This window comes from Streptomyces sp. NPDC057694 (genome assembly GCF_042799415.1).
Classification (GTDB): domain Bacteria; phylum Actinomycetota; class Actinomycetes; order Streptomycetales; family Streptomycetaceae; genus Streptomyces.
This window is the reverse complement of the sequence record NZ_JBHVIX010000004.1, coordinates 349,444-462,295: the sequence shown is the minus strand read 5'-3', so window position 1 is coordinate 462,295 and position 112,852 is coordinate 349,444. Positions and strand designations below refer to the sequence as shown.

Here is a 112,852-nt window from a genome sequence, read left to right as displayed (position 1 = left end):
CTCCGCGACCGTCGTCCTGCGGCCCACCGGCCCCGCCCAGGCCACCGTCACCAACACCTACGACAACCCCCCGACGCCGAGCGGCAGCCCCACCCCGTCGCCGAACCCCAGCGGGCACACCCCGCCCCCGGGTGGCCACGGACAGCTCCCCGACACCGGCTGGTCGCTCGGTCCGGCGCTCGCCGTCGTCGCGGCCCTGCTCATCGCGGGCCTCGTCCTGGCCAGGACCGCCGTACGCCGCCGTCCCCGCAGGCATTGACCCCGCACCCCGTCACCCCGACACAGCGGCACGCTCCACTCGGAGCGTGCCGCTCGGGCACTCCTCGCCTGCGATCACCCTTGGTTACTATGCTCACTTCATGCCGGGGCCGGAACGGGTGATTCCCGCGGTGACGCCCCTCCAGAGCCGACCGTGGATTGCAGGGCCGAAGAGATGGGTGACCTGGGGACATGCTGAAAGAGGTCACCGTGACCCGCTACATCACGCCGCTGCGTGAGGGCGGATCGCTGCCGGGGCTCGTCGAGGGGGACGACCACGGCGCGTACGTCATGAAATTCACCGGCGCCGGACAGGGGCGCAAGACGCTCGTCGCGGAGGTGATCTGCGGGCAGCTCGCGCGGCGCCTCGGCTTCCGGGTGCCCTCTCTGGCCGCGCTCGACCTCGACCCGGTGATCGGCCTCGGCGAGCCCGATCCGGAGGTGCAGGGGCTGCTCAAGAACAGCGGCGGCACCAACCTCGGGATGCGGTTCCTGCCGCGCGCGCTCGGCTTCGACCCGCTCGCGTACGCCGTCGACCCGGTCGAGGCGGGCCGCGTCGTCTGGTTCGACGCGCTGATCAACAACGTCGACCGCTCCTGGCGCAACCCCAACATGCTCGTGTGGAACGGTGAGTTGTGGCTCGTCGACCACGGCGCGACCATGATCTGGCACCACAACTGGCGCGGCGCCCCCGCCTGGGCCGGCAAGCCGTACGACGCCACCGACCACGCCCTCGCCCCGTTCGGGCCCGACCTCGCCGCGGCCGCCGCCGACCTCGCGCCGCGCGTCACCGAGGACTTGCTCGCCGAGGCCGCGGCGGACGTGCCCGACGTGTGGCTGACCGACGAGCCGGGGTTCGACAGCCCGGACGCCGTGCGCCGCGCGTACGTGGAGACGCTGCTCGAACGCGCCCCGGGCATTCATGAACGTATCGAACTGCCGAAGGCCGCCCCCGGATCAGGGCCGCGGACCACCGGCTGGATCACGCACGAAGGAGCCGGCCGATGAGCGAGCACGACACCCGCGAGGCCCGCGACGTCTTCGAGTACGCCCTGCTGCGCGTGGTGCCCCGCGTCGAGCGCGGCGAGCAGATCAACGCCGGGGTCGTCGTGTACTGCCGGGCCCGGTCCTACGTCACCGCGCTCACCCACCTCGACGAGGCGCGGCTGCTGGCCCTCGACCCCGAGGCGGACGTGGCGGGCGTACGGGCCCTGCTCGGCGCCGTCGAGCGGCACTGCGCCGGGGGAGCCGGCGCCGGACAGGCGGGCGCGGACGACGCCGGGCGGCGCTACCGCTGGCTCGTCGCACCACGCTCCACCGTGGTGCAGCCGGGGCCGGTGCACACCGGGCTGACCAGCGATCCGGCCGCCGAGGCGGAGCGGCTGCTCACCCTTCTGGTGCGCTGAGTGATCAGGGGCACCCGGTGGGTACGTTGACACCGGGTGCCAGGACTTCTAGCGTCACACGCACAGGGTACTAAGCGGTTGCTCAGCGATTTCGCAGCGGAGCGGCCGACCTCTAGGGCGAGGAGACCGAAGAGCATGTCCACCACTGAGCAGCGCGTAGCGATCGTCACCGGAGCCGCGCGCGGCATCGGCGCCGCCACCGCGGTCCGTCTGGCCGAAGAGGGCCGCGCCGTCGCCGTGATCGACCTCGACGAGGCAGCCTGCAAGGACACCGTCGAGAAGATCACCGCAGCCGGTGGCAAGGCCCTCGCCGTGGGCTGCGACGTGTCCGACGAGGCGCAGGTCGAGGCCGCCGTCGCGCGCATCGCCGAGGAGCTCGGCGCTCCGACCATCCTGGTCAACAACGCGGGCGTGCTCCGCGACAACCTGCTGTTCAAGATGAGCGCCCTGGACTGGGACACCGTCATGAACGTGCACCTGCGCGGCGCCTTCCTGATGTCGAAGGCCGTCCAGAAGCACATGGTGGACGCCAAGTTCGGCCGCATCGTGAACCTGTCGTCGTCCTCGGCGCTCGGCAACCGCGGCCAGGTCAACTACTCCGCCGCCAAGGCCGGTCTCCAGGGCTTCACCAAGACCCTCGCCAAGGAACTCGGCAAGTTCGGCGTCACCGCCAACTCCGTCGCCCCCGGCTTCATCGTCACCGAGATGACCAAGGCCACCGCCGACCGCGTCGGCATGGGCTTCGAGGACTTCCAGGCCGCCGCCGCCACCCAGATCCCCGTGCAGCGCGTGGGCCGTCCCGAGGACATCGCCAACGCCATCGCCTTCTTCACGGGCGAGGCGGCCGGCTTTGTCTCCGGCCAGGTCATGTACGTGGCCGGCGGACCGCTCAACTAAGGCTGGGGACAACGGACATGACTGCTGAACTCTCGGGCAAGGTAGCCCTCGTCACCGGCGCCAGCCGGGGCATCGGCTACGGCATCGCCGAGGCGCTCGTCGCCCGCGGCGACCGCGTGTGCCTCACCGGCCGCGGTGAGGACGCGCTCAAGGAGGCCGTGGAGAAGCTCGGTTCCGACCGCGCGACCTACGTGGCGGGCAAGGCGCACGACGAGGCCCACCAGGCCGCCGCCGTCGCGCACACCATGGAGACGTTCGGCCGCGTCGACTTCCTCGTCAACAACGCCGGTACGAACCCCGTGTTCGGCCCGATCGCCGAACTCGACCTCAACGTGGCCAGGAAGGTCTTCGAGACCAACGTCGTCTCGGCGCTCGGCTTCGCCCAGCAGACCTGGAAGGCGTGGCAGAGCGAGAACGGCGGCGCGATCGTCAACATCGCCTCCGTGGCCGGAGTCTCGGCCTCGCCGTTCATCGGCGCCTACGGCATGAGCAAGGCCGCCATGGTCAACCTCACGCTCCAGCTGGCGCACGAGTTCGCGCCGAAGGTGCGGGTCAACTCGATCGCCCCGGCGGTCGTGAAGACCAAGTTCGCCCAGGCCCTGTACGAGGGCCGGGAGGCCGAGGCCGCGGCCGCCTATCCGCTGGGCCGGCTCGGCGTACCGGAGGACATCGGCGGCGCCGCCGCGTTCCTCACCTCGTCCCAGTCGGACTGGATCACCGGGCAGACGCTCGTCGTCGACGGCGGCATCTTCCTCAACGCGGGCGTCGGCTGACAAGTCAGATTGCGGGCGTCAACAGACAAACTTCCCGCAGCTCAAGTGCCCCGTCTGATCAAGTAGTTGATCCGGCGGGGCACTGCGATATGGTCTGCCGATTCCCATGGCATGGCCGATCGAGGAGCGTGCGCGTGTTCAGACGGTTGCTTGCCCCCCGCGTGTTGGCGGCGACTACGTTCATATCCCTGCTGAGCGGGTGCGGGGTGGTGAACGCGAGCGACTCCGAGGACGAGGACCCGATCGTGGTCGGCACCACCAGCGCGCCGAGCACGCTGGATCCCGCCGCTTCCTGGGACGGCTCGTGGGAGCTGTTCCGGAACGTGTACCAGACGCTCGTCGCCTTCCCGTCCGGTGCCGCCCAGCCGGAGGCGGACGCGGCCGAGTGCTCCTTCAAGGGCACCGGCAACCGCGTCTACCACTGCCGGCTGCGGGAGGACATGACGTTCTCCGACGGGGACACCCTCGACGCCGCCGCCGTGAAGTACTCCATCGACCGGATCCGGGCGATCGGGGTCAAGGGCGGTCCCGAGGGGCTGCTCGGCAGCCTCGACCGCGTCACGACCCAGGGTGATCGCGATGTGACGTTTCATCTGAAGAAGGCCGACGCCACGTTCCCCTACGTGCTCGCGACCCCGGCCATGTCGATCGTCGACCCCGACGACTACCCGGCCAAGTCCGTCCGCAAGGACCGCGAGGTGAACGGCTCCGGCCCGTACGCGCTCAAGTCCTACAGCCCCGGCGACAAGGCCGAGCTGGTCAAGAACGACTCGTACAAGGGCTTCGCGGACCGCAAGAACGGCGCCGTGACGATCCGCTACTTCACGACGTCGTCCGACATGGTCGCGGCCCTGCGCGCCAAGAAGATCGACGTCACCTTCCGAGGCCTCGCCGCCTCCGACGCGGTGAAGCTCAAGGACAAGAAGAACGAGAAGGACCTCCAGCTCGTGGAGGGCGCGGGCATGGAGACCAGCTACCTGGTCTTCAATCCCAAGGACCCGTGGGCGGGCAAGAAGGCGGTGCGTCAGGCCGTCGCGCAGATCGTCGACCGCGGGGCCATCGCGCACTCGGTCTACTCGGACACCGTCACGCCGCTGTACTCCATGGTCCCGGCGGGCCTCGCCGGGCACACCACGGACTTCTTCGACGACTACGGCACGCCGAGCGCCGCGAAGGCCGCCGCGATCCTCTCCAAGGCGGGCATCCACGGGCCCGTCCCGCTCACCCTCTGGTACACCACGGACCGGTACGGATCCGCGACCGAGCCCGAGTTCGAGGAGCTGAAGCGGCAGCTGGAGGAGTCCAAGCTGTTCGAGGTGAAGCTGGAGAGCCGGCCCTGGAACACCTTCGAGGCCGGCTACCGCAAGGGTGAGTACCCGGTGTTCGGGCGCGGCTGGTTCCCCGACTTCCCCGACGCGGACAACTTCATCGCGCCCTTCGTGGGCAAGGAGAACGCGCTGGGTACGCCGTACATCTCGCCGGAGATCACCGACGAGCTGCTGCCGCAGTCGCGCCGGGAGAGCGACCGCGGCGCGGTGGTGCGGCAGTTCGCGCGGGCCCAGCAGATCATGGCCGAGGACGCCCGGCTGCTGCCGCTGTGGCAGGGCAAGCAGTACATCGCCGCGAGCGAGGAGATCGCCGGTGGCGAGCGGGCCCTCGACCCGTCGACGATCATGCTGATGTGGGAGCTGGAGCGCAAGACGAGCTGGTGAGCGGGGGCGGGTCCGGATTGTCAGTGGCCGCCGGTAGGTTCTTGGGTATCGATGCGGCCGCGCGTGTCATGACGGCGCGCGCGGCCGTGCAAGTGCTCGTACCCCGGAGGTTGTTGACGTGACCGACACCGCGATGCTGCCCGAGTCCTGGCGCGGCGTCCTCGGCGAGGAGCTGCAGAAGCCCTACTTCAAGGAGCTCACCGAGTTCGTCGAGGAGGAGCGCGCCAGGGGCCCCGTCTACCCGCCGCGCGACCAGGTCTTCGCCGCGCTCGACGCCACGCCGTACGACCGGGTGAAGGTGCTCGTCCTCGGCCAGGACCCCTACCACGGCGAGGGCCAGGGGCACGGTCTGTGCTTCTCGGTGCGCCCCGGGGTGAAGACACCGCCCTCGCTGCGCAACATCTACAAGGAGATGCAGGCCGAGCTGGGCACTCCCGTCCCGGACAACGGCTATCTGATGCCGTGGGCCCAGCAGGGCGTACTGCTGCTGAACGCGGTGCTCACGGTGCGCTCGGGCGAGGCCAACTCGCACAAGGGCAAGGGCTGGGAGAAGTTCACGGACGCCGTGATCCGCTCGGTGGCCGACCGGCCCGACCCGGCGGTCTTCGTGCTGTGGGGCAACTACGCGCAGAAGAAGCTCCCGCTCATCGACACCGAGCGGCACATCGTCGTGAAGGGCGCGCACCCCTCGCCGCTGTCCGCGAAGAAGTTCTTCGGCTCGCAGCCCTTCACGCAGATCAACGAGGCGGTGGCGGCCCAGGGCCACGAGGCGATCGACTGGCGCATCCCGGACCTCGGTTGAGGCCGCGCCTGCCCTGGATCACCGTCGGCGGCGGTTAGCGTCGGAAGCCGTGACCGGTGGGCGAGCCGGTTTCCGAGCTTGGAGGCACCAGTGGCACAGCAGCGTGAGCAGGCGGCGGACGACGCGCTGCCCACCCGGATCGGGCAGATGGTCATGCTGCACCACGCCGGTGACCGCGAGGAGGCCAGGGACCGGCTGCTCCTTCTGTGGTCGGAGCTGGGCGAGGGCGGCGATCCGCTGCACCGCTGCACGCTCGCGCACTATCTGGCCCGCACCCAGACCGACCCGTCCGCCGAACTGGCGTGGGACCTGCGGGCGTTGACCGCCGCGGACTCCTGCGGCGAGAGACCGTCGCCGGCGCTGCGGGCCTTGTATCCGTCGCTGCATCTGAGCCTGGCGGGCGACTACGTGAAGCTGGGCCGCCCGGGCGCGGCCCGCAGCCATCTGACGCGGGCGCGCGCCACCGCGGCCCCGCTCGGGGACACCGCGGCCGACGGGCACGCGGCCGGTGTACGGGCCGCGCTCACGCGGCTCGACGCGGAGGTGGCGAAGCTGCCGGCGGAGGACCTCGGCGACGACGGGGGACGCGGCGGTCGTGGTGACGACGGGGGCCGGCCCGGCGGGGAGCCGCTCGGGCCGCCGCGGACCGGTTCGTGACGGGGGAGGCAGGGCTGGTTTCAGATGGGACGGGACGGGGCGGGGTGGAGTAGTAGGGCGGTTCGGGCGGTCAACCGCCGTATGTGTCCTTGCAGATGGTCGCCTGAGGGCTGTCGGGGTCCCAGCCGCCGTACTGGCGGCCGAGGGCGCAGACGTCGGTGTGCGGTGGCGCCGGGACGACGGGGCGCTCCGCTCTCGGCGCCGTGGTGTGCGCGGGGGCGACGGTGTCCGGCGCCCTGCGCGGTGACGGTACGGCGTGGTGCGCGGGGGCGCGGGGTGTCTCGGCGTGCCGCGGTGCGGCGGGGGAGCGGTGGGGGGACGGTTCGGTCCGTTGCAGGGCCTCGCGGGCGGGGCCCTGGACGAGCGGCCGGCCGTCGGAATGGCCCTCCGGGCGCGGCGCGGGAGCCGTGGCGGACGGGGTGGGCGCGGCCGGAGCGGGCGGCGCGCTGACGCTCACGCATCCGGTGGCGGTGACCGCGGTGACGGCGGCGGCCGCCGCGGTCAGCAGAAGCGTGGCTGAGCTGGTGGTTCTGAGCACCCGCGCCACTCTGGTGGACCGTGGGGCGGTGGGGGAACCCGAATCGGCGAGGTTGCCCCACACGGGTGATGCGCCGGGGGATCTACGAGGCTTCGGGCCCGAGGAGGCCGTGCAGCAACTCCCGGTATCCCTCGCGCAGTTCCGTGAGACTCGGCGCCGTGGCGTGGAAGGAGCCCGCGACGCACGAGAACATCATTCCCTCCGTCCAGGCCACCAGCGACAGTGTGTGCCGGTCCGGATCGCGTGAGCCCGCCGCGCGCAGGAGCGCGGTGAGTGGCTCCCGGAACCGGCGGCCCGCCTCGTCGAAGAAGACGCGCAGCTCGGGCCGCCGGGTCGCCTCCAGGGCCAGCTCGTAGCGGCAGACGAGCAACTGGGGATGGCGCGTGAGGTAGCGGTGCAGGGCCAGGGCCATGCCGTCGACCAGGCCCGGCAGGCCGGCCGCGGGGCTCGGCAGCTCTTCCACGGCGAGCACCTGCCCCTCGCGCACGGCGAGCCGTCGCACCGCCGCCTCCAGGAGGGCCAGCCGGGTGCGGGCGTGGTTCGACGTCGAGCCCTGTGGCAGGTGCGCCGCTTCGTCGACGGCGCGGTGGGTCAGACCGCGCATGCCGCGCGTGGCGAGGAGGACCAGGGCGGCGTCGGAGATGCGGTCGGCGCGGGACAGGTCGGGGCGCGGGGCGGGGCAAGGGGCCGGGGAAGGGGGCGGGGAAGGGGCGGGCTGGTTGGGCATGAGAACAATCTACCCGGTGCACTACAGCTGTAGTACGGTCATGGCATCCGTTCACTACAGGTGTAGTGAGGTGGGTCGTTCGCGTTCACCTGCGCGCACTAGGAGGAGGCGTCATGGCATCCAGCGAACCCGCAGGGCAGGCCCGGGCCGTCGTGATCGGCGGCGGCATCGGCGGGCTCACCGCCGCGCTCGCGCTGCATCTGCGCGGCTGGCGGGTCACCGTCCTGGAGAAGGCGCGCGAGCTGAAGCCCGTCGGGGCGGGCATCTCCCTCGCGCCCAACGCGCAGCGCGCCCTCGACGTGGTCGGACTCGGCGACGACATCCGCTCCCTGGCCGCCTGGGAGGGCGACGGCGGGCTGCTCACACCGCGAGGGCGCTGGCTGTCGCGGACCGACCCACGGCTCGCCGCCGAGCGGTTCGGCGGTCCGCTGGTCCTGCTGCACCGCGCGACGCTGATCGACAAGCTGGCGGCAGGACTGCCGGCCGGCGCCGTACGCACCGGGTGCGCCGCACGTCTCGCCGACCCCGGGGACGCGACGCGGCCCGCCCGGATCGTGACGGGCGACGACGAACTGACGGCGGAACTGGTCGTGGGCGCCGACGGCATCCGCTCGGGGGTGCGCGCCGCACTGTTCCCCGGGCACCCCGGCGCCGTGTACAGCGGATTCACCACCTGGCGGGTGCTCGTGCCGCCGCTGGGCCGTTCCTTCGCGCAGCACGAGAGCTGGGGGCCGGGGCGGCTCTGGGGCACGCACCCGTTCGCCGACGGCACCGTCTACGCGTACGCCGCCGCCCGCGCGCCGGAAGGGGCCGTCGCGCCCGGCGGGGACGAACGGACCGAACTCCGGCGCAGGTTCGGGACCTGGCACGATCCCATCCCGGCGATCGTCGACGCGGCCGAGCCCGGCCGGATCCTGCGCCACGACGTCCACCACGTCGCCGAACCGCTGCCCGCCTTCCACCAAGGCCGGGTCGCCCTCCTCGGCGACGCCGCGCACGCCATGGCGCCGATGCTCGGGCAAGGCGGCAACCAGGCCATCGAGGACGCGGTCGTCCTCGCCCACCACGCCCCGGCCGGCGCCCCGCCGGACCTGGCCGGCTACACGCGCGTACGGCAGCCGCGGACCACCGCCGTCGCCCGGAAGGCGATGTCCGTCAGCCGGCTGAACCTGCTCACCAACCGCCCCGCGATCGCCGTGCGCAACACCGTGATCCGCGCCGCCGGTGTCCTCGGCCCGGCCTTCCTGCTGCGCGGCATGGACGGCATCGCGGACTGGCGGCCGCCACAGCCGCCGTATGCTGCCCGGACGCACGCGACGGGGACAGACACAGAGGAGTACCGGACGTGAAGGTCGGCTGCATCGGACTCGGCGACATCGCCCAGAAGGCCTATCTGCCCGTGCTCGCCGCACAGCCCGGCATCGAACTGCATCTGCAGACCCGCACGCCCGCCACCCTCACCAGGGTCGGCGAGCAGTACCGGATCCCGTCGGCCCAGCGCCACGCCGATCTGGACGCGCTGCTCGCGCAGGGGCTCGACGCCGCGTTCGTGCACGCGCCGACCGCCACGCACCCCGAGATCGTGAGGCGGCTCCTCGAAGCCGGGGTGCCGACGTACGTCGACAAGCCCCTCGCCTACGAACTCGCCGAATCGGAACGCCTCGTGGACCTCGCCGACGAGCGCGGGGTCAGTCTCGCCGTCGGCTTCAACCGGCGTTACGCGCCCGGTTACGCGCAGTGCGTCGAGCATCCGCGCGAGCTGATCCTGATGCAGAAGAACCGGGTCGGGCTTCCCGAGGAGCCGCGCACGATGATCCTCGACGACTTCATCCACGTCGTGGACACTCTGCGGTTCCTGGTGCCGGGCACCATCGACGACGTCACCGTCCGGGCCCGGGTCGAGGACGGTCTGCTGCACCATGTCGTGCTTCAGCTCGCCGGTGACGGGTTCACCGCGCTCGGAGTGATGAACCGGCTCAGCGGTTCCACCGAGGAGATTCTCGAGGTCTCCGGGCAGGACACCAAGCGGCAGGTGGTCAACCTCGCCGAGGTCGTCGACCACAAGGGGCAGCCGACCGTGCGCAGGCGGGGTGACTGGGTGCCGGTCGCTCGCCAGCGGGGGATCGAGCAGGTGGCCCTGGCGTTTCTGGATGCTGTGCGGGCCGGGAAGGTTGTCAGTGGGCGGGATGCGCTGGGGACGCATGAGTTGTGTGAGCGGGTTGTGCGGGGGGTTTTGAGCGGGGTGTGAGTTTGGGCCCGTCGGCAGGTGCGGCTTGCGTCGTGGCTGGTCGCGCAGTTCCCCGCGCCCCTTGTGGGGTTGTCGGTCGGGTGCGGGCCGGTGGCCGCTTCTCGCGCAGTTCCCCGCGCCCCTGAGTCAGGCGCTTCGCGCCGCCTCCCCCTGAGGCTGCGCTGCGCGCGCCTCCACCCGAGGCAGGGGCCGCGCCTCCACACGGGGCAGGGGCCGTGCCTCCACACGGGGCAGGGGGCGCGCCTCCGCTCGGGACATGGGGGCGCGCCTCCGCTCGGGACATGGGGCGCGTCCACACGGGGCAGGGGCCGTGCCTCCGCCTTGGGCAGGTGGCGCGCCTCTCCTGACGGGTGGGTGGCGCGCCTTTGATGAGATGGCGCACGAAGTGCGCATCTCAGGGGCGCGGGGAACTGCGCGAGAAGCGGCCACCGGGCTGCGGGTGAATGGCGACCTGGGGGCGCGGGGAACTGCGCGACCAGCCCCCACCGGGCCGCGGGTGAATGGCTACCTAGGGGCGCGGGGAACTGCGTGGGCGTGGGACAGGGCGGCCCGGCGGCGCAGCCGGCGCACGGCTTCCGCCGCGCCCAGGACCAGGAGCACCGAGGCCGCCCCGTGAACCGGCCAGTCGCCGAAGCGGACGTACAGGGTCGTGCCGTGGGCGGTCGGCGCCGCGTACACCCGGGCCGTGCTCGACGACGTACCGAGCCACGGGCCGACCCGTGAACCGTCGGGCCCGTACACCGCGGACACCCCGGTCAGCGTCGCGTGCACCATGGGCCGCCCGGTCTCGGCGGCCCGCAACGCCGCCAGCGACGCGTGCTGCTCGGGCGCCCAACTGTGCTGGAACGTCGAGGTCGACGACTGCGCGAGCAGCAACCGGGCCCCGTCCTTGGTCAGATTGCGGGTCATGTCGGGGAACGCCGACTCGAAGCAGACCAGCGGCCCGACCCGCAGGGCCCCGGCGTCCATGACGACCTGGTGCGTACCGCGCCTGCGGTCCTCGCCGGCCGCCTTGCCCACCGACGTCGCCCAGCCGAGCAACGAGCGGGCGGGCACGTACTCGCCGAACGGCACCAGGCGCATCTTGTCGTAGCGCGGACCGGTCGGACCGTCGCGCCCGATCAGGACCGAACTCTTGTAGATGCCCCCGGAGCGTCGCGCGTCCACATTGACCAGGATGTCCGCGTCGACGCGCCGGGACAGCGCGGCGAGCCGGCGGGCCAGGTCGGGGCGTTCGGCCAGGTCGAAGCCGACGCTGCTCTCGCCCCAGACGACCAGGTCGACATCGCGTCCGGCGAGCCGTCGGGTGAGGGTCTCCTCCCGGTCGAAGCGGCGCTCGGCGCCGCCGATCACTCCGGGCTGGACGACGGCGACGCGCGCGGTGCCGTCGGTCTGCGGGCGCGGCGCCCAGGCCGACGCGGCCGTGGTCACCGCCACCGTCGCCACGAGCCCGGCCACCGCCGTGGTGCGGGCGCCGTGCGCGACGACGAGCAGCGTCACCGCGGTGTTCACGGCGACGACGAGCAGGCTCAGCAGCCACACGCCGCCCACCGAGGCAAGCCGCAGCGCCGGACCCACCTGCCACTGACTGGAGCCCAGCATGCCCCAGGGGCCGCCCAACCCCTGCCAGGACCGGACCAGTTCGACCATCAGCCACGCCGAGGGCACCACGACCAGCGCGGCCACCGCCTGCCGCGACGACGGCCGGCCGTGTAGCAGCCGGTGCAGCAGCCAGCCCCACGGCGCCCACAACACACCCAGCAGCGCCGCGAGGACGACCGTGAAGACGTTCAGGCTGGGCAGCAGCCAGTGGTGCACCGCCAGCATGAATCCGAAGCCGCCCAGCCAGCCGTCCAGGGCCGCGCGGCGCGGCGTCGGCGCAGCGCGCGCAAGCAGCATCCAGGGCACGAGGGCCACGTACGCGAACCACCACAGCGCGGGCGCGGGGAACGCGAGCGCGGGCAGTGCGCCCGCCCCCGCCGCGGCGGCCCCGCGCCACCAGGGCGATGTGCCGAGCCGCTGCCGCCATCCCCGCATCCGCCGTGCCTCCCACCTCGTACGACTGCCGCCGTCATCGGTCACGTGCCTTCAGTGTGCGCGTCGGCGGCGATCAACGACAGTGGGCGCCGTCCGGCTCACACACCCGTGGCCGAGCGCTGCGGAGCCCGTCGCCATTTCTCGTGGACGGTCACCCGGTGCATCCGCCAGCCGAGGGACGTACGGACGAGCTCGAACGCGTACCGGCCGCCGCACACGAAGTCCGGGGCGCCGCCGTCGTCCGCGCCCGTGAACCGCATGGGGTTGATGTAGTCGGCGCGGACCAGGGCGGTGTCGCCGACGTCCCGGTCGAGGCGGCCGAAGCCCACGCGTCGGTTGACGATCAGGTGCTGGCGCATCGGGAACAGTTCCATGGTCCGGGTCAGCCACCGGGCGATCTCCTCGGCGCCGCCCTCCTCACCGCCCGCCGCCCGGTAGTCGGCGCGGCCGTCCGGCGCGAACAGGGCGCGGTACGCCGCCCAGTCCCCGTCGTCCACGGTCACGGCATAGTCGGTCACCAACTCGTCGACAGCGAGCCGGTCGAGGACGGTCGCGAGTTCCACACGCTGCGTCATCGAGTCAGTCTCGGGGCCCCGGCGCGCACAGCCAAGAGGCGTGCGTCAGGTCGCTGTTACCGTCACCCCATGTCAGCAGAGCCGAACACCCCCGTACCCGGCCCCGTCACGGCCGACGACGTCGCGCACGCCGTCCGGATCACCGTCGACGCCCTGAGCCCCGCGACCGGCGCCGACTGGCACGTCCCGGCCGGGCCGCTGGAGTGGACGTGCTGGGAGACCGGCGAGCACCTGGCCGACGACCTGTTCGCGTACGCGGCCCAGATCGGCTCGACACGGCCGCTGGCCGACGACTACGTGAGCTTCGGCTTCTCCCGGCGCCGCCCGCAGGGCCCCGCCAACACCGTCACCGCGGAGCTGGAGGCGGGCCCGGCCGGACTGCTGGGGGTGCTCGAGGCGTGCGGCGGACTGCTCGTCGCCGTGGTGCGGGGGACCCCGGCCGACGCCCGCGGCCATCACGTCTTCGGCGCCTCCGACCCCGAGGGCTTCGCCGCGATGGGCGTCGTCGAGACGCTGCTGCACGCCCACGACATGGCCCTCGGCCTCGGCGTCCCCTTCGAGCCGCCCGCCGGCCTGTGCGCCCGCACCCTGCACCGGCTCTTCCCCGACGCCCCCACCGACAGCGAGCCCTGGCCGACGCTGCTGTGGGCGACCGGACGCGGTGAACTGCCGGGCCGGGAAAGGGTCGGCAAGTGGCGCTGGTACGGTTCGCCCCGCGCGACATGATCACTGCCAGGAGGCTCGATTGACCCGCCCCATCACGCTCGTCACCGGCGGCAGCCGGGGCATCGGCGCCGCCACGTCGCTGCGTCTCGCCCGGGACGGCCACGACGTCGCCCTGTCCTACGTCCGGGACGAGTCCGCGGCGCAGCGCACCGCCGAGGCGGTGCGCGCGGCCGGTGCCCGCTGCGTGGTCCTGCGCGGCGACACGTCCCAAGAGGCCGACGTGGAGCGGCTGTTCGACTCGGTGCAGGAACAACTCGGCCCGCTCACCGGCCTGGTGAACAACGCCGGTGTCGCCGGACCGTTCGGCCCCCTCGCCGAGGCGCGCACCGAGGACCTGCGCCGGATCGTCGACGTCAACGTCCTCGGCGTACTGCTGTGCTGCCGCCGCGCGGCCCGCGACATGACCGCGTCCGGCGGCGGCGCGATCGTCAACCTCTCCTCCGCGGCGGCGACCCTGGGCAGCCCCGGCGACTACGTCCACTACGCCGCGTCCAAGGGCGCCGTCGACACGCTCACCGTCGGCCTGTCCAAGGAACTCGGGCCGGCCGGTATCCGCGTCAACGCCGTCGCCCCCGGCATCATCGACACCGAGATGCACGCCGCGGGCGGCGACCCCGGCCGGGCCGAACGGATGGCGGGCGGTCTGCCGCTGCGCCGGGCGGGCACGGCCGACGAGGTCGCGGCGGCGATCAGCTGGCTGCTCTCGGCGGACGCCGCCTACACGACGGGCACGGTGCTGCGCGTCGCGGGCGGACGCTGACCGGACGGGCCCGGATCAGGCTGCCTCGACGACCTCGGTGCGCATGGCCTGGGCCCACTCGGTCACCAACAACTCGTACTGCGTGCGCTGCTCGGCGGTGAGTCTCCCGCCCGCACGCAGCCACAGTCCGCGGATCTGTTCGTTCACTTCCTCGGCGGTCCGCGCGGGCCGGCGGGTGGCAGATGGCATGTGCCAAGGCTAAGGGCGGCGCGACCGAATGTGAACCCTGAGCGAGCGGTCGACTGCGCCAAGTGATCGTTTATGGCGCGAAGTTGACGGTCAGCTGAGCAGTCCCTTGCGGAGCCGGGTGGTCAACTCCTCGTCCATACCCAGGTGTTCGGTGACGTACCCCTGCACGCTCCCGAACTGCGCGGACAGGTCGGCGAGGAACAGCCGCATGATCGTCTCGGGTGCGCGCCCGAAGCCGGGCCAGCCCGGCTCACGGCCCTCGTGCGCCGCCTTCCAGTCCGCGAGGAGACGATCCCTGGCGAGTTCGGTAAGAGCGAAATCGGCCGCCACATCGTCCTCGTGGACCCCGAGCAGGGTGAGGACGAGCGCGGCGAGCAGGCCGGTGCGGTCCTTGCCGGAGGCGCAGTGGAAGACCAGCGGTTCATCGGTGGACGCGATCAGGTCGAGGGCCTGCCGCAGTTCGTCGGCGCCGTCGTGGGCGACCTCCAGATAGCGGTCGGCGAGATGGCGCCACGGGTCGACCGCCGGGTCGATCACCGTCTGGTCGTACGGGCGGCGCTCCACGCTGAGATTGACCCAGCTCTGGCCGGGGATCTCGGGCACCCGGCCACTCGCGGCGATCTCACGCGGGTAGCGCAGGTCGATCACGGTGCGTATGCCGAGGCCGGTGTATCTCTCCCAGTCGGCCCGCTCGGCGGTGGCGTCGTCGAGGGCCGGGCTCAGCTTCGACAGCGCGTCGGAGCGGTAGAGCCGCCCCCAGCGGACGGTACGGCCGTCGAGGGTGCGATATCCGCCCAGGTCACGGAAGTTGTGGAGATGGGCGAAGGCGATGTGGCGTGTCATGCGGGTCAGGATACGAACAGCGCCGGCACCACCCGTGTGGACAGCAGGGCCAGCGCGTCCGCGTCCGGTGTACCCGGCTCGGCCGTGTAGACCATGACGCGCAGATCGTCGCCCGCGACGGTCAGGATGTCGCAGTCCAGGGTCAGCGGGCCGACCTCCGGGTGGTCGACCGTCTTGCGGGCCGCCTCGTGCCGGCCCACCGCGCCCGCGTCCCACAGCGCCGCGAACCGCTGGCTGTCCGAGCGGACTTCGGCGATCAGGGCGGCCAGCTCCGGGTCGGCCGGATAGCGGCTCGCCGTCGCCCGCAGGTCCGCGACGAGGGCCGCCTCCATCGCCCGGCGCTCCGCGGGGCTCAGCCGCACCCGGCCGGGCGGGCCGAGGAACGTCCACCAGACGCCGTTGCTCCGGTGGCCGCGCCACTGCGGGCGCTCGCCGAGCAGCGCCGTGTACAGCGGGTTCGCGAGCAGCAGCGTCCAGGCGGCGTCGAAGACCGCGACCGGGGTCCCGGCGAGCCGCTCCAGGAGGCGGTGCACACTCGGCGTGAGCGCGCCGGGCACCCGGTCGCGGCCGGGCGGCACCAGGCCCGCGAGACGGAACAGGTGCTCGCGCTCGGTGCCGGACAGCCGCAGCGCGCGGGCCAGCGCCGCGACGACCTGGTCCGAGGGGTGGGAGGCCCGGCCCTGCTCGAGCCGGGTGACGTAGTCCGCGGAGATCCCGGCCAGCAGCGCCAGCTCCTCGCGGCGCAGCCCGGCGGCGCGCCGCTGCCCCACCGGGGTGAGTCCGGCCGACTCGGGCCGGACGCGGTCCCGCCAGCGCCGGACGGCGTCCCCGAAGTCGTTGCTCATGCCCCCACTGTGCCCTCTCGCGCGCGGATCTTCCTGGTACCGGCAGTCCCAGGAAGACGGGACGGCTGGCAGGACGGGACGCTTCGCCGGAGGCTTGACCCATGACCACGACACTCATCACCGGGGCGAACAAGGGCCTCGGCCGCGAAACCGCCCGCCGTCTGATCGAAGCCGGCCACACCGTCTACATCGGCAGCCGCGACCCCGAGAAGGGCCGTCGCACCGCCGAGGAGCTGGGCGCCCGCCACGTCGTCGTCGACGTCACCGACGAGGACTCCGTCGCCGCCGCCGCGGCGACGATCGGCGAGGCCCACGACGGGGTCCTCGACGTACTGGTCAACAACGCCGGCATCGAGGGCCGCACCGCCGACAACGGCATCGTCGCCCCCGCCGACGAGACCGTCGACACCCTCCGCCCGCTCTTCGAGACGAACGTCTTCGGCACGCTCCGGGTCACCCACGCCTTCCTGCCGCTCCTGAACCGCTCCGCCGCGCCCGTCATCGTGAACGTGGCGAGCGGTCTCGGCTCGATGGCGCTCATCGCCACCCCGGACGCCCCCGCCGGCTTCTACCCGGGCATCGCCTACCCGGCCTCCAAGACGGCCGTGAACATGCTCACGGTGCAGTACGCGAAGGCGTTCCCGAACATCCGGGTCAACTCCGTCGAGCCCGGCTTCACCAAGACCGACCTCAACGGCAACTCCGGCACCCAGACGGTCGAGGAGGGCGCCGAGATCATCGTCCGGATGGCACAGCTCGGCCCGGACGGACCGACCGGCGGATTCTTCGCCGCGTCGGGCCCCGTGCCCTGGTGACCTGCGACGACGCGGCCGCGCCGGTCCCCGGACGACTGATCCCCGTACGACTGATTCCAGTACGACTGATTCCCGTACAGCTGATCCCCGTACATCAGGCGCGCGAGCTGCCCACCGCCGTTTCCGGCTGTCCCTGATCCGTCGCGCCGTCGCCGGGGTTGTCCTCGCGGCCGCGCAGATAGCTCTCCAGCCCGGCGGCGCCCGTCAGCATCGCGCGGGCGCGGGCCGACAGCCGGTCGTGCCAGTCGCGCATCGCGCCCTCCAGCGGCTCGGTGCCGCCCACCGTGCGCACCTGGTCGATCAGCGGGGCGATCTGCTCCAACAGGTAGCCGCCGCGCCGCAGTTGATGAGCAAGCCGGGCGTCGCGCACATCGGCCTCGTCGTACACGCGGTATCCGGTCACCGGGTCGCGGCGCGGCCGCACGAGCCCGGCCTGCTCCCATTTGCGCAGGGTCGCGGGCCTGACGCCCAGCTCCTTCGCGAGCGGCCCGATGAACCGGACGGCCCGTCCGGGAGCCGCGGCGGGGACGGACTCCAGGCCGCGCAGGGCGTGCTCCACGGCCCGCAAGGTCCGCCGGTCCTCCAGCAGTTGGGCATGGCTCTCGTCGACGATGCGCAACGCCTCGTCCACCGCGCCCTCGTTCACCGCCCGCATGACCGCCGTCGCCGTCGCGTGACCGTGCCCGGGAACCAGGGCGCGGAACGCGGTCAGCGCCAGCGCGTGCAGCGGCGTATAGGTGCGGTATCCGTGCGGGGTGCGCGCGGCTGCCGGGAGGATGCCCTCCTCCTCGTAGTTGCGGACCGCCTGCGTGGACAGACCGTGCCCGCGCGCCAGATCGACAGGCCTGAGCCGCACTCGTGATTGAGGCTTGGAGCCCACGTATCTCCCGCTTTCCGAGCCCTACTCGGAAGAAGTCTCCACCGAGAGTTCAAAGATAGCGTTGACGGCATGAGTATCGACGCTGTCGACATCGCGCACACCGTCCATCCCATCGGAGCCGCCGCCGTCCTGCGGCTGCTTCCCACCAACCGCCCCCGGCTCCTGGCCCTGGGCGAGCCGACCCACGGCGAGGACTCGCTCCTCGACCTGCGCAACACGCAGTTCCGGCACCTCGTCGAGGAGGCGGGCTACCGGACGATCACCATCGAGAGCGACTGCCTGCGCGGACTCGCCGTCGACGACCACGTCACCGGCGCCCGCACGGGCCCGGACGCGCTCGACGACGCCATGCGGCACGGCTTCAGCCACGGCCTGGGCGCGTCCGCCGCCAACCGCGAACTCGTCCGCTGGATGCGGGAGTTCAACGACGGCAGGCCCGCCGCCGACCAGGTGCGCTTCGCCGGGTTCGACGGCCCCTTGGAGATCACCGGAGCCGAGAGCCCGCGCCGGGCCCTCACCTCGCTCCACGCCTTCCTCGCGGACCACGGCGACGCGAACCTGCTGCCGTGCCCGGCGCGGACCCTCGACGACCTGCTCGGCGCCGACGAGCGGTGGACCGAGCCCGCCGCGATGCGGGACCCGGCGCGCTCGGTGGGCCGGTCGGCCGACGCGTCCCGGCTGCGGCTGCTCGCCGACGACCTGCTGGCGCTGCTCGACGCGCAGACCCCGCAGCTGATCGGGGCGGCCTCGCGGGAGGCCTGGGACCGGGCCCGCCTGCACGGGCGGACCGCCGTCGGCCTGCTCCGCTACCACCACGGCATGGCCGACACCTCGCCGCACCGGATGACCCGGCTGCTCGCCGTGCGCGACTCGATGATGGCCGACAATCTCCTCGCCCTCGCCGAGCGCGCCCCCACCCTGGTCTTCGCCCACAACTCCCATCTGCAGCGCCCCCGGAGCACCATGCGCATGGACGGTTTTCCGCTGCTGCACTGGTGGAGCGCCGGCGCGCTCGTGGCGGCCCGGCTGGGGGAGCGGTACGCGTTCGTGGCCACGGCCCTTGGCACGATCCGCCACCAGGGGGTCGACACCCCGCCCCCGGACACCCTCGAAGGTCTCCTGTACGCGCTGCCGCAGGACCGCTGTGTCGTCGACCCGGCCGCGCTCGCGGAGCTGCTCGGCGACCCGGCGCCCGCGCCCCGCGCCTCGCCGTGGTTCGGCTACGCCTCGTTCGACCCGTCCCATCTCGGGGACTGCGACGCCCTCGTGTTCGTCAAGGACTCTCCTCCGGCCCCGCGATGAGGGACGGGCGGGTGCGAACACCGGCCCACGGCCCTGCGAGGATCGTCCCCATGCCCATCAGTTACGAGAAGGTGCCCGCCGGGCTCGTCAGCCTCGCCAAGACCGCCGCCGTGTCCCTGGAGAAGCAGGGGCTGACGGGGCTGCGGGCCGCCGTCTACCTGGTGCTCGACCGGTCCGGGAGCATGCGCCGCTACTACAAGAACGGCAGCATGCAGCACCTCGCCGAGCAGGTGCTGGCCCTGTCGGTGAACCTGGACGACGACGGTGTCGTCCCCACCGTCTTCTTCGACAGCGACGCCCGGCCCGCCGTCGACATCGGCGTCGACGACTACCAGGGGCGGATCGCCGAACTGCACCGTGCGTACGGGCACATGGGCACCACCGACTACGCCGCCGCCATGGACGCGGTCATCGACCACTACCTCGACAGCGGCGCCGGGAGCCCGGCCCTCGTCATCTTCCAGACCGACGGCTCCCCGGACTCCCGCCGCGCCGCCGAACAGACCCTGTGCAAGGCCGCCAAGCTGCCGCTGTTCTGGCAGTTCGTCGGCTACGGCAAGGACAAGTTCGACTTCCTGCGCAAGCTCGACGAGCTGGCGGTCCCGGACAGGCGCGTCGTGGACAACGCCGGGTTCTTCCCGGCGGGCAAGGACCCGAAGCTGATCCCGGACGCGGTGCTCTACGACCGACTGACAGGGGAGTTCCCCGACTGGCTCCGGGCCGCGACCGCCGCCGGGATCATCGCCTGAGCGAGCCCCGGACGGGCCGGGCGGGGGCGGGCGTCGCCCGCGTCGTCACCCGTCGTCGTCGCTCAGGGAGTCGCGCACGCCCTTGATCTTGTCCGCGGCCTTGTCGCGCACGTTCGCCGTGTCGGCCTTGGCCTGATCGACCTTGCCCTCGGTCTTCATGCGCTCGTTGCCGGTGGCCTTGCCCAGCATCTCCTTGGCCTTGCCCTTGGCCTTGTCCATGGCGTTGTCGTTGCCACTCATGACGACTCCTCGATGAGGTGGTAGGGGGTCGTCTGTGACGTTACGGGCGGGTCGCGCGGCACGCATCCGGAGGCGCGCACCGCCCCGGGAGCGGCTTGCGGCGGCGGTCCTACCCGGCCGACTCGGCGGCGTGCGGGCTCAGCACGCCCATGGTCACCAGCACGATCAGCGCGATGCCCAGCGCGATCCGGTAGTACACGAACGGCATGAAGCTCTTGGTGGAGATGTACTTCATCAACCACGCGATGATCGCGTACCCGACGCCGAACGCGATCAGCGTCGCGAACACCGTCGGCCCCCACGACACATGTCCGCCCTCCGTCGCGTCCTTCAACTCGAAGACACCGGAGGCCAGTACGGCCGGAATGGCGAGGAGGAACGAGTAACGGGCCGCCGACTCACGGGTGTAGCCGAGGAAGAGGCCGCCGCTGATCGTGGCGCCGGAGCGGGAGACGCCGGGGATCAGGGCCAGTGCCTGGCACAGCCCGTAGATCAGGCCGTCCTTCACCGACAGGTCCTTGAGTTCCTTGCGCGCGGTGACGGCGCGGTGCTTGCCGCCGATCTCGTCGCGGGCGGCACGGCGGTCCGCGATGCCGAGCACGACACCCATGAGGATCAGGGTCGTCGCCGTCAGCCGCAGATCGCGGAACGGGCCCTCGATCTGGTCCTTGAACGCGACGCCGAGGACACCGATCGGGATCGAGCCGACGATCACGAGCCAGCCCATCTGGGCATCGTGGTCACCGCGCATCGTCTTGTCGGTCAGCGATCTGAACCACGCCGAGATGATCCGGGCTATGTCCTTGCGGAAGTACAGCACCACGGCCGTCTCCGTGCCGAGCTGGGTGATCGCCGTGAAGGCGGCACCCGGATCGCTCCAGCCGGCGAAGGCCGCCGTCAGCCGCAGATGGGCGCTGGACGAGATCGGCAGGAACTCCGTGAGCCCCTGGACGAGACCGAGAATGAAAGATTCGAACCAAGACATGGAGAGGTACGCGATCCAGGGGCCGGAGACGGGACCGGCCGCGGGTGCGGACCGGACAGGACGGGGACGTACGCACCCCTGTCACCACGGCGACGGCGGGCACACGCGTGGGCACGGTAACGGCCCCAAGTGACGGGAAGGCAAAGCCCGCTAGACATCCAGGTCACGCTGGGCCGACAGCAGGGTGTCCCCGGCCGGCGTGCGGAAGTACAGCACCGAGCGCCCGGCCCGGCGGCGGCCCACGAGGCGGGCGTCGGCCAGCACCTTCAGATGCCGGCCCACCGAGCCGAGCCCCTGACCGGTCAGCGCCGTCAACTGGGTCGTCGTCAGCGGCCGGTCTAGCAGGACCAGGACCCGGGCGCGGGCCGCGCCCAGCAGCGCGGCCAGCCCGTCCGGCGCCACTGCCCGGCCCGCGTCGGCGAGCGCGCCCGCGCACGGGTACACCACCGCGTACCGGTCCACCGGCACGGCCGAACCGGGCGGCGGCTCCGGCCAGGACACCCAGCCCTGCTGCGGGGTCACCGGCACGAACAGCAGCCGGGCCCCCGAGATGTCCCGGGGCGGATAGTCGTGGGCGTTGATCCGCAGCCGGCCCTCGCCCAGCCAGCGCATCGTCGGCCGCAGCGCGCCGAACGCCGCGGCCCAGCCGCCGACCGACAACTCCCGGGTCCGCGCGACCACATCGGCCTCGATGACCCGGCGCCGCCGCGGCCACTCGGGCAGCACCGTCGCCCGCCACACCCAGTCGAGGAGCCGCGCGGCACGCGGCCCCAGGTCGTCGGCGTGCGCGAGCCCGGCAGGCAGCGGCCCCGGCCACGACAGCGTGAGGTCCGCGCGCACGGCGTCCGACGGCGTGGCCGCGATCCGGGCGAGCCCCTCGTCGAGGTCCAGATCGGACCGTCCGTACGGGGTCGGGGTGAAGAAGTCCGCGTTCCAAGTCGCCCCGAACGCGGCGTCCAGCAGCGCCGCCGTCACCGGATCCCCGGCCAGCCGGGCGCGGTAGGCGGGCAGATGGGTGTCGAGCCAGCGGCGCTCGCCGGGGTGCGCGGCCCTCGGGGCGGCGAGCTTCTTGAGGCTCGCCGTCGTCTCCGCGAGCGACGACACCACGAACCGGCTGCCCGCGAGCGTGTCGGCGTCGACCTGCCAGATCCCCACACCCACCCCGCCCCGCTCGTTTCGCCGTACCGCGAAACATTAACGTCCGCCCGCCGAACCCGCGCAGCCTCCGTCCATGCGTACCTACCGGGACCTGTTCGCCGCCCCCGAGTTCTCCCCGCTTTTCGCCGCCTGCTCGCTCCAGGTCGCCGCCCAGACCGTCGGCGGCCTCGCCCTCGGCTCGCTCGTCTACACCTCGACGGGCTCGCCGCTGCTGTCCGCGCTCGCCATGTTCGGGCCCGCGCTCGCCCAGGTCGTCGGCGCGCTCACCCTCCTGTCGGCGGCCGACCGGCTGCCGCCGCGCGCGGTCCTCGCCGGACTCTCCCTCTTCCTGGGCCTGGCCACCCTGGTCCAGGCCCTGCCGGGCCTGCCGACCGCCGCCGCGCTCACCCTCGTCCTCCTCGAGGGCGTCCCTTCGGCGCTCGGCGGCGGCGTCCGCTACGGCCTGCTCACCGACATCCTGAACAAGGACGGTTATCTGCTGGGCCGTTCGGTCCTCAACATGAGTGCCGGCATCTTCCAGATCACCGGCTACGCCCTCGGCGGCATCCTGGTCACGGCGCTGTCCCCGCGCGGCACCCTGCTGATCGCCGTCGGCCTGTACGTCCTGTCGGCGGCGGTGGCCCGCACCGGCCTGACCGCCCGCCCGCCCCGGGCCGCGGGCCGCCCCTCCCTCGGTGAGACGATGCGCGGCAACGCCCTGCTGTGGTCCTCGGTCCCGCGCCGCTACGTCTATCTGGCGCTCTGGGTGCCCAACGGCCTGATCGTCGGCTGCGAGGCCCTCTTCGTCCCGTACGACACCGCGCACGCGGGCCTGCTGCTCGCGAGCGCCGCCCTCGGCATGCTGGCCGGCGACATCCTGGCGGGCCGCTTCCTGCCCCCGCGCCGGCGGGCCCGCCTGGGAGCCCCGCTCCGCCTGCTGCTCGCCGTGCCCTACCTGCTGTTCGGCCTGCGCCCGTCGCTGCCCGTTGCCCTGGCCGCGGTGGCCGTCGCCTCCGTCGGCTTCTCGGCGAGCCTGCTCCTCCAGGAACGCCTCGTGGCGCTCACCCCCGACGAACTCAGCGGCCACGCCCTGGGGTTGCACACGGCGGGGATGCTGACGATGCAGGGAGTAGGAGCCCTGGTGGCGGGCACCCTGGCGCAGCTCGCCTCGCCGGCCGCGGCCATGGTGACCCTCGCGGTGCTGTCGGTGGGGGTGACGCTGACCCTGGGACCGGGGCTGCGGGAACCCGTCCCGGCGCGTCCGGTGGCCCGCGCCTGAGCCGTCAGCGCGGGGGCGCCCACTTGTGCCGCTTGAACCAGGCGACCAGCGCGCCCGCCAGGCCCGTGATCGCGATGAACCCCATCGCGATCAGGAACGCCGGGGAGGTGGGGGTGGACGCCCGGGCGCCCGCCACCACATAGGCCGCCGTGTTCGGGATCGAGCCGAGCGCGGTGGCCAGCAGGAACGGGGCCCAGCCCATCCGGGACACCGACGCGCAGTAGTTCGCCGCCCAGAACGGCACCCCGGGGAAGAGCCGGGCCGCCAGCATCGAGCGGAAGCCGTGTCTGCTCAGCTGGCCGTCCGCGGCCTTCAGCCAGCGGCCCCGCAGCAGCGGACGCAGCGCGTCCTGGCCGAGGACCCGGCCCAGGCCGAACGCGACACCGGCGCCGAGGACCGTCCCGCCGATCGCCCCGAGCAGCCCGAGCTGCGAGCCGAACAGCGCCCCCGCGGCCAGATTCAGCAGCGGTCTCGGCACGAACGCCACCGTGCACAGGCCGTACGCGACGGTGAACGCCACGACCGCGAACGCCCCGGTCAACTGGCGCGGCCAGCCGTCCTGGAGGAACCGCTGCGGCTCGAAGAGCAGCACGCATGCGGCGGCCGCCGCCAGCAGCACCATCAGGAGCGACAGCCGTGACCAGGGGGAGAACAGCACCCTGGAGCAGCGCGCTGCGAGCCCGGCGGGACGGGCGGGGACGGTGTCGAGCATCCGGGGAGACTAACCGACGTACACATAAGATCGCCGTAGGTTGTGTCTCACTTATCACGGCTGTTCCCATTTCCTGACAGATCCCGTAGCGCGTGGGGAGAGACCATGCCCGTCACCGCCGCGCTGCCCAGCGCCTACGCCGACACCGTCCTCGCCAGGCTGCCCGTCGTCTACGGGGCCGCCGCCGACCCGGAGCGGGCCGCGCGGATGCGGGCGTACATGAAGGACGTCGCCCCCTTCCTCGGGCTCACCTCACCCGTGCGGCGGGACCTGTCGCGAACGGTGCTGGACGGCACGCCGCGACCCGACGAGACCGACCTCACGGCCCTCGCCCTGCGCTGCTGGACGCTGCCCGAGCGCGAGTACACGTACTTCGCGATCGACTGTCTGCGCCGCCACGTCCGCGCGCTGTCCTCGGGTTTCCTGCCGGTGGCCCGGCAGCTGGTCACGACCGTGCCCTGGTGGGACACCGTCGACCACCTCGCCGTCCACGTCGTGGGCGGGCTCGTCGCCGCCGATCCGAAGCTGACAGCCGCCATGGACGTGTGGATCGAGGACGACGACCTGTGGGTGGCCAGGACCGCCCTGCTCCACCAGCTCCGCTTCAAGACGGCGACGGACACCGAGCGGCTGTTCGCCTACTGCCTGCGCCGGGCCGGGCACCCGGACTTCTTCATCCGCAAGGCGATCGGCTGGGCGCTGCGCGAGTACGCGAAGACGGACCCGGACGCCGTACGGTCCTTCGTCGCCGCCCACCGGGGGGTGCTCGCGCCGCTGTCCGCGCGGGAAGCCCTGAAGAACGTAGGACCGTGAACGTCGGTCCGTGACGGGCTGAGCGACTCCGGTGCCGGGCGCGGAAAATCGTTCGACGCGCGGCGGTCCGTCGGCGAAGATCTGCCTCATGTTCCGGCACGCCTTCCTCGCAGCTCCGTCCGCAGTCGCGGACGCAGCTCAGGCTGCCGTTCTCCTCGCAGCGACTCTCACAGCAGCGGCAGCTGCCGACGGCGCGCGACGCTGACCCTCTCCGGACATTCCGGCGGACCCCGCAGGGGGAGGGTCGGTCCGGCTCAGGGGTCCCCGCCTCCCACAGGAGGCCATCGCTTTTCCTGAAGTTCCCGAAGGGACCACTCAGCCATGCCCAAGACGGCATACGTGCGCACCAAGCCGCACCTGAACATCGGCACCATGGGCCACGTCGACCACGGCAAGACCACCCTGACCGCCGCCATCACCAAGGTCCTCGCCGAGCGCGGCGGGAGCACGTTCGTCCCGTTCGACCGTATCGACAAGGCGCCCGAGGAGGCGCTGCGCGGCATCACCATCAACATCGCGCACGTCGAGTACGAGACCGACACCCGGCACTACGCGCACGTGGACATGCCGGGCCACGCCGACTACGTCAAGAACATGGTCACCGGCGCCGCCCAGCTCGACGGGGCGATCCTCGTCGTCTCCGCGCTCGACGGGATCATGCCGCAGACCGCGGAGCACGTGCTGCTCGCCCGGCAGGTCGGCGTCGACCACATCGTCGTCGCGATCAACAAGGCGGACGCGGGCGACGAGGAGCTGACCGACCTCGTCGAGCTGGAGGTCCGCGAGCTGCTCTCCGCGCACGGCTACGGCGGCGACTCGGTGCCCGTGGTGCGGGTGTCCGGGCTCGGGGCGCTGGAGGGCGACCCGCGCTGGACGGCGTCGATCGAGGCGCTGCTCGACGCCGTGGACACCTACGTCCCGATGCCGGAGCGGTACGTCGACGCGCCGTTCCTGCTGTCGGTCGAGAACGTCATGACCATCAGCGGGCGCGGCACCGTCGTCACCGGCGCCGTCGAGCGCGGACGCGTGCGCGTGGGCGACCGGGTGCGCGTGTACGGGCCGGAGGACTCCCCGAAGGACGCCGAGACCGTCGTCACCGGTGTCGAGACCTTCGGCAAGCCGATGGACGAGGCGCAGGCCGGTGACAACGTCGCGCTGCTGCTGCGCGGAGTGGCCCGCGACGCTGTTCGGCGCGGGCACGTCGTCGCCGAGCCCGGCAGCGTGCGGCCCGCGCGGCGGTTCACGGCGCAGGTGTACGTCCTGTCGGCGGCGGAGGGCGGCCGCCGCACGCCCGTCGCCACCGGCTACCGGCCGCAGTTCTATCTGCGCACCGCGGACGTCGTCGGCGACATCGACCTCGGCGACGTGGCCGTCGCGCGGCCCGGCGACACCGTCACCATGACGGTCGAGCTGGGGCGTGCCGTCCCGCTGGAGTCCGGCCTCGGCTTCGCGATCCGCGAGGGTGGGCGGACCGTCGGCGCGGGCACGGTGACGGCCGTGGAGGACGACGCCTGAGCGCCTGCCGGGCCCGGGACTCCCCTTGAGGGAGTCCCGGGCCCGGCACAATGGGCGGGTGAACGCACCCGACCCCGAGCCGATACCCGTCACCCGCGCCGTCGACCACGGCACGGCCAAGCTGCTGCCCGACGTGGACCGGCGCCGGGCCTGGCTGCTCACGGTGGACGGGGCGCCCCAGTCGTACGTCGATCTCGACGACCCCGCGTACCTGGAGTTCGAGTACGCGCGCCGTCTCGGCCACGTCCTGGACTGCGCCGGCGAGGAGGGGGCACCGCTCGACGTGCTGCACCTGGGCGGCGGCGCCCTGACGCTGCCGCGCTATGTCGCCGCCACCCGGCCCGGTTCCCGGCAGCACGTCGTCGAGGCCGACGGCGGGCTGCGGGCCCTCGTCGCCGAGCAGTTGCCGCTGCCCGACGGGGGAGCGGGCATCGTCGTGCACGGCGGGGACGCGCGGGCCTGGCTTGCGGCGGCGCCCGCGGACAGCGCCGACGTGCTCGTCGCCGACGTCTTCGGCGGCTCCCGGGTACCGGCCCATCTGACCACCGAGGAGTACGCGCACGAGGCGGACCGGGTGCTGCGGCCCGGCGGCACCTACGCGGCGAACCTCGCCGACGGCGCGCCGTTCGCCTTCCTGCGCTCCCAACTGGCCACGTTCTGCGCGGTGTTCACCCATGTCGCGCTGATCGCCGAGCCCGCGGTGCTGCGCGGGCGCCGATTCGGCAACGCCGTGCTCGTCGCCTCCCGGACCGAGTTCGACGTACAGGAGCTGGCCCGCCGCACCGCGCGCGACGCGTTTCCCGCACGGGTCGAGCACGGTGTCGCGCTGCGCAGGTTCGTCGGCGACTCCCGGCCGGTGGCGGACGCCGACGCGGTGCCGTCGCCGGAGCCGCCGGGAGGGTCCTTCAGCGTGGGGTAGCAGGGCTGTAGCAGGGCTACGGGGTGTCGCGCGACGGGGCCGTCACCGGCTCCGTCGCGGTGACCGCCGCCGTGACCGCGCCCGTCACCCCGACCGCGGCCGCGTCGTCCGGGCCGGTCGCCGCCACGGCGCCCGCGATCTCGGTCGACTCCCTGCGCCGCAGGTTCCGTACGTCCGGCACGAAGAGGACCGCCGCCGTCGCGACGACCACCATCGCCGAGCACCCCCACAGCGACGGCGCGAGGCCGAACGCCGACTCGGCCGGCCCGGCCAGCGCCGTGGCCAGCGGGACCATCGCCACCGAGCCGAACCAGTCGTAGGCGGAGACCCGGGACAGCTTCTCCTCCGGAATCTCCTGGTGCAGCGCGGTGATCCAGGAGACGCCGAACACCTCCATCATGATGCCGCTGACGAACATCACGGCCACCAGGGCGGACAGCGGCACCGGCACCGCGAGCGCCGCCGACGGCAGGGCGAGCGAGAACACGGACAGGGTCGCCGCGAACAGCAGCCGCTTCGGCTTCCAGCGCATCATGAGCAGACCGCCGAGGATCGTGCCGGCCCCGAACGCGCCCAGCGCGAAGCCCCACGGCCCGGCCCCGCCCAGCTCGTTGCGCGCCACCAGCGGCCCGAACACCGCCTCGGCGGCGCCGACCACGGCGACGACCACCGAGAACTGGGCGATGATGCCCCACAGCCAGGGCCGCGAGACGACCTCCCGCCAGCCTTCGCGCATGTCGGAGAGCAGCCCGCCGCCCGGCGTGCGCGGCGCTATGTGGCTCACGTCGAGGAAGCAGCGCAGCGCGCCCGCCACCGCGAACGCCGCCGCGTCCACCGCGAGCACCCAGCCGGGCCCGAAGGCGGCGACCAGCGCGCCGCCGAGCGCGGCGCCGCCCACCGCGGCGCCCGACATCGCCATCCGGAACAGGGCGAACGCCCGGCTCGCCTGCTCCGCGGTGACCGACGACATCAGCATGCCCTCGGCCGCCGGGCTGAAGAACGCCTGGCCCATGCCGCCGAGCGCGCTCAGCGCCATCATCTGCCACAACTGCGGCTCGCCCGTGAGGACGAGCAGCGCGAAGGCGCCCTGCGAGAGGAAGCTCAGCGCGTTGGCCGCGACCATGACGTGATGGCGCGGCAGCCGGTCGGCGACGGCGCCGCCGACCAGCAGGAAGATCACCAGGAACAGGGTGCGGGCCGCCGCCACCAGACCCACGTCGCCGCCGCTGCCGCCCGCCTCCAGAACGGCGAACGCCGAGGCGATCAGCGCCCCGTTCGCGCCGAGCGCGGTGATGAACGCAGACCCCGCGAGCAGCGTGTAGTTGCGTCCGGCCCAGACGGGGCGGCGCGCTTGCTTCGGAGGGGTCGGCGATGCGGCGGATGAGGAGGTCACTGGGGGACTATCGCCGCCGCGCGGTCATTTGCCAAACCATTCGCCCCACCAGGCCCCGGAGCGGGGATGGCCAAGCTTGCTACCCGTGGGTAACATGCGGTTCATGAGCGCTGACCAGATGTCCATCGGCGAGATGCTCGCCGCCACGGTGCCGATGGCTCGCACCCTGAACCTCGCATTCCACGAGACCACCCCCGACCAGGCCGTCGTCTCCCTGCCCGACCAGGCCGAGTACCACAACCACGTGGGCGGCCCGCACGCCGGAGCGATGTTCACGCTCGGCGAGTCCGCGAGCGGCGCCATCGTGCTCGCCGCCTTCGGCGACCAGCTCGCACGCGCCGTGCCGCTGGCCGTCAGCGCCGAGATCGCCTACAAGAAGCTGGCGATGGGCCCGGTCACCGCCACGGCGACGCTCGGCCGCCCGGCCGCGGACGTCGTGGCGGAACTGGACGCGGGCGAGCGCCCCGAGTTCCCGGTCACCATCGAGATCCGCCGAGAGGACGGCGCCGTCACCGGCGTGATGACTGTCGTCTGGACCCTGCGCCCCAACGGCTGACCGAAGCGCGAGACCCTGGCGGCTACCGGTAGAACGTGGCGACGCCGCCGTGGTGGGAGCAGGCGCCTTGGTGGTGGGCGGCGTAGGAGTAGGTGCCGTCGTTGCAGAGCGCGGTGGCCCCGTTGCCGGTGGACGAGGACCCGCCCGAGGTGCCGGACGTTCCGCTGCCGCCGCTTCCTCCGGATGTTCCGCTGCCGCCGGCGGGTGCCTTCGCGGTGACGGTGACCTTCACCTTCACGGTCTTCGTCGCCGTGACGGTGGGCGCCGGCTCCGGGCTCGCCGTCTCGGTGGCCGTGGCGGTCGCGGTCGCGGTGACGGTCGCTGTAGGTGTCGGACGGGGCTTGCTCGCCGCGGCGTTGGCGGTGGCGTCGTCCTGGCTCGCTCCGCCGGCGCCGACACCGATGACGAAGGCGATGCCGATCGCGGGGAGCATGAACCGCTTGCGTCCCCACAGCGGGGCCCGGGTCGGCTGCGGCGCCGCGGGCGGCCAGTTTCCGGGCGGCGGCTGGTTGTAGGACATGAGATCCCCCCATGGGATGTGCGGTGACGCATGACGGTATGGGTGGATGGTGCACCCATGAGGGCCCAGTGATGAAGTTGTGATGAAAAGGTGAAGCCTCAACCGACGTGCCGCTTCGCCCGGACCGGTCTCCCCACGGGGGGCCGTCGCCCGAGCAGGTAGGCTTCCCGGCGTGTGCGCCCCAGGGGAGGGCGCGCGCCGGGTACACCGAACTTGCGGGTCTTACGGGAGGCGGCTGCTTTGCACATCCAGGAGTGGCTCGACACGATTCCGGCAGTCGCCATCTACGCTCTCGTGGCGGGCGTCATCGGCCTGGAGAGTCTCGGTATCCCGCTGCCCGGTGAGATCGTGCTCGTCTCCGCCGCCCTGCTGTCCTCGCAGCACGGCGACATCAACCCGATCGTGCTCGGCGCCTGCGCCAGCGCGGGCGCCGTCATCGGCGACTCCATCGGATACGCGATCGGGCGCAAGGGCGGCCGGCCGCTGCTCGCGAAGCTGGGCGCCAAGTTCCCCAAGCACTTCGGGCCCGCTCATGTCGCCACCGCCGAGCGGTCGTTCGAGAAGTGGGGCATGTGGGCCGTCTTCTTCGGCCGGTTCATCGCCCTGCTCCGCATCTTCGCGGGACCGCTCGCGGGCGTCCTGCACATGCCGTACTGGAAGTTCCTCATCGCGAACTTCCTCGGGGGCGTGGTGTGGGCCGGCGGCACGACCGCCGTCATCTACTACGTGGGCGTCGTCGCCGAGGACTGGCTGAAGCGGTTCTCGTACGTGGGCCTCGGCGCGGCCGTGCTCGTCGGGCTCGCGTCGGCGCTCATCGTGAAGCGGCGGGCCGGCAAGGCCGCCGCCGCCCACGAGGCCGCCGAGGCGGAGGCCGCCGTCGTCGCCGAGTGACGGTCCGCGCCCCCGGCGGGCGCCGTCACAGGGCGCGGTGCATCTTCGCCAGCTCCACGTAGTGGGTGCCGTTCAGCGTGACCAGCTCCCGCTCCTCGTCGGTCAGTTCACGCTTCACCTTCGCGGGGACGCCGGCCACCAGGGAGCCGGGCGGGACCACCATGCCCTGCGGGACCAGCGCCTGGGCCGCCACCAGGGAACCTGCGCCGATCACCGCGCCGTTGAGCACCGTCGCGCCCATGCCGATCAGGCAGTCGTCCTCGACGGTGCAGCCGTGCAGCACCGCGTTGTGCCCGACCGAGACGCGCTCGCCGACCGTCACCGGGAACCCCGGGTCGACATGGACCGTGCAGTTGTCCTGGATGTTGCTGTCGGCGCCGAGCACGATCGGCTCGAACTCCGCGCGCAGCACCGCCCCGTACCAGACGCTCGCGCCCGCGCGCAGGGTGACGTCGCCGATCAGCGTGGACATCGGCGCCGCGAACGACTCCTGGTCCAGCTTCGGTGCGTGGTCGCCGAACCCGGTGACGAGTGCCTCGTGGGCCATGCCTGCTCCTCTGAAATCCCGATCGTGGTGTCGCGCCTGAGCGAACCGTACCTGTGGGGTGAAGATCACAGGCCGGTGAGGTGGGGGCGGACGGTACGGGTGAGTAACGTAGCGCCGTGCCGATCAAATGGAACGTGTTCTCGTCCAAGGCCGGTCAGGGCGGCCCGGGCGATCGGGCCGGTCGCGGCGGCCTCGCCCATCGGGCCGTCCAGGCGGGGTGGCGCTGGACGCAGCGCAGGGGCGCGGTCACGTCGGAGCAGACCGGCGGGCACCCGTTCGGCGCGATCGGGCACGGCACCCGGCTCGCCTTCCCGCAGGGCACCCTGTTCGGGGAGCCCTGGATCCGGCTCGGCGCGCACTGCATCATCGGCGAGCAGGTCACGCTGACGGCCGGGATGATGCCCGACCTCGACCTCGGACCCGACCCGATCCTGACCATCGGGGACGGCGTGGTCATCGGCCGCGGCAGCCATGTCATCGCGGACACGACGGTGACCGTCGGGCGGGACGTCTACATGGGCCCGTACGTCTACATCACCTCGACCAATCACTCCTACGACGACCCCGAGCAGCCCATCGGCAAGCAGTGGCCGCGGATGGAGCCGGTGGAGATCGGCCCCGGCTGCTGGATCGGGACCAACGCCGTGATCCTGCCCGGCGCCCGCATCGGACGGAACGTCGTCGTCGCGGCCGGCGCCGTCGTGCGCGGCGACATCCCCGACCACGCGGTGGTGGCGGGGGCGCCCGCCCGGGTCGTGCGCACCTGGGACAAGGAGTCGGGCTGGCAGCCGCCCCTGCGCACGCCCGCGCCCCGGCCGATCCCGGCGGACGTGACCCCGGAGCAACTCCTCGCCCTGGCCGAGCTGGAGGACACCGGCACGGACGCGACCGGCTGACCCGTGCGGGTGATCCGCCGGCCGGTGACGTGCCCGGCGGTGCGGGCGGCGGGTTGTGCGGGTCATGCGAAAGAAGATCAGTTCCGCTGTCGCGGGTGTCGTACTGGCCGGTTCGGCGCTCCTCGCCGGTGCGCCTCCGGCCGCCGCCGGCTGCGGGTACTACGTGACGGACACGGTGAACCTGCGCTCCGGCCCGGGCACCGGCTACTCCTCGTACGGGCTGCTGCGCAAGGACGACCAGGTGGCCGTGCTCGGCAAGAAGGGCCAGTGGAGGAAGGTCACCCCGATGAACGACCCCAAGTCCGGTCTGTCCATCGACGCCAAGGGCTGGGTGCGCGGCGACTATCTGCAGAAGGCGACGTGCATGCAGCTGGACTAGACGGGGTTCCGCAGCGCGCCGGTGGCGGCCGTCGTCACGGCGTCCGCCACCGCGGCGAGCGCGGGGGAGTCCAGCTTCCACTGCTGCCAGTGCAGCGGGACGTCGACCGGGCGGTCCGGGGCCAGCCGCACGAGGCGGCCGGAGCGGAACAGCGGCTCGGCCTGCGCCTCGGGCAGCATGCCCCAGCCCAGGCCCAGCACGACGGACTCGATGAACCCCTCCGACGTGGGCACCGCGTGCCGGACCCCGCTCGCCGCGCCACGGCCCCGGCGCAGCCCCCGCACGAAGGCGTCCTGGAGGTCGTCGCTGCGGTCGAAGGTCAGCACCGGGGCCGTGGTGAGGGCGTCGGCGAGCGGGCCGCCGAGATGCCGCCCGGCGAAGTCGGGGCTCGCCGCCGCCAGATACCGCATCCGGCCCAGAGCCCGCACCGAACAGCCCGTCACCGGCTCGGGCGACGAGGTCACCGCCGCCATCACCCGGCCCTCGCGCAGCAGTTCCGCGGTGTTCGCCTCGTCCTCGCGGTGCAGCTCGAAGCAGACGTACGGGGTCCGGTCGACCCGCTCCAGCGCGCCGAGGAACCAGGTGGCGAGGGAGTCCGCGTTCACCGCCACCGAGACCCGGGTCGGCTCCTCGTCCTCGGTGGTCAGGCCCAGTTCTGCGTACGCGTCCCGTTCCAGGCGGGCGAGCTGACGCGCGTACCGGACGACGACCGCGCCCGACTCGGTGGGCCGCACCGGTTTCGTGCGGACGAGCAGCACCCGGCCCGTGCGCTGCTCCAGGGCCTTGACGCGCTGGCTGACCGCCGACGGCGTCACGTGCAGCGCGGCCGCCGCCGCGTCGAACGTGCCCTCGTCGATCACCGCGAGCAGAGTCCTGACCTGGTCGAGCGGCAGCTCCGGAATCATCACGAGCGCTAATGTTACGTAAGAATCTTTAGCTGTACGCATGGTGATCGCGCCCGTAGCGTCGACGCAATGAACGCCTCACTCGCCGCCGCGCTCGCGGGCTTCGGCACCGGTCTCTCGCTCATCGTCGCCATCGGGGCGCAGAACGCCTTCGTGCTGCGCCAGGGCGTGCGACGCGACGCCGTGCTCGCCGTCGTCGGCATCTGCGCGGTCTCCGACGCGGTGCTCATCGCGCTCGGCGTGGGAGGAGTGGGAGCGCTCGTCGTCGCCTACCCGCAGGCGGTGACGGCCGTCGGCTGGATCGGGGGAGCGTTCCTGCTCGCGTACGGGGCGCTCGCCGCCCGCCGGGTGATCGCCCCGGCCGGCGACGCGCTGCGCGCCGAGGGCGCGGCGAGCGGGTCGCGGCGGCGGGCCGTGCTCACCTGCCTCGCCATGACGTGGCTCAACCCGCACGTCTATCTCGACACCGTGTTCCTGCTCGGGTCGGTGGCGGCCGGCCAGGGCGCGCTGCGCTGGACCTTCGGACTCGGCGCGGTCCTGGCCAGCGTGTGCTGGTTCACCGCGCTCGGCTTCGGCTCCCGGCTGCTCGGCCGCTTCCTGGCGAAGCCCGCCGCCTGGCGGGTCCTCGACGGGCTGGTCGCCGCCACCATGATCGCCATGGGGATCATGCTGATCGCCGGAGGCTGAGACGCTGTTCCCGCGCTCGTCCGGTGCTGCGATAGTGAGTCCCGCACCTGATAGATGTAACGAGCAAGCAGGAAGTACGTGGACACGAGCGAGAGCAGTACCGGCACCGAGTCCGAGCCGCAGGAGCCGGAGACTTCGCAGGGAGCGCAGGCGGCGGACGAGCCACGGCGTGGCTGGCGCCGCTTCGCCATGGACACCCGGCCCCTGCGCGTCCCCGCCTACCGGCGGCTGTGGACCTCGACCATCGTCACGGCCGTGGGCAGTCAGCTCACGGCCGTCGCCGTGCCGAAGCAGATCTACGACATCACCGGTTCCTCGGCATGGGTCGGCGCGGCGAGCCTCGCCGGGCTCGTCCCGCTGATCGTCTTCGCCCTGTGGGGCGGCGCCGTCGCCGACAGCGTGGACCGCCGCAAGCTGCTGCTCATCACCAACTCGGGCATCGCCGTCACCTCCTTGCTGTTCTGGCTCCAGGCCGTCAGCGGGCTCGAGTCCGTCGCCGTACTGATGGTGCTGCTCGCCCTCCAGCAGGCCTTCTGGGGGCTCAACTCCCCGGCGCGCACCGCCTCCATCGCCCGGCTCGTACCCGAGAGCCAGCTCCCCGCCGCCAACGCGCTCGGCTCGACCGTCATGCAGACCGGGCAGGTCGTCGGGCCGCTGCTCGCCGGTGTCCTGATACCCGTCATCGGGCTGCCCGAGCTGTATCTGATCGACGCCGTCGCCCTGTGCGTCACGGTCTGGGCCGTCTACAAGCTGCCCGCGCTGCCGCCGCTCTCCGAGGTCAAGCGCCGCGCCGGGGTGCGCGAGATCGTCGAGGGGTTCCGCTACATCTCCGCGCACAAGGTGCTGCTGCTGTCCTTCCTCGCCGACATCATCGCCATGGTCTTCGGCATGCCGCGCGCCCTGTTCCCGCAGCTCGCCGCCGAGACGTACGGCTCGTACGGGGAAGGGCTCGCGCTCGGGCTGCTGTTCGCCGCGATTCCGATCGGGGCGGTGGCCGGGGGGCTCTTCTCGGGGACGTTCTCCCGGGCCCGGCGGCACGGGTGGATGGTGATCGGCGCGGTGGTCGCGTGGGGTGCGGCGATCGCCGGGTTCGGGCTGAGCGGGAGTCTGTGGCTCGCCGTGGTGTTCCTCGCCGTGGCCGGGGTCGCCGACATGGTGTCGATGGTGTTCCGCGGGGCGATTCTGCTGTCGGCGGCCACTGATGAGATGCGGGGGCGGATGCAGGGGGTGTTCACGGTGGTGGTTGCCGGTGGGCCGCGGCTCGCCGATGTGCTGCACGGGTCGGCCGGGTCGGTGTTCGGGGCGCGGCAGGCTGTCACCGGGGGTGGGCTTCTCGTGGTGGTGGCGATGCTGGGGCTTGCCCTCGCGGTGCCGGCGTTGCGGCGGTACCGGGTCTGAGGCGGGGGCCGTCTGTCCTGCGCGGCTCTCGTCGTGGCTGTTCGCTCAGTTCCCCGCGCCCCTTCTCGGGTCGTCGGTCGGCTGACGGCCGGTGGCCGCTTCTCGCGCCGTTCCCCGCGCCCCTTCTCGGGTTGTCGGTCGGCTGACGGCCGGTGGCCGCTTCTCGCGCAGTTCCCCGCGCCCCCAAGGCATGCGCTTCGCGCGCCTTCCCCTGGAGGTTCCGCTGCGCTCCGCCTCTCCTGGGCGAGCGGAGCTCGCTCCCAGGGGCGCGGGGAACTGCGCGAGAAGCCCCACCGGGCCGCACCCGACAACGAAATCAGCGCGAAGCGCACCCCCCACCGGCCGGCCCCCGACCACGAGAGCGTCGCCCGGGCGACGACGGCCGCAGTACAGTTCGATGAACGCTGAAGTGCAGCACAGCTCACCCATGGACGGAACGTGCCGGATCTCGACCTGCTGACCCAGTCGCTCGCCCGCAACGTCAAACACTGGCGCTCCGAGCGCGGCTTCACTCTGGACGCGCTCGCCGCCCGGGCCGGAGTCAGCCGGGGCATGCTCATCCAGATCGAGCAGGCCCGCACCAACCCGAGCATCGGCACCGTGGTCAAGATCGGCGACGCGCTCGGCATCAGCATCACCACGCTGCTCGACTACGAGCAGGGTCCCAAGGTGCGGATCGTGCCCGCGGAGCAGGCGGTGCGCCTGTGGTCCACGGAGGCCGGCAGCTACCACCGGCTGCTCGCCGGGACCGAGGCGCCGGGCCCCCTGGAGATGTGGGACTGGCTGCTGCAGCCGAACGAGGGCAGCGCGTCCGACCCGCACCCGGACGGCACCATCGAGCTGGTCCACGTCATGGAGGGCGAGCTGACCCTCGTCGTGGACGGCGTCCCGCACCAGGTGCCGGAGGGCGCGAGCGTCACCTTCGAGGCGAACACACCGCACGAGTACCGCAACGACGGCCCCGTACAGACACGGATGATCATGGCTGTCTCGGTGCCGTTCGAACGCTGAGACGCCCGATTCGCGTAGGCGCGGCGGCTGTTAGCGTGCCGCCATGCGCGCACCCATCGGAGATTTCGACCACGTCCGGCCCGCCCCCGAGGCCCTCGACCTGCTCACCCGCCCCGTCGCCGACGCCGTACGGAACTGGCGCGGCACGGTGCCCGCGCAGGACCTGATCCATGTCGACACCGACCCGGAATGGGCCGACACCGCAACGTTCGTCGAGCACTACGGCCCCGAACTGCTCGCACAGTCGGCGAACTGCGTCGTCGTCGCGGGCAAGCGCGGCGGCGAGAGCACCCTCGCGGCCTGCGTCGTCCTGTCCACGACGAAGGTCGACGTGAACGGCGCAGTACGCCGCCAACTCGGCGCCCGCAAAGCCTCGTTCGCCGCGATGGACACCGCCGTCGGTGAGACCGGCATGGAGTACGGCGGCATCACCCCGATCGGCCTGCCCGACACCTGGGCGGTCCTCGTCGACGCGGCCGTCGTCGACCTCCCGTACGTCCTGATCGGCAGCGGCACCCGCCGCGGCAAGCTGATCGTGCCGGGCAAGGCACTCGCCGAACTGCCGGGGGCGGTCGTCCTGGAGGGGCTCGGCATCGGCTGAGCCGCACCTGCGCATGGGGGAGAAGAGGGGGGGCGACACCTCTCCACGGGATCCCCTCGCACCCTCAACTCCCCATGGTCTCCGCGCACATGATCGCCGGGTAGAGTCCGCTCCGGTCGTCGGAACGTCCGCGACCAGCAGATTCCGGCTGCGTCGGCAAGCCCCGCGGACCGGACAGGAGAGGTGCGACCACATGAGTACCAGCGGCATCGTCGACGAAGCCGGCGCAGGGGGGACCGACCCTGCGGACAGGGCGTCGGAGGGCATCGAGGGGGGTGCCTCGGCGGAGCGGCTGCTGCTCTTCACCGACGCGGTGGCCGCGATCTCGATCACCCTGCTGATCCTGCCGCTCGTGGACATGGTCCCGGAGGCCGCGGCCGCCCATGAGAGGCCCAGCGAGGTGATCACCGATCACCTCTCGCAGATCTGGAGCTTCCTGCTCAGCTTCGCGGTCATCGCGAACATCTGGTTCGAGCACCACCGTGCCTTCTCGTCGGTCGCCAAGCTCACCCGCCCCCTGATGGTGTGGAACATGGGGTGGCTGCTCTCCATCGTCGTGCTTCCGCTCCCGACGGAGATGATCAGTTCCTTCGGTGGCCGTGACAGGTTCACGGGGGCGTTCTACTACGCGACCCTGCTGGCCGGTGTGGTGTTCCGCCTTGCGATGCTGCGGATCCTGAAGTCCACCCCGGAACTGCTCGACGGGGACCGGGAAAAGTCCCGGAGCAGGATCGAGAACCTGTACACCGACAGCTGCCTCACGGTCGTCGCGCTGGTCGTCGCGTTCGCCATCGCCCTCGCCTTCCCCGTGCTGCAGTACTACAGTCTGGCGCTGCTCGCCGTCCCGCCGAGGGTGTCCCGGCTCCGGGCGCGACGCGCCGCCCGCTGAGCACCCTTCAGCAAGCGGGGGCCGGCCCCGTGCTCTCCCGGACCACGAGCCGCGTCGGCACCAGGGTCGTCCCCCGCTCGGCCGCGCCCTGCCGCACCTGCCGCAGCGCGCTCTCCACGCACCGCCGGCCGACCTCGCCGAAGTCCTGGTGCACCGTGGTCAGCGGGGGCAGGAACGAGCCGGACTCCGGGATGTCGTCGAAGCCGATGACCGAGACGTCGTCGGGCACCCTTCGGCCACGCTCGTTCAGCGCGCGCAGCAGGCCGAGCGCCATCTGGTCGTTGGCCGCGAACACCGCCGTGCAGTCGGGGTGTCCGGCCAGCTCCAGGCCCGCGCGATACCCCGACTCCGCCGACCAGTCGCCCCGCGCGGGCTCCGGGACCGGGCGGCCCGCTTCCTCAAGTGCCTGGCGCCAGGCGGCTGTTCGGCGCTGTGCGGCGAACGAGTCGGAGGGGCCGGCCAGATGCCAGACGGTCTCGTGGCCCAGGTCGAGCAGATGCCGTACCGCGTCGCGCGTGCCGCCCGCCTGATCGGTGTCCACCACCGCGAAGCGGTCGCCCGCGTCCGAGTCCACGACGACCACCTGCACATGCGGCGGCAGCGTGAGCCGCCCCGAGTCCAGGAGGTGCACCTCCATGATGACGATCACCGCGTCCACGGCCAGCTCGCCGAGCCGGGAGAACGCGCCGTGCACCTCGTCCTGGGTGGGAACCGCGACGGGCATGAGCGTGACCGCGTAACCCTCCTGGGCGGCCGAGGTCGCGATGCCCTCCAGCGTGCGGACGTTGCCCGTCGTCGACAGCGTGAACGTGATGACGCCGATGGTGTGGAACTTGCCGCGCTTGAGCGCGCGCGCCGCGCTGTTGGGCCGGTAGTCCAGCTCCCTCATGGCGGCGAGGACCCGCTCACGGGTCTCCTCGTTCACCCCCGGGAACCCGTTCGAGACACGGGAGACCGTCTGTGAGGAGACCTCCGCGACCCGTGCGACGTCCGCCATCGAGGCGCCTCGTGCGCGCCGCCCGCGGCCGGGGACGGACGCGCCCCCGTTTGTTCCTGTCACCGTGTGCCTCACCCGTCGCCGTGTCCGCTCACCGGCCGCTCGCCGCCCGTTCACCAGCCCGGTCAACGGCCGATGAGCGGCCGACTCTTGACCGTTCTCCGTGGGGCAGTGTAGACATTCCGCCACCGGATGTTTACGTAAACATAACAGCTCGCCAGCCGCTTGCGCGCAGCGATGTTTACGTAAACATCGTCGGTCCGCCCGCGAGGACGCAACTGCGAGGGACGCACGATGACGACGCTTCAACCGTCGGCCGCCGCAGGCCGGCGCCCCGCCCGCTCACCGGCGCGCCGGACGCGCCGCTCGTGGACGGGATGGGGGTTCATCGGCCCCTTCGCCCTCGTCTTCGCGCTGGTCTTCCTCGCGCCCCTCGGGTACTCGGTCTATCTGAGCCTGTTCCGTACACAACTCATCGGCGGCACGCACTTCGTGGGCCTGGACAACTACCAACAGGCCCTTCAGGACGCCCAGTTCTGGGAAGGCGTCACCCGCGTCGGGCTCTTCCTGCTGATCCAGGTGCCGATCATGCTCGGCCTCGCCCTGCTCGTCGCCCTCGCGATCGACAGCGGCCGGCTGTACGGCAAGGACTTCTTCCGGATCACCGTCTTCCTGCCGTACGCGGTGCCCGCGGTCGTCGCCACCCTCATGTGGGGCTTCATGTACGGCACCCGCTACGGCCTGGTCGGCGACCTCGGCGACGCGTTCGGCACGAAGCTGCCCGATCCGCTCTCCGCCGACCTGGTCCTCGCCTCCATCGGCAACATCGTGACCTGGGAGTTCATCGGCTACAACATGCTGATCTTCTACGCGGCGCTGCGGGTCGTCCCGCGCTCGCTGTACGAGGCCGCCGAGATCGACGGCGCGGGGCAACTGCGCGTCATCACGGCGATCAAGCTCCCGGCGATCCGCGGCGCGCTCGTCATCGCCACGATCTTCTCGATCATCGGCAGCTTCCAGCTCTTCAACGAACCCGCGATCCTCCAGAAGCTCGCGCCGAACGCCATCACCACCGACTTCACCCCGAACTACTACACGTACTCGCTGTCCTTCTCCGGCCAGCAGCAGAACTACTCCGCGACGGTCGCCATCGTCATGGGCGTGATCACCATGATCGTCGCCTACGTCGTCCAGCTGCGCGGCATGCGCAAGGGAGCGTGAGCGCGATGACCACCAGCACCCCCGTGCGGCAGCCGGCGCCGAGCCGGTCCGCGGCCCCGCGCCTGCGCACACCCCGCCGCCACATACCGGGCCGCCCCCGGCGCAGCGTCCTGCTGACCGTGCTCACCGGCGTCGTCCTCGTCTACAGCCTGCTGCCGCTGGTATGGCTGCTGATCAGCGCCACCAAGTCGCAGGAGGGGCTCGCCCGCTCGTTCGGCCTGTGGTTCGACAGCGACTTCGACCTGTGGTCCAACATCGGCGACACCCTCACCTACCAGGACGGCGTCTTCGTCCGGTGGCTCCTCAACACCCTGCTGTACGTGGTGGTGGGCGCCGGCGGTGCCACGTTCCTCGCGGTGCTCGGCGGCTACGCGCTCGCCAAGTTCGACTTCCCCGGCAAGAAGGCCGTCTTCGCCGTCGTCATCGGCGCGGTCGCGGTCCCGGCGACGGCCCTCGCCGTCCCCACCTTCCTGCTGTTCAGCAAGATCGGTCTGACGGACACCCCGTGGGCGGTGATCGTCCCGTCGCTGATCTCACCGTTCGGCCTGTACCTGATGTGGGTCTTCGCCAGTGAGGCGATCCCCACCGAGCTGATGGAGGCCGCCCGGATCGACGGCGCGGGCGAGGTGCGCACCTTCTTCCAGGTGGCGCTGCCGCTGCTGGCGCCCGGCACCGTCACCGTGCTGCTCTTCACCACGGTCGCGACCTGGAACAACTACTTCCTGCCGCTGATCATGCTGAAGGACTCCGACTGGTACCCGCTCACCCTCGGCCTCGACTCCTGGAACAAGCAGGCGCAGACGTCCGGCGGCGAGACCGTGACGAACCTCGTCCTCACCGGCTCCCTGCTCACCATCGTTCCGCTGATCGCCGCCTTCCTGCTGCTCCAGAAGTACTGGCAGTCCGGACTCTCCGCCGGAAGCGTCAAGGAGTAGTGCCGGCGGCTGTGTGACAACCCTCTGCTGTGTGACAACCCTCTGTAGAACCACGACGAAGTGGAAGCAACTGTCATGCCCAAGCACACCCGCCGCCTGCTGCGCGGCATAGGTCTCGTCTGTGCCCTCGCCCTCGGGGCGACCGCCTGCGGCGGCTCCGGCGACGACTCCGGCGACCAGAAGGTCGGCGCCTCCGACCTCCAGGCGGCCCTCAAGAAGGGCGGCACCATCACCGTCTGGGCCTGGGACTCCACGGTGAAGAGCGTCGCCGCCGAGTTCGAGAAGAAGTACCCGAAGGTCCATGTCGAGGTGGTCAACGCGGGCACGGGCAACGACCAGTACAAGGCCCTGTCGAACGCGATCTCGGCGAAGAAGGGCGTCCCCGACGTCGCGCAGGTCGAGTACTACGCCATCGGCCAGTACTCCCTGACCAAGGGGCTCACCGACCTCGGCTCGTACGGCGCGGGCAAGCTCAAGGCCGACTACTCGACGGGCCCGTGGAACTCCGTGGCGGACGGCGACAGCGTGTGGGGTCTGCCCATGGACTCGGGCCCCATGGCGCTCTTCTTCAACAAGAAGGTCTTCGACAAGTACAAGATCACCGTCCCGACGACCTGGGACGACTATCTGGAGGCCGCCCGCAAGCTGCACAAGGCCAACCCGAAGATGTACATCACCAGCGACGTCGGCGACGCCGGGATGACCACCAGCCTGCTGTGGCAGGCCGGTTCGCACCCGTACAAGGTCGACGGCACGAACGTCGGCATCGACTTCACCGACGCGGCGGCCACCAAGTACACCGACGTCTGGCAGAAGCTCATCGACGAGAAGCTCGTCGCGCCCGTCACCGGCTGGACCGACGACTGGTACAAGGGCCTCGGCGACGGCACCATCGCCACGCTGCCCATCGGCGCCTGGATGCCCAACAACTTCGTCACCGGCGTGAAGCAGGCCTCCGGCGACTGGCGCGTGGCCGCGCTGCCCCAGTGGGCCGCGGGTGAGCACTCCAGTGCCGAGAACGGCGGCAGCTCGCTGGCCGTGCCCGACCTCGGCAAGCACGACAACAAGGCGCTCGCCTACGCCTTCACGAAGTACATCGCCGCCGGTGCCGGGGTGCAGACCCGGATCGACGAGGGCGCGTTCCCCGCGACCGTGAAGGACCTGAACTCCAAGGAGTTCCAGGACACGAAGTTCGACTACTTCGGCGGCCAGCAGGCCAACAAGATCTTCGCCGAGTCCGCGAAGAACGTCCCCGCCGGCTGGTCCTACCTGCCCTACCAGGTCTACGCCAACTCGATCTTCAACGACACCGTCGGCAAGGCCTACGTCTCCGGCACCAAGCTGACCGACGGTCTGAAGTCGTGGCAGGACGCGTCGGTCAAGTACGGCAAGGACCAGGGCTTCACCGTCAAGTAGCCGTCCGCGCAGCCCAGTTCACCCCGCCCCGCACCATCGGAAGGAACCCATGACCGCCCCCACTCCCTCCCGCTTCCCCTACGCGAAGGGCTCCGACGGCACCCGTCGCCTCGGCTACGGCGCCGACTACAACCCCGAGCAGTGGCCGCGGGAGGTGTGGGAGGAGGACGTCCGGCTGATGCGCGAGGCCGGGGTGAACATCGTCTCGCTCGCGATCTTCTCCTGGGCCCGGCTCCAGCCCACCGCCGACACCTGGGACTTCGGCTGGCTGGACGAGATCATGGACCTGCTGCACGCCCACGGCGTCGGCGTCGACCTGGCCACCGCCACCGCGTCGCCGCCGCCGTGGCTGACCACCGCGCACCCGGAGATCCTCCCGGTCACCGCGACCGGCGAGACCCTGTGGCCGGGTGCCCGCCAGCACTGGCGGCCCACCTCGCCCGTCTTCCGCGAGCACGCGCTGCGCCTCGTACGGGAGATCGCCACGCGGTACGCCGACCACCCGGCCCTCGTCGCCTGGCACGTCAACAACGAGCTGGGCTGCCACAACGTGTACGACTACTCCGACGACGCCGCCCACGCCTTCCGCACCTGGCTGCGCCGCCGCTACACCACCGTGGACGCCCTCAACGACGCCTGGGGGACGGCGTTCTGGTCGCAGCGCTACAGCGACTGGGAGCAGATCCTGCCCCCGCGCCTGGCCGCCTCGCACCCCAACCCCACCCAGCAGCTCGACTTCAAGCGGTTCTCCTCGGACGCGCTCAAGGACCACCTGATCGCCGAGCGGGAACTGCTGCGCGACCTCACCCCCGGCATCCCCGTCACCACGAACTTCATGGTCATGGGCGGCACCAAGGGCATGGACTACGCGGACTGGGCGGGCGAGGTGGACTTCGTCGCCAACGACCACTACGTCATCCCCGGCCCGCGCGACCGCGACGAACTGTCCTTCTCGGCCAACCTGACGAGCGGCATCTCGGGACACCGCCCGTGGTTCCTGATGGAGCACTCCACCAGCGCCGTCAACTGGCAGCCCGTCAATCTGCCCAAGCAGCCGGGCGAGTTGGCCCGTGACTCGCTGCTGCACGTGGCGCACGGCGCCGACGCCGTCTGCTTCTTCCAGTGGCGCCAGTCGAAGGCGGGCGCCGAGAAGTACCACTCGGCGATGGTGCCCCACGCGGGGGAGGACAGTGAACTCTTCCGGTCCGTCGTCGCCCTCGGCGACACCCTGGAGCGGCTCGCGCCGATCGCGGGCAGCGAGCGCGAACCCGCCCGCGTGGCCGTCCTGTTCGACTGGGACTCGTGGTGGGCCGGTGAGCTGGACTCCCACCCCACCTCGCGCCTCGACTACCACCGCGAGGCCCTCGACTGGTACACGGCGCTGCTCGGCCTCGGCATCCGCGCCGACATCGTCCCCGCGCACGGCACCGACCTGTCCGGCTACGACGTCGTCGTCGCGCCCGTCCTGCACGTCGTGCCGCAGCCGCTCGCCAAGGAACTCACCCGGTACGCCGAGAACGGCGGCCACCTCGTGACGACGTACTTCTCCGCGATCGTCGACGAGAACGACCACATCCACCTCGGCGGCTACCCGGGCGCCCTGCGCGACCTGCTCGGCATCCGCATCGAGGAGTTCGGACCGCTGCTCGACGACGACACCGTCGGCCTGGACAACGGCACCACCGGCAGCCTGTGGACCGACCGGATCGACGTCGATGGACAGGACGTCGAGATCCTCGCCCGCTACCGCACCGGCCCCTACGCCTCCCGTCCGGCCGTCACCCGCCGCCCGACGGGCGAAGGGTCGGCCGCGTACGTCTCCACCCGCCTGGGGGCCGAGGGCCTGACCGCCCTGCTCCCCGCGCTGCTCGCGCCCGCCGGGGTGAGCAGCGAACTCCCCGCCGAGGCAAGGGGATCGGTGGAGCACGTCGTCCGGCGTGACGCGACGTACCGGTACGTGTTCCTGGTCAACCGGAGCGACGCGCCGGTGACGGTGCCCGGCGCGACCGGCGAGGTGCTCGTCGGCCCCGCGCCCACGGACACCGGGATCGTGCTGCCGCCCCGCGAGGTCGCGGTCCTGCGCCGGCCGGCCGGCTGAGGCACCGGACGCAGGGGGCGAGGCTCGCTCGTCCCCTGCGTCACAGATGCTGCGCCCGGCGCTCCTTGAGCAGCAGCCACGCCAGGTACAGGCCGCCCCCGACGCCGGTGACGACGCCCACCGGCATCAGCGCCGATCCCGTCACCCGCTGCGTGAGCAGATCCGCGGCCGCCACCAGCAGGGCGCCCAGCCAGGCGGCGGGCAGCACGTTCGGGCCCGCGGTCCGGGTCACCCGGCGGGCCAGCTGCGGCGCGGCCATCGCGACGAACGGGATCGGGCCCGCGGCGGCCACCGCCATCGCGGTCAGGCCCGTGCCCGCGCAGAGCAGCACCAGCCGGCTGCGCTCCGGCGAGACGCCGAGCGCGCCCGCGGTGTCGTCGCCCATCTCCAGGACCGACAGCCGGCGCGCGTACACCAGGACCAGCGGGACCAGGGCGACGAGGCCGAGCCCGGCGATCCGGACCTCCGGCCAGCCGCGGTCGTTGAGCGAACCGATCATCCAGCTCGCGGCCTGCGCCGCCTTGCCGATGTCGGCGCGCACGTACAGGAAACTGGTCGCCGCGCCGAGCACGGCGGACGCGCCGATGCCGACGAGCACCAGGCGGTAGCCGTGCACCCCGCGCCGCCAGGCGAGGACGTACACGGCGGCGGCGGTCGCGAAACCGCCGACGACGGCGCCGAGGGCGGTCTGCGGAGCGCCCGCGTTCAGGAAGATGATCGCGACGAGCGCGCCCGCCGACGCGCCGTTGCCGAACCCGATGATGTCCGGGCTGCCCAGCGGATTGCGGGTCAGCGACTGGAACACCGCGCCCGCCATGCCCATCCCGAAGCCGACGAGCAGCGCCACGAGCACCCGCGGCAACCGCAGGTCGAGGACGATGAACTCGGCGCCGGGCGGCCCGTTCCCGGCGAAGGTGCGCAGCACCTCCAGGGGTGAGAGCGCGTACGAACCCGTGCCGACGGACAGGACCGTCACCACCGCGCCGAGCACGAGCATCGCCAGACAGACGACGACGGCCCGCGGATCGAAGCGCAGCGAGAACCGGCCGGCCCGGAGCCTGCCCCGGCGCAACTCGGCCCGTGCGCGCGGGTTTTCGGTCAGCACCCGGGTCACAGCTGGGCCACCTTCCGCTGCCGGACCAGATGGATGAAGAGCAGACCGCCGAGGAACGACGTGACGATGTCCACCTCGATCTCGGACGGGGACACGACGACGCGTCCGACGACGTCCGAGACGAGCAGCAGCGCCGGGGCGAACAGGGCGCAGCACGGCAGCAGCCTGCGCGGGTCGGGGCCGCTGAACGCGCGGACGGCGTGCGGGATCATCAGGCCGATGAAGCCGATCGGTCCGCACACGGCGGTCGCGGCGCCGCACAGCAGCGTGATCGCGACGATCGACAGGATCCGGGTGCGGCGGATCGAGGTGCCGAGCGCGCGGGCGTGGTCCTCGCCGAGGGCGAGCGCGCCGAGCGGCCGGGCCAGCGCGAACGTCAGCAGCGCGCCCGCGATCAGCAGCGGCAGGACGGTGACCAGGAGGTCCGGGTCCCGTTTGGCGAGCGTGCCGACCGACCAGTGGCGCATCGAGTCGAGCGTGCTGAGATCCCACTGCTGGAGGCCGTTGACGTAGCCGAACAGGGCCGCGTTGATGGCAGTGCCGGCCAGCGCGAGCCGCACGGGGGTGGCCGAGCGGGCGCCGCCCAGCGCGTTCACGGCCGTGGCGGCCACCGCCGCGCCCGCGAGCGCGAACCACAGGTAGCCCGTGAACGACGTGATCCCGAGCACGCCGATCGCGGTGACGACGGCGGCCGACGCGCCCGCGTTCACCCCGAGCAGCCCGGGATCGGCCAGCGGGTTGCGGGTCAGCGTCTGCATCACGCCGCCCGCGAGACCGAGGGCCGCGCCGACCGCGACCCCGATGAGCGTCCGCGGCAGCCGCAGCTCCCGGACGATGTTGTCGTCCCTCGACCCCGACGGCGAGAACAGCGCCGACCAGACGTCACTCGGCGAAATGTGCTCGGTGCCCACCGACAGGGACAGCGCCACTGCCCCTGCCAGCAGCGCCAGGCCGAGCGCGAGTCCGGCGGCGAGTGGGGGGCGGGCGCGGCCGGTGGCCGGGAGTCGCTGTGTTCCTCCGGGGTGGAGGCGAGTACCGGTGAGCATGTGGTTAGCTTAGGCTAGCCTTACCTCATCTGCTAACAATTACGTTGACAAAATCCGGGCCGCTCCAGGGTGCCCGGGAACGCCCGAGGGCGGTCGACGGGAAGGGGAGTCATGAGCGTCCAGTTCGCCGAGTCCACGGACCCGCCCGCCGCCCTGCCGGACCACCGGCCGGTCCGGATCACCGGGCCGCGGATCGCGAAGCTCGCGGCGGTCGTGGCCGACGCGGACCCGGCGCGACGAGCGCCGCTCGTCGAGGAGTTCTGGCAGGAGGCGGCCCGGCGCGGCACCCCGCTCGTCGAGGAGATCGAGGGCGAGCCCGACCACCGGGCGGTCACCTTCCTGTGGCGCGGGCACCGCGCCACCCGGCAGGTGCTGCTCATGGCGAACCGGCTCGTCGACCGCGAACGCCTGGCGGGTTCGCTCATGGAGCGGATACCCGGGACCGACGTCTGGCACCTCGGGCTGCGGCTGCGCGCCGACCATCGCGGCTCGTACCGTCTCGCCGCCGACGTCTCGGCCAAGGAGCCGCCCGCCGATCCGGACATCCTCCAGGAGCGGCTGCGCTCACTGGCCGCCCACGCCGCCGGAGACCCGCTCAACTCCTCCTCCCAGTCAACGCGTTGGGGTGCGACGGACGGTTCCGTCTTCGCGCTGCCGCAGGCACCCGCCGAGGCGTGGGCCCCGGACGGGCGCGCCGCCACCGTGCCGGCCGGCCGGGTCGAACGGCATCGCGCGCCCGCCGCCGCGCTCGGCGGGTTCCGCGACGTATGGGTCTACGTCCCACCCGGCCCGGTCCCGGCCGGCGCGCGGCTGCCCACGCTCGTCCTCTGCGACGGCGACATGTGGTTCGGCCGCGTGGGCCTGCACCGCACCCTCGATCTGCTCATCGCCGACGGTCGCCTCCCGCCGCTCGTGGTCCTCGCGCCGGACGCCGTCGACCGGCACACCCGCAACCGTGAACTCGGCGCCCGGGACGCCTTCGTGACGTATCTCGCCGACGAACTGCTGCCCTGGGCGGCCGACCGCTGGCCCCTCGCCGCCGAGGACCCCGCCCGCACCGTCGTCGCCGGACAGAGCCTCGGCGGCATGGCCGCACTGCACGCCGGCTATCTGCGCCCCGACTGCTTCGGCCACGTCGTCGCCCAGTCGCCGTCGCTGTGGTGGCGGCCCGACCTGCCGCCCGGTGTGCGGCAACCCGTCCTCGGCGTGCCCTGGCTCGTCGGCCGGTACGCGGTCGCCGCCCCGCGCCCGATCACCGTGCACCTCGACGCGGGACTGCACGAGGGCGCCATGGTCGACCACTGCCGCGCCCTCTACGACACCCTGCACTCGGCCCGCTACCAGGTCACCCGCAGCGAGTTCAACGGCGGCCACGACTACGCCTGCTGGCACGTCGCCCTGGCCGACGCGCTGATCCGCCTGCTGGGCCCCGCGTCCTCCTAGACCGGGCCGACCCGAACTCCTCTCCCACGCAGCACCAGGTCAACTTCTCTACCTCTTAGGAGCTTCACTGCCATGCCCCGTACCCGCTCCATCCGCCGCGCGGTCCTGCTCCCGTCGGCCGCCGCCCTTACCGGAGCCCTGCTGCTCAGCGCCTGCGGCAGCGACAGTTCCGACGACGACGGCAGCGGCAAGGCGAAGGCGGCCTCGGAGACGACCCGGCAGATCACCGACGCCCAGGGCCGCAAGGTCGAGGTGCCCAGCGACCCGCGGAAGGTCGTCACCCTCAGCGAGCCGACCACGGACGCCGCGCTCGCCCTCGGCGTCGACCCGGTCGGCACGACCGCGGGCCGCGGCCAGAAGGGCGTCTCCAGCTACCTCGCCGACAAGGCCTCCTCGGCCCAGGTCGTCGCCACCGTCGCCGAGGCCGACATGGAGAAACTGGCCGCGCTGCAGCCCGACCTGATCCTCCTCGACGAGACCACCGGCGCGAAGAAGACCGTCGACAAACTCCAGAAGATCGCGCCGACCGTCGTCACCGCCAAGCTCAACGAGGACTGGAAGCAGGCGTTCACCGACACCGCGAACGCCCTCAACAAGAAGTCCGACGCCGAGAAGTGGCTGACCGACTTCGACACCCAGGTCGCCGACACCAAGAAGAAGCTCGGCGACAACGCCGGCACCTCCGTCTCCGTCATCCGCTGGCAGGACGGCGCCCCCTCCGTCGTCGGCAAGGGCGAGGGCCACGTCGGCTCCACGCTCAAGGCCCTCGGCCTGGACCGGCCGAAGGACCAGCAGGGCGCCTCCACCGGACACAGCGAGCCGGTCTCCCTGGAGAAGCTCTCCACCATCGACGGCGACTGGCTGTTCTTCGGCGTCCTCGGCAGCAAGGCGGACGGCGACAAGGGCTACGCCGAGGCCCGGAAGGTCACCAACTTCAGCAAGCTGAACGCCGAGAAGGACGGGCACGTCGTCGTCATCGACGGCTCCGCCTGGAACAGCGCCGGCGGCCCGCTCGCCGCGCAGGTCGTCCTCGACGACATCAAGGAGGCGCTCGCCAAGTGATATCCGTCCCCGACACCGGTACAGCCGAACTGACCGGCCGGCTCGCCCTCGTCACCGGGGCGGGCCGGGGGATCGGCGCGGCCGTGGTCGCCGCACTCGCCGGGCGCGGCGCCCGCGTCCTCGCCACCGACCTGGACGCCGGTGCCGTCTCGAAGCTCGCCGCGGAGTACGCGGATGATCGCGTCGTCGCCCGTGCCCTCGACGTCACCGACTCCGCGGCCGTCGACGCCCTCGTCGCCGACGCCGAAGCCACGCTCGGCCCGCTGGACATCGCCGTCAACGTCGCCGGAATCCTGCGCAGTTCACCCGCGGTCGACCTCACTGACGACGACTGGGCCGCCACCTTCGCGGTCAACACCCACGGCGTCTTCCACGTCTCCCGGGCCGTCGCGCGCCGGATGACCGCACGCGGTCGCGGCAGCGTCGTCACCGTCGCCTCGAACGCCGCCGGTGTGCCCCGCGCGGGCATGGCCGCCTACGCGGCCTCCAAAGCGGCCACCGCCATGTTCACCAAATGCCTCGGACTCGAAGTCGCCGCGCACGGCGTCCGCTGCAACACCGTGTGCCCCGGATCGACGCTCACCGACATGCAGCGCGGCATGTGGGAGTCGTCCGGCGTCGACGTCGCCGCCGCGCAGCGCTCCGTCATCGACGGGGACCTCGCCGCTCACCGGACCGGGATTCCGCTCGGCCGGATCGCCGACCCCACCGACATCGCGGAGGCCGTCGCCTTCCTCGCCTCGGACCGGGCCCGGCACATCACGATGCACGACCTCTACGTCGACGGCGGCGCGACGCTTCGCGCTTAGCGGGGGCGGGTGTTCGTGTGCCGGGTGCGCTTGTTCTGCGAGCGCGGCTTGCGTCGCGGCTGATCGCGCAGTTCCCCGCGCCCCTGGGTTGTCGGTCGGGTACGGGCCGGTGGCCGCTTCTCGCGCCGTTCCCCGCGCCCCTGAGGCATGCGCTGCGCGCAGCCTCCCCTGAAGGCCGCAGGCCTTTCAGGGGCGCGGGGAACTGCGCGACCAGCCACGACGGACCCGCACCCGACCACGAAGTCCCCCCATCGCCGACCTACCCCCACAGGAGGCACCATGACCACGACCGTTCACGAACCCACGACCACGGCGGCCGCGCAGCCGACCACCCTGCTCGACGACTACCGTCCGGCCACCGACCGCCTCATAGCCACCCCGCACCACACCCTCCTGGGCCACGGCACCCTCGCCGAACTGCCGCACGACGAGACCCCGTTGACCACCCGCGTACGGAACCTCCTCGACGAGGCCCGCCGCCGCACAGGCGAACGGCAACCCATCGTGCTCGGCGCCCTCCCGTTCGCCCCGGACGCCCCACCCGCGCTGGCCGTCCCCGAACACGTACGCAGAGCACCCGCGTTGGAGACGGATCCCCTGATCGCGCTGCCGGTACCGATCACCGGGAACGCCGCCGACTGGCAAGTGCGCGAGGTACCCGCGCCGGAGGCGTACTCCGCAGCCGTGGCCGCCGCCGTCGCGCGCATGCGGGCCGGCGAGTTCGACAAGGTGGTCCTCGCGCGGACCCTGGAACTCACCGCCCCGCACGCCCCCGACCTCCCCGCGATGCTGCGCAGGCTCGCCCGCCGCGACCCGTCCGGCTACACGTTCGCCGTGCCCACGGCCCCGGGCCGCACCCTGATCGGCGCGAGCCCCGAACTCCTCGTAGCCCGCCGGGGAGCGAACCTCACCGCCAACCCCCTCGCGGGCTCCGCGCCCCGCAGCGCCGACCTCGCCGAGGACGTCCGCCGGGCCGCCGCGCTGCTCGAATCCCCGAAGGACCTGCACGAACACGCCGTCGTCGTGGCCGCGGTGCGCGAGGCCCTCGCCCCGTTCTGCCGCACCATCGACGTGCCGGAGCGCCCCACCCTCGTCCGCACGGCCGCGATGTGGCACCTGTCGACGACCGTCACCGGTGAACTCATCGACCCCGACAGCACCACCGCCCTCGACCTCGCCTGCGCCTTGCACCCGACCCCGGCCGTCTGCGGCACCCCGACCGCCGTGGCCCGGCAGGTGATCGCCGAGTCCGAACCGTTCGACCGCGGCGCCTACACCGGCATGGTCGGCTGGCAGAACGCGGCGGGCGACGGCGAATGGGTCGTCACCATCCGCTGCGCCGAGGCCGAGGGCAACACGCTGCGCCTGTTCGCGGGCGCCGGAGTGGTCGCCGCGTCCGCGCCGGAGGCGGAGACGGCCGAGACCGGCGCCAAGTTCCGTACGTTCCTCAACGCCGTGGGGGCTGCCCTGTGACCGCCGACGCCACGACCCCGGGGACGGATGCGCCCACCTGGCCCGCCGAGTTCGCCGAGAAGTACCGCGCGGCCGGCTACTGGCGCGGCGAGACCTTCGGCGGCGTGCTGCGCGAGCGCGCCGAGAGCCACCCCGAGCGGATCGCCCTCGTCGACCCGGCACCCGCCCGGCGCACCTGGACCTACCGCGAACTCGACGAACGCGCGGACCGGCTGGCCGCCGGGTTCGTCGCCCGCGGCATCGGCAAGGGGGACCGCGTCGTCGTCCAGCTGCCGAACACCGGCGAGTTCATCGAGGTCGTCTTCGCCCTGTTCCGCATCGGTGCCCTGCCGGTGTACGCGCTGCCCGCGCACCGCGAGACGGAGATCGGCTACTTCTGCGCGTTCACCGAGGCCGTCGCGTACGTCATCCCGGACCGGCACGCCGGATTCGACCACCGGACGCTCGCCACCACGGTCAAGGAGCGCACCCCGTCGCTGCGGCACGTCTTCGTCGTGGGCGACCCCGGCGAGCACACCGAGCTGTCCGAAGTGCCGTGCGAACCGGTCGAGTTGACCGGACCCGCGCCGCACGAACTCGCCTTCCTCCAGCTCTCCGGCGGCACCACCGGCCGCCCGAAACTGATCCCGCGCACCCACGACGACTACCTGTACTCCCTGTGGGGATCGAACGACATCTGCGGCGTCGACGCCGACACCCGCTTCCTCGTCGTCCTCCCCGCCGCCCACAACTTCCCCATGAGCAGCCCGGGATGGCTCGGCGCGCTCTACGCGGGCGGCACCGTCGTCCTGTCCCCGGGCACCGACCCGGACACCGCGTTCCCGATCATCGCCGCCGAACGCGTCACCATGACCGGGCTCGTCCCGCCGCTCGCCCTCGTCTGGACCCAGGCAGGCCCCGACACCCGGCACGACCTGTCCTCGCTCGGCCTGATCCTGGTCGGCGGCGCCAAGTACAGCGAGGCCGCCGCCCGCCGGCTCACCCCCGCGCTCGGCAGCAGGCTGATGCAGGTCTTCGGCATGGCCGAGGGACTCGTCAACTACACGCGCCTGGAAGACGATCCGGAGACAGTCGTCACCACCCAGGGCCTGCCCATCTCCCCGGACGACGAGATCCGCGTCGTCGACGACACCGACAGGGACGTCCCCGAGGGCGAGTTCGGGCATCTGCTCACCCGGGGCCCGTACACCATCCGCGGCTACTGGCGCGCCCCCGAGCACAACGCCCGCTCCTTCACCGCCGACGGCTTCTACCGCACCGGCGACATCGTGCGCCGCACACCCAGCGGCCACCTCGTCGTCGAGGGCCGCGCCAAGGACCAGATCAACCGGGGCGGCGAGAAGATCGCCCCCGAGGAGATCGAGAACATCATCCTCGCCCACCCCGCCGTGCACGACGTCTCCCTCGTCGCCGTCCCCGACGAGTACTTGGGCGAGCGGTCCCTCGCCTACGTCATCCTGCGCCCGGACGCCGAGCCCCTGAAGCCCGTCGCCGTCAAGCGGTTCGTACGGGAGCGGGGCGTGGCCGCGTACAAGGTGCCCGACCTCGTCGAGTTCGTCGACGTCTTCCCGCAGACCGGCATCGGCAAGACGGCCAAGAAGCAGCAGCGGTCCACCGCCGAGCAGCACTGAAAGACCTGGAGATTCCCCATGGCGCTCCCCGCCATCGCCGCCTATCCGCTCCCGGCCCCGGCCGAACTCCCCGCCAACCGGGTCTCCTGGACGGTGGACCCCGCCCGCGCCGTCCTCCTCGTCCACGACCTCCAGCACCACTTCCTCGCCAAGTACCCGCAAGGACAGCAGCCGTTGACCGGCATGCTCGACAACTCCGCCCGGCTGATCGAGGAGAGCCGCGCCCTCGGCGTCCCCGTCGTGTACTCGGCACAGCGCGGCGGCCAGAGCCCCGAGGAGCGCGGACTCCAGCTCGACTTCTGGGGACCCGGCGTCGCCGACGACCCGCAGGCCCTCGCGACCCCGGACCAGGTCGCGCCCCGGGACGGCGACACCGTCCTCACCAAATGGAAGTACAGCGCCTTCGTGCGCACCGAACTCGCCGACCTGATGGCCGAGGCGGGCCGCGACCAACTGGTGATCGTCGGCGTCTACGCCCACATCGGCGTCCTCATCAGCGCCTGCGACGCGTGGATGCGCGACATCCAGGCGTTCGTCGTCGCCGACGCCGTCGCCGACTTCACCCGCGACGACCACGACATGGCGCTGCGCTGGGCCGCCGGCCGCTGCGCCGTCGTCACCACGACCGACACCCTCATCGAGGAGGTACGGGCCGCATGACCCTCACCGTGGAACAGATCCGCACCGACGTCGCCGACTGCCTGGGCGAGGACCCCGCCGACATCCCCCTGGACGAAAATCTCGTCGACCACGGCCTGGACTCCGTCCGCGTCATGACCCTCCTCGAACGCTGGCGCCGCGACCACGGCGTGACGGCGTCCTTCGTCGACCTCGCCGAACAGCCCGCCGTCGAGGCCTGGGCGAAGATCCTGGGGGTGAGCGCCGCATGACCCCCGTCATCAGCCCCGACACCGTCCGCCGCGATCTCGTACTGCCGCTCACCGCCGCCCAGCTGGGCATGTGGTTCGCCCAAGCCCTCGATCCGCTCAGCCCCGCGCAGAACACCGCCGAGTACCTGGTGATCGAGGGCGAGCTCGACCCGGAGCTGTTCGCGCGAGCCCTGCGCCGGGTCGTCGCCGAGGCCGACGCGCTGCGCGTCCGCGTCGAGGACACCCCCGACGGACCACGCCAACGCATCGCCTCCGATGTCGAGTTGCCGCTCACCGTCCACGACGGACTGACCGAGGACGAGGCCGTCGCCCGGATGCGCGCCGACCTCGCGACCCCCGTCGACCTCGCCGCCGGACCCCTCTTCGCGCACGCCCTCTTCCGCGTCGGCGAGCGCCGCTGGCTGTGGTACCAGCGCATCCACCACCTCGTCATCGACGGCTTCGGCCACTCCCTCCTCGTCCGCCGCACCGCCGAGGTGTACACGGGACTCGTCCGCGGCGACGAGCCCGCCCCGCGCACCTTCGAAACCCTCGCCGACCTGCTCGCCGCCGACGCCGAATACCGTGCGTCCGACGCCTTCGACGCCGACCGCGCCCACTGGGGCGAGGCCTTCGCCGACCGCCCGGAAGCGCCCCGGCTCGCGGGCCGGGGCGCCCTGCCGTCCCGCACCTTCCACCGCCGTACGACGACGGTCGCACCCGAGGTCTGCGACCGGCTCCGCGACCTCGCCGCCCGCACCCGCGCCACCTGGCCGGACGTCCTCGTCGCCGCCCAGGCCCTCTACACCGCCCGCGCCACCGGCCGCGCCGACGTGGTCCTCGGCCTGCCGATGATGGGCCGGATGGGCTCCGTCGCGCTGCGCGTACCCGGCATGGTCATGAACGTCCTGCCCCTGCGGCTGACCGTCGCACCCGACGCCACCTTCGCCCAGCTGGTCCGCCAGGTCGTCCTCGGCATCCGCGCCGTACGCCGCCACCAGCGCTACCGCTACGAGGACATCCGGCGCGACCTCGGCCTCCTCGGCGAGCAGCGCGGCCTGGTCGGACCGCTCGTCAACGTCATGCCGTTCGACTACGGCGTCGACTTCGCCGGCGCCCCCGCCACCGCCCACAACCTGTCCGCGGGCCCGGTCGACGACCTCACCGTCAACATCTACGACCGTGCCGACGGCCGCGGCCTGCGCATCGACCACGACGGCAACCCGGCCCTCTACGACGAGACCGACCTCGCCGCGCACCAGGCCCGCTTCGTCCACCTGCTGGAGCGTCTCGCCGACAGCGACCCCGAGGCCCCGCTCGCCACCCACTCCATCGCCACCCCCGCCGAACTCCACCTCGTCCTCGACGAGTTCAACCGCACCGAACACGCCCTGCCGCCCACCACCCTCATCGGCCCGATCGAGGCGCAGGCCGTCCGCACCCCCGACGCACCGGCCCTCGTGTACGGCGACACCACCCTCACGTACGCCGAACTCGACAGCCGTGCGAACCAGTTGGCCCGCCATCTGCACACACTCGGCGCCACGCCCGGCGCACTGGTCGCCGTCTGCGTGCCGCGCTCCGTCGAGCTGATCGTGACGCTGCTCGCCGTCCTGAAGGCGGGCGCCGCCTACCTGCCGCTCGACCCGGACTACCCGGAACAGCGCCTGGCGTACATGCTCGACGACGCCGCGCCCGTGTGCGCCGTCACCGACCGCGCCGGGCGCCTCCCCGCCGACACGGCCACGCCCCTGGTCGTCCTCGACGGCCTCGACGTCTCCGCGTACCCCACGGTGAACCCGGCCCGCGCACTCACGCCCGCGCACCCCGCGTACGTCATCTACACCTCCGGCTCCACCGGCCGCCCCAAGGGCGTCGTCGTCCCGCACTCGGCGATCGACAACCGGCTGCGCTGGATGCAGCACACCTACGGGATCGGGGCCGGCGACCGGGTGCTCCAGAAGACGCCCTCGTCGTTCGACGTGTCCGTCTGGGAGTTCTTCTGGCCGCTGCGGGAAGGTGCGACCCTCGTCGTCGCCGAGCCCGGCGGCCACAAGGACCCCGCCTATCTGGCCCGCCTCGTCCGCGAACAGGCCGTCACCACCTGCCACTTCGTGCCGTCGATGCTCCAGGTGTTCCTCGCCGGACCGGACGCCCCCACGTGCGCCGCCGCGCTGCGCCGCGTGTTCTGCAGCGGCGAGGCACTGCCCCGCGAGACCGCGACCGCCTTCGCCCGCACCCTGCCCGGCGTCGAACTGCACAACCTGTACGGCCCGACGGAGGCCGCCGTCGACGTCACGTACCACCCCTGCGACCCGGAGGACACCGGACCCGTACCGATCGGGCGGCCCGTCTGGAACACCCGTCTGTACGTCCTCGACCCGGCGGGCCGCCCCTGCCCGCCCGGCATCGTCGGCGAACTCTTTCTGGCCGGACGTCAGTTGGCCGACGGCTACCTCAACCGGCCCGAACTGACCGCCGAGCGCTTCGTGCCCGACCCCTTCCGCGGCGGCCGCATGTACCGCACCGGCGACCTCGCCCGCTGGACCGAACACGGCGAGGTCGAATACCTCGGCCGCACCGACCATCAGGTGAAACTGCGCGGCCAGCGCATCGAACTCGGCGAGATCGAAGCGGCCCTCGCCGCACGGGAAGGCGTCGACGGAGCGTGCGCGCTCGTCCGTGACGACCGGCTCGTCGGCTACGTCACGGGCACCGCCGACCCCACCGCCCTGCGCGCGGCCCTCGCCCGCGAACTGCCCGAGCACATGGTGCCCTCGGCGATCGTGCCGCTCGACGCGTTCCCGCTCAGCCCCAACGGCAAGCTGGACCGCCGCCAACTCCCCGCCCCCGTCTACGCGGGCGGCACCGGCGCACGCCCTCCCGCGAACGCCCGCGAGGAGACCCTCACCCGCCTCTTCGCCGAGATCCTCGACACGGCGCAGGCGGGCCCCGACGACGCGTTCTTCGACCTCGGCGGCACCTCACTGCTCGCCGTGCGCCTCGTGGCCCGGATCCGCGAGGAACTCGGCGTGGACCTCACCATCGGCTCGCTCTTCGAGGCCCCGACCCCGGCCGCCCTCGCCGCCCGCATCGACGACGGCGGCCCGGCCGGGACGGACGCCCTCGGCGTCGTCCTGCCCCTGCGCACGGACGGCACCCGGCCACCCCTGTTCGCGATCCACCCGGCGGGCGGCATCTCCTGGTGCTACGCGGGCCTCACCGCCCGCCTCGGCCAGGACCAGCCCGTCTACGGCCTCCAGGCCCGCGGCCTGACCTCCGACGCCCCGCTGCCGCGCACCCTGTGGGACCAGGCGGCGGACTACGTGAGCGAGATCCGCGCGATCCGCCCGCACGGCCCCTACCGCCTCGTCGGCTGGTCCGTCGGCGGCATCCTCGCCCACTCGGTCGCCGTACTGCTCCAGGAAGCGGGGGAGAAGGTCGAACTCCTCGCGCTGCTCGACGCGTTCCCCGCCGAGCAGTGGCGCGAACGCCCCGCCCCCGAGGAGGGCGACGCGCTCACCGCCGTCCTGCGCATGGCCGGTTTCGAACGCGGCGCCGAGCGCACCCGCGCCGACGTCCTCGCCACACTCCGCAAGGCGGGCAGCCCCCTGGCGGGCATCACCGACCGCACCCTGTCCCGCATCGTCGACATCGTCCCCCACCACGCCCGCATGATGCGCGAGCACACCCACCGCCGCTACGACGGCGACGTCCTCTTCGTCACGGCGGCGGCCCCACGCCCCGAGGACTGGCTCACCCGCGAGTCCTGGCGCCCCCACGTCACCGGCCGCCTCACCAACCACGACCTGCCCTGCACCCACCCGGAACTCCTGAAGGACGGCCCGGTCGACGAGATCGCGACTGCGCTGACACTGCGCCTCAAGGAACTGGAGGCCGACCCCATCTGAGATGCGGTACCCGGGCGCACTCCGTACCGTGCCCGGGTGACCGACACCGACCGAGAACGACTGCGCCGCACCTTCACCGAGGCCGCCGAGACCTACGACCGGGCCCGCCCCGGCTATCCACCGCAGCTGTACGACGACCTGGCGGCGCTCGCCGGGGCGGGGCCCGGCTGCCGGGTTCTCGAACTGGGCTGCGGCACCGGCCTCGCGACCGTGCCGCTCGCAACCCTCGGCTGCCGGATCGTCGCCGTCGAACTCGGCGCCGAACTGGCGGCGGTCGCCCGCCGCAACCTCGCGGAGCACCCCCAAGTCACCTTCGAGATTGCCGCGTTCGAGGACTGGTCGCTGCCGCCCGAGCCCTTCGACCTGGTCCTGGCCGCGACGTCGTTCCACTGGATCGATCCCGCCGTGCGCGTCGCCAAATCCGCCGCCGCGCTGCGCCCCGGCGGGCTGCTCGCGACCGTGTCGACGCACCATGTCGCGGGCGGCACGGAACAGTTCTTCGTCGACGTACAGGCCTGCTACGAACGCTTCGACCCGGCCACACCGCCGGGCCTGCGGCTCACCGCCGCCGCCGACATCCCGTACGACACCCAGGAGTCGCCCGGCCGCAACGCCGAGCAGGGCAACGCGGCGCTGCCCGGCGCCGAACGGTTCGAGCCGCCGCTCTTCCGCCGCTACACACGCGACCTCACCTTCACCACCCGGCAGTACCTCGACCTGCTGTGCACCTTCTCCGGCACCCGCGCCCTCGCCCCGGACGCCCGCGCCGGACTCCTCGACTGCGTCGGCCGGCTCATCGACCGCACCTACGGGGGCAGCGTCACCAAGCGGTACCTGACGGAACTCCGGCTGGCCCGGCGCACGGCCTGAGCCCGCCGGCCCGGCTCGACGCGCTCACCCGCCGCGCGGCACAGTGAACACGTGCACCAGGCACACACAAGGGAGTCGAAGGCATGAGCGCACCGACCGACAAGCTGACCGTGGCCGTCCTCGGCACCGGGATCATGGGCGCCGCGATGGCCCGCAACATCGCACGGGCCGGGCACACCGTCCGCGCCTGGAACCGCAGCCGCGCCAAGGCCGAACCGCTGACCGCCGACGGCGTGCACGTCACGGACACCCCCGCCGAGGCCGTCACCGGCGCGGACACGATCCTGACCATGCTCTACGACGGGCCGGCCGCCCTGGACGTGATGGAGCAGGCCGCCGGCGGGCTGCGCCCCGGCGCCGCCTGGATCCAGTCCACGACCGCGGGCATCGAGGGCGTCACCCGGCTGGCCGACTTCGCGGACCGCAACCGGCTCGTCTTCTTCGACGCGCCCGTGCTCGGCACCCGCCGCCCCGCCGAGGAAGGGCAGCTGCTCGTCCTCGCGGCGGGACCCGGCGAGCACCGGGACGCGATCGCCCCCGTCCTGGACGCCGTCGGCACCCGCACCGTGTGGACCGGCGAGGACGGGGCGGCGGGCAGCGCCACCCGGCTCAAGCTCGTCGCCAACAGCTGGGTCCTGGCCGCGACCAGCGCCGCCGGAGAGGTCCTCGCCCTCTCCGAGGCGCTCGGCGTCGACCCGGACGATTTCTTCTCCGCCATCGACGGCGGCGGCCTCGACATGCCGTATCTGCGGATGAAGGCCGCCCTGGTGCGCGAGGGCAACCTCACCCCGGCCCAGTTCGCCGTGAGCACCGCCGCCAAGGACGCCCGGCTCATCGTGGAGGCCGGCCGCGCGGGCGGCGTCCGCCTCGACGTCGCCGAGGCGAGCGCGGCCCGCTTCGCCCGCGCCGCCGAGCAGGGCCACGGCGACGAGGACATGGCGGCCGCCTACTACGCGTCGTTCGACGAGGACGGCCACCGGCACGGCGAGCGGTCCTGAGCGGACCCGGCACTCATCCGTCCGGCGCCGCAGCGCCCTCCGTCATGGCGCGGGCGCGGCCGGTCGGTCGACCGGGGCTCCGGCCTCCGGGACCTGCGCCAGGGCCCGGGGCCAGGCGGCCTTCTCGCGCGTCGCCTCCCGCTCCGGGGACGTCGCCCACCGGAAGGTGAGCTGCGCGACGGTCGCCTGCGGCAGCGCCCACGCGCCACGCACGAGATCGAGCTCCCGTTGCAGTTTCCGGGTCGACACCTGGAGCCGGCGCGCCGCCCCGTCCTGGGTCTCGCCCTCGGACAGGGCCCGCAGGATCGCCCGCTGCAACTGGCTGAGCAGCCCGCCCTCCGGGCTCTGCCCGCGCACCCGGCGCTGTCCGTGCCACGGGCTGGCCCGCCGCCACTCCTGCTCGAACGCGTGCTTGCAGAAGGCCACCATCGCCCGGTCCGTGATGATCCAGGCCGCGCCCTCCGGGGCGTCGCGCACCACGTAGTCGGAGATGACCGCGACGCGCTCGTCGACGATGATGACCCGCTCGAAAGGGTCCGCGAGGGTACGGAAGTGCACGCCGCGCGGCGCCATCGTCGACGCCCACTCGCAGGTCACCACGTCGTCGCGGACCGCGTCCTGATAGAGCGTCCGGTAATGCACCCCGCGGTCGAGGGCCGCTGTGTCGCGCGGGACGCCGATGTCCATCTGCTCCCGGGTCCGCGGCCCGTGCGGGTGCGCGCCCAGCAGCTCCGAGCGGGCGGACGCGAGGATCGCCCCGATCCGTTCGTTGACCTCCGCACGGTCCGACAGGAACTCCGAACCGGTCGTCCCGGCGGCCCGGGTACGGGACTGGGCGAACGCCAGGTTCAACTGCTCGACCGCGCCGGGCAGTTCCATCAGCATCCGGGTCTGCTCCTGAAGGTGCACCAGCGCCTCTTTGGCGACCGACCAGGCGGCCGCCGTGGGCGGTAACGGCACCGGACGCGCCCCGTCCTCGCTCACCCCGACCATGCCCCACGCCCGTAACTGCGCGAGCGCCTCGCCGTCCCCGGGGCCGAAGGGCCGGCCGGTCGACAGTCTCCCGTACAGGTCGACCGCGGCGGCCGACAGGGCCTGTCCCGGCAGCGCGCGACCGCGCGCCTCCTCGGGTGCGGTGCTCTCTCCCACCCAACCCTCCGTCAGGGTCAACGCCGATCGGCCGCAGGCCTGTTGGCGTACCTACGCCAGGCAGCAAGACGACAGCGGATTCGATTGCGGCCGCGCCGCCGCATGGGCCACATTCTATGCGTGGGGCCCCTCCCGGTCCCTGCGAACAGTCTTCTCACAGGCGCCACCGACCCCGTGAGTCCGGAAGGACAACGATGACCCACATGGCACGCCGTATCGGAGCCCTCATCGCCCTCACCGTCGCCGCCCTGGCCGGCGTGGCGCACGCGCAGTCGGCGCATGGAGCGGCTACGACGACACGTGCCGACAGTGTGTGGCTGGCGCCCGCCGACCCGCAGCCGGCCAACGAGCCGAACCAGGCGACCGCCCCGGCCAATGAGCCGAACCAGTCGATCGTGCCGATGGACTCCGTCTGGTAGACGCCCCCTCAGAGCCACCTCTCCAGGGGCTCGGGCGGCCTGCACTTTCCGTGGGGGGAAGCACTGTGCAGGCTGCCCGAGCCCCGCACCTGTGCCCGGATCCGGGCGCGGTGCGGGGGCTCAGCCGAGCCGGGGGATCTCGATCGCCGGGCACCGGTCCATCACCATCTCCAGCCCCGCCTCGCGCGTCCGCGCGTACGCGTCCTCGTCGATCACGCCGAGCTGGAACCACACCGCCTTCGCGCCGATCTCCACGGCCTCGTCGGCGACCCGGCCCGCCAGGTCGCTGTTGACGAAGACGTCGACGACGTCCACGGGGAAGGGGATGTCGGCGAGCGAGGCGTACCCCTGTTCGCCGTGGACGGTCTCCGCCTTCGGGTGGACCGGGACGATCCGCTTGCCGAAGCGCTGGAGGACCGCGGCGACGCCGTACGCCGCCCGTGCCTGGTTCGCGGAGAGGCCGACCACGGCCCAGGTGTCTCCGGAGTCGGTGAGGATCTTGCGGACCGTGGCCTGGTCGCCGTACATGACTGCCTCCTGTGAGCGGGAGCCGATGGTGTCGTAACTCCCCGGCCCGGCCGGGGATTCCGCGGCCGGTCAGCCCACGTGGACGCGCGGCCGCCGCTCCGGGTCCTGCTCCGCGCGGCGCAGCACCTCGCGGGTGACCGGGGCGACCTCGCCGTCGCCGAAGACGAGGAAGCGGAGCAGATGGCTGACGGGGTGGCCCTCCGTCCAGTTGAAGTAGGCGTGCGGCACCTCGCCCGTGCGGTCGCGCAGGTTCATCAGCACCGCCGCCACCGTGTTCGGCACGCCCGGCCCGTGCACGCGCAGCCGGCGCACGCCGTGCTTCTCGTCGCCGTGGACGACGAGGTCCTCGGTGAAGTCGGAGGAGTCCTGGATGAAGACCTCCAGGAAGAGGAGCGCGCCGTCGTCGGGGATGTGGGTGTCCTCGCGCTGGTCGATCTCCTTGGCGCGGTACTCGGCGGTGGTGTGCTCCTGCGGCTCGTTGGCGATGATGCGCAGCGGGCCCCGGGCCGCGCACTCGTCGATCAGCCGGAGGGCCTCCTCGTCGTACGTCACCGCGCCCGCGCGCAGTTCGAAGGCGCGGTGGACGCGGGAGGCGAAGGACGAGGTCAGGATCGCGATGATGAAGATCAGGGCGATCTTGATGCCGTCGGGGCGCTCCACGACGTTCGTGACGAGGGTGTAGGCGAACACGGCCGTGATCGCGCCGAAGCCGAGCGTCGCCGCCCGGTGGCCGTGCCGGTGCACCGCGACCGTCGAGGCGAAGGACGCGGAGAGCATCAGCACCAGCACGCCCGTCGCGTACGCGCCGGACTGGTCGTCGACGTTCGCGTTGAACCAGAGCGTGATGAAGACGGCCGCCGCCATGAAGACGAGGACCAGCGGGCGCACCGCCCGGGTCCACTCGGGCGCCATGCCGTAGCGCGGCAGATAGCGGGGGACCAGATTGAGCAGGCCCGCCATGGCGGAGGCGCCCGCGAACCACAGGATGGCGATGGTCGACACGTCGTAGACCGTGCCGAAGGCCTCGCCGAGGTATTCGTGCGCGAGGTAGGCGAGCGCACGGCCGTTGGCCGAACCGCCCGCCTTGAACTCGTCCTGCGGGATGAGGATCGTCGTGGCCAGGCTGGACAGCAGCAGGAAGCAGCTCATGATCAGCGCGGCCGTGGTCAGCAGCTTGCGGGTGTCGCGGATGCGGCCGGCCGGCTTGGCGTACGTGTCGTCGGAGCCGCCCTGGATCTGCGGCATCACCGCGACACCGGTCTCGAAGCCGGACATGCCGAGCGCCAGCTTCGGGAAGACGAGCAGCGCGACGCCGACCATCACGAACGGCGAGGAGTGCTCGGCCGTCATCGCGTCCCACCAGTTGGTGATCTTCACCGGCTGGGTCAGGACATGGGTGGCGGCCGTGATCAGCACGACCACGTTCATCGCGAGATAGGCACCGACCAGGACGACGGCGACCCGGATGGCCTCCTTGAAGCCCTTCAGGAAGACCGCGCCGAGCCCCGCGAGCAGGACCAGCGTGATCCACAGGTTCGCGTCGTGCAGCCAGCCGGGGGCGAACGGGTTCTCCACGACGTGCGCCGACGCGTCCGCCGCCGAGAGGGTCATCGTGATCATGAAGTCGGTCGCGGCGAAGCCGAGCAGCACCAGCACGAACAGCTTCCCCGCCCACCAGGGCAGCAGCCGCTCCAGCATCGCGATCGAGCCCTCGCCGTGCGGCGACTCCTTCGCGACCCGGCGGTAGACGGGCAGCGCCCCGAGCAGCGTCAGCGCGATCAGGACCAGCGTCGCGAGCGGCGACAGCAGGCCGGCCGCCAGCGCCGCGATGCCCGGCTGGTAGCCCAGCGTGGAGAAGTAGTCGACACCCGTCAGACACATCACGCGCCACCACTTGTGACCGCGGTGCTCCTGCGGGACGCGTCCGTGCGGCCCCTGATGGCGGGCCGTCTGCTCGCTCAGGCCCTCCAGCAGCCAGGACCGCCAGCGCGATGGGCGGGCGGGCGCGGCGGCCGGGGTCGTCTCGGCCTGGTTGCCGGTCATCTGCGGATGCTTTCTGTCGGACGGCTCGGTGACGTCGCGGACGGACCGTCCGCCGTGGAGCCACCGGGGGCCGATCGCGTCTGTGACGACGTGCGAGTATCCATCACATCGTCACCTGTGCACCCGGCGGGGGCGACCTCTGTGCCACCTCCCCTCGGCCCACCGCGCCACCTGCGCATACGCTGGCCGGATGCAGGACGAGTACCGCACGGTGGCCCGCGAGGGCGTGCACGAGACAGAGATCAACCGCTCCCGGTTCCTGTGCGCGCTCGCGCCCGCCGCGACCGAGGAGGAGGCGCAGGCCTTCGTCGCGCGCGTCCGCAAGGAGCACCCCACGGCCTCGCACAACTGCTACGCGTACGTCATCGGCGCCGACGCCTCCGTGCAGAAGGCCAGTGACGACGGCGAGCCGGGCGGCACCGCGGGGGTCCCCATGCTCCAGATGCTCACCCGGCGCGACATGCGGTACGTCGTCGCGGTCGTGACCCGCTACTACGGCGGTGTGAAGCTGGGCGCGGGCGGACTCATCCGGGCGTACGGCGGCGCGGTGGGGGAGGCGCTCGACATGCTCGGCACCGTCACCCGCCGCCGCTTCCGGCTCGGCACGGTCACCGTCGACCACGCGCGCGCGGGCAAGATGGAGAACGATCTGCGGGCGACCGGCCGCGAGGTCCGCGAGGTCCGCTACGCGGAGGCCGTCACCATCGAGATCGGGCTGCCCGAGGGGGACGTCGAGCGGTTCCGTGCGTGGCTCGCCGACGTCAGCGCGGGGACCGCGGGCTTCGAGCTGGGCGGAGAGGCGTACGGCTGAGCTGTCCACGGGCTCGTGCGCGGGCTGCGGCAGCACCCTTCTTAACACGCCTTGAATTAAGTACTGTTGAGGCCCCCGGGAGCCCCACCGGGGGCTTTGCTGTGTTCAAGTCCTTGTGGGCGCAGATCCGTTGATGGCTATCTCGGCTTCATCTCTTGACGGCTTTGGTGCAGACCTTTAGGTTCCCGTTCGCCACAGCTTCATGAATGCGGCCGCTGTTCATCTCCATGAACAGCGGTCACCCCCCATCGACGGCCTCCCATGAAGGGCTGTGAACCCCCTATGTCCCGCATGTCCAGAACCGTTCTCCCGCGCTCCACCGCGCTGCGCGGCGCGCTCGCCACCGCACTGCTCGCGGTGTCGGCGGGCGCACTCGCCGCCACCCCCGCCGCCGCGGCCACCGGCACGATCACCGGGCTCGGCGGCAAGTGCCTCGACGTGGCGGGCGCGAGCTCCGCCAACGGCGCCGCCGTGCAGCTCTACGACTGCAACGGCACCGCCGCCCAACAGTGGACCGTCGGCACCGACGGCACGGTCCGCGCCCTCGGCAAGTGCCTCGACGTCACCGGGAATTCGACCGCGAACGGCGCCCGGCTCCAGCTCTGGGACTGCGCGGGCAGCGCCAACCAGAAGTGGACCGTCTCCGCCGACCGCGACCTCGTCGGCCAGCAGTCCGGCAAGTGCGCCGACGTCACCGGCAACACCTCCGCGAACGGCACCCCGGTCCAGATCTGGAGCTGCACCGGCGCCGCGAACCAGAAGTGGGCCGCGCCGAGCGGTGGCGGCACCCCTCCCGTGTCGGCGCCGATGGCCGTCGCCCCGTACCTCTACAACGGCTGGGGCAACCCGCCCAGCCCGACCACGATCATGAACGCCACCGGCGTCAAGTGGTTCACCCTCGCCTTCGTCCTCAGCAACGGCACCTGCAACCCGCAGTGGGACGGCGGCCGCCCGCTCACCGGCGGCGTCGACCAGCAGACCATCAACACCGTGCGGGGAGCCGGCGGCGACGTCGTCCCGTCCTTCGGCGGCTACAGCGGCAACAAGCTGGAGAGCTCCTGCACCAGCGCCTCCGCACTCGCGGGCGCCTACCAGAAGGTCATCAACGCCTACGGGCTCAAGGCCATCGACATCGACCTGGAGTCCGACGCCTACAGCAACGGCACCGTGCAGCAGCGCACGGTCGACGCGCTCAAGACCGTCAAGGCCAACAACCCGGGCATCAAGGTGTACGTCACCATCGGCACCGGCCAGTCGGGGCCGGACACCAGCCTGATCAACCGGGCCGCCAACTCCGGTCTCACCGTGGACAGTTGGACGATCATGCCGTTCGACTTCGGCGGCGCGGGCCAGAACATGGGGACGCTGACCACCAAGGCGGCCGAGGGTCTCAAGAACGCCCTCAAGAGCGCCTACGGCTACAGCGACGACCAGGCGTACCGGGGCATGGGCATCTCGTCCATGAACGGGATCACCGACGACAACGAGACCGTCACCCCGGCCGACTTCCAGACCATCCTCGGCTACGCGCAGCAGCACCACCTCGCGCGCCTCACGTTCTGGTCCGCCAACCGCGACCGGCCCTGCTCCGGCGGCTACCCGAACGACGACACCTGCTCGGGCGTGTCCCAGAGCGCCTGGCAGTTCACCGGCATCTTCGCCAAGTACACCGGCTGACGGCCGCACCCCCACAGGAGACCTCCGTGTTCAGATCCGTGCCCGGGTCCGCGCTCAGACGCCGGATACCGAGAGTTCTCACCGCGGTCGCGCTCGTCGCGACGACCGCGACCGGAATCGAGATCGCCGCCCAGACGCCGGCGAGCGCGCAGACCGAAGCGGCCGCCGCGCTCCCGACCGGCCCCGCCACCGTGATCAACAAGGGCAGCGGCAAGTGCGTCGACGCCCGCGCGGCCGCGAGCGCCGACGGCACCGCCGTCCAGCAGTACGCCTGCAACGGCAGCACCGCCCAGAACTGGCGGCTGGTCGCCACCAGCGGCGGCTACTACCGCGTCAACAGCGACCTCGACGCCACGAAGGCGTGGGACGTCACCGACGTCTCCACCGCCGACTCCGCGGCCGTGCAGCTGTGGACGTACTCCAGCGGCGCCAACCAGCAGTGGCTGCCGGTCGCCGAGGCCGACGGCGCGTACCACTTCGTCAACCGCAACAGCGGCAAGTGCCTCGATGTCCCCAGCGCCTCCACCGCGGACAGCGTGCAGCTCGCGCAGTACACCTGCAACGGCACGGCCGCGCAGTCCTTCACCCTGGGAGGCGGCGGCAGCACGAACCCGCCCGGCACCCCGGACTTCGGCCCGAACGTGACGGTGTTCGACCCGTCGATGTCGGCGGCCGGCATCCAGTCCAAGCTGAACTCCGTCTTCGCCCAGCAGCAGACCAACCAGTTCGGCTCGGCCCGCCAGGCCCTGCTGTTCAAGCCGGGCACGTACAGCGCCGACGCCAACGTCGGCTTCTACACCCAGGTCGCCGGGCTCGGCCTCTCCCCGGACGACGTGACCATCAACGGCGCCGTGCACGCGGAGGCCGACTGGTTCCAGGGCAACGCCACCCAGAACTTCTGGCGCGACGCCGAGAACCTGTCGGTCAACCCGACCGGCGGCACCGACCGCTGGGCCGTCTCGCAGGCCGCCCCGTACCGGCGCATGCACGTGCGCGGCAACCTCGCGCTCGACGACGGCGGCTGGTCCAGCGGCGGCTTCATCTCCGACACCAAGGTCGACGGCCAGATCCGCTCCGGCTCCCAGCAGCAGTTCCTCACCCGCAACTCCCAGATGGCCAGCTGGTCGGGGTCCAACTGGAACATGGTCTTCGTCGGCGACCAGGGCGCGCCCGCCCAGTCCTTCCCGACGTACACGACCGTCGCGAGCACCCCGACGATCCGCGAGAAGCCGTTCCTGTACGTGGACGGGGCGGGCGCCTACAAGGTGTTCGTGCCCGCGCTGCGGTCGAACGCGGTCGGCACCACCTGGAGCGGGAAGACCCCGGCCGGCACCTCGCTGCCGCTCGACCAGTTCTTCATCGTCAAGCCCGGCGCCACCGCCGCCGAGATGAACGCGGCCCTCGCGGCGGGCAAGAACCTCCTGGTCACCCCGGGCGTCTACCACCTCAACCAGACGCTGAACATCACCCGGCCCGACACGGTCGTCCTCGGCATGGGCCTCGCCACCCTCGTGCCGGACGGCGGGATCACCGCGCTCAGCACCGCCGACGTCGACGGCATCCAGCTCGCCGGCCTGCTGATCGACGCGGGCACCACCACCTCCCAGACCCTCGTGCGGATCGGCCCGGACGGCGCGTCCGCGAACCACGCGGCCGACCCGATCCAGCTCTCGGACTTCTTCGTCCGGATCGGCGGCGCCACCGTCGGCAAGGCCACCAACTCCCTCGTCGTCAACAGCCCGAACACCGTCATCGACCACACCTGGATCTGGCGGGCCGACCACGGCAACGGCGGCACGGTCGGCTGGACCGCCAACACCGCCGACACCGGACTCGTCGTCAACGGCGCCGACGTCACCGCGTACGGCCTGTTCGTCGAGCACTTCCAGAAGACCCAGGTCGTCTGGAACGGCAACGGCGGCCGCACCTACTTCTTCCAGAACGAGATGCCCTACGACCCGCCGAACCAGGCCGCCTGGATGAACGGCAGCGGCAAGGGCTACCCCGCCTACAAGGTCGCGAACTCCGTGACCAGCCACGAGGCATGGGGGCTCGGCAGCTACTGCTACTTCAGCACCAACTCCAGTGTCGTCGCGGACCGGGCCTTCGAGGTGCCCAACACCTCCGGGGTCAGGTTCCACGACATGGTCACCGTCTCGCTCGGCGGCACCGGAACCATCAGCCACGTCATCAACAACACCGGAGGACCGTCCAACTCCGGCAGCAACGTCGCCTACCTCACCAACTACCCGTAGACCGCACGGAGAGGACCGATCGGCAGATGCACCAGACGCACACCATCAGATCCGGATCCGCCCGCACGGCCCTGCGGATCCTCCTGCTGCTCGCGGCCCTCATCGGGCTCGCGGCACCACCCGCCGCACACGCGAGCACCGCGGCGGCCCCCTTCAAGGTGCTCGGTCTCTACAGCGGCACGTGGGACGCGGCACACATCGACTTCGAGAAGGAGGCCAACGACTGGCTGCCGAAGCAGGCCGCCGCGAACGGCTTCACCTACACCGCCAGCAACGACTGGAACCTGCTCGCCAACGGCGGCGTCAACGCCTACCAGGTCGTCCTGTTCCTCGACGACCTGCCGCAGACCGCCGCCCAGCGCACCGGATTCGAGCAGTACATGCGCGGCGGCGGCGCCTGGATGGGCTTCCACGTCTCCGCGTTCACCACGGACGCCGCGAGCTGGTCCTGGTACCACAACACGTTCCTCGGCAGCGGCAACTTCAGGTCCAACACCTGGGGCCCGACGTCCGCGACGCTCAAGGTCGAGGACCGCACCCACCCGTCGACCGTGAACCTGCCCGCCACGTTCACCTCGTCGGTCAGCGAGTGGTACAGCTGGTCCAACGACCTGCGGCAGAACCCGGACATCAAGATCCTCGCCTCGGTCGACCCCAGCAGCTTCCCGCTGGGCACCGACCCGAACCAGTCCTGGTACAGCGGCTATTACCCGATCCTGTGGACCAACACGAAGTACAAGATGCTCTACGCGAACTTCGGCCACAACGCGATGAACTACGACACCAACACCCGCACGTCGTCGACGTTCGCCAGCGCCACCCAGAACCGCTTTCTGCTCGACGGCCTGAAGTGGCTCGGCGGCGCCGGCGGCACCACCCCGCCGGACGACACGCTCTCCGAGACGGCCTGGTACTCCCTGAAGAACGTCGGCAACGGCACCTGCGTCGACGCCCGCGCCGCGGCCACCGCCAACGGGACCGCGATCCAGCAGTACACCTGCAACGGAACCCAGGCACAGCAGTTCCGGCTCGCCGCGACCGACAGCGGATACCGGCGCGTCGGAGTGCGCCCGAACCCGCAGCAGGTCATCGACGTGACCGGCGTCTCGTCCGCCGACAACGCGCCGCTCCAGCTGTGGGCGTACGGCGGCGGACAGAACCAGCAGTGGCTCCCGGTGAAGGAGGCCGCCGGGAGGTACCACCTCACCGCCCGGCACAGCGGCAAGTGCCTCACCGCGGCGGCCACCGCCACCGACAGCGCGCAGCTCACCCAGCGCGGCTGCGACGGCTCGGCGGCGCAGAGCTTCACGCTGACCGCCGGCTGACGCGTGACGCACGTCACGGTGCGGGACGCCCGATGAGGGCGTTCCGCACGTGATGTCCGACCCAGCGGCTAGCCTCGTGACCCATGAGGCTGCTGCACACGTCCGACTGGCATCTGGGACGCGCGTTCCATCGCGTGAACATGCTCGACGCCCAGGCCGCGTTCATCGGCCACCTCGTCGACACCGTGCGCGAGCGCGAGGTGGACGCGGTGGTCGTCTCGGGCGACGTGTACGACCGGGCGGTGCCCCCGCTGGCCGCCGTGGAGCTGTACGACGACGCGCTGCACCGCCTCGCCGACCTCGGCGTGCCCACCGTGATGATCTCGGGGAACCACGACTCGGCGCGCCGCCTCGGGGTCGGCGCCGGGCTCATCGGCCGCGCCGGGATCCATCTGCGCACCGAGGCGGGCCGGTGCGGCGAGGCCGTCGTGCTCGGCGACGACCACGGGGACGTGGCGTTCTACGGGCTGCCGTATCTGGAGCCCGCGCTGGTGAAGGACGAGTTCAAGGTCGCCAAGGCGGGGCACGAGCAGGTGCTCGCCGCGGCCATGGAGCGGGTGCGGGCGGACCTCGCCGAGCGCCCGGCAGGCACCCGGTCCGTCGTCCTCGCGCACGCCTTCGTCACCGGCGGCGCGCCGAGCGACAGCGAGCGCGACATCACCGTCGGCGGCGTCGCGGCCGTACCGGCGGGCGTCTTCGACGGCGTCGACTACGTGGCGCTCGGACACCTGCACGGCAGCCAGGTCATCTCCGAGCGGATCCGCTACTCGGGCTCCCCGCTCCCGTACTCGTTCTCCGAGGCCGACCACCGCAAGAGCATGTGGCTGATCGACCTCGGCGCGGACGGCTCGGTGACCGCCGAGCGCCTCGACTGCCCGGTGCCGCGGCCCCTCGCCCGGATCCGCGGCGACCTGGACGACCTGCTCGCCGACGCCGCGCTCGCCGGGCACGAGGAGTCCTGGGTGGAGGCCACGCTCACCGACGCGGTGCGCCCCGACGACCCGATGGCCCGGCTCACCGAGCGCTTCCCGCACACCCTCAGCCTGCTCTTCGACCCGCGCAGGACCGAGACCGAGCCGGACGCCAGCTACGCGGAGCGCCTCAAGGGGCGCGACGACCACGAGATCGCGGAGGACTTCGTGACCCATGTCCGGGGAGCCGGGCCCGACGAGGACGAGCGGGTGGTGCTGCGCGCCGCGTTCGACGCCGTACGGACCGATGACGTGGTGCGCGAGGTCGCCCGGTGAGGCTGCACACCCTTCACATCACGGCGTTCGGCCCCTTCGGCGGGACCCAGGAAGTCGACTTCGACGCGCTGTCGGCGGCCGGGCTCTTCCTGCTGCACGGTCCGACCGGCGCCGGCAAGACCTCCGTCCTCGACGCGGTCTGCTACGCGCTGTACGGCTCGGTGCCCGGCGCCCGGCAGAGCGCCGGCGGGCAGGGCCAGAACCTGCGCAGCGACCACGCCGAGCCCGGCGTGCGCACCGAGGTCCGCCTCGACCTGACCGTCGCCGGACGCCGTCTCGAACTCACCCGGCAGCCGCCGTATCCCCGCCCGAAGAAGCGCGGCACGGGATTCACGACGGAGAAGGCGCAGAGCTGGCTGCGCGAGTACGACGCCGAGGCGGGGGAGTGGAAGGACCTCAGCCGCTCCCACCAGGAGATCGGCGAGGAGATCACCCAGCTGCTCGGCATGAGCAAGGACCAGTTCTGCCAGGTCGTGCTGCTCCCGCAGGGCGACTTCGCCCGCTTCCTGCGGGCCGACGCCGAGGCCCGCGGCAAGCTGCTCGGCCGGCTCTTCGACACCCGCCGGTTCGCCGCCGTCGAGCAGCGGCTCGCCGAGGACCGGCGCGCCGCCGAGAAGCAGGTGACCGCGGGCGACGCCGAGTTGCTCGCCGACGCGCACCGCATGCAGCAGGCCGCCGGGGACGTCGTGGAGACGCCGCCGGTCGACGCGGCGCCCGGCGACCCCGACGTCGCGGAGGCGGTCCTCGGCTGGGCGGCCGTCGCCCGCTCCACGGCACGGGAGCACTACACGCACGCCCATCTCGCCCTGGTCGCCGCCGAGTCGGCGGGCGTGGCGGCCCGCCGCGACCTCGCCGACGCACAGGAGACGGACCGCCTCCAGCGCCGCTTCGCGCAGGCCGAGGCCCGGGCGGCCGCGCTGACCGCGCAGGAGGCGGAGTTCCGTTCGGTGCGCGAGCGCATGGAGCGGGGCCGGAAGGCGGCGACGGTCGCCCCCGCACTCGACCTCCGGGAGGCCACCGAGGCCGAGCATCGGGAGGCACTTCGCGAAGAGACACGGGCGCGGGCGGAACTGCGCGCGGAGACGGACGACTCGGACGCAGGCTCGGGCTCGCGTGTGGCCGCGGCTCCTGGGACCGACCCGGCGAGCGACGGCACCGCGCTCCCGGCGGAGGCGATGGCCGACGCGGGCCCCGGTGCGCTCGCCGAGGCCACACGGCGTGTCGCCCAGGAACTCGGCGGGCTCGACGTGGCGCGCCGTGCCGAGCGGCGCCTCGCCGTCGTCGGCCGGGAGCGCGCGGACCTCGACCGGGAGGAGCGCGCCGACACCGAACTCCTGGAGGAGGCCGAGCAGTGGCTCGGCCGGTGGGACACCCGCCGCACCGAGCTGCAGACCGGGGTCGACCGGGCCCAGGAGGCCACGACCCGCGCCGAGCACCTCGCCGGGCAGCTGGAGCCCGCGCTGCGCCAGGCCCGCGCCGCCCGTGAGCGCGACCGGCTCGCCGCGCAGGCCGACACCGCGCGGGCGGACGCCCTGCGCGCTCGGGAGGAGGCGGCGCACGCCCACGAGCACTGGCTCGGCCTGAAGGAGCAGCGGCTGCGCGGCATCGCCGCCGAACTCGCCGAGGAGCTGACGGACGGCGCGCCCTGCGCCGTGTGCGGCGCCACCGAACACCCCGCGCCCCAGCGGAGGTCGGCGGGGCACGTCGACCGCGCCGCCGAAGAGGCCGCGCTCGCCGCCCACCGAGCCGCCGAGGAGCGCTACACCGACGCCGAGCGCCGCTCCGGCGTCGTACGGGAGGAACTGGCCGCGGCGAAGGCGGCCGCCGGAGACGCCCCGGCCGGGGAACTCGCCGACGCGGCAGGCGCGTTGCAAGATCGACACGCCGAGGCCCGCGCCGAGGCGTCCGCCCTGCACGCGGCCCGCGAGAGGCTCGCGCACGCCCAGAACGAGCACGAGCGCCGGCTCGCCACCCGCCAGGAAGCGGCAAACCGGGCCGCCGGCCGAGCCTCGACGCGCGATGCCCTGGAGCGTGAACAGAGCACCCTGGAAGGGGAGTTGGCGCAGGCGCGCGGCGCCGCGGCGAGCGTGGAGGCCCGCGCCGCCCAGCTGGAGCGGCTCGTGGACGTGCTCGGCGCGGCGGCCGACGCGGCCCGCGCCGTCGAGGACACGGCGCAGCGCCTGAAGGACGCGGACGCGCGACTCGCCGACGCCGCGTTCAGAGCCGGGTTCGACACGCCGCAGGCCGCGGCCGCCGCCCAGCTCGACGACGCCCGGCACCGCGAGTTGCAGCACCGCCTGGACGCCTGGCAGTCGGAGGAGGCGGCGGTCCGCGCGATCCTCGCCGAGGAGGACACCGCGGCCGCCGCCCACCGGCCGGCGGCGGACGTCACGGGCGCCCACGGCGCGGCCGAGGCCGCCGACGCGCGCGTCCGGGCCGCGGGCTCCGCGCGGGACGCGGCACAGCGCCGCTGCGCCGACCTCGACCGGCTCTCCCGGCGCGCCGCGACCGAGGCCCGCCGCCTCGGCCCGCTGCGCACGACGTACAACCGCGTGGCCCGGCTCGCCGCCCTCGCCGCGGGCACCGCCGCGGACAACGAGCGCAAGATGCGCCTGGAGTCGTACGTGCTCGCCGCGCGTCTCGAACAGGTGGCGGCCGCGGCGACCGCCCGCCTGAGCCGCATGTCGTCCGGGCGCTACACCCTCGTGCACTCCGACTCCCTCGCCGGGCGCGGCAGATCGGGCCTCGGCCTGCATGTCGTCGACGCGTGGACGGGCCGCGAGCGGGACACGGCGACGCTCTCCGGCGGCGAGACGTTCTTCGCGTCCCTCGCCCTGGCCCTCGGCCTCGCCGACGTCGTCACGGACGAGGCGGGCGGGGTCCGGCTCGACACCCTCTTCATCGACGAGGGCTTCGGCAGCCTCGACGACCAGACCCTCGACGACGTGCTCGACGTCCTCGACTCCCTGCGCGAGCGGGACCGCAGCGTCGGCATCGTCAGCCACGTCGGCGACCTGCGCCGCCGCGTCCACGCCCAACTGGAGATCGTGAAGGGCCGGGACGGCTCGGAAATCCGGCAACGGGGCACGGACAGCGCCCCGTAGGGGCGCGGGGAACTGCGCGACCAGCCACGACGCACCTGAGGCCGACCGGCGACCTGCACGCCACCACCTGCCGATCCGGCGCGGCAGCGCCTCAGCGCCCGATCGCCCGCCGCGGCAGCGGCGACGAATACACCACGCTCGTCGTCACCGACCCCAGCGTGCCGATCTTCCCGGAGACCTCCTCCAGGTGCCGCATCGACCGCGCCGCGACCTTGATGACGAAGCAGTCGTCGCCCGTCACGTGGTGCGCCTCCAGGATCTCGGGGGTCACCTCGACGAGATCGTGGAACGGCTTGTAGTTCCCGTTCGGGTACCGGAGCCGGACGAACGCCAGGATCGGCAGGCCGAGCCGCTCCGGCACGACCACGGCCGAGTACCCCGCGATCACCCCCGACTCCTCGAGCCGCCGCACCCGCTCCGTCACGGCGCTCGCCGACATGGACACGGCCCGTGCCAGCTCCGCGTAGCTGGCACGGCCCTCGCTCTGGAGGGCCCGCAGAATCTGCCAGTCCGTGGCATCGGGAACGTACGACGGCGCATCGACAGGGGAATCATCGGTCATGTCCCACAGGTAACCGGGGAATCCCCGGCGGATCAAGTGGGATGCCAGGGATCGGCCCTTCAGGAAGACGATCACCGGCCGTAGATTTCTGGTGAGGGACAGCGCGACCGCGCCCCCCCGGAGAGGACCCGCCACCACCATGACCGAGACCGCCGTCGACCGCGCGACCGCCACCAACCCGGTGCTCCGCGTCGCCCCCGCCTCGCCCGCCGCCGCTGCCGCCTACTTCGGCGCGAGCCTCGCCTTCCACGCCGACGTGTCCGACGTCGCCGCCGCACTCGCCGACGGCGGAGCCGAACCGGGCTTCGTCGTGCTCGACTCGCGCTCCACCGCATCCTGGGACCAGGGCCACGTCCCCGGCGCGGTCCACCTGCCGACGGCCCTCATCCCCGAGCAGGCCGGCCGGCTCCTCGACCGGTCCGTGCCCGTCGTCACGTACTGCTGGGGCCCCGGCTGCAACGGCGCGACCCGCGCCGCCCTCGCCCTCGCCGAACTCGGCTTCCAGGTCAAGGAGATGCTCGGCGGGTTCGAGTACTGGGTGCGCGAGGGCTTCCCGTACGAGACGTGGGAGGGGTCCGCGCGGCAGAGCGCGGACCCCCTGACGGCACCGGCCGACGGCGCCGACTGCGGCTGCTGAACGCCCCCCACCGCTCGGGGAGTTCGTCCGCCTACAGCTTGGAGAGTTCGTCCACCAGGTCGTCCAGGCCCAGCGACCCCTGGGACAGCGCCGCCATGTGCCACGCCTTCGCGTCGAACGCGTCACCGTGCGCCGCCTGCGCGTTGGCCCGGCCCAGCAGCCACGCGCGCTCGCCCAGCTTGTAGCCGATCGCCTGGCCGGGGATCGACAGATAGCGGGTCAGCTCGCTCTCCACGAAGTCCGCGGGGCGGCTGCTGTGCGCGCCGAAGAACTCCTGGGCCAGCTCGGGCGTCCACCGCTCACCGGGGTGGAACGGCGAGTCCGCCGGGATCTCCAGCTCCAGGTGCATGCCGATGTCGACGATGACCCGGCACGCCCGCATCATCTGCGCGTCCAGGTACCCGATCCGCGTCTCGGCGTCGGTGAGGTGCCCCAGCTCGTCCATCAGCCGCTCCGCGTACAGCGCCCAGCCCTCCGCGTTCGCGGAGACGATGCCGACCGTCGCCTGGTAGCGCGAGAGGTCACCGGAGACGTGCGCCCACTGCGCGAGCTGCAGATGGTGGCCGGGAACACCCTCGTGGTACCAGGTCGACACCAGGTCGTAGACGGGGAACCGGGTCTCGCCCATCGTGGGCAGCCAGGTGCGGCCGGGCCGCGAGAAGTCGACCGACGGCTCCGTGTAGTAGGGCGCGGCGGCGCTGCCGGCGGGCGCGATGCACGACTCCACCTTCCGTACCCGCTCGGCGAGTTCGAAGTGGGTGCCGTCGAGCGTCTCGATCGCCTCGTCCATGAGGTCCTGCAGCCACTGCCGGACCTCCTCGACGCCCTCGATGTGCCGCCCGTGCTCGTCGAGGTGCGCGAGCGCCACCCACGGCGTCGCGGCGCCGGGCAGGATCTTCTCCGCCTCGAGACGCATCTCGGCGAGCAGCCGGTGGAACTCGCTCCAGCCGTACGCGTACGCCTCGTCCAGATCGAGATCCGTGCCGTTGTAGTAGCGCGACCAGCGGGCGTAGCGCTCGCGGCCCACCACGTTCGGGGAGCTCTCGACGGCGGGCGCGTACACGTCCCGCATCCAGTCGCGCAGCTCCAGGGTCGCGGCGTCGGCCACGCCCGCCGCCACCGTGAGCTCGTCGCGCAGCGCCTCGGGGCCCGCCGAGACGAACTCCTCGAACCACCCCTCCCACTCGCCGAGCTGCCCGATGAACGTCCCGGTCGGGCGCGGCCCGCCGTGCAGCTTGCGCTCCAGACCGAGCGTCAGCGTCTCGCGGTATCCGGCGAGCGCCGCGGGGACCGCGCGCAGCCGGGCGGCGATCGCCGCCCAGTCCTCGTCCGTGTCGGTCGGGGTGATCGTGAAGATCTCCCGCACGTGGTGCACGGGCGAGCCCAGGTTGCTGACGGCGCGCAGGTGCTCGTCGGCGTCGTGCACGGCGAGTTCGGCGGTGAGCCGCTCGCGCAGCAGCCGGGCGCAGCGCCGCTCGACGTCGCTGTCGGCGGCGGGCTCGCGCTCCGCCGCGTCGAGCCGCTCCAGCGTCCGCCGCGCCAGCGCGGCGACCGCGTCCAGGCCCGCGGGCGAGAGATCGGGCAGCTTGCTGTGGGCCGTGCGGACGCCGAGATAGGTGCCGGTGACCGGGTCCAGGTCGATCAGGGCGTCGACGTAGGCGTCCGCGACCTGCCGGGGGGTGTGCGCAATGTCTGACATGCGGACATCCTCGTACGGGTCAGGGGCTCCCGTCACCCGGATACGCGGTCGGCGCACCCGGGGCGGACTGCGGCGGCAGCAGCGGGCCGCACTCCCACTGCTGGAAGATCAGCCGGGTCTCCACCCGCGCCACCTCGCGCCGTGACGTGAACTCGTCGAGGACGAGCCGCTGGAGGTCCGCCATGTCGCGGACGGCGACCTGCACCAGATAGTCGTCGGGCCCGGTGACATGGAAGACCGTGCGGGCCTCGGGCAGGGCCCGGATCCGCTCCACGAACGGGCCCACCAGCTCCCGCCGGTGCGGCCGCACCTGCACCGACAGCAGCGCCTGCAGACCCCGGCCGAGCCGCGCCGGATCGACCCGCAGCGCATGCCCGAGGATCACCCCGCCGCGGCGCAGCCTGCTCACCCGGTCCAGACAGGTCGAGGGGGCGACACCGACCTGCGCCGCGAGATCCCGGTACGTCGTACGGGCGTCGTTCTGCAACAGCCGCAGGATCTCCAGATCAACCGGATCGAGTACGACGGAATCGGTCATCCGCCGAACGTAGCACGGGAGTTGGACCATATGGTCGGTCATGTGTTCAGGCTGTGGGGCATGGACCACACCACGGACCACACGGACCACATCACGGACCACCAGGATGACGTGGCGCGCCCCCGTACCCGGGCCCTCGCCACCGAAGCCGTGCACGCCGGCCGCGACGACCTCGCCGCGCTCGGCCTGCACGCCCCGCCCATCGATCTGTCGACGACCTACCCGTCCGCCGACAGCCGGGCCGAGGCGGCCCGCATCGACGCGTTCGCCGCCGACGGCGTCCTCGACGACGGCCCGCCGGTCTACGGCCGCCTCGGCAATCCGACGGTCGCCCGCTTCGAGACGGCGCTCGCGCGCCTGGAGGGCACCGACGCCGCGGTCGCCTTCGCCAGCGGCATGGCAGCCCTGACCGCCGTCCTGCTGGTACGCCGTTCAGCGGGCCTGGGCCATGTCGTCGCGGTCCGCCCGCTGTACGGATGCAGCGACCACCTCCTCGACACGGGCGTCCTCGGCACCGAGGTGACCTGGGTCGATCCGGCCGGGATCGCCGACGCGATGCGGCCCGACACCGGTCTGGTGCTGGTGGAGTCGCCCGCCAACCCCACCCTCGCGGAGGTCGACCTGCGGGCCGTCGCGCACGGCTGCGGAACCGTTCCGCTGCTCGTCGACAACACCTTCGCGACGCCCGTGCTGCAACGACCCGCGCAGAGCGGCGCCCGGCTCGTGCTGCACAGCGCCACGAAGTATCTGGGCGGGCACGGCGACGTGCTGGGCGGTGTGGTGGCCTGCGACGAGGCGTTCGCGGGGCAGTTGCGCCAGATGCGGTTCGCGACGGGCGGGGTGCTGCATCCGCTCGCGGGCTACCTCCTGCTGCGCGGTCTGGCGACGCTTCCCGTACGGGTGCGGGCCGCGTCGGCGACGGCGGCGGAACTGGCGTCACGGCTGGCCGGCGACCCGCGCGTCACCCGCGTCCACTATCCCCGCATCGGCGGCGCCATGGTCGCCTTCGAGGTGGCCGGGGACCCGCACGCGGTGACCGCCGGGGTCGGGCTGATCACCCCCGCGGTCAGCCTCGGCAGCGTCGACTCGCTCATCCAGCACCCGGCGTCCATCAGCCACCGCGTGGTCGCGGCCGGTGACCGCAGAGCCGCCGGGGTGAGCGACCGGCTGCTGCGTCTTTCGGTCGGCCTGGAGGACGTGGACGACCTGTGGGCCGATCTCGACAGAGCGCTCGGAGCGGCAACTCCTCGTACACTCGCGGCATGTTCAAATCACGCAAAGCAGGACGAGACGAATCCTGGGACGGCGTCGTCGTCGACAAGTCCCGCGGGATGACCGACGGCTCGAACATGTACCGCTACGTCGAGATCCGGCTCGCCGACGGCAGCACCACCAAGGTGCGAGTGGGCCGTGACCTGTGGAAGTCGGTCGAGGCCGGCGACCGGATCGTCAAGCGACCCGGCGCCGACCCCGTCAAGGAGTAGCCGCTCCTGGTACCGGCGGTGGGGCGCTGCTACGCCTGGGCGTCCCTCTCGTACGGCGGCCTCGACGCCACCGGCGTCGCGTCGAGGCGTGCCGTGATCACGAGCGTGCCCTCCTCGATCTGGTAGTCCAGCGGCAGGCCGAGGCCGCGCATCGCCGCGATCATTCCGGTGTTGGACGCCTGCGTCACCGCGTACACGCTCTCGCAGCCCGCCTCGACGGCCATCGCGACCAGCCGGCCCAGCAGTTCGGCGCCGACGCCGCGGCGCTGCCAGCCGTCCTCGACGAGGAGCGCGAGCTCCGTCTCGTCGCCGTCCCACAGCAGGTGGCCGAGGGCGGCGATCCGGCCGGAGGCCGTCTGCGCGGCCAGCGTGCGGCCGAAGCGCGGGCTGAGCAGGTGGGTCAGGTAGCGGTCGGCGTCGCCGACGGGGCCGTGGTAGCGCATGCTCAGCGTCCGCGCCGAGCACCGCTCGTGCATCTCCTTGGCGGCCGGCACGTCGGAGAGGTCCGCGCGGCGCACCGTGATCTCGTTGCCCTCGGGCAGGGTGAGCACGTCCCGGCCGCGCGGGATGCGCGGGCCGAGCCGGGTGTCCAGCTCCACGAGGGCGCGGGCGCGGGCGAACTCGGTCGGGGTGAACGGCAGATACGGCCGCTCCACCGTGATCAGACCGCCGTCCGGGGTGCGCAGCCGCAGCTCCGTGGTGTCGAAGCCGCCCTCGGCCGGCTTGTCGGCCGCGGCCTTGGCGGGCAGCGACCTGATGGTGCAACGGCCCAGCAACTGACGCAGCGCGAGGGGGAGTTCGGCGGCGTCCTGCGCCGTGCGCGTGGCCAGACCCAGGATCCGGGTGGGCGCGTCCACCAGGTCGTGGGCGTCGGCCCGCTCGATCCAGGTGTCGGCGCCGCCGGCCCGCGAGACGATCCGGGTCAGGTCGGCGGCTGCCGTGTCCTGCGGGGCGCGCAGCAGGAACTCGTCGACGGTGCCCTCGGCCAGCGGGTGCGTCTGCAGGCTGAGGATGTCCACCCGCCGCTGGGCCAGCACCGTGCACAGCGCGGCGAGCGAACCCGGCTCGTCGCGCACCGTGGTCCGCATCCGCCACAGCGTGCTGCGCGCCGGGTCGAGCCCGGCCGTGTCCTGTCGCCCGGCCGTCGGCGCCCCGTCCTCCTGGGCGGCGGACGGCGGGGCGCCGGTATCCGCCGTGGGTGGAGCGTGCTCGTGGCGTCGTGCCCACCACACGTGGAACCCGACGGTGGCGAGCAGCGCCACCGCCGAGACCACCAGCAGCCCGGGCCCGTCGGGGCCGTGCCCGATCATGTTCGCCACCGCGTCGGCCACGGCCACCGCCGTGAACAGGGCTGCCAGTTCCACCAGATCCCGGCGCCAATGGTGGACGGGACGGCCGTGCTTCACTCGCGTCACATCAGACATGTCTGGACTCATGCATCCACTGTGAAGGAGTGGTGTTGCGCGATCACGAACGATGTGTGTCCGATGGGTAAAGAACGCTTATGCCTGTTTTGTCCCTTCGGGTGTCCTCAGCGCCGGGCTACTGCCCGACCCGCCCCGGCTGGAGCGTCTGCGCGAACAGGACGTCCCCGCCCTCCTGTCGCAGCCGTACGGTCAGCTCCCCGCTCCCGCCGTCGATCTCGACCTCGCCGAAGTACGGCGGCGTCTCCATGGGCGAGGTGTTGGCCCGCGACGGCGCCTTGATGAACACCTGCCGCGGCCCGAACGTCCCGTCCAGCTTCGTCGCCTGGAAGCCGCCCGCGGCCAGCGGCCCCGACACGAACTCCCAGAACGGCTCGAAGTCCTGGAACGCGGCGTTCGACGGCTCGTAGTGCTGCGCCGACGTGTAGTGGACGTCCGCCGTCAGCCACAGCGTGCCCGTGATCCGCTGGTGCTTGATGTGCCGCAGCAGCTCGGCGATCTGGAGTTCGCGGCCGAGCGGCGCACCCGGGTCGCCCTGCGCCACCGCCTCGAAGTTCGTGGCGCCGTCGGTCACCACGAGACCCAGCGGCATGTCGGAGGCGATCACCTTCCAGGTGGCCCGCGAGCGCGACAACTCCCGCTTCAGCCAGGCCAGCTGCTCGGCGCCGAGGATGCCGGTCGCGTCGTCGGGCTGCCGGTCCGGCGAGTTCGCGTTGCGGTACGTGCGCATGTCGAGCACGAACACGTCGAGCAGCGGGCCCTGCCGCAGTACCCGGTACACGCGGCCGTCCTTGTCGCCCGGCCCCAGCGTCGAGATCGGGAAGTACTCGCTGAACGCCCGCAGCGAGCGCGCCGACAGCACGTCGGTGTTCTTCTCGGTGTAGCGGTCGTCGTCCAGGATCTGCCCCGGGTACCAGTTGTTGTGGACCTCGTGGTCGTCCCACTGGGTGATCGTGGGGACCTGGGCGTTGAAACGGCGCACGTTGTCGTCGAGCAGGTTGTAGCGGAACGCGCCGCGGAAGTCGGCGAGGGTCTGGGCGACCTTCGACTTCTCCTCGGTGGTCACATTGCGCCACACCCGCCCGTCGGGCAGCGTCACGCTGGGCAGGATCGGGCTGTCGGCGTAGATGTTGTCACCGCTGCACAGGAAGAAGTCCGGGTCCAGGGCGCGCATGTCCTCGTAGACGCGGTTGCCGCCCCGGTCCGGGTTGATGCCCCAGCCCTGGCCCGCGATGTCGCCCGACCACAGGAACCGCACGCCGCCACGGCGCCCGGCCGCAGCGGTGCGGAACGTGCCCGTCACCGGCTTGCCCGTGCGCCGCGGATCGTCCGGGTCGGCGAGCAGCACCCGGTAGTGGATCTGCTCGCCGGACGGCAGACCGTGCAGCCGTGTCGTCCCGGTGAAGTCGGTGCCCGGCCCGACCAGAGGACCGTGCCATCTCGTCGCCCGCTTGAACGACTCGGTGGCCGACGTCTCCACGATCATCCGCGCGGGCCGGTCCGCGCGCGCCCAGATCAGGCCCGAGTGCGCGGTGACGTCTCCGGCCTGCACACCCCAGCCCGCCTCGGGACGCCCGGACAGGGCGAACGCGGGCGCCGCGACACCGCCGACCGCCGGCAGAGCGAGCCCCGCCGACGCGGCGACCGCGCCGCGCAGCACTCCTCGGCGGCCGGGCAGAGGATGTGACGGACGGTGCGACATGGGCGCCTCCAGTGACGGTTTCGACAGCGGTGCGGTGCCAAAAACGAGCGCGGACGAGCGCGCGGCGCCGCGAACCCACACCTACTGGGTCACCACGGCACGCACACGAACCCCAAGTGAACAACTGCTCCGACCGACAGGGAACCAGGCGCGCGCAACCTGGCCCCGGCCCCGGCCCCGGTCCGGGCTCGGTCCCAGAAGAAGATCTGCCTGCCTCCTACGGGGACGGCCCCCTCCCGCGCGGACTCCGGCTCGCGCTGTGCGCACGCGGGCGGTCCAAGTCCCTTGCTGCGGACGCCAGAAGACGCACTCCTTCGGTGATGCGGGCGGGGGAGAGGTGCGCATAGCCGAGCACCAGGCGGACGCCCCCGTCGGGATCGCCGCCGTACTGGCTCAGCGTGCGGACGGACACGCCCGCCGCCGCGCACCGGTCCAGGAGGTCCCCCTGACGGGCGGAGTCGACCGGCAGTGCGGCGATGGCGTGCAGACCGGCCGCGATGCCCGTCACCTCGGTCCCCGGTAGATGGTCCCTCAGAGCGGTCACGAGGGCGTCCCGGCGCTCCTTGTAGGCGCGCTGGCAGCGGCGCAACTGCCGGTCGTAATCGCCCCGTTCGATGAACCGGGCCAGCGTCGCCTGGTCGAGCGCGGGATTGCCCAGGTCCATGTAGCGCTTGCGCTCCACGACTTCCTCGGCCAGGCCGTCGGGCACGACCATCCAGCCCAGCCGCAGACCGGGCGCCAGCGACTTGCTCACCGAGCCCGCGTACGCGACGTGCGCGGGATCGAGGCCTTGCAGCGCGCCGACCGGAGCGCGGTCGTAGCGGAAGTCGCCGTCGTAGTCGTCCTCCACCAGCAGACCGTCCGACGCGCGCGCCCAGGCGAGGAGCTGTGTCCTGCGCGCCGCCGAGTACGCCAGACCGGACGGGAAGTGGTGCGAGGGTGTCGTGACCACCGTGCGGACCCCCGAGGCGCGCAGCGCATCCATGGAGAGCCCGTCCGCGTCCATGGCGACGCGCACCGCCGTGGAGCCCGCCGCCGCGAACAGGTCCTCGTACTGCGGGCTGCCGGGGTTCTCCACGCCGACGCGCCGCTGCCCGCGCGCCCGGAGCACGAAGCCGAGCAGCGTCACCGCCTGGGTCACCCCGGAGCACACGATGACGCGCTCGGGGTCCGCCACCACGCCCCGGCGCCGGGCCAGCAACTCGGCGAGGGCCGTCCGCAGCCGGGGCAGCCCGCGCGGGTCCGGATAGCCGAGCCCCTGGTGCGGCAGCCCGGCCAGCACGTCGCGCTGCGCCGCGGCCCAGGCGGCGCGGGGGAACAGCGACAGGTCCGGGCTGCCCGCCACGAAGTCGGCCCGCACGCCGGGCGCAGTGCGCGGCGCGAGGTCGTAAGCCCCTGGCGGCGCCGCCCGCACCGCGTCACCGACCCAGGTCCCGGCACCCCGGCCGCTGCGCAGATACCCCTCGGCGGTCAACTGCTCGTAGGCCTCGGTGACCAGGCCCCGCGACACCCCGAGATCCCGCGCCAGATCCCGGCTAGACGGCAGCCGCGTACCCGGCCCGAGCCGCCCCGACCGCACCGCCTCCCGGAGCGCGGACTGCAACGACCGACCGCGTGCACGGACCGGCACGCCGACGGCGGGCAGCAGCAACTCCCAGGCTGCGGAAGGTGATGGGGACGGGGACGGAGACGGAGACGACGACGCGGCCGGTGAAGGGGACTCGATGTTCATGACGCTGGACCCTAGTGAGGCCCGCTGACCGATCGCTGACCGACGCCTGACCGAGCGCTGACCGGCCTCCGCGGAGCCCCTACTGCTCCCGGTGGACCGGGGATTGGTCCACGAGAAACCCGATCAAGTGGCTCTCCTGCGGGACCACTCCCGCTCCTAGCGTCGACCACATGAACGCCCCGTCACTTCGAGGTTCTCTGCTCGCCGCCGTCGCCTGCGTCCTGGTCGGCGGCTCCTTCACCGCCAACAGCGTCCTGGGCGCCTACCCGTACGCGGGCGGCCAGTTCCTGCGCTACGGCGCCGCCTGCCTGCTGCTCCTGCCCGGTCTCGGACTCGTCCCGCTCCGCACTCTCGGCGGCCGCCAATGGGCGCGGCTCGCACTGCTCGCGGCCGTCGGCATGGTCGGCTTCAACCTCGCCGTGCTCGCCGCGGAACGCTCGGCGGAGCCCGCCGTCCCCGGTGTCTTCGTGGGCTGCGCGCCCGTCGTGGTCGCCGTCCTGGTGCCGCTCCTGTCCGGGCGACGGCCACGGCGAACCGTCCTCTACGGCGCGTCGCTCGTCGCCGCGGGAGCGTTCACGGTGCAGGGGTGGGGGCGCACGGACGTCCTCGGGATCGCCTTCTCCGCGGGCGCCCTCGCCGGGGAGGTGGGGTTCGCGGTGCTCGCCGGGCCCGTGCTCGCGCCCCTCGGCCCGCGGCTGTTGTCGTGCACCGTGTGTGCCGTCGCGGCACTGGAGTCGGCGGCGGTGGGCCTGGCCGTGGACGGCGCTTCCTGGCTGCGCGTTCCGGACGCCGCGGAGACCGCCGCTCTGGTGTGGCAGGCGGCGGTCGTCACGGTGGTCGGCTTCGTGTGCTGGTACATGGGCATGCAGCGGATCGGCGCCGAACGCGCCACGCTGTTCTCCGGCCTCATCCCGGTCGCCGCGGCCTGTACGGCTCCGCTGGTCGGTTCGGGAACCTACGGCGCCGCGCAGGCGGCGGGCAGCGCACTGGTGGGTGCCGGTGTCGCCCTGGGCTCGGGGGTGTGGGGCGGACGCCGGTCGGCGGCGCGGGTCCGGGCGGCCGAGCCGTCAGCGGCTGGTGTCGAGGACGACGCGCGCCACGAGCGCGGGGTCGTCGTGCATCGGGACATGACCGCAGCCCGGCAGCCTGACCAGCCGGGCCCCCGGCAGGACCTGCTTGGCGCGGATCCCCTGACGGCGCACGAGCAGCCGGTCCCGGGTGCCCCAGGCCACCGTCACCGGGACCTCGGGGACGTCGTCGCGGAACTGCACGCCGCGCCCCGCGTCGAGGGTCTGCCGGAACCCGGTCGCGTTGCGCAGCGCCAGCGTCTCGGCGACCACGGCGTCGGGTGAACGGCGGCCGGGGTGCGCGTAGATGGTGCTGGTCAGCGCGGTCCGCCCGGCCGCCGAGCGGGACAGCCGCTCGATCACCGGCAGCGGCAGCACCCGCGCGCCCTGCCGCATCGCCAGCAGCGTGCCGAATGCGTACCGGCGCTCGGCCTGCGTCCAGAACCCGGCGGGGGACAGCGCCGTGACGGACCGTACGAGCTTCTCGCGGCCCAGTTCCAGAGCGAGCAGGCCGCCCAGCGAGTTCCCGGCCACATGCGGCCGCCCGATGCCCAGATGGCGGCAGAACGCGTCCAGGACGGGCGCCACGCTCGACAGGTCGTAGGACAGCCCCTCCGGCAGCGCCGGGGACGAGCCGAATCCCGGGAGATCCACGGCGATGACGTCGCGCTCGGCGGCCAGGATCGGCAGCACCGGCTGCCACGCCTGCCAGTGGTGGCCGATCCCGTGCAGCAGGAGCAGCGGCTCCCCGGCGCCCGCGCGCTCGTACGTGAGCGTCACCTCGCGCGGTCCGCCGGGGCTCTCGATGGTGAAGGAGGCCTGTTCCGCCATGTCGTTCGCTCCCTGTCCCCGTCACGCCGCGACGGTTTCTTAGACTCCTTGTCAGCAACAATTACCGCCGAGTAGCGTCCAGTTCAAGGGGGCGGACGAAGGGGGCCGCCTCCGGGGCTCAATCTCCCGTCTGAATGTGCCAGTTGAAGTGCGCGTGCCCCCTGTTGCCGAAGAGGTTCAGCCAGAGCGGCATCAGCAGCTCCACGCCGCGCGCCGTCTCGATCCCGCCCAGGTCGATCACCCGCTCCGGCGGCCAGCCGAACTCGCCGAGAAGCTCCCGCACGGCTTCTTTGGCCGTCGCGTCGTCGCCGCTGAGGAAGAGCTGGTGCTCGCCCGGCAGCGCGGCCGGGGCGACCATGAGCGCGCTCGTCAGTGTGTTGAGCGTCTTCACCACCCGCGCGCGTGGGAACGCACTTTGCAGCTGTGCCCCCACACTGCCGATGTCGTCGAGCGACGCCAGCCGCATGCCGCCCTCGAACGGCTCCAGCTTGTTCGACGTGTCGATGACGACCTTGCCGTCCAGATGCTCCGCGCCGGCCGCCCGCAACGCCGCGAGGGCGACTCCTCCGCCGACCGCCTCGATGACCCGCTCACCGAACTCCGCGGCGTCCGCGAACGTTCCGGCGCTCGCTCGCGGGCCCGCCTCCTGCGCCCACGCCAGGGCCGCGGGATTGTCCTTGCTGCGCGCGCCCATCCTTACGTCGTGCCCCAGCTCGATCAGCTTGCTCGCGAGGGTCCGTCCGACGATGCCGGTGCCCAGAACCGCGTACCTCACAAGTGCCTCCCCGTGCGCCTCGCCGCCCATCGGCGCGCGCCCGCCCATTGTGTGCGCGGACGTCCCGGTTCCGCCTGGACAGGAGCTGATGCGTCGGATGGGATGGGGGCGTGGCCGCCGAAACGCCGACCGACGACTCCCTCCACGCCTTCGAGGAGCACCGTCCCGTCCTCATGGGCGTGGCCTATCGCATGCTGGGCCGCGTCGCCGACGCCGAGGACGTCGTGCAGGACACCTGGCTGCGCTGGTCCCGCGCCGACCGGAGCGAGGTCCGTGAACCACGCGCCTACTTGGTGCGCGTCACCACGCGCCTCGCCCTCGACCGGCTTCGCGAGGCGCAGTCGCGTCGCGAGTCCTACGTGGGCCCCTGGCTGCCCGAACCACTCGTCACCGACTTCGGGCCGACCGTGCCCGACACGGCGGAGCAGGCGGTGCTCGCCGACACCGTCTCGTTCGCCGTGCTCGTCGTCCTGGAGTCGCTCTCGCCGCTGGAACGCGCGGTGTTCGTGCTGCGAGAGGCGTTCGCGCTGCCCTTCGCCGAGATCGCCGCCGTACTGGAGCGCGAGGAGCCCGCGGTGCGCCAACTCGCCGCCCGCGCGCGCAAGCACGTCGAGGAACGGCGCCCCAGGTTCGACGTCGACCCGGCCCAGCAGCGCGATCTCACCGAGCGTTTCCTCGCCGCGTCGGCCGGAGGCGACCTCGACGGCCTGCTGGCCCTGCTCGCCCCCGACGTCCGTCTCGTCGGCGACAGCGGCGGCAAGTCCAAGGCGCCGCTGCGCGTCATCGAGTCCGCCGGCAAGGTGGCGCGGTTCCTGCGCGGCGCCGCGGCCAAGGACGCCGGCCTCGGGTTCGAGTTCCGCTTCGCGGAGATCAACGGCGCACCCGCGCTGCTCGCTCTCGTCGACGGCAAGCCCGACGCACTCTTCCAACTGGGTGTCTCCAGGGGCAGGATCCAGCATATCTACATCGTGCGGAACCCGGACAAACTGCAAGGGCTCTTGTAGGGAGCTCGTCGCGCCCAGCCGGTTACGGCCGCTTCTTGTGCGACTTCTCATACGCCGTTCATCCACGCCTCACGAACGCCGTGTGAACACCGTGCGGCGCTCCATGAATGCTCTGCGGCGCGGGCCCTGTGTGCGCCGCAGCCGATCGATGATTGGTCTTGACCAAGTCCCCGGGGCGGCCCTACGCTCGCAGAGATAGTGCAGGAACCTTTAATAAACAAGGGCGCTAAAAAGCCGCCGGAACACGGCTGTTGCGGAGGACAGGGTGGGGACCACGCAGTTGGAAGCGGCACCGGAGCCGAAGTACTGGCACCTCAAGACCGTGCTCAGCGAGGCGCTCGACTCGGAGTTCGCCGTGGGGGAGATCCTGCCGAACGAGCGTGATCTCGCGGCTCGCTTCGGCGTCGCCCGGGCCACGCTCCGGCAGGCACTCGAACAGCTCGAGCTGGAAGGCCGGCTGCAGCGCCGCCGCGGTGTCGGCACGACCGTCGCGCCGCCGCGCGTAGGGGTGGACGTCTCCGCCACCGGCCACGCCTGGCCGGGCGCGAGCGGTGACGCCTGGCAGGCCGTCGACTGCGTCCTCGACGTGGCCCCGGCCGCCGTCGCCGACATGCTGGAGACCGCCCCGGACGAGAGCGTGCACGTACTGCGCCGCACGCGCGTCTCGCACGGGCAGCCGGTCGCCGCCGAGTTGCTCTACGTTCCCTCGGCGTCGGTGCCCGACCTGACGGCCATAGACGCCCCGTCCGGCGCCGCACGCGCGCGTGCCGTCCTGCGGGAGCTGCAGCGCCTCGGCCTCGACGGCCAGGACCGCGCGGTCGAGCTGGGCTCGGCCCGCGCCGACGACGCCAAGGAACTGGACCGCCTCCCCGGCGCTCCCGTCCTGGTGGTGACGACCCGCTACTTCAGCGAGGGCACCACGGCGGCCGTCTCCATGGCCACCTACCGAGCCGACACCTGCCGCCTCACCTTCGGCGACACCCCAGACGTAGAAATCCACCACACCCCCCAAACCCAGGCGTCCTAAAGCCCATCACCCCGCGCCCGGTCAGGGGCGCGGGGAACTGCGCGCTCAGCCACGAACAGGCCGCACCCGCCACGACCCCCGCAACCGGCGGAGCCGCACCGCGCCCCGCGTCACATCACCGCCGAGCGGTAACAGTCCCCTCAGTAGCGAACAGCTGCTCCTCGACATGGTCCAGCGCCAAGCGCAGGGCCCCGGTCGCCACAGCCGCCTCCCCGAGCAACGACAACGCCACCCGAGGCGGCCGCAGGCAGTACCGCTCAAGCTCCCGCCGCAACGGATCGAGCACCCCGTCGAGCCCGGCGGCCCACCCTCCGACCACCACAAGCTCCGGATCGAGCGCGAGCACCAGCGCGGCGACATCGTGCACAAGCCGCTGAATGAACCGCTCCATGGCGGCACCGGCCTGCTCGTCACCCTCCCGCGCCAGCGCGAACACCTTCGCCACGGCCAGCTCGTCCAGCGGATGCAACGGCTCGTCGGTGGTCGACAGCAACGTCTCGGGCCGCACCTCACGCCCCAGCAGATGCAACGCCCCGATCTCCCCGGCAGCGCCCCCGTACCCCCGGTGCAGCCGCCCGCCGATCAGCGAACCGGCGCCCGGGCTGAGCCCGGCCATGACGAACACCATGTCGTCCGAGTCGACGCCGGCCCCCTTCCAGTGCTCGGCCACGGCCGCCGTGTTGGCGTCGTTCTCCACGATGACCGGGCACTTGAAGGAGCGTCGCAGGCGCTCACCCAGCGGCAGCCCCGTCCACCCGGGCAGCGCCGTACCGAGCCGGACCGTGCCGTCCGCCTCCACGATCCCGGGGCTGCCCACACCGACCGCCCGCAGTGATCCTCGGGCCACCCCGGCCCGCCGCAGCAGATCGGCGACGGTCCCGCGCAACCGCTCGATGCGGTCCTCGGCGCAAGCGGCCTCGTCGACGTCCTTGGCGGCCGTGCCGATGATCCTGCCGTCGAGCGCGGACAGCACCGCGGCGACCCGGTGCGGCCCGATCTCCAGACCGAGCAGATGCCCGGCCTCGGCCCGGAAGCGGAACTTCCGCGCAGGCCGTCCCTGGCGCCGCGCTCCCGGCTCCTCGACCGTCGTCTCCACGACGAGCCCGGCCTCGATGAGCCCTTCGACCACACCCTCGACGGTCGGCCGAGACAGCCCCGTCACCCGGGTGATCTCGGTGAGCGTCGCGAAATCCGTGGCACGCAGCGCGTGCAGCACCACCGCGGAGTTGATCCGCCTGAGCAGAGAAGGATCCCCGCCGGTCAGCCGCCCCAACGTCAGTCCTCCCAGCTAGTGCGCGTGTCCGCCGGATGGTACTCGCCGAAACGAACAGCGGCGAGAGCCGGGTGCACTTCTGTGGCGGCCGGCGCTCAGCCGGGCGGCGGGCGAAACGGACGGACCGGGCGTCAGCCCGGCGCGACGAAACCGGATTCGTACGCGGCGATCACCGCCTGGGTGCGATCGCGCGCCCCGAGCTTGGCCAGCACGGCGCTCACGTGCGACTTGACCGTCTCGGTGCCGACGACGAGATCCGTGGCGATCTCCGCGTTCGACAGACCGCGTGCCATCAGCCGCAGTACCGCCGACTCCCGCTCGGTCAGCGCAGCGCGCGCCATGGCGGCCCGCGCCGAAGGATTGCCGTACTCGGCGGCGAGTCTGCGCACGGCGGCCGGGAAGAGGAGGGACTCGCCGCCCGCGACGAGCCGCACGGCGTGCACGATCTCGGCGGGCCGCGCCCGCTTCAGCAGAAACCCGTCGGCGCCCGCGCGCAGCGCCCCGTACACGTACTCGTCGTTCTCGAAGGTAGTGATGACCAGGATCTTCGGCGGGTCCGGCACGGAGCGCAGTACCGCGCGGGTGGCGTCGATCCCGTCGAGCAGCGGCATCCGGACGTCCATGGCGACCACGTCGGGACGCAGTTCCCGCACCAGGGGCACCACGGCCGCGCCGTCCACCGCCTCGCCCACCACCGTGATGTCGGACTGCGCTTCGAGGACGGCGCGCAGGCCCGCGCGGACCAGGGGTTCGTCGTCGACGAGCAGGACGGTGAGCGGCACGGCGTCATCGTAGGTCACCCCACGGGCAGCTCGACGTGCACCTGCCACTCGTCGCCGAGGGGCCCCGTGCGGGCCCGCCCGCCGAGCAGCGCCGCCCGCTCCCGTACCCCGCGCAGCCCGCTTCCCGTACCGCCGCCCCCGGACGCACGGCCCGCAGGAAGCGGATTGCGGACCTCCAGGACGAGTCGCCGGTCGGCGACGCGGAGACCGACGGTGACCGGAACGGTTCCGCAGTGCCGCAGGACGTTCGTGAGCGCCTCCTGGAGGATGCGGTAGCCCTCGCGGGACACCGGCCCCGGCACCGTCTCCAGGGGCCCGTCCACGGCCACCTGCACCGTGGCCCCGGACGCCCGAGCCGAGTCGAGCAGCCGGTCCGCCTCCTGGAGCGTCGGGCGGCCGGTGGCCGGCTGCTCCGCTTCACGCAGCACCAGCAGTACGCGCTCCAGGTCCTCCAGTGCGGCCCGGCCGGTCTCCTCGATGGCGTCCAGCGCCCGCTCCGTGAACGCCGGGTCGCCCGCCGCCCGCGCCGCACCCGCCTGCACCACCGCCACGGTCAGCGCGTGCCCGATGGAGTCGTGCAGCTCCCGCGCGATGCGATTGCGTTCGAGGAGTTGCTCGGTGCGCTCCTCCAGCGCGGCGAGCCGTTCCGCGGCCGACGGCCCGAGCAGCAGATGCGCGGCCCGCGCGAGCATCCACCCGGCGCCCGCCACCAGGTACAGCAGGACGAGTACGGGGACCGGGACGAGCAGCGCGCACGCCACGCCCGCGTCCGGTGCGGGCAGCACCGAGAGCGTGTCCGCCGGGTGTCCCGCCGCGGCCGAGACCAATTCGAGCACCAGCGCCATCAGTTGCCCGGTCGCAAGGGCCACGGACAGGCCCAGGAACAGTCGCAGCACCAGCCATACGGCGGTCCGCCCACGGTCCTGCCAGGACGCGGACGCCGCGACCGAGACCCCGCTCTCCGCGCCGTCGCCCGCCACGCGCGCGTGCCCGCCCGGGAACAGCATCAGCCGCGCCTGCAGCCCCTCCGCGCGCCGGGCCACCGGGAGCAGGGCGACCACCAGGAGGAACGGCACGGGAACCACGTAGACGAGCAGCCAGTCGCGCAGGGTCGGCGACGAGAGACCGGGAAAGACCGCGCCGCACACGAACGCGAACACCGACGCGCACAGCAGATGGAGCCAGCGGGTGTAGGTGACCGTTCGTGTCAGCGGTCCCGGGAAGCGGGGCATGCGCTCATCGTGTCAGCCGGCCCGCCCGGCACGGCTCCCCCGGGCGGGGGAGACGCGCCCCACCGGCGGGGGAGGACCGGACCCCGGTCCGTCCACAAGGCTGGCGTCATGACCAGCATCGACGTCCAGAACCTCACCAAGGAGTACGGCACGACGCGCGCGGTGGACCGGCTGACCTTCCGCGTCGAACCGGGCCGCGTCACCGGCTTCCTCGGCCCGAACGGCGCCGGGAAGTCCACCACCATGCGGCTCGCCCTCGGCCTCGCCCGCCCCACCTCGGGGACGGTGCTCATCGGCGGCCGCCCCTACGCGGCGTACGACGCACCGCTGCGCCGGGTGGGCGCGCTGCTCGACCCGCAGGCCGCCCACGGCGCGCGGACCGCACGGGACCACCTGCTGGCGCTCGCCGTCAGCAACCGCCTTCCCGTGCGCCGCGTCGACGACGTGCTCGAACAGGCCGGCATCGCCGCGGTGGCCGGGCGACGCGTCAAGACCTTCTCGCTCGGTATGCGCCAGCGGCTCGGCATCGCGGCCGCCCTGCTCGGTGACCCCGAGGCGGTCCTCCTGGACGAACCCTCGAACGGGCTCGACCCCGAAGGCATCGTCTGGATCCGGGAGTTGCTGCGCGGCCTCGCGCGCGCGGGACGCACGGTGCTGGTCTCCAGCCACCTCATGAACGAGACCGCGACCTTCGCCGACCACCTCGTCGTCCTGGGCCGCGGCCGACTGCTCGCCGACACACCGATGCCCGACTTCATCGCCGCGCACAGCGCCCGCCGGGCCCGGGTGCGCAGCACGGACCCTGCGCGGCTGCACGCCGTGCTCACGCGCGCGGGGCACACCGTCACGCTCGCCGACGACGGCCGCTGCACCGTCGACGGAGCCCGCGCCGCCGAGATCGGCGCCCTGGCCGCCGCCGACGGCATCCCCCTCCTCGAACTCACCGATGAGCAGGTCTCGTTGGAGCAGGCCTACCTCACCCTGACCGCAGGCGACACCGAGTTCGCCGCGACGCCCCTCCAGGAGGCGTGACCATGCCCCGTACCGCTGTCCCGTCCGCCGCCGTGCTGCACTACGAGTGGATCAAGATCAGATCGCTGCGCGGCAGCCTGGGCTCGCTGATCGCCGTGTTCGCGGCCACCGTCGGCGTCACGGTCCTGGTCTTCGCCACCGTCGGCCGGTCAGAGGTCGCGAGCGGTGACGACCACCTCCTCGGTGCTTTCTACGCCCTGAACTTCGGCCAGATCGCCGCCCTCGCCTTCGGCGCCACCGCCGTCTCCTGCGAGTTCCTGAACGGGGCGCTGCGCGTCTCCCTCGCCGCCGTCCCGCGCCGCGGTCTGTTCTACGCGGCGAAGACCGCGGTCGTCGCAGGCTGCGCGCTCGTCGTCGGCACGGTCACCACCTGCACGGCGTTCGTCGCGGGGCAGGCCTTCGCGGGAGACGACGCGCTGAGCCTCGGTGATCCCGGCGCGGTGCGGGCGTGCGTCGGCGGCGGCGTGTATCTCGCGCTCATGGCGCTGTTCGCGGCAGGCCTCACCGCCGTGCTGCGCAGCGCGGTCGCCGTGCTGAGCATCCTCGTACCGTTCCTGCTGATCGTGTCGTTCGTGATCGGCGATGTAGCGGGCTCCGCCGCCGACTACCTCCCCGACCGGGCCGGCCAACAGATCCTGCGGCAGCACACCGTGGGCTCCCTCGGCCCCTGGTCGGGGCTCGCCGTGACAGCCCTGTGGGCCGCGGCCGCCGTCCTCGCCGGCTGGTGGAGCGTGCGCCGCAGGGACGCCTGACGCACGACCGGGCCGTTGTCGGTGGCGGGCGCTTTACTGGAAAGGTGAACCTCGCGGAGCAGTGCGCGACCATCGATCAGCTGTGGGCGTCCCCCTTCCCGGACGACCACGGCAGATCCGCCGCGGGATGGGGCGGACCCGGATACGCGGTGGCGGAGCTGACCCGGCGACACGGGGCGCGCGAGGAGGCCGAGGACCGGGCGGAGGCGGACCGCGACGAGCTGTCGGCGCTGCTCGCGCAGAGCTGGGGAGCGCCGTACCGGTTCAGTCTGTGGAGCGTGCACGCCCGCGCGCTGGAGCAGGGCGCGGTGGTGTCCGAGCCCTGGGGCTGGCTGAGCGCCTGCGCCCAGGAGTTGCACTCGTGGTGCGTCGGCGAGCGCTGGGTCGCCCTCGCCGTGGCCCACCAGGGAGACGACCAGCCGTACCAACTCCTGGCCGTCGTCACCGGAGTGGCGCCTCCCTAGACGCTCCGGAGACAGTCCTCGGACGGTCCGAAGGCGATCCGGGAACGCATGTGCGGAACTCCCGTGCCACCATGGGACCTTGATCACCAGCGGCACCCCTCATCATCACCGCAATCACCACCGCACGCGGCGCCCCGGCAGGACCGCGGGAACGGAGACCACATGAGCGAAGACAGCGCGCAGCAGCAAGGGATCGAGCAGCGGATCTCCGCGCACATCGCGCACAACGCCCGCGTGTGGAACTACTGGCTGGGCGGCAAGGACCACTACGAGGTGGACGAGCAGGTCGGCGACATGGTCACGTCCATGTACCCGAGCATCGGCGAGGTCGCCCGCGCCGACCGCGCCTTCCTCGGCCGCGCCGTCACCTTCCTCGCCGCCGAGGCGGGCATCCGGCAGTACCTCGACGTCGGCACGGGCCTGCCGACGGTGGAGAACACGCACGAGGTCGCCCAGCGCATCGCCCCCGACGCCCGCGTGGTCTACGTGGACAACGACCCGATCGTGCTCACCCACGCCCGCGCGCTGCTCACCAGTTCCGCGCAGGGCGCGACCAGCTACGTCGACGCCGACGCGCACGACCCGCAGGCGATCGTCGAGGCCGCGTCGCAGACCCTCGACTTCGACCGGCCCGTGGCGATCATGCTGCTCGGCATCCTGAACTTCGTCCTCGACACCGAGAAGGCCGCGGCCATCGTGCGCGACCTCGTCGCCGCCGTCCCCTCCGGCAGCTACGTGGTCCTCACCCACCCCACCCAGGAACTGGGCGGGGAGGGCAACGAGGCGGCGATGAAGTTCTGGAACGAGAACGCGACGCCCCCGATCACCGCCCGCACCGGCGCCGAGGTGACCGCGTTCCTCGACGGCCTGGAGCTCGTGGAGCCCGGCCTCGTCTCCTGCGCGCGCTGGCGCACCGAGGGCACCGAAGAGGGGCCGCTGGTCGCGCAGTTCGGCGTCGTCGCCCGCAAGCCGTAGCGCGCTGCCCTGCGGCGCCCGTGCTCATCGCGCGGGTGCCGCCGGAGCCGACGCCGACAGCAGCCGCGCGTACCGGTCCCGCCAGGGCAGTGCCTCCTCCAGCTGGGCACTCAGCGCGATCAGAGTGGCCTCGTCCGCGGGCCGCCCGACCAGCGACACCCCGATCGGGATGCCCTCCCCGGCCGTCCAGTACAGCGGAACGTTCACCGCCGGCTGGCCCGTCATGTTGTATGGACTCGTGAACGCGCTGAACGCACTCTGCCGGTGCAGATTGACCAGCGGATCGCCGGACTCGTCGAAGTACTCGACGGGCCGCGGCACGGTCGCCAGCGTCGGGGTGAGGACGACGTCGTACGCGGCCGTCGCCCGGACCGCCCGCCGCGAGGCGCGCTGCATCCCGGTGATCGCGGCGGCGAACCGCTCGCCCGACACCGTCCGCCCGTACTCCCGCCAGGCCCGCGTGACCGGCCGCAGCAGCGCCTCACGGTCCGCGTCGACCGCGTATCCGAGCGACTGGACGCCCCACGCCGACACGAAGTGATCGCTGATCTCCGGGCCGAACGGCGTGGGGATGTCCTCGACCGTGTGCCCGAGGCTCTCCAGCAGCGCGGAGGCGTGCTCCCAGGCGGCCACGCACTCGGGATCGACCGTGACGCCCTCCGCCGCCGGAGTCGCGTACCGGCCGATGCGCAGCCGGCCGGGGGAGCGGTCGGCGTGGCCGAGGAACGTCTCGCCCTCGGGCAGCGGCGGCGCCCAGTGCGGATCGCCGGGTTCGGGCCCGGCCAGCGCGTCGAGCAGCGCCGCCGCGTCCCGCACCGAGCGCGCCAGGGGCCCCTGCACCGACAGACCGGTGACCTCGGCACCCGCGGGCCCCGAACTCACCCGTCCCCGCGACGGCTTGATGCCGAACAGGCCGCACGCACTGGCCGGAATCCGGATCGAACCGCCGCCGTCGCTCGCGTGGGCGACGGGCACGAGACCGAGCGCCACGGCGACGGCGGACCCGCCGCTGGAACCGCCCGCCGACAGCGCCGGGTCCCAGGGGTTGCGGGCCGGGCCCTTGACGTCGTTGTCGGTGTAGCAACAGCAGCCGAACTCCGGGGTGTTGGTCTTGCCGATGCTGATCGTGCCGGCCGCACGCAGCTTGGTGACGCTGTGCGCGTCGGCCGACGGCACGTGCGCGAGGAACGCCTTCGAGCCGTACGTGGTCGCCACCCCGGCGGTGTCGGTGAGGTCCTTGACCGCCGTCGGCACGCCGAACAGGGGAGCGGTCCGTTCTGCGCCGGACCGCTCCCGCAGCGCGGCCGCCGCGGACAGCGCCGCCTCGGGGGTACGCGTCACGAAGGCACCGAAGGACTCGTCGAAGGCCTCGGCGCGGGCGAGATGGTGGCGGACCAGCTCCTCGGGAGTGAGGTCTCCGGCACGCACGGCGGCTGCCTGCTCCAGGGCGGTGAGCGCGTGCGGGGCGGTGGGGGTGCTCATACGGTGCTTCCTTCCTCGGCGTCGTGCCGCAGGCCGGCGACCTGGCGGGCCACGGACTCCTCGTGCTCCTCGAGGTCACGCTTCGCGTCGCGCGGGCGCCAGCGGCCGGTCATGACGAAGACGAACGGCAGGAACAGCACCTGTCCGCCCAGGCACACCCACCACCAGGTCTGCCAGGCGCCGGGGTTGTCCGCATCGGCCCGCTGCACCTCGGCGCCGTGCTCGCGCAGGATCTTCAGCTGCGGTGCCGCCTTCTGCACGGTCCGCAGTCCGTCGGCGCCGACCTCCCGCTGTGCGCGGGCGAGCAGCGCCGGGGGCACCTTGCCCGGTCCGTACCGGTCGAGTTCCGCGAACAGCTTCGGGTGGGCCTCGGTGACGGCCAGCGCGGGAGCCGCCTGTACCGAGGCCGTCTTCACCTCGGTGCCGTGCTCGATCAACGGCGTCACCGTGTTCACGACGAGCGGGACGAAGGCGGCGGAGAGCGCCACCGTGATGCGCACGATCCAGCCCCAGATCGCGAGGCCTGTCGCGGTGGCCGCCGGATTGTGCCGCTCCACGGTCTCTGTGAAGCTCGCCATCCATGGCGAGTAGGCGATACCGCTGGTCACGCCGATCCCGGCGACGATGAACGCGAACGTGTAGTAACCGGTGTGGGGTTGGGTGGCGTGCAGCGTGAAGGCGAGGGTGAACCCGATCGAGCCGAGCGCGCCGGCCAGCATGAACGGCTTGCGCACCCGCAGCCGGTCGGAGAACAGTCCCGCGAGGACGAGGGAGATCGCGTTGGCGCCCCAGTACCAGTTGAGCAGGGCGTTCGCGCGCTGCGCCGAGTAGCCGAACGTCGTCGCGAAGTAGAGGACGAAGTTGCCCACGGCCGCGTAGTACAGGAGCAGATACAGGCTGATGGCGACGGCGGAACCGATGACGTCGAGGCGCATCATCTGCCGCCACTGGCCCTGCAGCGCGGCAGCGGTGTCGATGCCTCTGGCGCGGGCCTCGATCAGCGCGCGGTCGCGCAGGCTCACCATGATCTGGTCGCGCAGGGCCGGAGCCAGCTCGCGCAGCCCGAACAGGGCGATCACGAAGAGTACGAGCCCGCTGATGCCGGCGAAACGGATCTCGTCCTGCCAGCTCGTCCCGTCCCCGTACGTCCGCGAGGTGACGGCCGTGACCACGAGGGAGCCGATGATCGGCCCCATGGTCCAGTAGCCCATCGCCGAGGCCCGGCCCAACTGCGGGGAGAAGTCGCGGATCAGGGCGGGGGTGGCGACGAGGATCATGCCCTCGACGAGGGCGACGGCGCAGTAGAGCAGCAGATAGCTCGTCTTCCCCGGTGCCTGGGGCAGCGCGAACGTGGTCAGCAGGCCGACCACGAGCAGCCCGTAGACCACGATGTTCGCCCGGCCCCAGCGGTCGGCGAACCCGGCCGCCAGGGAGGCGAACGCGCCGACCGCGTTCGCGGCCACCGAGATGTACACGAAGTAGAGGAACGTCATGTGGTACTCGGCGATGATCGCGGTCGACACCGCGTACTGCACGTACAGCTGGTAGTACAGGACGATCGTGACGAGCACGACGATCCCCAAGTACCAGTAGCGGGCGCCGCGTTCGGGGTAGTGGTCGAGCCGACGTCCGCCCGGCCCCCGCAGCGTGAACGAGGTCGTCACCTTGCCTCCTGTGCTGGTCAGCCGCACGCCGGAGCGCGTGCTCGCCGCCGCGAGGCTAGTACCGACTAGTCGGTACGTAGAAGGGGTCGGAACGATATTTGTTGATCGGCCACAGGTCACGCGCAAACAGAAGCCGCCCGTGACGACGTCCGGCACCGGACGGTCACGGGCGGCCTCGGGGTCCGCGCCGGGGTCGCGTCAGAGAATGGCCCCCGGCGTGTAGCCGGCGGCGTCCGGGTGCTGCTTCACGATCTCCTCGATGCGGCCGAGGACCTGGCCGACCTGACCGGCGGCGGCGCCCGTGAACGACAGCTTGTCCGCCATCAGAGCGTCGAGCTGGGCGCGGTCCAGCGGGATGCGGGAGTCGGCGGCGAGCTTGTCGAGCAGCTCGTTGCGCTCGGCGCCCTGCTCGCGCATGGCGAGGGCGGAGGCGACCGCGTTCTCCTTGATCGCCTCGTGGGCCTCCTCGCGGCCGACGCCCGCGCGCACCGACGCCATGAGCACCTTGGTCGTGGCGAGGAACGGCAGGTAGCGGTCCAGCTCGCGGGCGACGACGGCCGGGAACGCGCCGAACTCGTCGAGCACCGTCAGGAACGTCTCGAGGAGACCGTCGAGCGCGAAGAACGCGTCCGGCAGCGCGACCCGGCGCACCACCGAGCAGGACACGTCGCCCTCGTTCCACTGGTCGCCCGCCAGCTCGCCGGTCATCGACGCGTAGCCGCGCAGGATCACCATGAGGCCGTTGACGCGCTCGCAGGAGCGGGTGTTCATCTTGTGCGGCATCGCCGACGAGCCGACCTGGCCCGGCTTGAAGCCCTCGGTGACGAGCTCGTGCCCGGCCATCAGCCGGATCGTCTTGGCGGTCGACGAGGGCGCCGCGGCCAGCTGCACCAGCGAGGTCACGACCTCGTAGTCGAGCGAGCGCGGGTAGACCTGGCCGACGGAGGTGAACGCCTGCGCGAAGCCGAGGTGACCGGCGATCCGGTCCTCCAGATCGGCCAGCTTCGCCGCGTCGCCGCCGAGCAGGTCGAGCATGTCCTGCGCGGTGCCGACCGGGCCCTTGATGCCGCGCAGCGGGTAGCGGTTCAGCAGCTCCTCGACCCGGCCGTACGCGACGAGCAGCTCGTCGGCGGCGGTCGCGAAACGCTTGCCGAGGGTGGTGGCCTGCGCGGCGACATTGTGCGAGCGGCCCGCCATGACCAGCTCGCCGTACTCACCGGCCAGCTTGGCAAGGCGCGCCAGGACGGCGACGGAGCGGTCCCGGACCAGCTCGAGCGAGAGCCGGATCTGGAGCTGCTCGACGTTCTCCGTCAGGTCGCGGGACGTCATGCCCTTGTGGACCTGCTCGTGCCCGGCGAGCGCGTTGAACTCCTCGATACGGGCCTTCACATCGTGCCGCGTGACCTTCTCGCGCTCGGCGATCGAGGCCAGGTCGACCTGGTCGAGCACCCGCTCGTAGTCGGCGATCGCGGTGTCCGGCACCTCGATCCCGAGGTCCTTCTGGGCCTTCAGCACGGCGAGCCAGAGCTTGCGCTCCAGCTTCACCTTCTCCTCGGGGGACCAGAGGGTGGCGAGGTCGACGGAGGCGTAGCGTCCGGCGAGAACGTTCGGGATACGGGGCTTTGCAGGCGCAGTCACGTGTACGGAGTTTACCGGGCGTCCCTACAGGCTCCGAACCGTCCATCGGATGTAGGAACGTACAGGTCACAGGCCCTGGATCGGCGAACCGGAGTGCTCCGACCTACTTCTGTCCGAGGGGGTCCTGCGGGCGGTGCGATGTGACAGGATCCGCTGGCATGTCACCGTCATCCAGGGGTGCGCCGAGGTCCGGCCTTCGGCTGTTCGTCGTGCTGCTCATGCTGTTCGCGGCGCTGGGAGGCGGAGCGGGTGCCTTCGGCGCGGCGCCCGGACAGGGACCGTCCGGGGCCGCCGCGACACCCGATCACGCGCGCTACGACGTGGCCCTGCGGTCCGACGCCGACGGCACCCGCTGGACGGGACGGGTACGGGTGTCGTTCCGGAACGGGTCCGATCGGCCGCTGCGCGAGGTGTACCTCCGGCTGTGGGGCAACGGCGAGGACTCGTGCGGTACGCCCGCCGCGCCCTCTCCCGTCACGGTGACGAGGGTCCGCGGTGGCACACCGGGACGGCTCTCCGTGAACTGCACGGCTCTGCGCATGGCGCTGCCGAAGCCGCTCGCGCGCCACCTGCGGACGTCCATCGCCTTCGACGTCTCGATCACCGTGCCGGACCGCAATGCCCGCTTCGGCCGCGAAGGCGCCTACCGCTTCCTGGGCAACGCGCTGCCGGTGCTCGCCGTGCACGACGCGAAAGGCCGGCATCTCGACCCCTACGTGTCGTCCGGCGAGAGCTTCTACAGCCTCACCGGCGACTTCCACGTCCGACTCGACCACCCGTCGTCCCTGAAGGTCCCGGCGACCGGCCGCACCCGGACACTGCCCGGTCGCGCCGGCCGTACGGTCACGCTCAGCGTCGCGGAGCGAGTCCGGGACTTCGCCTGGGCGGCGGGCCCGTTCCGCACGGCGACCGACACCACGGTCGGGGGCGTGTCCGTGAAGTCGTACTGGGCGTCCGACACCCCTGCCGCGGGCGTGCGCGGCAACCGCGTGGACACCGTCGCCGCGATCGACCGCTTCGGCCGGGAGTTCGGCCGGTACCCGTACGGCGAGATCGACCTCGTGATGACCAGCCGGTTCGGCGGCGGCATGGAGTATCCCGGCCTCGTCGTCCTCGGCACCACCGAGGAGGGCGGCGCCGCCGTCCACGAGGTGGCGCACCAGTGGTGGTACGGCATCGTCGGCAACGACGAATACTCCGCACCGTGGCTGGACGAAAGCTTCGCCCAGTACGCCAATGCCCGCTTCTACGGCTGGAGCACCCGCGACTGCTGGTCGGACGTCTCCTGGCCCGACGGCGACGCCTCGCTGACCAGCTCGATGAACTACTGGTCGCATCACCCCGGCACGTACCACCTCATCTACACGGCCGGGCCCTGCGCCCTGGCCGATCTGGAACGCACACTCGGCCCCGGCACCATGGCCCGACTGCTCAAGCGGTACGCCCGCGACCATTGGTACGGCGTCTCCACCACAGCCGACTTCAAGCGGGCCGCCCAGTCCATGACGGACAACGACCTCGGCCCCTTCTGGAAGGCGCACCGCATCCGGTGACCCCGCTCGTGGCAGGTCTCAGCTGTCGTACGGCGTGAGGTCGGCGCGCTTCGGCGGCCGGCCGTCCCCGGAGGACCTGCCGGTCAGGCGGCGGCCGATCCACGGGACCAGGTGCTGCTTGGCGAAGCGGGCGTCGCTGACCCGTCGTGTCACCCAGGTCGGCGGCACCGCGAGCGGCAGCGGCGCGCGCCAGTCGTCCTCGGGCTCGTACCCGAGCGCCTGCCAGACCGCCTCGGCGACCCGGCGGTGGCCCTCCGCCGTCAGGTGCAGCCGGTCGACGTCCCAGAGTCGCTGGTCGCCGAGGACACCGGACCCGTACAGGTCGACGACGACGGCGCCGTGCCGGGCCGCGAGGTCGTCGATGCAGGTGAACAGCTCCTCCATGCGGGGGCGGAACCGCTCCATCACGGGGCCGTTGCGGCCAGGGCTGCGCATCAGGACCAGCTGCTCGCAGGAGGGCGCGAGCTTCTCGACGGCCTCGGTCAGCAGGTCGCGGACCCGGACCATGTCGACCTTGGGGCGCAGCGTGTCGTTGAGGCCGCCCACGAGGGTGACGACGTCGGGCTTCATCGCCGCGGCGACATCGACCTGCTCGTCGACGATCTGGCCGATGAGCTTGCCGCGCACGGCCAGGTTCGCGTACCGGAAGCCTGGCGTGTGCGCGGCCATCCGGCCGGCCAGCAGGTCGGCCCAGCCGCGGTAGGAGCCGTCGGGCAGCAGGTCCGACATGCCCTCGGTGAAGGAGTCGCCGACCGCGACAAGGCTGGTGTAGTTGGCATTCATCTGCATGGCGACAGCGATGGTAACCCGGTCGCCCCGGCCGCGTGCGCCGCAGGTCCGGGCAGCGAGCCAGAGGCCACCCGCCTCCTCACACGGTCTGGCCGAACAGCTCCCTCAGCAGGTCCTCCATGGTGACCAGACCCGCGAGCCTGCCGTCCGCGCCGAGCACCGCCGCGACATGGGTCCGGCTGCGCCGCATCGCGGTCAGCACGTCGTCCATCGGCGTCGCCTCGCGCACCCGTGCGATGGACCGCATGTCCGGCACCCGGAACGGCAGGTCGCGCGGCATCGCGTCCAGCGCGTCCTTCACGTGGAGGTAGCCGACGATGCGCCGGCTCTCGTCCACGACCGGGAAGCGCGAGAACCCGGACTCGGCGGACAGCTGCTCCAGCTGCTCCGGAGTGACGCCCATGCGCGCGTAGACGACCTTCTCCAGCGGGAGCACGACGTCCTTGACCGGGCGGTGGCCCAGTTCCAGTGCGTCGCGCAGGCGTTCCTGCGCACGGTCGTCGATCAGACCTGCCTCGGAGGAGTCCCGGACGATCCGGGCCAGCTCGCTGTCCGAGAACGTCGCCGAGACCTCGTCCTTCGTCTCCACGCGCAACAGCTTCAGCAGGGCGTTCGCGAAGGCGTTGACGGCGAAGATCACCGGGCGCAGGGCGCGCGCGACGGCGACCAGCGGCGGGCCGAGCAGCAGCGCGGAGCGCACCGGTTCGGCGAGCGCGATGTTCTTCGGCACCATCTCGCCGAGCAGCATGTGCAGATACGTCGCCACGGCCAGCGCGATCACGAACGCGATCGGGTGGACCAGGCCGTGCGGCATCCCGACGGCGTCGAAGACCGGCTCCAGCAGATGCGCGATGGCGGGTTCGGCGACGATGCCGAGCACCAGGGTGCACAGCGTGATGCCGAGCTGGGCCGCGGCCAGCAGCGCCGACACGTGCTTCAGACCCCACAGGACGCTGCGCGCCCGGCGGTCGCCCTCCTCGGCATGCGGTTCGATCTGGCTGCGGCGTACGGAGATCAGCGCGAACTCGGCGCCGACGAAGAAGGCGTTGACGACCAGGGTCGCCAGACCGATCAGGAGCTGGATCGCGGTCATCGGGCCTCCTCCTGCACGGCGTCGGTGGCGAGCGGGGCGTGCAGCAGGACGCGGGCGGCACGGTGTCCGTGCGCGTCCACGACGTCGAGCCGCCACCCGGCGACCTCGACACTGTCGCCGATGTCGGGGATGCGGCCCAGCTCGGTGGCGACGAGCCCGGCCAGGGTCTCGTACGGGCCGTCGGGCGTACGCAGTCCGACCCGGGCGAGCTGGTCGGTGCGGGCGGCGCCGTCGGCCGAGTACAGGGTGCGCCCCGCGTCGTCCACGCCTGCGGGCGCGATGTCGGACGTCTCGTGCGGATCGTGCTCGTCCCGCACCTCGCCGACGACCTCCTCGACGATGTCCTCCAGCGTGGCCACGCCGGCCGTGCCGCCGTACTCGTCGATGACGACGGCCATGGTGCGCTTGCCGGACAGCCGGTCGAGGAGCTGGTCGACGGAGAGCGTCTCGGGCACCAGGAGCGGTTCGCGCAGCAGCTCGGACACGCGCTTGCGGGCGCGCTGCCCGGCGGGCACGGCGAGCACGTCCTTGATGTGCGCGATGCCGACGACCGTGTCGAGGTTGCCGCGGTAGACGGGGAAGCGGGACAGACCGGTGGCCCGCGTCGCGTTTGCCACGTCCTCGCAGGTGGCCTGCAGGTCCAGGGCGACGACCTGGACGCGCGGCGTCATCACGTTCTCCGCGGTGAGGTCGGCCAGGTTCAGGGTGCGCACGAACAGCTCGGCGGTGTCCGCCTCCAGGGCGCCCTCCTTCGCGGAGTGGCGGGCCAGGGCCATCAGCTCCTGCGGACCGCGCGCGGAGGCCAGCTCCTCGGTCGGCTCGATGCCGAAGCGGCGCACGAGCCGGTTCGCGGTGTTGTTCAGGTGCGAGATGAACGGCCGGAACACCGCGCTGAACCAGCGCTGCGGCGTCGCCACCCGCTTGGCGACGGCCAGCGGGGAGGAGATCGCCCAGTTCTTCGGCACCAGCTCACCGACGACCATCAGGAACACGGTCGACAGCGCGGTACCCAGCACGAGCGCCACCGACGACGACGCGCCCTTCGGGATGCCGACGGCCTCCAGCGGCCCCGCGATGAGCTTGGCGATCGACGGCTCGGCGAGCATGCCGACGACCAGGTTGGTGACCGTGATGCCGAGCTGGGCGCCCGAGAGCTGGAAGGTGAGGTTGCGCACGGCCTTCAGGGCGCCCGCGGCACCGCGCTCACCCCGCTCGACGGCGTCCTCGAGGTCGCCGCGCTCGACGGTGGTGAGCGAGAACTCCGCCGCGACGAAGGCGCCGCAGATCAGGGAGAGCAGTACTGCGACGGCGAGCAGGAGCACTTCGGTCATCATCGGGTCGTCACCTCCGTCCCATGATCGGCCAGGGACGGCAGCGGCGCGCGATCTCGGGGACCGCGCAGAGGACGGGACCGGCTACTGGGAGGCTCGCCCATGGGCGGACGCTCACACCTTTCGAAGAGTGCTTGGTGTGCCTCGCAGAGAGCGAGGCACATGCCCATGGTAAAGGATCGGCAAAGCAAACGGCCGGCCGCTGTTCCGACTACTGCTCGGTCAGCGGCTTGACCCACCGGCTCCACTGCGGCTCGCGTGCGTAACCGGCCGCCTCCCACGCGTGGTGCGCCTGTTCGTTGCGATCCAGGACCATCGCGTCGCCGCGCCGTCCGCCGAGCGCGAGGAACCGCTCCTCGGCCGCCGCGAGCAGCGCCGACCCGATGCCCTGCCGACGCGCGTCCGGGTGGACGGCGAGCCGGTACAGATGACACCGCCAGCCGTCGAATCCGGCGATCACCGTCCCCACCAGCTCTCCGTCGCGCTCGGCGAGCAGCAACGCCTCGTGGTCGCGGGCGACCAGGCGCTCCACGCCCGCGCGGTCGTCACTGATGCTGGTGCCCTCGGCGGCCACCTTCCAGAAGGCGAGCACGGCGTCGAGATCGGTGGGGGCGGCGGACCGTACACGGAGATCGTTCATGGCGCGAAGGCAATCAGGCCCGGCCGCGCGCCGCAATGGTTTTCAGGGACCGGTGACCGAACGTCCCGCCCATTGCGGCGGCGGTTCCGCCAGCGCCGCGAGCCCGTCCCGCAGCGAGTCGGGGAAGGGGACCGCCCGGCCCGCCTTCTGGTCGACGTGCAGGGCGAGCAGTTCGATGGTGGCGACGGGGTCGGGGCCGTCGGCGTACATCTCGTGCGTGAACCGCGCCTTCTTCCCGGCCGCGCCGAGCACCCGCGTGCGCACGGTGAGCGGGGCCCCCTCGGGCACGTCGCGCAGATAGCGGACATGGGACTCGACCGTGTACAGCGAACAGCCGGTGCTCTCGCGGTAGGCGGCGTCGAGTCCCGTACGGTCCATCAGCGCGTCGGTCGCGAACCCGAAGACCAGGACGTAGAACGCCTCGCTCATGTGGCCGTTGTAGTCGATCCACTCCGGCCGCACGGTCTCGTGGAACAGCGGGAGGCCGCTCACGCGGCACCTGTTCCAGGCAGCCGGCCGGTGGCGCGCAGTACGGCGATGACGCCCCGGTCGCGCTCGCCGACCAGATCGGCGACGGTCCGTCCGCCGGCCGCGTCGTCGCAGCCGGAGACCACGGCGTCGTACAACTCCTTGTCCAGCTCGGGGGCTTCGAGCCGGGTCCACGGCGACTTCAGGGACGGCCCGAAGTGGTCGAGCATGTGGGCCATGCCGCCCTCGCCGCCCGCCAGCGCGAAGGTGAGCATCGGTCCCATGACCGCCCAGCGCAGTCCCGGCCCCTCGGTGATCGACCGGTCGATGTCGGCGACCGTCGCCTCACCGTTGGCCACCATGTGCAAAGCCTCCCGCCACAGGGCCTCCTGGAGGCGGTTGGCGATGAAGCCGGGGACCTCCCGGTCCATGGTGATCACGGATTTGCCCGCGCTCTCGTAGAAGCGCGACAGCCAGCTCACGGCGTCCGCGTCGGTCTGCTCGCCGCCCGCCACCTCGACCAGCGGGACGAGGTAGGGCGGATTGAAGGGGTGTCCGACGACGAGACGGCCCGGAGCGGCCGCCGCCGTCTGCATGTCGGTCATCGGATAGCCGGAGGTGGAGGACGCGATCACGACGCCTGCGGGCGTCGCGGCGTCCAGCTTCGCGAGCAGTTCGCGCTTCAGCTCCAGCTTCTCGGGCGCGCTCTCCTGCACGAACTCGGCGTCCGCGACGGCCTCTTCGAGGGTGCCGGTGACCGTGAGCCGGTCCGGCGACGCGCCGGGGGCGAGTCCCAGCTGTTCGAGGGCGGGCCAGGCCGCGTCCACCAGACGTCGCAGCCGGGCCTCGGCGTCGGGCGCCGGGTCCCACGCGGTGACGTCGTAGCCGCGGCCGAGGAAATGGGCGACCCAGCCGCCGCCGATCACTCCGGCGCCGACGCAGGCGACCCGCCGCACGGTCTCGGGGGACGGCCTGTCCGGGGAGGTCTTCTGCGGGGAACTCATCGAGGGCTCCTTGGGGTGGTCGGTGCTCAACTGCGGGGCTTGAGGCCGAGCTTGAGGCGGGCCTCGTCGGGCGTGGCGACCCGGGCACCCATCGCCTCGACGATCGTCACGGCGCGCTCCACCAGCTGGGCGTTGGTGGCCTTGACACCCTTGCCGAGATAGAGGTTGTCCTCCAGGCCGACGCGTACGTGCCCGCCGAGCAGGACCGACTGCGCCACCCACGGCATCTGCATCCGGCCGAGCGCGAAGCTCGCCCACTGCGCGCCCTCGGGCAGCATGTGCACCATCGACTGGAGCACCCCGGGATCGGCGGGCGCGCCCCACGGCACGCCCATGCAGAGCTGGAAGACGGTCGGGTCGTCGAGCAGGCCTTCGGCGAGCAACTGCTTGGCGAACCACAGGTGTCCGGTGTCGAAGATCTCCAACTCCGGCCGTACGCCCAGCTCCTGGATGCGTTTGGCTCCGGCCCGCAGCATGTCGGGCGTGGAGATGTAGAGGTTCGAGCCGTCACCGAAGTTCAGCGAGCCGCAGTCCAGGGTGCAGATGTCGGGGAGCAGTTGCTCGACGTGCGGCAGCCGCTCCAGGCCGCCGACGAGATCGGTGCCGGGAAGGTGCCGCAGCGGCTCGTCGGGGTCGACGACCAGGTCGCCGCCCATCCCCGCGGTGAGGTTGATGACGACGTCGGTGCCGGTCTCCTTGATGCGCTCGACGACCTCGCGGTACAGCCGCGGATCACGCGACGGCGCGCCGGTCTCCGGATCGCGTACGTGGATGTGGACCGCGGCGGCACCGGCCTCGGCGGCCTGCACCGCGGAGGCGGCGATCTGCTCGGGGGTGACGGGGACGTGGGGGCTCTTGCGCACGGTGTCACCGGCGCCGGTGAGGGCGCAGGTGATGACGACGTCCTGGTTCATGGGTCGCGTCGGTTCCTCTCGGGAGGGAGGCGGGCGGCTCGGGCCCGGGACGTCACGACCGTAACCACGGAGCGGTGATGATCTCAACCCGCGTTTCATCATGCGAGCGACCGTCGCACGAAATGAACGCTGCGAAGGCGGGTGTCAGAGTGTCTCCGTGGCCCGCGCGATCTCCTCCGCCGCGGCCCGCGCGAGCGGCCCGAGCGTCTCGAAGCGCGACTCCGGCACCCGGTCGTGCGGACCCCAGATGCTGACCACCGCGAAGGGCCGGCCCCGGCTGCCGAGCACCGGCGCGGAGACCCCGTACAGGCTGCGTTCCATCTCGCCCACGCAGACGCTGTAGCCGCGCTCCCGGGTCCGGTCGAGCTCGGCCCGCAGCCGTCGCCGGTCGGTGATCGTCGTGTCCGTGAACGCCTCCAGCGCCTCGCCGAGCAGGGCGTCCCCCTCCTCCTCGGGCAGCCAGGCGAGCAGGGCCTTGCCGGTGGACGTGGCGTGCAGCGGCACCTGCCGGCCGAGCCACTTGGCGCTGAGCACCACCGGCGGCGTCACCTCGTCGACATAGGTGAGCCCGAGCTGCTGCACCACCGCGAGGTCGGCCGTCTCGCCGGTCTGCTCGCTGATCCGGCGCAGGGTGCCGTGCGCGCGGCGGATCAGCCCGTCGTACCCGGCGACCGACGCCATCCGGGCCACCTCGAAACCGACCGTGTAGCGGTTGGTGACCGGGCTGCGCTCCACCAGACCGAACCGCTCCATGGTCGAGAGCAGCCGCCAGGCCGTCGCGCGGTTCAGCTCGCAGCGGGCCGCGAGATTCGTGGCGGTGTCGCCGTCCGGCGCGCTGTCCGCCGTCGCCCGCAGCAAGGTGATCGCGCGCTCCAGGGACTGCACCTTGCCCGAAGGGCTTGCACCCTCGCTGACCTGGGCGGATTCACCGTTGTCCGTGGTGTGCCGTGCGTTCGGCATAGGTATCTGTTCCTCGGCTCTCTAGCCCTGTTCTTCACTGAGTGGAATACAAGTGTTCAACGTGGGCAGGAGCGCAGGCGCACGGCCTGCGACCTGGATCTTCCTCACTTGACCTCCCTCACGGCCGTACCTATGTTCTCAGCATCCGAGCGGCGATCGCACCATGTGAACGTCACGTACGTCTTGTGATCTGGAGGCGAGGCCCCACCATGTCCGACAGTGTTTCTCCGCCCGGCGACGATCCCCGGGTCAGGTCCCGCGGGCTGAGCCGCCGCAGCGTGCTGCGCGGCGGCGCCCTGCTCGCCGGCACCGTCCCGGCCGCGGGTCTGCTGAGCGCCTGCTCGCGACCCGTCGTCGCCGCGTCCAACGGGAAGCCACAGCGCGGCGGCACGCTGCGCGTCGGCGTCAGCGGCGGCAGCGCCAAGGACAGCCTCGACCCGCACAGCCCGCTGACGTACCCGGACCAGTCGCGCGTGGTGAACCTCTTCGAACCGCTCTTCACGCACGACGCCGACTACCGCATCAAGCCGCTGCTCGCCGAGTCCCTCGAATCGTCGAAGGACGGCAAGACCTGGGTGGTGAAGCTGCGCAAGGGGATCGAGTTCCACAACGGCAAGACGCTCGATGCCAACGATGTCATCGCGACCCTGCGCCGCGTCGTCGACCCCAAGGCGCCCACCGCGGGCGCCGGCAGCCTCGAGATGCTCGACGCGAAGGGCCTGAAGCGGGAGAACGCCACCACGGTGCGGATCCCGCTGAAGACCCCGTACGCCCTGTTCGAGGATCTGCTCGCGCAGTACACCCTCGGGATCATCCCCGAGGACTTCGACCTGAAGCGGCCGGTCGGTACCGGACCGTTCACGTACCACTCGTTCTCGCCCGGCGACCGGTCCACCTTCCGGCGGTTCGCCGACTACTGGCGCCGGCCCGCCTACCTCGACGAGGTCGTCATCCTCGACTTCGCCGACGACACCGCGAAGATCAACGCGCTGCTGAGCAGACAGCTCGACGCCATCGACAACCTGCCGCCCGCCTACATCGACATGATCAAGAACCAGGGCGGGCAGGTGCTGATATCGAAGACCGGTTCCTGGAACCCCATCACGATGCGTGTCGACACCGCGCCCTTCGACGACGTCCGGGTCCGCCAGGCCTTCCGGCTCATCGTCGACCGGCCGCAGATGGTCGACCAGGCGCTCGGCGGTCAGGGCCGCGTCGGCAACGACATGTACGCGCCGCTCGACGTCGCCTACGCGAGTCAACTGCCCCAGCGCCACCAGGACCTGGGCCGCGCGCGCTCGCTCCTCAAGGCGGCCGGTCACGAGAACCTCAGCGTGGAACTCGTCACCTCGTCCGGCATCGGCGCCGGCTCCATCGAGGCCGCCCAGCTCTTCGCCCAGCAGGCCAAGGGCGCCGGCGTCCACGTCAACGTCCGCATCGCCGACGCGGCGACCTTCTACGGCGACCGCTACCTGAGCTGGCCCCTCGCCCAGGACTACTGGATCACCCGGAACTACGTCCCGCAGGTGGACTCCGGCTCCCTGAAGTCCTCCCCGTACAACGAAACCCACTGGAACGATCCGGAGTTCAACAGCCTCATGACCCGGGCCCGACGCGAATTCGACGCCGACAAGCGCAAAGACCTGCTCCAGGCCGCCCAGAAGATCGAGTACGACCGCGGCGGGCACATCGTCTGGGGGTTCAAGAACCAGGTGGACGCCTACGCGGCGAACGTCACCGGCTTCACCCCGAACGCCAACCTCCCCCTCTCCAACTACGAGTTCCGCAATGTCTCGGTCAGCAACTGAGCCGGCGGCGGTTCCCGCGGCGGACGGGTCCCTCCACCGCGACGACGCCCCCAGCCCGATACGCACCTGGACCCTGTGGACGCTGCGCCGTGTCGGCATGGCGGTCCTCACCCTCTGGCTGATCTCCCTGCTGGTGTTCACCGCCACGCATCTGCTGGGCGACCCGGCCGAGGCGATCCTCGGCCGCTCGGCCACCCCCGCGCGCCTGGCCGCGCTCCGCTCCGACCTCGGCCTCGACCGGTCCGCCGTGCACCAGTACTTCTCCTGGCTCGGCGGCGTGCTCACCGGCGACTTCGGCACCTCGCTGGCCACCAAGGGCCCGGTCTCCGCCCTCATCGGCACGAAGATCGCCAACAGCGCCGTGCTGGTCGCCGTCGCAGCCGTCATCATCGCCCCGCTGTCGGCGCTCGTCGCCCTCTACTCGGCCCGCCGCCGCGACACCGCCGTCGACCACGTCATCCAGGTCGCGCTGCTCGGCACCGCCGCGCTCCCCGAGTTCGTGATCGGCATCCTCCTGGTCACCCTCTTCTCCACGGTCGTCTTCACCTGGCTGCCGTCCGTCGCGGTCTCCTGGGCCGGCAGTCCCTGGACCGACCCCGTCGTCATGATCCTGCCGGTGGCGACCCTCACCCTGGCCGTCGTCCCGTACGTCGCCCGGATCCTGCGGGCCAGCCTCATCGAGGTCCTGGAGAGCGACTACGTCGAGATGGCGCGGCTCAAGGGCGTCCCCGAGCGCCGCGCCGTCGCCCGGCACGCCCTCGGCAACGCCGTCGTCCCCGCCATCCAGGTCATGGCGCTGCAACTCGCCTGGCTCGCCGGGGGAGTGGTCGTCGTGGAGAGCCTCTTCCTCTACCCCGGCATCGGAACCGCCCTGGTCGACGCCGTACGCAACCGCGACGTCCCGGTGATCCAGGCACTCGCCCTGCTGATCGCCGCCGTCTACGTCGTCGTGAACCTGATCGCCGACGTCCTGACCATCCTCGTGACACCCAAACTCCGGACGGGGGTGCGGTGATGGCCACCGCTGTGCTCGACACGAAGACCGGCACGACCGGGACGGATCCGGCCCCGCGCCGCCTCCGGCTGCGCGGCGCGCTCGCCTCCGGCCGCACCTGGGTCGGCCTCGTGCTCACCGTCGTCATCGTGGGCGTCGCCTTCCTCGGCCCGCTGTTCTCCCCGCACGGCGAGAACGACATCGTCGGCGCCCCCTACTCGGACTCCGCTCCCGGCGCGTTCCTCGGCACCGACTATCTCGGCCAGGACGTGTGGAGCCGGCTCCTCGCGGGCGGCAACTGGGTCGTCGTCACCGCCGTCTCCGCCACCGTGCTCGGCATGGTGCTCGGCGTCGCCGCCGGACTCGTCGCCGGATACGCGCGCGGCTGGCTCGACGAGGTCATCATGCGGGTCTGCGACGTGATCCTCGCCTTCCCGCAGATCGTGCTGGTCCTCGTCCTGCTGTCGGTGGCCGGGCCCAAGCGCTGGCTGGTCGTCCTGGTCGTCGGCGTCTCGCACGCGCCGCGCGTCGCCCGCCTCACCCGGGGCATGACGACCGGCCTCGCCACCCGCGAGTTCGTGCAGTCCGCCGAGGCGCTCGGCGAGAAGCGCACCCGGATCCTGTTCCGCGAGCTGCTGCCGAACATGTCGGCCCCGCTCCTCGCCGAACTCGGCCTGCGCCTCACCTACTCGGTCGGCCTGGTCGCCTCCATCGGCTTCCTCGGCTTCGCCTCCGATCCCAGCGCCGCCGACTGGGGCCTGATGATCAACGAGAACCGGCTGGCCCTCGCCGTCCAGCCGTGGGCGATCCTGGCCCCTGTCGTGGCCATCGCCGTGCTCGCGCTGGGCACGAACCTGATCGCAGACGGGATCGCTCGCGCTGCGGCCGGGTCCGACAAGGGAGCCGGGGCGTGAGGGGTTTCGTCGCCGGGGGCAGCCCGGTGGGGCTACTCGCGCAGTTCCCCGCGCCCCTGGGCGAGCGGAGCTCGCTTGGGGGGCGCGGGGAAATGCGCGACCAACCCCAACACACCCACAGCCCACAACACACATCCACGGGAGA

Annotated in this window: 106 protein-coding genes and 1 pseudogene (1 of these 107 cut by a window edge); 63 read left to right on the top strand and 44 right to left on the bottom strand. The window is 72.3% G+C overall.

Annotation, left to right across the window (positions count from 1 at the left end):
- The 8 genes from ACFVDP_RS14290 to ACFVDP_RS14255 all read left to right on the top strand — a co-directional run.
- Positions 1-259, top strand: partial view of a DUF5979 domain-containing protein gene (locus ACFVDP_RS14290; protein ID WP_383488449.1) — the 3' portion only. Its footprint begins 4,787 nt before the window's first position; 259 of the gene's 5,046 nt are visible here — the last part of the coding sequence; the start codon falls outside the window, past its left edge; its stop codon occupies positions 257-259.
- 191 nt (positions 260-450) lie between these two features.
- Positions 451-1,266 (top strand): HipA family kinase, encoded by an 816-nt coding sequence (locus ACFVDP_RS14285; RefSeq protein WP_383488447.1) that lies wholly within the window; start codon positions 451-453, stop codon positions 1,264-1,266.
- Positions 1,263-1,664 carry a DUF3037 domain-containing protein gene (locus ACFVDP_RS14280; protein WP_383488444.1) on the top strand — a complete coding sequence of 134 codons (402 nt, stop codon included), beginning with the start codon at positions 1,263-1,265 and terminating at the stop codon, positions 1,662-1,664. Before ACFVDP_RS14285 ends, ACFVDP_RS14280 begins: the two co-directional genes overlap by 4 nt.
- A 135-nt stretch (positions 1,665-1,799) precedes the next feature.
- On the top strand, positions 1,800-2,561 hold the full coding sequence (gene fabG / locus ACFVDP_RS14275; protein WP_383488441.1) for a 3-oxoacyl-ACP reductase FabG: 762 nt from the start codon (positions 1,800-1,802) through the stop codon (positions 2,559-2,561).
- Positions 2,562-2,578: 17 nt separating this feature from the next.
- On the top strand, positions 2,579-3,334 hold the full coding sequence (locus ACFVDP_RS14270; RefSeq protein WP_383488438.1) for an SDR family oxidoreductase: 756 nt from the start codon (positions 2,579-2,581) through the stop codon (positions 3,332-3,334).
- Positions 3,335-3,423: 89 nt separating this feature from the next.
- Positions 3,424-5,046: an ABC transporter substrate-binding protein gene (locus ACFVDP_RS14265; RefSeq protein ID WP_383488435.1), complete on the top strand. Its 1,623-nt coding sequence runs from the start codon at positions 3,424-3,426 to the stop codon at positions 5,044-5,046.
- A gap of 118 nt (positions 5,047-5,164) precedes the next feature.
- Positions 5,165-5,848 (top strand): uracil-DNA glycosylase, encoded by a 684-nt coding sequence (ung, locus tag ACFVDP_RS14260; protein WP_383488432.1) that lies wholly within the window; start codon positions 5,165-5,167, stop codon positions 5,846-5,848.
- A gap of 90 nt (positions 5,849-5,938) precedes the next feature.
- Complete coding sequence (locus ACFVDP_RS14255) at positions 5,939-6,505, top strand: hypothetical protein (RefSeq protein ID WP_383488430.1); 567 nt, start codon at positions 5,939-5,941, stop codon at positions 6,503-6,505.
- 70 nt (positions 6,506-6,575) lie between these two features.
- On the opposite strand, the gene ACFVDP_RS14250 is transcribed toward ACFVDP_RS14255, so the two are convergent.
- Both ACFVDP_RS14250 and ACFVDP_RS14245 read right to left on the bottom strand, forming a co-directional pair.
- Entirely contained in the window at positions 6,576-7,043 is a 468-nt protein-coding gene (locus tag ACFVDP_RS14250; protein WP_383488427.1) for a hypothetical protein, read from the bottom strand.
- Positions 7,044-7,125: 82 nt separating this feature from the next.
- On the bottom strand, positions 7,126-7,770 hold the full coding sequence (locus ACFVDP_RS14245; RefSeq protein WP_383488424.1) for a TetR/AcrR family transcriptional regulator: 645 nt from the start codon (positions 7,768-7,770) through the stop codon (positions 7,126-7,128).
- Positions 7,771-7,883: 113 nt separating this feature from the next.
- Here ACFVDP_RS14245 and ACFVDP_RS14240 point away from each other — a divergent pair, with 113 nt between their 5' ends.
- Positions 7,884-9,119: an FAD-dependent monooxygenase gene (locus ACFVDP_RS14240; RefSeq protein WP_383488422.1), complete on the top strand. Its 1,236-nt coding sequence runs from the start codon at positions 7,884-7,886 to the stop codon at positions 9,117-9,119.
- Positions 9,116-10,018, top strand: a complete 903-nt coding sequence (locus ACFVDP_RS14235) for a Gfo/Idh/MocA family protein (RefSeq protein WP_383488419.1) — start codon at positions 9,116-9,118, stop codon at positions 10,016-10,018. The genes ACFVDP_RS14240 and ACFVDP_RS14235 overlap by 4 nt, the downstream gene beginning before the upstream one ends.
- Before the next feature lie 504 nt (positions 10,019-10,522).
- Here the strand turns inward: ACFVDP_RS14235 and lnt are convergent.
- Together lnt and ACFVDP_RS14225 are read right to left on the bottom strand one after the other, a co-directional pair.
- On the bottom strand, positions 10,523-12,055 hold the full coding sequence (gene lnt / locus ACFVDP_RS14230; RefSeq protein ID WP_383488584.1) for an apolipoprotein N-acyltransferase: 1,533 nt from the start codon (positions 12,053-12,055) through the stop codon (positions 10,523-10,525).
- A gap of 98 nt (positions 12,056-12,153) precedes the next feature.
- On the bottom strand, positions 12,154-12,630 hold the full coding sequence (locus ACFVDP_RS14225; protein WP_383488416.1) for a nuclear transport factor 2 family protein: 477 nt from the start codon (positions 12,628-12,630) through the stop codon (positions 12,154-12,156).
- Positions 12,631-12,699: 69 nt separating this feature from the next.
- On the opposite strand from ACFVDP_RS14225, the gene ACFVDP_RS14220 reads away from it, so the two are divergent.
- Both ACFVDP_RS14220 and ACFVDP_RS14215 read left to right on the top strand, forming a co-directional pair.
- On the top strand, positions 12,700-13,356 hold the full coding sequence (locus ACFVDP_RS14220; protein ID WP_383488413.1) for a hypothetical protein: 657 nt from the start codon (positions 12,700-12,702) through the stop codon (positions 13,354-13,356).
- Positions 13,357-13,375: 19 nt separating this feature from the next.
- A complete protein-coding gene (locus tag ACFVDP_RS14215; RefSeq protein ID WP_383488411.1) occupies positions 13,376-14,116 on the top strand; it encodes an SDR family oxidoreductase in 741 nt (246 codons plus the stop codon).
- 15 nt (positions 14,117-14,131) lie between these two features.
- Here the strand turns inward: ACFVDP_RS14215 and ACFVDP_RS14210 are convergent, their stop codons facing one another.
- The 3 genes from ACFVDP_RS14210 to ACFVDP_RS14200 all read right to left on the bottom strand — a co-directional run bounded on the left by ACFVDP_RS14210 (position 14,132) and on the right by ACFVDP_RS14200 (position 15,993).
- Positions 14,132-14,305, bottom strand: coding sequence for a hypothetical protein (locus ACFVDP_RS14210; RefSeq protein ID WP_383488408.1), 174 nt, complete (start codon positions 14,303-14,305; stop codon positions 14,132-14,134).
- A 90-nt stretch (positions 14,306-14,395) separates the two neighbouring features.
- Positions 14,396-15,148: a tyrosine-protein phosphatase gene (locus tag ACFVDP_RS14205; RefSeq protein ID WP_383488406.1), complete on the bottom strand. Its 753-nt coding sequence runs from the start codon at positions 15,146-15,148 to the stop codon at positions 14,396-14,398.
- A 5-nt stretch (positions 15,149-15,153) separates the two neighbouring features.
- Entirely contained in the window at positions 15,154-15,993 is an 840-nt protein-coding gene (locus ACFVDP_RS14200) for a helix-turn-helix transcriptional regulator (RefSeq protein WP_383488403.1), read from the bottom strand.
- Positions 15,994-16,094: 101 nt separating this feature from the next.
- Here ACFVDP_RS14200 and ACFVDP_RS14195 point away from each other — a divergent pair, with 101 nt between their 5' ends.
- On the top strand, positions 16,095-16,808 hold the full coding sequence (locus ACFVDP_RS14195) for an SDR family NAD(P)-dependent oxidoreductase (RefSeq protein WP_383488401.1): 714 nt from the start codon (positions 16,095-16,097) through the stop codon (positions 16,806-16,808).
- A 94-nt stretch (positions 16,809-16,902) separates the two neighbouring features.
- Here the strand turns inward: ACFVDP_RS14195 and ACFVDP_RS14190 are convergent, their stop codons facing one another.
- The gene (locus ACFVDP_RS14190) at positions 16,903-17,688 is read right to left on the bottom strand and encodes a TioE family transcriptional regulator (RefSeq protein WP_383488398.1); all 786 of its coding nucleotides are present in this window, start codon (positions 17,686-17,688) and stop codon (positions 16,903-16,905) included.
- Between the two features lie 69 nt (positions 17,689-17,757).
- Between ACFVDP_RS14190 and ACFVDP_RS14185 the strand changes: the two genes are divergently transcribed.
- Both ACFVDP_RS14185 and ACFVDP_RS14180 read left to right on the top strand, forming a co-directional pair.
- Positions 17,758-18,990 (top strand): erythromycin esterase family protein, encoded by a 1,233-nt coding sequence (locus ACFVDP_RS14185; protein WP_383488395.1) that lies wholly within the window; start codon positions 17,758-17,760, stop codon positions 18,988-18,990.
- A 50-nt stretch (positions 18,991-19,040) separates the two neighbouring features.
- Positions 19,041-19,739, top strand: a complete 699-nt coding sequence (locus ACFVDP_RS14180; protein ID WP_383488392.1) for a VWA domain-containing protein — start codon at positions 19,041-19,043, stop codon at positions 19,737-19,739.
- 45 nt (positions 19,740-19,784) lie between these two features.
- On the opposite strand, the gene ACFVDP_RS14175 is transcribed toward ACFVDP_RS14180, so the two are convergent.
- From ACFVDP_RS14175 to ACFVDP_RS14165, 3 genes are all read right to left on the bottom strand, one after another.
- Positions 19,785-19,979 (bottom strand): CsbD family protein, encoded by a 195-nt coding sequence (locus tag ACFVDP_RS14175; protein WP_383488390.1) that lies wholly within the window; start codon positions 19,977-19,979, stop codon positions 19,785-19,787.
- Between the two features lie 109 nt (positions 19,980-20,088).
- On the bottom strand, positions 20,089-20,964 hold the full coding sequence (locus ACFVDP_RS14170) for an undecaprenyl-diphosphate phosphatase (RefSeq protein WP_383488387.1): 876 nt from the start codon (positions 20,962-20,964) through the stop codon (positions 20,089-20,091).
- Positions 20,965-21,114: 150 nt separating this feature from the next.
- Positions 21,115-22,119 (bottom strand): transcriptional regulator, encoded by a 1,005-nt coding sequence (locus ACFVDP_RS14165; protein WP_383488384.1) that lies wholly within the window; start codon positions 22,117-22,119, stop codon positions 21,115-21,117.
- A gap of 76 nt (positions 22,120-22,195) precedes the next feature.
- Between ACFVDP_RS14165 and ACFVDP_RS14160 the strand changes: the two genes are divergently transcribed.
- Positions 22,196-23,380: an MFS transporter gene (locus ACFVDP_RS14160; RefSeq protein WP_383488381.1), complete on the top strand. Its 1,185-nt coding sequence runs from the start codon at positions 22,196-22,198 to the stop codon at positions 23,378-23,380.
- Between the two features lie 4 nt (positions 23,381-23,384).
- Here the strand turns inward: ACFVDP_RS14160 and ACFVDP_RS14155 are convergent, their stop codons facing one another.
- Positions 23,385-24,092: a TVP38/TMEM64 family protein gene (locus tag ACFVDP_RS14155; RefSeq protein ID WP_383488379.1), complete on the bottom strand. Its 708-nt coding sequence runs from the start codon at positions 24,090-24,092 to the stop codon at positions 23,385-23,387.
- A gap of 105 nt (positions 24,093-24,197) precedes the next feature.
- Between ACFVDP_RS14155 and ACFVDP_RS14150 the strand changes: the two genes are divergently transcribed.
- The 3 genes from ACFVDP_RS14150 (at position 24,198) to ACFVDP_RS14140 (ending at position 27,339) form a co-directional block, all read left to right on the top strand.
- On the top strand, positions 24,198-24,905 hold the full coding sequence (locus ACFVDP_RS14150; protein WP_383488376.1) for a DNA alkylation repair protein: 708 nt from the start codon (positions 24,198-24,200) through the stop codon (positions 24,903-24,905).
- Between the two features lie 321 nt (positions 24,906-25,226).
- Positions 25,227-26,420: an elongation factor Tu gene (gene tuf / locus ACFVDP_RS14145; RefSeq protein ID WP_383488373.1), complete on the top strand. Its 1,194-nt coding sequence runs from the start codon at positions 25,227-25,229 to the stop codon at positions 26,418-26,420.
- Positions 26,421-26,478: 58 nt separating this feature from the next.
- Positions 26,479-27,339, top strand: coding sequence for a spermidine synthase (locus ACFVDP_RS14140; RefSeq protein ID WP_383488370.1), 861 nt, complete (start codon positions 26,479-26,481; stop codon positions 27,337-27,339).
- Positions 27,340-27,355: 16 nt separating this feature from the next.
- Here the strand turns inward: ACFVDP_RS14140 and ACFVDP_RS14135 are convergent, their stop codons facing one another.
- A complete protein-coding gene (locus ACFVDP_RS14135) occupies positions 27,356-28,732 on the bottom strand; it encodes an MFS transporter (RefSeq protein WP_383488367.1) in 1,377 nt (458 codons plus the stop codon).
- Between the two features lie 118 nt (positions 28,733-28,850).
- Here ACFVDP_RS14135 and ACFVDP_RS14130 point away from each other — a divergent pair, with 118 nt between their 5' ends.
- Positions 28,851-29,288: a DUF4442 domain-containing protein gene (locus ACFVDP_RS14130; RefSeq protein ID WP_383488581.1), complete on the top strand. Its 438-nt coding sequence runs from the start codon at positions 28,851-28,853 to the stop codon at positions 29,286-29,288.
- Positions 29,289-29,310: 22 nt separating this feature from the next.
- Here ACFVDP_RS14130 and ACFVDP_RS14125 read toward each other — a convergent pair whose 3' ends face one another.
- Positions 29,311-29,808, bottom strand: coding sequence for a DUF3761 domain-containing protein (locus tag ACFVDP_RS14125; RefSeq protein ID WP_383488364.1), 498 nt, complete (start codon positions 29,806-29,808; stop codon positions 29,311-29,313).
- A gap of 240 nt (positions 29,809-30,048) precedes the next feature.
- Between ACFVDP_RS14125 and ACFVDP_RS14120 the strand changes: the two genes are divergently transcribed.
- A complete protein-coding gene (locus tag ACFVDP_RS14120) occupies positions 30,049-30,699 on the top strand; it encodes a DedA family protein (RefSeq protein WP_383488362.1) in 651 nt (216 codons plus the stop codon).
- Positions 30,700-30,724: 25 nt separating this feature from the next.
- Here ACFVDP_RS14120 and ACFVDP_RS14115 read toward each other — a convergent pair whose 3' ends face one another.
- Positions 30,725-31,246, bottom strand: a complete 522-nt coding sequence (locus tag ACFVDP_RS14115; RefSeq protein ID WP_383488359.1) for a gamma carbonic anhydrase family protein — start codon at positions 31,244-31,246, stop codon at positions 30,725-30,727.
- Between the two features lie 134 nt (positions 31,247-31,380).
- On the opposite strand from ACFVDP_RS14115, the gene ACFVDP_RS14110 reads away from it, so the two are divergent.
- Both ACFVDP_RS14110 and ACFVDP_RS14105 read left to right on the top strand, forming a co-directional pair.
- Positions 31,381-32,142 (top strand): acyltransferase, encoded by a 762-nt coding sequence (locus ACFVDP_RS14110; protein WP_383488578.1) that lies wholly within the window; start codon positions 31,381-31,383, stop codon positions 32,140-32,142.
- A 64-nt stretch (positions 32,143-32,206) separates the two neighbouring features.
- Positions 32,207-32,521, top strand: coding sequence for an SH3 domain-containing protein (locus ACFVDP_RS14105; RefSeq protein WP_383488356.1), 315 nt, complete (start codon positions 32,207-32,209; stop codon positions 32,519-32,521).
- Here the strand turns inward: ACFVDP_RS14105 and ACFVDP_RS14100 are convergent.
- Positions 32,518-33,426 (bottom strand): LysR family transcriptional regulator ArgP, encoded by a 909-nt coding sequence (locus tag ACFVDP_RS14100; RefSeq protein WP_383488575.1) that lies wholly within the window; start codon positions 33,424-33,426, stop codon positions 32,518-32,520. The two genes, ACFVDP_RS14105 and ACFVDP_RS14100, sit on opposite strands and share 4 nt — an antisense overlap.
- 69 nt (positions 33,427-33,495) lie before the next feature.
- Here ACFVDP_RS14100 and ACFVDP_RS14095 point away from each other — a divergent pair, with 69 nt between their 5' ends.
- The 5 genes from ACFVDP_RS14095 (at position 33,496) to ACFVDP_RS14075 (ending at position 38,012) form a co-directional block, all read left to right on the top strand.
- Positions 33,496-34,113: a LysE/ArgO family amino acid transporter gene (locus tag ACFVDP_RS14095; protein WP_383488353.1), complete on the top strand. Its 618-nt coding sequence runs from the start codon at positions 33,496-33,498 to the stop codon at positions 34,111-34,113.
- A 78-nt stretch (positions 34,114-34,191) separates the two neighbouring features.
- Positions 34,192-35,511, top strand: coding sequence for an MFS transporter (locus ACFVDP_RS14090; RefSeq protein WP_383488351.1), 1,320 nt, complete (start codon positions 34,192-34,194; stop codon positions 35,509-35,511).
- A gap of 438 nt (positions 35,512-35,949) precedes the next feature.
- Complete coding sequence (locus ACFVDP_RS14085; RefSeq protein WP_383488348.1) at positions 35,950-36,522, top strand: helix-turn-helix domain-containing protein; 573 nt, start codon at positions 35,950-35,952, stop codon at positions 36,520-36,522.
- Positions 36,523-36,565: 43 nt separating this feature from the next.
- The gene (locus ACFVDP_RS14080; protein WP_383488345.1) at positions 36,566-37,123 is read left to right on the top strand and encodes a YbaK/EbsC family protein; all 558 of its coding nucleotides are present in this window, start codon (positions 36,566-36,568) and stop codon (positions 37,121-37,123) included.
- 193 nt (positions 37,124-37,316) lie between these two features.
- On the top strand, positions 37,317-38,012 hold the full coding sequence (locus tag ACFVDP_RS14075; protein WP_383488343.1) for a TMEM175 family protein: 696 nt from the start codon (positions 37,317-37,319) through the stop codon (positions 38,010-38,012).
- Positions 38,013-38,019: 7 nt separating this feature from the next.
- Here the strand turns inward: ACFVDP_RS14075 and ACFVDP_RS14070 are convergent, their stop codons facing one another.
- Positions 38,020-39,009 carry a LacI family DNA-binding transcriptional regulator gene (locus ACFVDP_RS14070; RefSeq protein ID WP_383488340.1) on the bottom strand — a complete coding sequence of 330 codons (990 nt, stop codon included), beginning with the start codon at positions 39,007-39,009 and terminating at the stop codon, positions 38,020-38,022.
- 294 nt (positions 39,010-39,303) lie between these two features.
- On the opposite strand from ACFVDP_RS14070, the gene ACFVDP_RS14065 reads away from it, so the two are divergent.
- From ACFVDP_RS14065 to ACFVDP_RS14050, 4 genes are all read left to right on the top strand, one after another.
- Complete coding sequence (locus ACFVDP_RS14065) at positions 39,304-40,230, top strand: carbohydrate ABC transporter permease (protein WP_383488337.1); 927 nt, start codon at positions 39,304-39,306, stop codon at positions 40,228-40,230.
- A gap of 5 nt (positions 40,231-40,235) precedes the next feature.
- Complete coding sequence (locus ACFVDP_RS14060; protein WP_383488334.1) at positions 40,236-41,165, top strand: carbohydrate ABC transporter permease; 930 nt, start codon at positions 40,236-40,238, stop codon at positions 41,163-41,165.
- Positions 41,166-41,240: 75 nt separating this feature from the next.
- Positions 41,241-42,581: an ABC transporter substrate-binding protein gene (locus ACFVDP_RS14055; RefSeq protein ID WP_383488332.1), complete on the top strand. Its 1,341-nt coding sequence runs from the start codon at positions 41,241-41,243 to the stop codon at positions 42,579-42,581.
- A gap of 49 nt (positions 42,582-42,630) precedes the next feature.
- Positions 42,631-44,679, top strand: a complete 2,049-nt coding sequence (locus tag ACFVDP_RS14050; RefSeq protein WP_383488329.1) for a beta-galactosidase — start codon at positions 42,631-42,633, stop codon at positions 44,677-44,679.
- 40 nt (positions 44,680-44,719) lie between these two features.
- On the opposite strand, the gene ACFVDP_RS14045 is transcribed toward ACFVDP_RS14050, so the two are convergent.
- Both ACFVDP_RS14045 and ACFVDP_RS14040 read right to left on the bottom strand, forming a co-directional pair.
- Positions 44,720-45,793 (bottom strand): FecCD family ABC transporter permease, encoded by a 1,074-nt coding sequence (locus ACFVDP_RS14045; protein WP_383488326.1) that lies wholly within the window; start codon positions 45,791-45,793, stop codon positions 44,720-44,722.
- The gene (locus tag ACFVDP_RS14040) at positions 45,790-46,839 is read right to left on the bottom strand and encodes a FecCD family ABC transporter permease (protein WP_383488323.1); all 1,050 of its coding nucleotides are present in this window, start codon (positions 46,837-46,839) and stop codon (positions 45,790-45,792) included. The genes ACFVDP_RS14045 and ACFVDP_RS14040 overlap by 4 nt, the downstream gene beginning before the upstream one ends.
- Before the next feature lie 111 nt (positions 46,840-46,950).
- On the opposite strand from ACFVDP_RS14040, the gene fes reads away from it, so the two are divergent.
- The 10 genes from fes (at position 46,951) to ACFVDP_RS13990 (ending at position 59,905) form a co-directional block, all read left to right on the top strand.
- Complete coding sequence (gene fes / locus ACFVDP_RS14035; RefSeq protein ID WP_383488320.1) at positions 46,951-48,282, top strand: enterochelin esterase; 1,332 nt, start codon at positions 46,951-46,953, stop codon at positions 48,280-48,282.
- A 72-nt stretch (positions 48,283-48,354) separates the two neighbouring features.
- Positions 48,355-49,344 (top strand): ABC transporter substrate-binding protein, encoded by a 990-nt coding sequence (locus ACFVDP_RS14030; protein WP_383488317.1) that lies wholly within the window; start codon positions 48,355-48,357, stop codon positions 49,342-49,344.
- On the top strand, positions 49,341-50,153 hold the full coding sequence (locus ACFVDP_RS14025) for a 2,3-dihydro-2,3-dihydroxybenzoate dehydrogenase (RefSeq protein ID WP_383488314.1): 813 nt from the start codon (positions 49,341-49,343) through the stop codon (positions 50,151-50,153). Before ACFVDP_RS14030 ends, ACFVDP_RS14025 begins: the two co-directional genes overlap by 4 nt.
- 279 nt (positions 50,154-50,432) lie before the next feature.
- Positions 50,433-51,626, top strand: a complete 1,194-nt coding sequence (locus tag ACFVDP_RS14020) for an isochorismate synthase (protein ID WP_383488311.1) — start codon at positions 50,433-50,435, stop codon at positions 51,624-51,626.
- Entirely contained in the window at positions 51,623-53,257 is a 1,635-nt protein-coding gene (locus tag ACFVDP_RS14015; RefSeq protein WP_383488308.1) for a (2,3-dihydroxybenzoyl)adenylate synthase, read from the top strand. The genes ACFVDP_RS14020 and ACFVDP_RS14015 overlap by 4 nt, the downstream gene beginning before the upstream one ends.
- A gap of 18 nt (positions 53,258-53,275) precedes the next feature.
- Positions 53,276-53,917, top strand: a complete 642-nt coding sequence (locus ACFVDP_RS14010) for an isochorismatase family protein (protein WP_383488305.1) — start codon at positions 53,276-53,278, stop codon at positions 53,915-53,917.
- Entirely contained in the window at positions 53,914-54,147 is a 234-nt protein-coding gene (locus ACFVDP_RS14005; protein ID WP_383488301.1) for a phosphopantetheine-binding protein, read from the top strand. The genes ACFVDP_RS14010 and ACFVDP_RS14005 overlap by 4 nt, the downstream gene beginning before the upstream one ends.
- The gene (locus ACFVDP_RS14000) at positions 54,144-58,037 is read left to right on the top strand and encodes an amino acid adenylation domain-containing protein (RefSeq protein WP_383488297.1); all 3,894 of its coding nucleotides are present in this window, start codon (positions 54,144-54,146) and stop codon (positions 58,035-58,037) included. Before ACFVDP_RS14005 ends, ACFVDP_RS14000 begins: the two co-directional genes overlap by 4 nt.
- Before the next feature lie 36 nt (positions 58,038-58,073).
- Positions 58,074-58,907 carry a class I SAM-dependent methyltransferase gene (locus ACFVDP_RS13995; protein WP_383488294.1) on the top strand — a complete coding sequence of 278 codons (834 nt, stop codon included), beginning with the start codon at positions 58,074-58,076 and terminating at the stop codon, positions 58,905-58,907.
- An 83-nt stretch (positions 58,908-58,990) separates the two neighbouring features.
- Positions 58,991-59,905: an NAD(P)-dependent oxidoreductase gene (locus tag ACFVDP_RS13990; RefSeq protein WP_383488291.1), complete on the top strand. Its 915-nt coding sequence runs from the start codon at positions 58,991-58,993 to the stop codon at positions 59,903-59,905.
- A 42-nt stretch (positions 59,906-59,947) separates the two neighbouring features.
- Here ACFVDP_RS13990 and ACFVDP_RS13985 read toward each other — a convergent pair whose 3' ends face one another.
- Entirely contained in the window at positions 59,948-61,054 is a 1,107-nt protein-coding gene (locus ACFVDP_RS13985; protein ID WP_383488289.1) for a hypothetical protein, read from the bottom strand.
- Positions 61,055-61,257: 203 nt separating this feature from the next.
- On the opposite strand from ACFVDP_RS13985, the gene ACFVDP_RS13980 reads away from it, so the two are divergent.
- Positions 61,258-61,473: a hypothetical protein gene (locus ACFVDP_RS13980; RefSeq protein WP_383488286.1), complete on the top strand. Its 216-nt coding sequence runs from the start codon at positions 61,258-61,260 to the stop codon at positions 61,471-61,473.
- A gap of 120 nt (positions 61,474-61,593) precedes the next feature.
- On the opposite strand, the gene ACFVDP_RS13975 is transcribed toward ACFVDP_RS13980, so the two are convergent.
- The gene (locus ACFVDP_RS13975) at positions 61,594-62,001 is read right to left on the bottom strand and encodes a CoA-binding protein (protein WP_383488283.1); all 408 of its coding nucleotides are present in this window, start codon (positions 61,999-62,001) and stop codon (positions 61,594-61,596) included.
- Positions 62,002-62,070: 69 nt separating this feature from the next.
- The gene (locus ACFVDP_RS13970; RefSeq protein WP_383488280.1) at positions 62,071-64,044 is read right to left on the bottom strand and encodes an amino acid transporter; all 1,974 of its coding nucleotides are present in this window, start codon (positions 64,042-64,044) and stop codon (positions 62,071-62,073) included.
- Positions 64,045-64,234: 190 nt separating this feature from the next.
- Here ACFVDP_RS13970 and ACFVDP_RS13965 point away from each other — a divergent pair, with 190 nt between their 5' ends.
- From ACFVDP_RS13965 to ACFVDP_RS13940, 6 genes are all read left to right on the top strand, one after another.
- A complete protein-coding gene (locus ACFVDP_RS13965) occupies positions 64,235-64,855 on the top strand; it encodes a YigZ family protein (RefSeq protein ID WP_383488277.1) in 621 nt (206 codons plus the stop codon).
- Between the two features lie 291 nt (positions 64,856-65,146).
- Positions 65,147-66,532 carry a lectin gene (locus ACFVDP_RS13960; protein ID WP_383488274.1) on the top strand — a complete coding sequence of 462 codons (1,386 nt, stop codon included), beginning with the start codon at positions 65,147-65,149 and terminating at the stop codon, positions 66,530-66,532.
- 116 nt (positions 66,533-66,648) lie between these two features.
- Positions 66,649-68,787 carry an RICIN domain-containing protein gene (locus ACFVDP_RS13955; protein ID WP_383488572.1) on the top strand — a complete coding sequence of 713 codons (2,139 nt, stop codon included), beginning with the start codon at positions 66,649-66,651 and terminating at the stop codon, positions 68,785-68,787.
- 26 nt (positions 68,788-68,813) lie between these two features.
- Positions 68,814-70,112: a ThuA domain-containing protein gene (locus tag ACFVDP_RS13950; RefSeq protein ID WP_383488271.1), complete on the top strand. Its 1,299-nt coding sequence runs from the start codon at positions 68,814-68,816 to the stop codon at positions 70,110-70,112.
- 83 nt (positions 70,113-70,195) lie between these two features.
- The gene (locus tag ACFVDP_RS13945; RefSeq protein ID WP_383488268.1) at positions 70,196-71,359 is read left to right on the top strand and encodes an exonuclease SbcCD subunit D; all 1,164 of its coding nucleotides are present in this window, start codon (positions 70,196-70,198) and stop codon (positions 71,357-71,359) included.
- Positions 71,356-74,463 (top strand): AAA family ATPase, encoded by a 3,108-nt coding sequence (locus ACFVDP_RS13940; protein WP_383488265.1) that lies wholly within the window; start codon positions 71,356-71,358, stop codon positions 74,461-74,463. The genes ACFVDP_RS13945 and ACFVDP_RS13940 overlap by 4 nt, the downstream gene beginning before the upstream one ends.
- Before the next feature lie 91 nt (positions 74,464-74,554).
- Here ACFVDP_RS13940 and ACFVDP_RS13935 read toward each other — a convergent pair whose 3' ends face one another.
- Positions 74,555-75,025, bottom strand: a complete 471-nt coding sequence (locus ACFVDP_RS13935) for an Lrp/AsnC family transcriptional regulator (protein ID WP_383488262.1) — start codon at positions 75,023-75,025, stop codon at positions 74,555-74,557.
- Positions 75,026-75,164: 139 nt separating this feature from the next.
- Between ACFVDP_RS13935 and ACFVDP_RS13930 the strand changes: the two genes are divergently transcribed.
- Positions 75,165-75,662 carry a rhodanese-like domain-containing protein gene (locus ACFVDP_RS13930; RefSeq protein ID WP_383488259.1) on the top strand — a complete coding sequence of 166 codons (498 nt, stop codon included), beginning with the start codon at positions 75,165-75,167 and terminating at the stop codon, positions 75,660-75,662.
- Positions 75,663-75,693: 31 nt separating this feature from the next.
- Here ACFVDP_RS13930 and ACFVDP_RS13925 read toward each other — a convergent pair whose 3' ends face one another.
- Together ACFVDP_RS13925 and ACFVDP_RS13920 are read right to left on the bottom strand one after the other, a co-directional pair.
- Positions 75,694-77,361: a DUF885 domain-containing protein gene (locus tag ACFVDP_RS13925; RefSeq protein ID WP_383488256.1), complete on the bottom strand. Its 1,668-nt coding sequence runs from the start codon at positions 77,359-77,361 to the stop codon at positions 75,694-75,696.
- 19 nt (positions 77,362-77,380) lie between these two features.
- Positions 77,381-77,899: an Lrp/AsnC family transcriptional regulator gene (locus tag ACFVDP_RS13920; protein WP_383488253.1), complete on the bottom strand. Its 519-nt coding sequence runs from the start codon at positions 77,897-77,899 to the stop codon at positions 77,381-77,383.
- Positions 77,900-77,959: 60 nt separating this feature from the next.
- Here ACFVDP_RS13920 and ACFVDP_RS13915 point away from each other — a divergent pair, with 60 nt between their 5' ends.
- Complete coding sequence (locus ACFVDP_RS13915) at positions 77,960-79,234, top strand: trans-sulfuration enzyme family protein (protein WP_383488250.1); 1,275 nt, start codon at positions 77,960-77,962, stop codon at positions 79,232-79,234.
- Complete coding sequence (locus ACFVDP_RS13910) at positions 79,231-79,383, top strand: hypothetical protein (protein ID WP_383488247.1); 153 nt, start codon at positions 79,231-79,233, stop codon at positions 79,381-79,383. Before ACFVDP_RS13915 ends, ACFVDP_RS13910 begins: the two co-directional genes overlap by 4 nt.
- 29 nt (positions 79,384-79,412) lie before the next feature.
- On the opposite strand, the gene ACFVDP_RS13905 is transcribed toward ACFVDP_RS13910, so the two are convergent.
- The 3 genes from ACFVDP_RS13905 to ACFVDP_RS13895 all read right to left on the bottom strand — a co-directional run bounded on the left by ACFVDP_RS13905 (position 79,413) and on the right by ACFVDP_RS13895 (position 84,241).
- Positions 79,413-80,807, bottom strand: coding sequence for a GNAT family N-acetyltransferase (locus ACFVDP_RS13905; protein WP_383488244.1), 1,395 nt, complete (start codon positions 80,805-80,807; stop codon positions 79,413-79,415).
- 118 nt (positions 80,808-80,925) lie between these two features.
- A complete protein-coding gene (locus tag ACFVDP_RS13900; protein ID WP_383488241.1) occupies positions 80,926-82,509 on the bottom strand; it encodes an alkaline phosphatase D family protein in 1,584 nt (527 codons plus the stop codon).
- Between the two features lie 217 nt (positions 82,510-82,726).
- Positions 82,727-84,241: a PLP-dependent aminotransferase family protein gene (locus ACFVDP_RS13895; RefSeq protein WP_383488238.1), complete on the bottom strand. Its 1,515-nt coding sequence runs from the start codon at positions 84,239-84,241 to the stop codon at positions 82,727-82,729.
- A 170-nt stretch (positions 84,242-84,411) separates the two neighbouring features.
- On the opposite strand from ACFVDP_RS13895, the pseudogene ACFVDP_RS13890 reads away from it, so the two are divergent.
- A pseudogene (locus tag ACFVDP_RS13890) lies at positions 84,412-85,239 on the top strand (EamA family transporter); the annotation flags it as partial.
- A gap of 69 nt (positions 85,240-85,308) precedes the next feature.
- On the opposite strand, the gene ACFVDP_RS13885 reads toward ACFVDP_RS13890, so the two are convergent.
- Complete coding sequence (locus tag ACFVDP_RS13885) at positions 85,309-86,139, bottom strand: alpha/beta fold hydrolase (protein ID WP_383488235.1); 831 nt, start codon at positions 86,137-86,139, stop codon at positions 85,309-85,311.
- A gap of 118 nt (positions 86,140-86,257) precedes the next feature.
- On the bottom strand, positions 86,258-86,914 hold the full coding sequence (locus ACFVDP_RS13880; protein ID WP_383488232.1) for an NADPH-dependent F420 reductase: 657 nt from the start codon (positions 86,912-86,914) through the stop codon (positions 86,258-86,260).
- Positions 86,915-87,024: 110 nt separating this feature from the next.
- Between ACFVDP_RS13880 and sigJ the strand changes: the two genes are divergently transcribed.
- Both sigJ and ACFVDP_RS13870 read left to right on the top strand, forming a co-directional pair.
- Positions 87,025-87,918: an RNA polymerase sigma factor SigJ gene (sigJ, locus tag ACFVDP_RS13875; protein ID WP_383488229.1), complete on the top strand. Its 894-nt coding sequence runs from the start codon at positions 87,025-87,027 to the stop codon at positions 87,916-87,918.
- A 265-nt stretch (positions 87,919-88,183) separates the two neighbouring features.
- Positions 88,184-88,945 carry a GntR family transcriptional regulator gene (locus ACFVDP_RS13870; RefSeq protein ID WP_383488226.1) on the top strand — a complete coding sequence of 254 codons (762 nt, stop codon included), beginning with the start codon at positions 88,184-88,186 and terminating at the stop codon, positions 88,943-88,945.
- Between the two features lie 115 nt (positions 88,946-89,060).
- Here ACFVDP_RS13870 and ACFVDP_RS13865 read toward each other — a convergent pair whose 3' ends face one another.
- The 3 genes from ACFVDP_RS13865 to ACFVDP_RS13855 form a co-directional block, all read right to left on the bottom strand.
- Entirely contained in the window at positions 89,061-90,218 is a 1,158-nt protein-coding gene (locus ACFVDP_RS13865) for an ROK family transcriptional regulator (protein WP_383488223.1), read from the bottom strand.
- 131 nt (positions 90,219-90,349) lie between these two features.
- On the bottom strand, positions 90,350-91,000 hold the full coding sequence (locus ACFVDP_RS13860) for a response regulator (protein WP_383488221.1): 651 nt from the start codon (positions 90,998-91,000) through the stop codon (positions 90,350-90,352).
- A gap of 14 nt (positions 91,001-91,014) precedes the next feature.
- Complete coding sequence (locus ACFVDP_RS13855) at positions 91,015-92,232, bottom strand: sensor histidine kinase (RefSeq protein ID WP_383488218.1); 1,218 nt, start codon at positions 92,230-92,232, stop codon at positions 91,015-91,017.
- Positions 92,233-92,340: 108 nt separating this feature from the next.
- Here ACFVDP_RS13855 and ACFVDP_RS13850 point away from each other — a divergent pair, with 108 nt between their 5' ends.
- The 4 genes from ACFVDP_RS13850 (at position 92,341) to ACFVDP_RS13835 (ending at position 95,455) form a co-directional block, all read left to right on the top strand.
- On the top strand, positions 92,341-93,264 hold the full coding sequence (locus tag ACFVDP_RS13850; protein WP_383488215.1) for an ABC transporter ATP-binding protein: 924 nt from the start codon (positions 92,341-92,343) through the stop codon (positions 93,262-93,264).
- Between the two features lie 2 nt (positions 93,265-93,266).
- Entirely contained in the window at positions 93,267-94,016 is a 750-nt protein-coding gene (locus ACFVDP_RS13845; RefSeq protein ID WP_383488212.1) for an ABC transporter permease, read from the top strand.
- A 44-nt stretch (positions 94,017-94,060) separates the two neighbouring features.
- Positions 94,061-94,480, top strand: coding sequence for a hypothetical protein (locus tag ACFVDP_RS13840; RefSeq protein WP_383488210.1), 420 nt, complete (start codon positions 94,061-94,063; stop codon positions 94,478-94,480).
- A gap of 162 nt (positions 94,481-94,642) precedes the next feature.
- On the top strand, positions 94,643-95,455 hold the full coding sequence (locus ACFVDP_RS13835) for an SAM-dependent methyltransferase (RefSeq protein WP_383488207.1): 813 nt from the start codon (positions 94,643-94,645) through the stop codon (positions 95,453-95,455).
- A 24-nt stretch (positions 95,456-95,479) separates the two neighbouring features.
- On the opposite strand, the gene ACFVDP_RS13830 is transcribed toward ACFVDP_RS13835, so the two are convergent.
- The 3 genes from ACFVDP_RS13830 to purB form a co-directional block, all read right to left on the bottom strand.
- A complete protein-coding gene (locus tag ACFVDP_RS13830; protein WP_383488204.1) occupies positions 95,480-96,937 on the bottom strand; it encodes an amidase in 1,458 nt (485 codons plus the stop codon).
- Entirely contained in the window at positions 96,934-98,601 is a 1,668-nt protein-coding gene (locus ACFVDP_RS13825) for an MFS transporter (RefSeq protein ID WP_383488201.1), read from the bottom strand. The genes ACFVDP_RS13830 and ACFVDP_RS13825 overlap by 4 nt, the downstream gene beginning before the upstream one ends.
- Positions 98,602-98,799: 198 nt before the next feature.
- Entirely contained in the window at positions 98,800-100,239 is a 1,440-nt protein-coding gene (gene purB, locus ACFVDP_RS13820) for an adenylosuccinate lyase (protein ID WP_383488198.1), read from the bottom strand.
- A 158-nt stretch (positions 100,240-100,397) separates the two neighbouring features.
- Between purB and ACFVDP_RS13815 the strand changes: the two genes are divergently transcribed.
- Entirely contained in the window at positions 100,398-101,792 is a 1,395-nt protein-coding gene (locus tag ACFVDP_RS13815; RefSeq protein ID WP_383488195.1) for a M1 family metallopeptidase, read from the top strand.
- An 18-nt stretch (positions 101,793-101,810) separates the two neighbouring features.
- On the opposite strand, the gene ACFVDP_RS13810 is transcribed toward ACFVDP_RS13815, so the two are convergent.
- The 8 genes from ACFVDP_RS13810 to ACFVDP_RS13775 all read right to left on the bottom strand — a co-directional run bounded on the left by ACFVDP_RS13810 (position 101,811) and on the right by ACFVDP_RS13775 (position 108,991).
- Positions 101,811-102,581 (bottom strand): SGNH/GDSL hydrolase family protein, encoded by a 771-nt coding sequence (locus ACFVDP_RS13810; protein ID WP_383488192.1) that lies wholly within the window; start codon positions 102,579-102,581, stop codon positions 101,811-101,813.
- 79 nt (positions 102,582-102,660) lie between these two features.
- Positions 102,661-103,674, bottom strand: coding sequence for a hemolysin family protein (locus ACFVDP_RS13805; RefSeq protein ID WP_383488189.1), 1,014 nt, complete (start codon positions 103,672-103,674; stop codon positions 102,661-102,663).
- On the bottom strand, positions 103,671-105,005 hold the full coding sequence (locus tag ACFVDP_RS13800) for a hemolysin family protein (protein ID WP_383488569.1): 1,335 nt from the start codon (positions 105,003-105,005) through the stop codon (positions 103,671-103,673). Before ACFVDP_RS13800 ends, ACFVDP_RS13805 begins: the two co-directional genes overlap by 4 nt.
- 211 nt (positions 105,006-105,216) lie before the next feature.
- Positions 105,217-105,645 carry a GNAT family N-acetyltransferase gene (locus tag ACFVDP_RS13795; RefSeq protein WP_383488186.1) on the bottom strand — a complete coding sequence of 143 codons (429 nt, stop codon included), beginning with the start codon at positions 105,643-105,645 and terminating at the stop codon, positions 105,217-105,219.
- 42 nt (positions 105,646-105,687) lie between these two features.
- A complete protein-coding gene (locus tag ACFVDP_RS13790; protein ID WP_383488183.1) occupies positions 105,688-106,137 on the bottom strand; it encodes a thioesterase family protein in 450 nt (149 codons plus the stop codon).
- A complete protein-coding gene (locus ACFVDP_RS13785) occupies positions 106,134-107,117 on the bottom strand; it encodes a 3-hydroxyacyl-CoA dehydrogenase NAD-binding domain-containing protein (RefSeq protein ID WP_383488180.1) in 984 nt (327 codons plus the stop codon). Before ACFVDP_RS13785 ends, ACFVDP_RS13790 begins: the two co-directional genes overlap by 4 nt.
- A gap of 26 nt (positions 107,118-107,143) precedes the next feature.
- Complete coding sequence (locus tag ACFVDP_RS13780; RefSeq protein WP_383488178.1) at positions 107,144-108,031, bottom strand: 3-keto-5-aminohexanoate cleavage protein; 888 nt, start codon at positions 108,029-108,031, stop codon at positions 107,144-107,146.
- A 144-nt stretch (positions 108,032-108,175) separates the two neighbouring features.
- Positions 108,176-108,991, bottom strand: a complete 816-nt coding sequence (locus ACFVDP_RS13775; protein WP_383488175.1) for an IclR family transcriptional regulator — start codon at positions 108,989-108,991, stop codon at positions 108,176-108,178.
- A 209-nt stretch (positions 108,992-109,200) separates the two neighbouring features.
- Between ACFVDP_RS13775 and ACFVDP_RS13770 the strand changes: the two genes are divergently transcribed.
- From ACFVDP_RS13770 to ACFVDP_RS13760, 3 genes are read left to right on the top strand one after another with little or no spacing between them, the layout of a single operon-like run.
- Positions 109,201-110,799 (top strand): ABC transporter substrate-binding protein, encoded by a 1,599-nt coding sequence (locus ACFVDP_RS13770; RefSeq protein WP_383488172.1) that lies wholly within the window; start codon positions 109,201-109,203, stop codon positions 110,797-110,799.
- Positions 110,780-111,814: an ABC transporter permease gene (locus tag ACFVDP_RS13765; protein WP_383488169.1), complete on the top strand. Its 1,035-nt coding sequence runs from the start codon at positions 110,780-110,782 to the stop codon at positions 111,812-111,814. The genes ACFVDP_RS13770 and ACFVDP_RS13765 overlap by 20 nt, the downstream gene beginning before the upstream one ends.
- Positions 111,814-112,707 carry an ABC transporter permease gene (locus ACFVDP_RS13760; protein ID WP_383488166.1) on the top strand — a complete coding sequence of 298 codons (894 nt, stop codon included), beginning with the start codon at positions 111,814-111,816 and terminating at the stop codon, positions 112,705-112,707. The genes ACFVDP_RS13765 and ACFVDP_RS13760 overlap by 1 nt, the downstream gene beginning before the upstream one ends.
- The last annotated feature ends 145 nt before the right edge of the window (positions 112,708-112,852 follow it).

Bases quoted from the DNA above. Each gene is read 5' to 3' on its own strand.
- ACFVDP_RS13970 (WP_383488280.1), bottom strand. From the start codon at position 64,044: ATGACCGGCAACCAGGCCGAGACGACCCCGGCCGCCGCGCCCGCCCGC.
- ACFVDP_RS14240 (WP_383488422.1), top strand. From the start codon at position 7,884: ATGGCATCCAGCGAACCCGCAGGGCAGGCCCGGGCCGTCGTGATCGGC.
- ACFVDP_RS14155 (WP_383488379.1), bottom strand. From the start codon at position 24,092: ATGCTCGACACCGTCCCCGCCCGTCCCGCCGGGCTCGCAGCGCGCTGC.
- ACFVDP_RS14040 (WP_383488323.1), bottom strand. From the start codon at position 46,839: ATGCTCACCGGTACTCGCCTCCACCCCGGAGGAACACAGCGACTCCCG.
- ACFVDP_RS14070 (WP_383488340.1), bottom strand. From the start codon at position 39,009: ATGGCGGACGTCGCACGGGTCGCGGAGGTCTCCTCACAGACGGTCTCC.
- ACFVDP_RS14005 (WP_383488301.1), top strand. From the start codon at position 53,914: ATGACCCTCACCGTGGAACAGATCCGCACCGACGTCGCCGACTGCCTG.
- ACFVDP_RS13965 (WP_383488277.1), top strand. From the start codon at position 64,235: ATGCAGGACGAGTACCGCACGGTGGCCCGCGAGGGCGTGCACGAGACA.
- ACFVDP_RS13815 (WP_383488195.1), top strand. From the start codon at position 100,398: ATGTCACCGTCATCCAGGGGTGCGCCGAGGTCCGGCCTTCGGCTGTTC.
- ACFVDP_RS14280 (WP_383488444.1), top strand. From the start codon at position 1,263: ATGAGCGAGCACGACACCCGCGAGGCCCGCGACGTCTTCGAGTACGCC.
- ACFVDP_RS13850 (WP_383488215.1), top strand. From the start codon at position 92,341: ATGACCAGCATCGACGTCCAGAACCTCACCAAGGAGTACGGCACGACG.
- ACFVDP_RS13800 (WP_383488569.1), bottom strand. From the start codon at position 105,005: ATGACCGAAGTGCTCCTGCTCGCCGTCGCAGTACTGCTCTCCCTGATC.
- fabG (WP_383488441.1), top strand. From the start codon at position 1,800: ATGTCCACCACTGAGCAGCGCGTAGCGATCGTCACCGGAGCCGCGCGC.
- ACFVDP_RS14080 (WP_383488345.1), top strand. From the start codon at position 36,566: ATGCGCGCACCCATCGGAGATTTCGACCACGTCCGGCCCGCCCCCGAG.
- ACFVDP_RS14220 (WP_383488413.1), top strand. From the start codon at position 12,700: ATGTCAGCAGAGCCGAACACCCCCGTACCCGGCCCCGTCACGGCCGAC.
- ACFVDP_RS14245 (WP_383488424.1), bottom strand. From the start codon at position 7,770: ATGCCCAACCAGCCCGCCCCTTCCCCGCCCCCTTCCCCGGCCCCTTGC.
- ACFVDP_RS14210 (WP_383488408.1), bottom strand. From the start codon at position 14,305: ATGCCATCTGCCACCCGCCGGCCCGCGCGGACCGCCGAGGAAGTGAAC.
- ACFVDP_RS13895 (WP_383488238.1), bottom strand. From the start codon at position 84,241: ATGAACATCGAGTCCCCTTCACCGGCCGCGTCGTCGTCTCCGTCTCCG.
- ACFVDP_RS13835 (WP_383488207.1), top strand. From the start codon at position 94,643: ATGAGCGAAGACAGCGCGCAGCAGCAAGGGATCGAGCAGCGGATCTCC.
- fes (WP_383488320.1), top strand. From the start codon at position 46,951: ATGAGCGTCCAGTTCGCCGAGTCCACGGACCCGCCCGCCGCCCTGCCG.
- ACFVDP_RS14150 (WP_383488376.1), top strand. From the start codon at position 24,198: ATGCCCGTCACCGCCGCGCTGCCCAGCGCCTACGCCGACACCGTCCTC.
- ACFVDP_RS13915 (WP_383488250.1), top strand. From the start codon at position 77,960: ATGGACCACACCACGGACCACACGGACCACATCACGGACCACCAGGAT.
- ACFVDP_RS14000 (WP_383488297.1), top strand. From the start codon at position 54,144: ATGACCCCCGTCATCAGCCCCGACACCGTCCGCCGCGATCTCGTACTG.
- ACFVDP_RS14125 (WP_383488364.1), bottom strand. From the start codon at position 29,808: ATGTCCTACAACCAGCCGCCGCCCGGAAACTGGCCGCCCGCGGCGCCG.
- ACFVDP_RS14105 (WP_383488356.1), top strand. From the start codon at position 32,207: ATGCGAAAGAAGATCAGTTCCGCTGTCGCGGGTGTCGTACTGGCCGGT.
- ACFVDP_RS14225 (WP_383488416.1), bottom strand. From the start codon at position 12,630: ATGACGCAGCGTGTGGAACTCGCGACCGTCCTCGACCGGCTCGCTGTC.
- ACFVDP_RS14265 (WP_383488435.1), top strand. From the start codon at position 3,424: ATGGTCTGCCGATTCCCATGGCATGGCCGATCGAGGAGCGTGCGCGTG.
- ACFVDP_RS13980 (WP_383488286.1), top strand. From the start codon at position 61,258: ATGGCACGCCGTATCGGAGCCCTCATCGCCCTCACCGTCGCCGCCCTG.
- ACFVDP_RS13855 (WP_383488218.1), bottom strand. From the start codon at position 92,232: ATGCCCCGCTTCCCGGGACCGCTGACACGAACGGTCACCTACACCCGC.
- ACFVDP_RS13785 (WP_383488180.1), bottom strand. From the start codon at position 107,117: ATGAGTTCCCCGCAGAAGACCTCCCCGGACAGGCCGTCCCCCGAGACC.
- ACFVDP_RS14180 (WP_383488392.1), top strand. From the start codon at position 19,041: ATGCCCATCAGTTACGAGAAGGTGCCCGCCGGGCTCGTCAGCCTCGCC.
- ACFVDP_RS13760 (WP_383488166.1), top strand. From the start codon at position 111,814: ATGGCCACCGCTGTGCTCGACACGAAGACCGGCACGACCGGGACGGAT.
- ACFVDP_RS14010 (WP_383488305.1), top strand. From the start codon at position 53,276: ATGGCGCTCCCCGCCATCGCCGCCTATCCGCTCCCGGCCCCGGCCGAA.
- ACFVDP_RS14185 (WP_383488395.1), top strand. From the start codon at position 17,758: ATGAGTATCGACGCTGTCGACATCGCGCACACCGTCCATCCCATCGGA.
- ACFVDP_RS14200 (WP_383488403.1), bottom strand. From the start codon at position 15,993: ATGAGCAACGACTTCGGGGACGCCGTCCGGCGCTGGCGGGACCGCGTC.
- ACFVDP_RS14075 (WP_383488343.1), top strand. From the start codon at position 37,317: ATGAGTACCAGCGGCATCGTCGACGAAGCCGGCGCAGGGGGGACCGAC.
- ACFVDP_RS13885 (WP_383488235.1), bottom strand. From the start codon at position 86,139: ATGGCGGAACAGGCCTCCTTCACCATCGAGAGCCCCGGCGGACCGCGC.
- ACFVDP_RS13845 (WP_383488212.1), top strand. From the start codon at position 93,267: ATGCCCCGTACCGCTGTCCCGTCCGCCGCCGTGCTGCACTACGAGTGG.
- ACFVDP_RS14115 (WP_383488359.1), bottom strand. From the start codon at position 31,246: ATGGCCCACGAGGCACTCGTCACCGGGTTCGGCGACCACGCACCGAAG.
- ACFVDP_RS14285 (WP_383488447.1), top strand. From the start codon at position 451: ATGCTGAAAGAGGTCACCGTGACCCGCTACATCACGCCGCTGCGTGAG.
- lnt (WP_383488584.1), bottom strand. From the start codon at position 12,055: ATGCGGGGATGGCGGCAGCGGCTCGGCACATCGCCCTGGTGGCGCGGG.
- ACFVDP_RS14065 (WP_383488337.1), top strand. From the start codon at position 39,304: ATGACGACGCTTCAACCGTCGGCCGCCGCAGGCCGGCGCCCCGCCCGC.
- ACFVDP_RS13945 (WP_383488268.1), top strand. From the start codon at position 70,196: ATGAGGCTGCTGCACACGTCCGACTGGCATCTGGGACGCGCGTTCCAT.
- ACFVDP_RS13905 (WP_383488244.1), bottom strand. From the start codon at position 80,807: ATGTCTGATGTGACGCGAGTGAAGCACGGCCGTCCCGTCCACCATTGG.
- ACFVDP_RS14055 (WP_383488332.1), top strand. From the start codon at position 41,241: ATGCCCAAGCACACCCGCCGCCTGCTGCGCGGCATAGGTCTCGTCTGT.
- ACFVDP_RS13920 (WP_383488253.1), bottom strand. From the start codon at position 77,899: ATGACCGATTCCGTCGTACTCGATCCGGTTGATCTGGAGATCCTGCGG.
- ACFVDP_RS13775 (WP_383488175.1), bottom strand. From the start codon at position 108,991: ATGCCGAACGCACGGCACACCACGGACAACGGTGAATCCGCCCAGGTC.
- ACFVDP_RS13795 (WP_383488186.1), bottom strand. From the start codon at position 105,645: ATGAACGATCTCCGTGTACGGTCCGCCGCCCCCACCGATCTCGACGCC.
- ACFVDP_RS13990 (WP_383488291.1), top strand. From the start codon at position 58,991: ATGAGCGCACCGACCGACAAGCTGACCGTGGCCGTCCTCGGCACCGGG.
- ACFVDP_RS13930 (WP_383488259.1), top strand. From the start codon at position 75,165: ATGACCGAGACCGCCGTCGACCGCGCGACCGCCACCAACCCGGTGCTC.
- ACFVDP_RS13780 (WP_383488178.1), bottom strand. From the start codon at position 108,031: ATGAACCAGGACGTCGTCATCACCTGCGCCCTCACCGGCGCCGGTGAC.
- ACFVDP_RS14195 (WP_383488401.1), top strand. From the start codon at position 16,095: ATGACCACGACACTCATCACCGGGGCGAACAAGGGCCTCGGCCGCGAA.
- ACFVDP_RS13765 (WP_383488169.1), top strand. From the start codon at position 110,780: ATGTCTCGGTCAGCAACTGAGCCGGCGGCGGTTCCCGCGGCGGACGGG.
- ACFVDP_RS14095 (WP_383488353.1), top strand. From the start codon at position 33,496: ATGAACGCCTCACTCGCCGCCGCGCTCGCGGGCTTCGGCACCGGTCTC.
- ACFVDP_RS14175 (WP_383488390.1), bottom strand. From the start codon at position 19,979: ATGAGTGGCAACGACAACGCCATGGACAAGGCCAAGGGCAAGGCCAAG.
- ACFVDP_RS13910 (WP_383488247.1), top strand. From the start codon at position 79,231: ATGACCGACGGCTCGAACATGTACCGCTACGTCGAGATCCGGCTCGCC.
- ACFVDP_RS14100 (WP_383488575.1), bottom strand. From the start codon at position 33,426: ATGATTCCGGAGCTGCCGCTCGACCAGGTCAGGACTCTGCTCGCGGTG.
- ACFVDP_RS14030 (WP_383488317.1), top strand. From the start codon at position 48,355: ATGCCCCGTACCCGCTCCATCCGCCGCGCGGTCCTGCTCCCGTCGGCC.
- tuf (WP_383488373.1), top strand. From the start codon at position 25,227: ATGCCCAAGACGGCATACGTGCGCACCAAGCCGCACCTGAACATCGGC.
- ACFVDP_RS14130 (WP_383488581.1), top strand. From the start codon at position 28,851: ATGTCCATCGGCGAGATGCTCGCCGCCACGGTGCCGATGGCTCGCACC.
- ACFVDP_RS14020 (WP_383488311.1), top strand. From the start codon at position 50,433: ATGACCACGACCGTTCACGAACCCACGACCACGGCGGCCGCGCAGCCG.
- ACFVDP_RS13925 (WP_383488256.1), bottom strand. From the start codon at position 77,361: ATGTCAGACATTGCGCACACCCCCCGGCAGGTCGCGGACGCCTACGTC.
- ACFVDP_RS14170 (WP_383488387.1), bottom strand. From the start codon at position 20,964: ATGTCTTGGTTCGAATCTTTCATTCTCGGTCTCGTCCAGGGGCTCACG.
- ACFVDP_RS13950 (WP_383488271.1), top strand. From the start codon at position 68,814: ATGCACCAGACGCACACCATCAGATCCGGATCCGCCCGCACGGCCCTG.
- ACFVDP_RS13830 (WP_383488204.1), bottom strand. From the start codon at position 96,937: ATGAGCACCCCCACCGCCCCGCACGCGCTCACCGCCCTGGAGCAGGCA.
- ACFVDP_RS14050 (WP_383488329.1), top strand. From the start codon at position 42,631: ATGACCGCCCCCACTCCCTCCCGCTTCCCCTACGCGAAGGGCTCCGAC.
- ACFVDP_RS14060 (WP_383488334.1), top strand. From the start codon at position 40,236: ATGACCACCAGCACCCCCGTGCGGCAGCCGGCGCCGAGCCGGTCCGCG.
- ACFVDP_RS13975 (WP_383488283.1), bottom strand. From the start codon at position 62,001: ATGTACGGCGACCAGGCCACGGTCCGCAAGATCCTCACCGACTCCGGA.
- ACFVDP_RS13900 (WP_383488241.1), bottom strand. From the start codon at position 82,509: ATGTCGCACCGTCCGTCACATCCTCTGCCCGGCCGCCGAGGAGTGCTG.
- ACFVDP_RS14205 (WP_383488406.1), bottom strand. From the start codon at position 15,148: ATGACACGCCACATCGCCTTCGCCCATCTCCACAACTTCCGTGACCTG.
- ACFVDP_RS14160 (WP_383488381.1), top strand. From the start codon at position 22,196: ATGCGTACCTACCGGGACCTGTTCGCCGCCCCCGAGTTCTCCCCGCTT.
- ACFVDP_RS13810 (WP_383488192.1), bottom strand. From the start codon at position 102,581: ATGCAGATGAATGCCAACTACACCAGCCTTGTCGCGGTCGGCGACTCC.
- ACFVDP_RS13960 (WP_383488274.1), top strand. From the start codon at position 65,147: ATGTCCAGAACCGTTCTCCCGCGCTCCACCGCGCTGCGCGGCGCGCTC.
- ACFVDP_RS13935 (WP_383488262.1), bottom strand. From the start codon at position 75,025: ATGACCGATGATTCCCCTGTCGATGCGCCGTCGTACGTTCCCGATGCC.
- ACFVDP_RS14270 (WP_383488438.1), top strand. From the start codon at position 2,579: ATGACTGCTGAACTCTCGGGCAAGGTAGCCCTCGTCACCGGCGCCAGC.
- ACFVDP_RS13770 (WP_383488172.1), top strand. From the start codon at position 109,201: ATGTCCGACAGTGTTTCTCCGCCCGGCGACGATCCCCGGGTCAGGTCC.
- ACFVDP_RS13805 (WP_383488189.1), bottom strand. From the start codon at position 103,674: ATGACCGCGATCCAGCTCCTGATCGGTCTGGCGACCCTGGTCGTCAAC.